This is a genomic window from Microbulbifer maximicatervae (SeqCode) (assembly GCF_052467815.1).
In genome coordinates, this window is record NZ_CP174326.1 from 295857 (window position 1) to 411199 (window position 115343).

The window sequence follows — 115343 nt, forward strand, 5'->3', positions numbered from 1 at the left end:
AAGCTGCACAACGCACAGGAAGGCCACAATCAACAGGGTCGGCTTGCGTCCCAGCAAGCTAACAACAAAAACACCCAGGGGCGCCCCCAGGGCCACTACCGGTGCCGCCGCCAGCCAATTCCCAAACACCCCAGGCTGCCAATCTCCCGCCAGCGACTTCACTATTACTCCGAGTACCGAGCAAAATGCCATGATCACCACGGATGTAGGGATCGCCACCTTGAGATCCACCCTGCTCAACAGCACAAGAGCCGCATACACCAGCATGTCCACACCCACACCGGTAACTGCCACCACGCAAAAGCCGGCAAAAGCACCCAATAGCAAGCCGACACGAAAATCAGTCGGACACTGGGGGTCCCCCGCGTGCTCACAATCAGTAATTTCGCTGAGGCGATACAAATGAAAAATGCCAAAACTGCCCCAGAGAACGGCAAAGGAGAGTTTCACCCAGAGTTCGGGTATCAGAGGGGCAAACAGCAGGATACCGGCGGGAGTCGCCAATAGGGAGCCCAGCAGCGCCCCCCGCAACATCGACCAAGCCAGCTGCTGGCGTCGGCAGAGAATAAACAAACTGGCGCTGACCATCCCTATCGATTGAACCGCAAAACTAAAGTCACGACCCAGGCTTGCCGGCATATCAAAAAACAGCACCAGCACGGGAAACCCAACTGTCCCGCCGCCCATCGGCGTAGAACCAGCGGCATAGCTACCCAGCGCCATCGCCATCGCCATGGACCAATGCTCGAGCGCCAGGGCCAGGTTCTCACCCTGTGAAATCAGGAACAACCAAACACCGTAAAACAGAACCAACCAAGCGAGCCAATAGCGAAGAGAGAATCGCGCCACGTTTTTCATCTTATTATTTGTGAGCTAAAGCGTCAGGGGGAGACAATAGTGGTACGAGTGTGAGATGGGATCAAGATAAGATTTGGCGAGTTCGCCTATTGCGGTCAGGAGGGGCGCCCGACAGCCACAGCTGCCGGGCAAAGTGCAATTAGTTCAAACGCTTCTTGCGAATCAGGTTTTGAACCTGCATAGAGGACATCATAGAGGCGTAGATTGCCGGCAGCGCGCCACGCTTACGCAGCTCCAGGAAGTCTTCATCAGACAGATTGTTAAGCTTCTCTTCATCGATAACAAAGAAACCTGTCAGATCATAAGGCTTGTCATCTTCGCTCACACGGAGAGTTAGTTTCTTCTGGGTCAGCAAGTCCTTGGAAACCAGGAACTCGATAAAAGAGTCAGTCACTGCAACACGCTGTGCAGTTTCAACCACTGCCTGGGCACGATTCTTCAGGAAGTCAGTTTGCTCACCTTCCCCATCGAACAGCGCCTCACCTTCAGAGTCGCTCAGCATCTTGGAATCTTCGTCGATGCACAGCACAGCCTGATCGGCATTATCTGGGTTCTTCACCAAAACAAACGGATAAGTACGCACCTGAAGAGGAATGTAGCTGCCATTCCAGCCATCAGCGCCGGAGAACAGGTTTTCACCGGGGCGCAGGCCGGTGAGCGCCACAACTTTAAATTGATCAGTATTCTGATCTTTAACAAACAGGATCGGGTAGCTCTGGGCTGCCTGTACGATCTCCTGAACCACCAGCGGTAGAACATGATTACCGCTTACATGGTCAAAAGTAATGTCTTGGGTGAGTTTCAGGTTGGCATGTGCCTTTTTGTCCAAAGCTTTGATCTGTGCCATAAGTACAACTCCTAGCTACTTTTATAGTTACTAAATTTTCAGAGATACCCTAACGTACCACTCTTTTACGCATCAATGATGACAAGTGCTTCCCGACAGTCGCCGGAAACCAAAGCCAGCATTAAACAGGGAAGAAGCCCAGCTGGCAAACAAAGTCCACAACAACTACCCTAAAGACAAATTTATTTGATTGTTTTTTAATCAGGTGAGACCTTGGAAGCAAGAATAGTCACAACCCAAGCTCCCACACCTTAAACCCCCAAAAAAATAGACGCGTAGTGCCACTTGCCTATTCGTGGCAAACAGCTCACTAAAGTGGGTCCGCTCCGTATCCTCCCTAAAGCTATCGTGATAGGTAGTATCTTTTAACCGATCAAGGAGATGGCCGGAATGAGTGCCACTTCATTACTAGAAGGCGCCTCATCATGATGAGCCTCTTATTCCTCTTCTATCTCTTGGCAATGTCCCTCGCCGCAAAGAACAATCGTTCACTCGCAACAGCAACATTCGTTTTTGCCCTAGTGCTAAGTGTCCTATGGCTGAGTTACCACACCAGCGACAATGTCAACTTAGCCTTGTAAACATGGGATAGGGAGTATGGAGAGAGCACTTCGAGACCTGAATGCAATAGGCATAATTATCATATGTGGCGTACTCGGCATCGCTGCATACTTTCAATTGGTGGATGGGGAAATGCCCTGCCCACTCTGCCTACTTCAAAGAATTGGGCTCACGGGAGTCTTGTTTGGCCTGACATTAAATTTACTCTACGGAAGCCGCCCGATGCACTACAGCCTGGCCACGCTGTCAGCACTATTTGGTGCAGCCACCGCCCTACGTCAAGTCAGCCTGCACGTTATTCCCGGAACACCAGGCTACGGCAATCCACTAATGGGGTATCACTATTACACCTGGGCACTCTTTATCTTCTACATGATAATTATCGGTATTGCGATTATCAGTGCATTTGGCAAACAATATGAAAACCCCGTATTTAGCGGCTTCCGTTCTCAGGGTGCGCTTAGCAAAATAGCCATAGTTGCCGCTCTTTCCATTACCGCTATAAATACCCTTATAACTTTCGCGGAATGCGGCCCCACTGTCTGTCCGGATAACCCAGACCGCTATTGGCTTTTTGGGTCGACCTAAAAGCTGCATGTCCTTGTCCTTGGGAGAACAGCCAGGGAAAATCCAAGCTAAACCCCGCTAGACATACAAACAAAAGGAGATAAAGATAAAGAATACGTACAGCTATAAAACAAATAAAACTGCCGAGCATTTACTATAGTTCGACATAATAAATAGAGTGGAGGCCAGGACCGGATTCGAACCGGTGAAAAACGGTGTTGCAGACCGTCGCATTTCCTCTCTGCCACCTGGCCATAAAAAAACCCGGCGCTTACGCTCCGGGTTTTTAAGACACTTCGGAAGCGGAAGCGCTTCCGAATACATTTACAGAAGCACGCGGGTTGCCTGGCAGCAACATATAGAAAGAAGTTCTTGCGCGTATTTCATAGTAAATTGTCTTGTTTAAGTTGCCGCCAAGGATAATGGAACTAAAGCTCCATTTCAACTCTTTCTAGGTAGCCCCGGAGTACTGCCCAACCCTAACCTCATTACCGGGCAACGGCTGCTCTGGAACCAGCTGTGCCAACCCAAGAGAAATTAAGGCCATTAAAGACCCCGCAAAGAATACCATTGGCGGAGAGACAAGCCAGAGCAAGCCAAATACTACAGGGATAACTACTGCGGCAATATGATTAATAGTAAAGCTGACTCCAGCCGAAGCCGCGATATCCCGCTCGTCAACTATCTTCTGGAAGTAGGTTTTAATCGCAATTGCCATAGAAAAGAATAAATGGTCAATAATATATAGTGCCGCCGCTATCACAGCACTTTCTACCAACGCATAGCCGGCGAATATCATTATCAATCCTACATATTCCAAAGTGAGAATACGACGCTCTCCAAACCGAACTATAAGCTGTCCGATCTTTGGCGCAATATATAAATTAAGTAGGTGGTTCACCGTATAGAGAGCAGCAACCTCCCCCACACTATATCCAAATTTTTCCACCATCAAAAAACCAGCGAATACTATAAAGATTTGCCTGCGAGCCCCACTCATCATCGTGAGCGCATAATAGAGCCAATAGCGTTTTCGCAGAATAAGCTTCTTATGCTGGCTATGGGGCTGAGCAAACTGCGGGAAAAGGACCCAGGCACCTAAAGCAATGACAATGGTCGCGCCACCACCAATTAGATAAACCCAAGAATAATCCAAACCTGCGAAGTTCATTAAACCCCACACCAAACCATAAGCCAGAAGTGCAGCAAAGGAACCTGCGGCAGCCATACGTCCCATCCAAACTGCTGCTGTTTGTTTGGGAAACCACTGGAGCACCAGGGAAGTCTGCAAGGTCTCATAAAAATGAAATCCCGTAGACATTAAAAGTGTAGTGAGTAATAACCCGGTCAATGACGGATACAGTCCCGTTAGGATCACTCCAAGGCCAGTTGCTACCAGGGCGATTATCGCCAGCCGCTGCTCCCTGACAAAAAGTAAAACAAAGACTACTAGGAAGGCTAAAAAGCCAGGTATCTCACGTACACTTTGCAACAGACCAATATCTGCACCGGTAAATGCTGCCTTTTCAATGACAAAGTTATTAAGTAGCGTATTCCAAACAGCAAATGAGAGCGGCATCGAAGCTGCCAGAATAAGCAAAAGAATTTCAGGCCGGCGAAGACGTTGTAGCATAAATGACCTCCTATAGCTAAGGCCCGCAATATACGCCCTCAATATCCAACTGTAAAATTATAAAAATAGCGCTGAGGAATGAGTTTTTCATCGAAAATATTGCAGTTCATGAAATCAAATACTAATTAAGCCATTAAATAGTGGTAACACCTACCAACAGTTTTCTCAACCGCCAGTAAAACTGGTGAACAAGAAGTACCAATTGGCAAAGTAGCAAGCAATCTATTTATGTATTAATTCCCGCTAACCATGTATTTTTAATGAGATGAGGAAGCTTAGCTCACTATATATAATGACTAGAGTCAGACAACTCTAACCAAAACTCACCTATGCTTTAACTGCTGCATATCTAGGCACCTTACTCCACAGCATGACTGATTACCGACATAGATAACTCTTGGAGGGAAAAATGCGTATTCATTTCTGGCGAATTTATCATCTTACTTTAGTCATGCTATTTACCGCACTCCCCTTCCTATCGGCGAACGCCGTTGCTCAAGAAGATAACTTACCTGACAAACTTAAATTAAACGAATGGAAGGTGCCCTGGGAGGGGCTCCCCAGAGACCCGCATGTGGACAGTAAAGGGAATGTCTGGTTCTGTGGACAAGCGGGTAACTACATCGGGAAGTTTACACCCACCTCTGAAGAATTTAAGCAGTATGAAATACCTGAAGGTACTCACCCTCATAACCTGATTGTGGATTCAAACGATATTGTTTGGTATGCAGGTAATCGCAATGCGCATATAGGGCGATTAGACACCAATAATGGGGAAATTAAACAGTATCCAATGCCTGAAGGTATCAAAGACCCACATACGTTAGTCTTCAGTCGAGAGGGAAATATCTGGTTCACAGCCCAGCAAAGTAACCGCATAGGCCTGCTAAATATACAGAGTGGCAAAGTTCTAAGTGCCACCCCAACAACCGCTAATGCCCGCCCCTATGGTATTAAGATTGATGCCCAGGGAAACCCCTGGGTAGCTCTATTCGGCACCAATAAGTTAGCTCACGTAGACGCAAAAACCATGACCATAAATGAGGTTAACCTGCCACGCCCAAGTGCTCGCCCTCGCAGACTGGAAATCGATCCTACCGGCAATATTTGGTACGTAGATTATCCAGAAGGCTACTTGGGTCGCTATACTCCGACGACCAAGGAGTTTAAAGAGTGGAAACTACCCAGTAAGAGTCCACGCCCCTATGGAACAGCACTGGACAACAATAACCAACTTTGGATCGCTGATACTGGAGAGATTCCAAATATCATTTTTGCCTTTAACACAGAAAAAGAGAAATTCACAAGCAAGACCCCCGTTCCAAGTGGTGGAAATATAAGATATATGTATTTTAACAATATAGATGGAAGCTTTTGGTTTGGTGTTGATTCTGGATTTCTCGACCAGGGGATACCAAAATAGAAGTATATATAGCTCTATTGACACCAATCGATGTATAGCATCGCTGCAACAATTCTATATATCCTGATACAAGACCAACTATTCAAATACGAACCTCCATTTAGAATTGTAATTTTTTAAGCAGTACTTTCAGCCATTCACGGCGCTCTAGTGAGGCAACCATTGATGGATTACCTTGTTGGTAACCGCTATAGTTATAGGTGTTGAAGTATTCGTTTCAAATAAATCAAACTCTAGCAACTCTACAAAATAAAAAGCGTGCAGCAATCATTAAATAAATTCATAAACGCAATTTACAATTATGGAACCGAAACAGACCGGGATAGCATACGATAGCATCACACATCTATGGGAACGTAAAGAGTTCAATAGAAACAACGGTATTAGCCAGTATAAGCGGGCACTTGGCTTTGCAAAAAATAGAGGCGCAGCATTAGATGTAGGGTGCGGCTGCACAGGAAGGCATATCGAGCTTCTGCAAACTGAAGGATTTGCTACCGAGGGGATTGATGTCTCTGAGAAAATGATAGAGATCGCCAGAGATAAGCACCCTAATGTTCACTTCTATCTTGAGGATATATGTGAATGGAAAGCAACAAAAAAATATGACTTTATAAGTGCATGGGATAGCATCTGGCATATCCCGATTGAAAAACAAGAGGAAACAATAAGGAATCTAGTGTCTTACTTAAAAAAAGAAGGCGTCCTAATATTCTCCTTTGGCGGAACAGATAAAGAGGGCTATCATACGAATGATGCGATGGGACCAAAATTATATTACTCTACGTTAGGCACAAATAAATTTATACAACTCCTTGTTTCATCTGACTGTATTTGTAGACATCTGGAGTACGATCAATCACCAGAATTACATGCCTACATAATTGCTCAGAGGATATAATTATTTTATATACAAACTTTGACCCCTTTCCCTCAGTCATGGGTAGCCGATATGTTAGCCGGAGCAATGCTTGTTTGGTTTATTCTTATGGGCCTCAGCATAGCTTTTGTTATTTGGGACTCAATCACTAACGCGCCAACCAGTTGGGTTCAGCGCCTAGCTTGGATATTAGTGATTCTGTATACCGGTATCATCGGTTTAATCTTCTACCTACTCACCTGTCGCCGACCCTTTCCAGGGAGCCATGATCAATTCACCAGGCCAACATGGAAGCAAAGTGTAAATAGCGAGATGCACTGCCTTGCAGGTGACGCAACAGGAATACTTATTGCAGCGTCCATTGTACCCACACTGGGTCTCACCAATGGATGGGACTCGATAATTGAGTACTTGGCTGGCTTTATTTGTGGCTTGTTCATTTTCCAGGCAATGATGATGCGAAGCATGTATCAGGGAAACTACTTAAAAGCAGTAAGTAAAACTTTCTTTGCAGAAACTGTATCGATGAATATGGTTATGACTGGAATGATACCCGCTATGGTGATTTTGACTTCTATATGGCCAAATTCTGAGGCCCCAACAAACGCTACCTTCTGGTTTCGTATGAGTTTGGCGACCATTGTTGGTGGAATTTTTGCCTACCCTATTAACTACTGGCTAGTAAAAAATCATCTGAAACATGGATGCATGACCCTTCCAGGAAGGGATAGAGCCGCACCCAATCTTGGCCACTGTTCCCATGAATGTGTCCAAAAATCAACGCCGCATATGCATGATTCCTCGCGAAAAAAATCAGATCAGATGCAAATGCATTCTCTATCGACAGTAAATTCGACCCTATGGGTAGCGGGCACATTTATTATTCTCTTTTTTGCCCTCTACATTACGAATAAAGTCACTCCACTGTATTTTTGAAATTACGAGTATATATACCCACCTTAACTATAAGCTCCGGAGATTTTCATCTCCGGCATTAATAACATTTCACTGTGATGGTAGCTGCCAATTGATCACCGGGCTTACGCCTTCAGTATTGCATAGCCAAATGACCGCCCTTACACCGGCTTTTAGCTTCCCATCAGTATCAAAGAGGCTTCCCCAATCGCTGGCGTGAAAGGATTTATCACGGAGACGAAATTGCCCAAGAACGCCCTTCCAATTTGGCATAGTTAGATTGAGAACCTCATTCGTTCCATCATCAGTAGCAATCCATACCTTAACCCCATCTTGCTCTAGCTCAATTTTAGTGATCTGCCCCTGCCAGGAAGTTAACTCGTTTCGATCACAGGTCACGTAGTTTGGAACGGCAAGTCTTTGAGCCAATAAGTCCCGGTTATTCAAAGCAACTAAGCTCAGTATTAGAAACAAATAGTGTTTTCTATTCATATTAAAAAAAGGGGGGGATAAGCCCCCCCTTAACTATTACAGGCCACGATAAGTCACACTTTGCTCATCCGCTCGTGTGGCCTGGCCTTCAGTAAACTCGTACATACAACTATCGTCGGTATAATCCATAAAGTTAGTTACAGGATCTTCCCCCTCTGCATTTCTTCCTCTGGTACAGGTATCTCGCCCTACCGGACAACCATATGCAGCCGAACTCTCCGCAGGCGTATCTGAAACATAGTCCCCCTGCCCACGACATCCTCCCTGGAACGTGTGGTATAGGCCTAACCAGTGCCCCACTTCATGAGTCAGGGTATCTCCTTCGTTATAAGGCGCAGCATCACCTCCGGGTACGGAACCGGTTAAAATCACAACGCCATCATCCAGAGGATCAGAGGAATAGCTGCTTGGAAATGTAGCCCAGCCAAGTAAACCATCACCAAGTTCAGCTACATAAATATTCAAATCCCCTGCATCACCAACCCGTAATGAGGACTTCATAGCCTGCTCAGCTGAAGAGTTGTACCCAACGTTATACCAAGAGTTATTTGCAGTAACAGTTGTTGAAACCAAGTTAAAGGTAAATGGAGTATTTGCGTAAGCATCATTCAACACATCCATTTGTGCATTGATTTCACTATTTGATAGCGCCCCATTATTACTTCTGTCAGTAATTACATGAAAATACACATCAACCTCAACTGAACCTACCGGACGCAAGGTATGCGCCACACTTTTTTCACTTAGCCCACTACGCAAAGTAGAAAAATGCTGTTCTTTTAATGCAGCTTCCTGAATGGAAGGGTGATCTGTTCCGCAGCGCTTGAGTCCACCACTATTACTAGCAGCCTCAACAGAAGAAACACTTTGAGCGAAACCAATAGTTGATGATGCAAACATGCACAATGATAACGCAGCTTTTATCGAAACACTGGAAATAGTCTTCCTCATAACCTGAGCCTTAATTTTATTATTAAATGGAACTCCCAATAAGAGCCCGCCAACTTTCCATGCTCAGGCAAACCCTTGTCAATAGAAGTAATTCTTAAATTGAGGATAATGACATCAAACTCTTTAATGCGGCGTAATGTTCAACACGAGTATTTAAGATTAAAAACAAAAATCAGAAATCGCCCCAAAATAGTTACAATTGAAATCGACCTAAAGAATACTAGAGCCAACATTTACCATCAAAATATAAACTCAACGCACTTAAAAAACACCAAATAAACTCAAAACTTACTGACTAGCCAACCTCGCAGCCGACCACAAGAATGAATATCAAATATCTTCTATCAAAAGAGTCCTATTTAATTTATGCCTAACCAAGAACAAATTGTATTTTCGAGCAACACAATTCCTCAGAGCGAAAATTCAAGTTTAAAACCTCCAAATCCAACTCAATTTTTGCGCTCCCCTCTCCTCAGCAGGGGAAACTCCTTCCAATTAGAGTAAATATTGGCACTAGCAATTCTCTTTAATCTCATCAACTTTCATCTAAAAGTCTGCATAAAACTCCCTATCTCTACTCCACACAACATCATCTTGCGAAGTATTTACTCACCATTAAGTCAGGATATGAACTCATATCATCATTAAAAGCTGCATACATATTGAGCCAGCCCGCAACTTTAACTAACATTTGTTACTCAAATATGCAAAAATACCCTCCGAAAAAGACCACTCAAAGAACTGATATATCACATCATTACTTTGTGTATTAGATATCACAACACACTGGATTATCAGATGGAAAAGGTTGCTATATTTGTTGATGTGCAAAATGTTTATTATACATGCAGACAAATATATAAAAGAAACTTTGATTACAATAAGTTTTGGCAGGAAATAACGAACAATAGAAAAGTAGTAAAGGCTATAGCCTACGCCATCGAACGAGGCGATAAGAAACAGCAGGAGTTTCAAAATATATTGAGATCTATCGGCTTTGAAGTGAAATTAAAGCCCTTCACACAAAGGTCAGATGGATCTGCCAAAGGAGATTGGGATGTAGGGATAACTATAGATGCCATAGAGTATTCAAGCTTCGTGGATACTGTAATTTTAGTTTCAGGAGATGGCGATTTTGACATTCTAGCTCATACTCTAAGAGTGAATAGAGGCAAGAATATTGAAGTGTATGGCGTTCCGGAACTAACAGCTGGAGCATTAATTAATGCCGCAAGCAAATTCACACCTATTGAAACCAGATTACTACTTTAACAATTACGGAGGTACAAGAGCTCTGAATTACGGCAGTGTCTCAGTAAAAATATGTGAGGCTCATACATTAAAAATGTTCCCTGAAAGACTTCGCCCCCTCATCAGCTTCAGCTGTTAAGGAACCAAAGAGACCACTTAATTGTTCTAACCTGAACATGAAAACACCTCAGAAAGCACATAACAAAATAATTCAGGATAAAACTAACACATTAAATAAAAACCAAAATCAAACAATGGGGCTCAATTAAGAAAAAACCGGCACTCAAACATCAACAGCAATGAAAATCAGGGAATATTAATTTCAGCCTATCGGAAAAACTATCAGTGCCAGAAAATCAAACTAACTATACCCCCAAACATAAAATCAATAAGTACAAGTAGCAGACTCATACAGACCACAAGCCCATTCACCACATAGACTTACCTGTTACTCGACCTGCAATCGCTTTAACATTATTCTACATTGCCGCCACCTGATAAAACGTCCCGAAATGCAACGCCCGGAGAAAAACCTTTAAAATATTACTGCACCAAATGATATTCATATTACTAAAAAGGGAGAAGGAAAGAATACACCGCGCTTGTGACCCCATGAGGCATGGATGCCGATTAGGAGCTTACAGGGATGTATTCACGGCGTGTCTCGAGTGCGGTGTATTCTTTCCTTCCACCCCAGTAGTAAGTTACACACATAACTTTCAAGGCACTCTAGACTCCATATAAATCCTTATCCCCACGCCAACCCAAACACATAACAGCCCAATGACATCAATTTCTTTTTAAGCTTCCACATAGACAACCAACGCACAGAGATTAAATAGTCAGTTAACTGCTATTGTTTCTAAGTCGATGTACACTTAATAAAACCAAGAAGAGTGAATTATGGCTATCAGAATCCTATCTATTGATGGCGGGGGAATCCGAGGGATCTTACCTGGTCAGATATTGGTATCTCTTGAACACAAGCTAAAGATGAAGTCAGGTAATCCAGATGCCAAAATAGGCGAATATTTCGACTTCATAGCGGGAACAAGTACCGGCGCAATATTGGGCGCTGCATATATCTGTCCTAACAAGAATGGAAAACCAAAATTTTCTGCCCAGGATGCTGTCAGCCTCTACCTTAAGGAAGGCGAGAAGGTATTTGGCTCAGGCTCATGGCCTTTTCTAGAAAAGTTAAAGTTATTGAAGGAGGAAAAGTACTGTTCCATGGAGTTGGACAGGGTTTTATCGCAATTCTTTGGGAAAATTAAACTTAGTAATCTATTAAAGCCCTGCTGCTTTGTTTCCTATGATATCAAAAAGCGGGAACAAATCATTTTTAGGCAACATTGTGCCATAGTAAAGAATGAAGACTTTCTGGTTAAAGACCTTCTACTGGGAAGCACCGCAGTACCAACCTATTTTGAGCCAGCACGTATCTTTTCACTCCCCCCATCCAACAATAAATATGTCTTAATTGATGGCGGCATGGTAGCCAGTGATCCTGCTTTATGCGCCTACTCCGAAGCCATAAAATTCAGCGGGGTCTCTGGGATAAGGGATATGGTTATTGTGTCCCTGGGTACTGGCAGGCAACTTTCGGGATACAAATACAAAGAGGTCAAAGATTGGGGGATGCTCAATTGGGCAAGGCCCGCCATTGATATCGCCGTAAATGGAAGCGCGCAAATGGTTCATTACTATATGAAGCAAATTTCTTCTACCGTAGAGAATTCAAATTACTACCGGATACAACCAAAGCTTTACACTGCTGACTCAGCCATGGACAATGCGACACTAGAAAACCTGAAGAAGTTAAAAAAAGCGGGAGAAAGGAATGCAGAGTATTTTGATAAAGAGCTGGAAGAAATAGCTACTATATTAGTCAACAACCAAGGGAGCCACAGGTATCAGTAATGCTACTGATCGGGACCAGCGCTGGCTTTATCAAATTACAGCTATAGGAAGTCATACTACTTATCAGAGCAAAGGTATTTTTCTCGAACCTGATTAATCATACCCCCGGCTTCAAGTACTTCAATTTCGTCCTTAGTCAAATCACTCCGCAAGTTAATGCACTCTCCAGATGATTTAATTATCAATTTAATTGAACTGCTTGACTTTATCTGTGCAATTGGATTGTCCATTTCAAGAGCTACACCCTGCTCAAGCCGATCGTAATCACCAAATTCTTCAAATAGCAATGGCAGTACACCAAAGTTAATAAGATTACGCCGGTGTATACGGGCCATACTTTTTGCAATTATGCACCTCACCCCAAGAAAACGTGAAGATACTGCCGCATGCTCACGGCTAGAGCCTTGTCCATAATTCTCACCACCGACAATAAAACAGTCTCCATTGAGCTTCACTGCCCGATCATAAAATGATTCATCGATTCGTGAAAATGTATAGCGGCTGATGGCAGGGATATTTGATCGCAGCGGTAAGATTTCTGCTCCAGCAGGTAATATTTCATCAGTGGAAACATTGTCCCCTGCTTTCAGCAATAATGGGCCAGTTAAAACTTCCGGTAGTTTTTCAAAATCAGGAAGGGGCTTGATATTTGGCCCTTTGATCAACTCAACTGCTACTGGGATTTCTTGAGGCGGCTGCAGTAACGGACGTATATCAGGTAGATATTCCGGCTCATGGAAGCTAGGGTAGTCCATATCCAGGTCACGAGGGTCAGTGATCACCCCTCTTAACGCACTGGCAGTGGCCACTTCGGGGCTGCATAAATAGACTTGGTCGTCTGCGGTGCCTGAGCGGCCACGGAAGTTACGTGGGACCGTACGCAAGCTGATACCACCACTGGCGGGGGCCTGCCCCATGCCGATACAGCCACCGCACCCGGTTTGATGCAAGCGAGCTCCCGCTTGTAGCAATTTTGTCAGATCTCCACTCCGACTAAGCTCTTCGAGCAACTGACGTGAGGTTGGGTTGATGTCAAAGGAAACGTCATCGGCTATTCTGCGACCTGAAACCACGCGTGCGGGTATCGCAAAGTCTCTCAACCCTGGGTTGGCAGAAGATCCAATATAGCTCTGATAGATAGGACGGCCCTCCACTTCACGGACTGTCACGACTTTGTCTGGGCTTGATGGACAAGCAATTAACGGCTCGAGGTTTGATAAATCAATAGTATCTTCTTCGTCATAACCCGCGCCTTCATCGGCCGTCATTTCGACAAAGTCGTTTTCACGATGCTGCTGCTTTAGGAAAGCCCTTACTGCTTCATCGGCAGGAAAGACGCTGGTAGTAGCGCCCATTTCCTGTCCCATATTGGCGATCACATGGCGATCCATCGCTGTCAATTTATCCAGGCCGGGGCCGTAATATTCAACAATCTTGTTAACACAGCCCTTAACAGACTGCCGACGCAACATTTCCAGAATGATGTTCTTAGCGCTAATCCATGGCGGCAGCTCACCTTCGAGCTTCACACCGAGTATTTTTGGCATTTTCAGTGCAAAGGGGACCCCAGCGATGGCCATTGCTACCTGTAAGCCACCGGCACCAATCGCCAGCATCCCCATAGAACCCGCTGCACAAGTATGGCTATCGGCGCCAAGTAATGTCTTACCGGGCACATCGAAACAAGCCATCTGTACTGGATGGCTGACACCATTACCGGGCCGCGAAAACCAAATTCCAAATTTACGACAGGCACTTTGCAGGAATATATGATCGTCGGCGTTTTTAAAATCCGTCTGTAACAGGTTATGGTCTACATATTGTGCTGAAAGCTCGGTCTTGATTTGAGACAAACCAAGTGCCTCAAGCTCCAACATGATAAGTGTTCCCGTCCCATCCTGAGCTAGCGTCTGATCGATCTTTATCTCTATTGGGCTGCCAGGCTCCATTGATCCACTCACAAGGTGGCTTTGGATAAGTTTCTGCGCAAGATTCATAGGCATAAAGGGATACCCGGTGAGTGAGATGGAGCTTTCTAGTATTGATGTAACTAAATCTTGATCATTGTAGCTCTAGGGAGCCTCTGAATAACTCCGTGACACCTCTGGCATGCAGAGCGGTTCACAATCAAGGCGCGGCTTCGCAGGAATGTCTAGACCTTTCAAGAAGTCGCAACGCAGAGTGTGAATCGCTCTGCAAGCCCCGAAGGGCGGGCCTTGAAGGCCACAGCTGCTGCGTTGCAGCTCTTGCAAAGGGCTACGGCCATTCCCTGCGAGCTGCGTCTAACATCTGCAGCCTTCAAGGCCCGCAGAGGCATTACGGAGTTATTCAGAGGCTCCCTAGCCTCCTCGACTGAAGCACCGTTTTAGTTGCAGGGCTATGTAAGCGCCAAGGCTATACCCACAGACTCTTAGTAGCCCTAACATGCGCTAGCGCTACCTGAACCGTTTGCTTCCGCAGTTTTGTAATCTCCGACAAATGACTGAGTATATGCAGCTACATACGCTCGATAGGGGAGTAATCACTAGAAGATAGGGATTTAATTCAATCCAGAACTTATATTTAACCAGTCAAAAAAAGTGTTCTTCGGAAAGATACAATTTCCCAAGATTGGCAATTGCTTATGGATTCAGCTCACACACAATTATATTAATTTTCTTCTCCACAAGCTGCCCTGTATTACTTTCTCCATACTCACTGTGCTTCCCGCTGGATACAACTTTAAACCCAGCTGCAGACAATTGGGCACAAATATCACCCTCATCAAACAGCCTGAATCCATATTGAGTGAATGGTAGATTTTGCATAAAAGATTTATCGCCAAAAGCCAGGCATAACTTTCCTTTAGGTGCTAGTACTCTGGAGATTTCTGCTAGATGAGTTTTTAGGGTGTTCCAAAAGTATATTGTGTGTACGGCTAGAACCTTATCGAACTGTTTATCGGCAAACGGCAGGCTTTCTGAACTACCAACTAAAAAATCCATTTGCCCCGACTCTATATATTCAAAGTTTAGACCCTTTGCGGTTGCAACCATATCGCTCGACCAATCAATACCGGTATAGCGGACACAAGATCCCTTACGAATTACGTCGACTGCAAATTTGCCATTGCCCGGACCAATTTCTAGAACAGAATCACCATCTACCACATTGAGAGCTGTTAAAGCGGCAAGATTCGTTGCTTCATTCGCTTTGTTCATTTGTTGCGCGGTTTCTGAGGCCAATGTACCAGATGGTTTTCTAAGCTGCTCAGCAACAAGCTTTGGATCTTTTGACATTACTATTCCTTCAGCGTCAAAAATAAAATACTAACCAGATAATTTATTCTTTAAATTAACCAATCACTACCTGGGTAACCGTTTTGTTTTGAACATACATGTAAAATACAACTTATTCTACACTACCCTTTTGCTCAATATCTATCTCGATTACATTAGGTAAAATAGGGGCAGGCAGAATACCTATTAAGATATTCTGCCTGCCCATCTCAGTATTTCCTACAATGCAAATCACTTCAATATGAAAATTTGTTTTTTAAGTACCCCTATCCAAAATAGATTGCAAATTAAGCAAACTAGAACTTGTTATCTTTAATTTGGTTAGATTGCACTTATAACGACATTTAAGCATCCGTAGTATGTTCCATGAGCTTGCAAGCAATTATCATAATGACAGTAGCCACAATTGTTGGGACCACTGTAGGGATAAGTTCTGGATAAGATCCATCAATAAAATAGCCTACTAATCGGCCAACCAGAACCAACATCAAAGCAATAAATCCAACCATAATATAGTCCACGTTAGATCTTATCGCTCCAAGAAGAACCATTGCCCAAATTGCGATTGTTGTCCCACCCCAAAGAGAGCGAATACTCGATAGCCCACTCACAGAATCAATAGGTTCGATAAATGTGTGGGTCAGCATGACAGATGGACTGATCATAAGAACCAATCCAGTCCCCACAAAGAATAGCGCTAAGATACCTAAAATACACCGTCCAATAGTTGCCTTCGCCATATACCCAAAACCTCCAATCAATTTGTAATCATTCAAAATCATCGAACGAGGTATAGGATATGGATAAATATGACACTATATGGCATATTTTGATAACTATGCGCACATCTACCCTCTCACGAATAGATAGACTTGAAGTTATCACCGCCCGATTAAAGTCGGACGAACCCATCACGATTGGTGAAATTGCCAAGGAAGTGGGCGTTAGCATTCGGACGCTGAATCGAGATATAGAGGTGTTGAGAAGTCGAGGCTTGCCGATTGAAACGGATGTGGGGCGCGGTGGTGGAATCCGTTTGGACCAGCGCTGGGGCGTTGGTCGTGTCAACTTAAACTATACGGAGGCTGTTGACCTGATGATTAGTTTGGCTATTGCTGAACAGATGAAGTCCCCCCTCTTTATGGCACACCTAAGTAGCATCCGCCACAAGGTAATGGCTTCCTTTTCATCGTCCATGAAAAGTAAAGTGAATGGTATAAAGGCACGTATCATCATCGGAAAATCGGCTTCCGAGGTTGTGCTCTCAAATTTCTTAACTCCAAAGCGTAAAACTGTCGAGAAGCTCCACCAGGCTTTCTTAATGCTTCAACGTATAAAGATCACCTACTGTGACGAAAGCGGAAAAGAAACACTACGAACTATTGAACCCCATTACCTCTTTCTTAGTTATCCCGTATGGTACATCCTAGCCTGGGACAAGCTCCGTGAGGATATTCGGGTATTTCGCTGTGACAGGATTAGGAAAATTCAGGCTCTGAATGAAGACTTCAAGCTAATTCCACTTATTAAATTTAAAAATAAGAGAGATAAAATACCTCCATCTTAAGGTCATTTTTTTTAAACTTCATCGAAAACCACCTTAGAGCAGTATAATTAATAAGCCTTATATTTAGCCAAGGGCGATAACAAATAAATTGTATACGTTACTATATGTACTGACGATACAAGTCCAAGAAACCCACAGAGTTGACCTATTAATTTGACTTGTAGCGAGATACATATTTGCATAGCTCTATAAGTATGGCTAGGATGGCTGCCAACCATTAACTCCATCGCCTAAAACAAAGAAGCCTCTTAATTTAGGTATAGGTACATGAGGATAGCCATTTGAATCCTAGGTCACTTTTCTTTTGGTTCTGCGGCTTATCGGCAATCATTATTCTTGGATTCACACCAAGTTATGTTATGGCATACCGAAACCTATCCACAATGCATCATATCCATGGAATAGTTTCCCTTCTGTGGATTGGAATCATGTGCTTACAGTCTTATTTAATGCTCAAAGGGAGCACATCTCTTCATAAATATCTAGGTTGGCTGTCAGTTGTCGTTGCCACAATATTTATAGGCACTTCATACTGGGCATTTTTCAGCACTATTGAATCAACCTTAGAGAAGAGTGAAATATTTAAACTTGTATATTGGGTTGACTTATTCTTATTACCACTTTTTGTATTCTCTCTGTTATCCGGATTCCAGTACCGAAAGTCTCCCCAAAAGCATATGCTCTGCATGATGCTGAGCTTGGTAGCTATACTACCGCCGGGACTAGGAAGGCTTATCTACGGTTTATTCCTATTTCCCTTCAATGCTCCTATTAGGTATTTTTACGAGCCTATGATGCTAACCACCATAGGAATACTAATATACTTAGGAATTCGTGAGCAATGGAGATTTGGTCAAATAAAAGTGGCTCTTGGGGTAACTACATGCTCATTTATCACTTCCTATTGGGTAGTCAATATGGGATTTTTTGAGAGTGGGGTAAGATGGATTTTGAGCACTTAATGTTGACTCCATTTTGTTCCACTAACAATTTATCTCATTAAATATTGGGACATTCTTGACGGCATACTACTTCTTAGTTAGACGAATAATTAGCACGCTATTCCCAAAACTCCATCCTTTCGCATACCAATAGAAAAGAACAGATCAAAAATGCAACTACAAAGATAATAAAGATAGTCTTGGAACTATAAGAGCGGTGATTTACTCTACCTACAGGAACTTTAGCCCAAAGCTATTTTATACGCACTCAAAAAGGAAGCAGAGATGCCAGGCAGTTACCCAAGCAAAATTAAGGAATTACCTCCCTACGATGGTCGCTTTGATGCTTACAAGCTTAAGGCAGAAAACAGTGATGTTCTTTTCGCATCATATCCAGCTGGAACGTCCATTCCACCCCATTCACATGACACAGATAATCATGGCGTTATCACAAAGGGGGAACTAATACTCACCATGAATGGTGACACCCAACGGATTGGCATTGGACAGTGGTACCACGTACCGGCAAATGTAGAGCACTCCGCGACTTTTGAAGTCGAAACAGATGAAATTGAATTTTGGTTTAAAGATAAAACAAGCTAAATCTCTACACGCACATAAACTAAGAGCTTTAAAAGCCAAGTCGGCAACCTGTAGATGCAGTGTAATTTATCATGAAATAGAGCTGTACATGCAGCTCGAAGAAGGACTTTAGGCTTATAAAGCCTAAAGTCCTGATCGGTAAAGATATAGCAGTATCGCGTGTGGCTTAACTCTAAGATGCTGGCAAGTTAATTACTTTGCTAAGTATTCGTCAGCACTGATCACCTCTGCATAGGCAAATTGCAGTGCTGCCATATAAGCTGCATGTATATGTGCAGCAGGAACATCGACGCCATTGAAGTACATGTCCCGACTGGCACAGGCATCATGAATAACGGTATTTTCATAGCCAAAGTCACTTGCCGCTCGGGTGATGGCATCGATACACATATGGCTCATCGCACCGACAATGACCAATTTATTAACACCTAGCTCATCCAAGTGCTTTTTAAGATCCGTACCTTTGAAACTGTTAACTTCATTCTTGAGTACTACCGGCTCACCTTCAACAGGCAGAAGGCTTTTGTGAATTTTCGCACCCTCACTACCAGCAATAAAGAATGGAGCATCCTCACTGAGAAATTCATGGCGAATATGAATAACTGGCCACTGTTTTTTGCGAAACTCAGCCAGCACTTTTACGGCTTGGTTTGACGCTTGGCCAATGCCTTCAAGAGTCCACTTTCCGCCTTCAAAATAGTCGTTTTGCATATCGACGATGATTAGCGCTGTCTTGCTCATAAGATTGTCCTTTGGGTGTGTCTTTAAAATGTACAAGCGCATGTTAGGGCGATGGGCTAAGATACAGACGTGGCAAGACCGACATAAAACAGGCAAGAACTGACAGGGGGGGGGCTAGTGACCCAAACAATCCACATTGCAATACTGATGATCCCCGGAGCGGCTCAGTCGGCGACTTATGGCCTAATCGACCTGTTCCAAACCGCAAACCACATCTGTCAGGAGTCAATTCCAGAACCCAAGGCGCTATTTGAGGTATCACGCTGGCTAATTAATGACGGAAAAGTCATACCCGAGAAAAAAGGGGCTGCTAAAGACCCAAATATCGTGATTGTACCGCCGGTACTGGAAGGTCAGGAGTACATGGAGCCACCGACAGATGTCAGTACCTGGTTGTTAAAGCGGCACAAAGAGGGGGCCGTAACCTGTTCCGCTTGTGCTGGGGCTTTTATGTTGGCCGACGCAGGTCTATTAGATGGACGCCAGGCGACCACTCACTGGCGACTGGCCGATGCCTTTAAGCAGAAGTTCCCGGATATAGAGCTGAATATCGATTCCATCCTGATTGCAGACCCAGATGTTGTCACCGCAGGAGGTGTAATGTCTTGGATTGACCTTGGGTTACACCTGGTCGGACGATACATGCCTCCCCATATAGTTATGGAGTTAGGACGTTTCCTGTTGGTGGATACGGGAACCCGTTACCAAAGTTATTACCGCAGTTTTCTACCTCCTGTAGATCATGGTGATAAAGCAATTTTAAAAGTACAGCAGCAAATTCACCGGGATTATCAACAACCAATCTCTGTTGCAGAGATGGCTCATCTCGCCAATCTGGGCGAGCGCACCTTTCTACGAAGATTTCAAAAGGTTACCGGCTATAGACCCGCCGAATATCTTCAACAGCAACGTCTGCAAAAAGCTCGCGAACTATTGGAAACAGGCACATTGCAAGTCGAACAGATCGCTTGGCAAGTGGGATATGAGGATGTCAGCGCATTCCGGAAAATGTTTCACAAACAGACCGGCCTCTCCCCCAGGGAGTATCGACAGAGATTTTCAGGTGGCTCTAAAATGTAATTCTCAGGGAAGGTTGAGTCTTGTACGTTCCAAATTTCTTAACTCACTGAGAAGGATTAATTCAACCATACAGCATCGAGTTTAGAGGAGTGTTGTTTAAAACAATCGAAAAAAAATTGAACCTGTAATATCCTATCAACAAACACCCATTATAAAACATGAGAAAATATGACAGTTGGATACTCACTTGTAAATAATACAAAAAAAGAGCAGATCATATTCCTTCATTTACCCGTCAATACTATGGGTGAAATTCTTAGCAACCCCTTATCTGCATACATAGTAAAGTGGTACAAGGCCCAACATCACAATGATAACGTGGATTTTGTATCAGATACGTACGACGACTGGCCGTTTATCAACGGATCGCGAAGCGACCTTAAGCACTATAAAGAAGTGACAAATAAAGTTGTTGATTCTTTGATAGCTCAAGGAATAATTCTGGATAAAGGCATTGTTTGGAGAGATGATGATGATCCAGATACAGTATTCATCAGAGACCTTTCTCTTGTCAGTGCCCCTAAGTAATTCGACAAAGATAACTTTATCTCTTTAAAGCAAGATAGAATTACAAAGTAACTTAGAAAGACATGTGGAAATTAATACTTAATTTTATAAATGGTGCTCTTGGTATAAGTTCCATTGAAAGCGACGAAGGAATACCCCCAGAGAAAAACGCTTCCCACCAGACGGAATTGTACGCGCTCCCTCTTTTGACTCGATTCCACACAAACAAGAACCTTTGACGGGTTCAGTCCGACCAAAAGAACTTGGTGAGGTAGTAGAAGTCATGGTTGGTGTTGATTATCCAATTTACGATGGACAAATGATACTCGTTGCCGATTTTGGAACTTACACAATTGAGCTCCCCAGTCCATGCAGTGGAATAATCGAAGAAGTTTTTTTAAGTCTAGTAGTTTAATAGGAAGCGAAACTCCCCTATTTAGGGTGCGCAAATCAATACAAAAATTAAGCAGGCATAACAATACGATAAAAACCTACAAGCTCTAACTAAAAAGTTAATCACATTCAGATAGCTGGGGAACTACTTATATTCGAGCAAATAATATGCCATTACCAACCAATAGAAATACGAATCATTTACCTTTGAAGATACCGATAAGTATCCCCTAAACCCTACACCTCCTCGCCATCTTAGAAACTGCCCTGCAATTTGCAAAGGTAAATAGCAAGACTTCAATCTCGCCAAATCCAGTGTGCTCAACGTATAAGCCAAACTCTGAATAATATTTGAAAAAATATTTTGTGAACAATTCTGGATACTCTGAAAATCAACAATTTTTTTGTTGAATTATGGTATCAGCTGAACGATCTTCCCGATATAGTGGCGCCGCCTAACCTTTACTAAAATTAGGTTAACTGACATTGCTTTTGAGATATGGGAAAGATACCAAAATGATTAAGAGAATTTTTTCGAAAAGAGACCTGAAGCTTCCAATAATTGGCGGCTTGATAACGGCAGCAAGTTTGCTATCAACAACTGTATCGGCAGCGGTCGAAATTGATATAAATCAATTGCGCCAACAATCAAAAATTATGTTCGGCACTCTCTCAGAAACTATGCCAGGCAGTGAGAATGACACCCCAGCTATGGTTGAGCTTGGAAAAACACTATTCATGGATGAACGGCTTTCAGTCAATGATAGCCAGTCCTGTAACAGCTGCCATCAAGTGGGGAACTACAATGGCACGGGCGTTGACAATGAAGCGACATCACCGGGAGCTTTACCTGGTACCAAGGGTGATCGCAACTCTCCAACGGTCTGGAATTCAGGATTCCAGATGGCTCAATTTTGGGATGGTCGCGCAGAGGACCTGAAGGAACAGGCCAAAGGTCCAATTCTAAACCCTGTAGAGATGGGAATGCCTTCGGAAGAGGCTGTTGAAACAAAGATTTCAAAAATTGCCGAATATCAAATAAGTTTTAAACACGCCTTTGGTAAAGACAATGCTATCTCTTATGACAATATTGCTCAGGCCATCGCAGCGTTTGAGCGCACACTGATTACAAGTGATCGTTTTGATGATTTTATGAGTGGTGACGATCAGGCTATGACGAAAAGTGAGTTAAAGGGCTTACAAACCTTTATCAATACTGGTTGTTCAGCATGCCACAATGGTGCAACCTTGGGTGGAAACATGTACCAGAAGATGGGGCTGGTCAACCAATATCCACACCAAGAAGACTTAGGTCGTTATAAAGTTACAGGCCTTGAAAACGATAAAATGATGTTTAAAGTTCCAATGTTACGCGATGTAAGCAGAAGTGCCCCTTATTTCCACGACGGGCGTGTAGAAACCATTGAGCAAGCAATTTACGATATGGCTTGGTACCAATTGGGACAGAAACTAAGCACACAACAAGTAGATGATATTGCAACTTTCCTAAACGCTTTAGAACATCAAACTCATTAAACTATTTCCCACCCTTCGGGGTGGGCCCCGTTCACTTTAATTATTTAGCCCTGCCTTTGCGTATCAGCCACACTCAGAAATAGCAGCCAGCAGACCAAACAGTTTCCTGATTACTAACCAGTAGATAATGTAAAGCGTTCCACCAATATTTATACCAAGTCGGAAAAATGAAACCCGTAGAAAGATGTACGGTTTTCAGCCACCGATTTTCGGCAGTTCCATTAAATTACCACTCACTACTTGAGTATTCGGTCAGTAGATTCCCTTATACGCTTTTCGCTTTATAGATAGTGTAGCTTGCTATATGAGCCTGACAAAATAGTAATTATGAACATTCCCCTTACGAATAAAAGTCACCCGTAGCGCTCAACTCCTAGCAACAATCTCAAAACAAGACAATTAAACAGCTTTATGAGTATTTTAAATAACACAAAGAAATAAAACTAATCTACTTTGCCATACTCACTGTATTAAAGGTTAAGAGTACAGGCAGATCAATGAGATTTAGGCTTGCATCAGCCATCACCATATTAGTTATCGTAGCGTTTTTAGGCTTGGTGTACGTCTACAATTATCGATTGACCCAAAGTATTCAGTTTGATGCCCGCCCTGTTGCCAAGAAGTTCATCAAAAGTAACGATTCCTTTAGAGATAAAGATACTATCAACATTCTTATCATAGATGGCGGAGGCATACGTGGCTTGATACCACTATATGTCATTCAACATATCGAAGAGCAAACCGGCAAACCTATCGATGAATTGTTTGATGTTTTTAGTGGAGTATCCACTGGCGCCATCATCGCCACTGGACTTAATGTGACTCAAAAATCATTTAAAAATGATCAGCCAAGAACTGAAAACCTTAAGTATCAAAGTGATAAAATTATAGATATTTATAAGCGAGAAAGCAGATACGTATTCTCTGTACCTTGGTATCACAAATTATTAACCTTTAATGGTTTTATCTCCCCTCGCTTTAGCGGTGAGCGCTTAAGTCAAACCATGGAAAAACATTACACTGCCAACTTGAAGTTTACGAGCCTAAAAAACTACATCATTATTCCCTCTCTCAACATTCATATGGGGCAGCTTCAATTATTCAAAAATCGTGGAGAAGCAATCAGTAAGCTGCCCACAGACACACTGTATCAACTTGTAACCGCTGCAGCTAGTGCGGAAACGCTATACCCACCTGTCGAATTCGTAACTACTGGTCAGGATATTCACCAGCGCTATTATGCCGATGCTGGTATATACGCAAATAATCCAGCCAGTATTGTTTTACGCGAAATTATTAGAGAGTTCCCTGAAAAAAACTACTATGTGCTGATTCTCGGGGCCGGTACGTCTCCACTAAGTACAATGGAAGCTAACTACAGAAACTTAAAAAACTGGGGAAGAATTAACTGGGTGAAAGACCTTATATCTAATGTACAGAGGTCCATGGATGACCAACAAGTATACACCTTGGAAATCGCAGAATCCCTTAGCCCTAAAGGGAGAATAAAATACAACTACTTAAATGTAGAGCTTGTTAATCCATATGTTGATCCATTTGACTATAAAGCAAGTAAGAAGCTGAAAGTTCTAGCAGATAGGCTTCTTGAGGAAAATAAAACAGAAGTTGATCAAGTAGTAAACACCCTCAAGGACAAAGGGTAACTATAGCGCTGGAGAAAATTTCATCTGGCCATTTGAGCTTGCCTTTCAGCGTTGCCTTGGATGAGAAGCCAATAATGGGTTTGCATGCATTAAAGCCCGAAGATTTGAGTTGAATCACACAGAATACAGATAGTGTGTTCAACTTAGGCAAGGTAAGATCATACCCATACCTTCTTGGACTGACCATGGATATAGGTCGTTAGCAATGAACACACGCCTTCTTAATCTCGATGTACTACGGGGGCTTGCTGCAACTTTGGTTGTCTGGCAACACAGTAGTGAAGTATTTTTCCGCAACCCATCCATCACCCAGCACGGCTCGGCACTGGCTGAATTTATCAGTCAACTGGATTTTGGCCGGATAGGTGTACTTTGCTTTTTCCTAATATCCGGCTTTGTCATTCCCCATAGTCTTCTTGTATCTAACCGTACTCTCAAGAGCTTTGCTATCCGCCGCTTCTTCCGCTTGTATCCCTCTTACTGGTTATCTCTGAGTGCAATTATCGGACTTACATGGTTGCTCACTGACCGAACATTCTCTGCATCTACTATTCTTGCCAATACCACAATGCTGCAAGGCCTAATGGGGTTTGAAAGTGTTCAGATTCTATATTGGACTCTCACTGCAGAACTGCTTTTTTACTGTCTCTGCGCACTGATGTGCACCCTTCGACTACTAGGGAATCCCAGATATCTACTCTTAGTGTGCTGGGGGGCACTATCGGTATTTGTCAGCATGCAACTTTTAGGGCAATCATCCACTCCAATCTCCCAGCTTCCCGCCACCACTACTTACCTCCCCTTTGCTATCGCAGTTATGTTCTGCGGAACCCTACTCAGGTATTGCTACGAAACAAGGCGCGGTTATCGTTATATGCTTTGGGGCTTGGCTTCGACTTTCTCGATACCAATACTCGTTATGGCCATGCACCTATTAGGTAGGTCGATCAGTGAAACTCCCCTCCGCTTTGTATCATCTCATTTCATCGCTTTAGCTATCTTCCTTGTTTTTGTATTACTTCCACCAAAGCCAATTCGACATTTAGCTGCTCTGGGGACTATCAGTTATTCCATTTACCTGTTTCATTTAATCATTGTCTTTCTCGGCAGCTGGGCCATAAGCCAACCTTGGGGACAAGGATTTACAAGTATTTCTCTATCCACGTTTCTTGTGGCAGTAACACTACTTAGCTTTGCTCTGGCGACAGCCATTTATTGGTTGCTGGAGAGGCCCTGTATGCAATTTGGGCGCTTTTTGAGTGATCGAAACGGCGGGTTAAACAGGTCAGGGGAAATGTTAACGGGGAGTTAGTGTGGAAAACTATCGGGATAAGTAAGGGGCCAGGAATTGAAACTAGCCGTAGACTTATTAGTCTACGGCTAGTTTTAGCAGCCATTATTGAGTGTCTACTGCGCCCACAACAAGCTGATTGCAATAGTCCACATCATAATGCCCACCAGTACATCGAGTACCTGCCAGGTTCTGGGGTTCTTAAATAGCGGCTGCATCATGCTGCCACCCACTGAAAGAAGAGTGAACCATAACAGGGATGCACTACATGCCCCCAGCACAAAAAACCAGGTTCCATTGCCAGCATACTGCGCCCCTACTGAGCCAATCAGTACAACCGTGTCCACATACGCGTGTGGATTAAGCAGGGTTAAGGCTACCGCGGTAATCAAGGCAGAGCGGCGGGATTTCATCCACTCTTTTTGCTCTCCAAGACCTTTGTTGGTGAAAGCCGAACGGAAAGCCATGGCACCGTAGGAGAACAGGAAAGCAGCACCGAGCCAGGTCAGCCAGATCATCCAGTCGCCACCCGCTTGTGCGAGATTTGCAACCAGGAACACACCACCTGTAATCAATGCAATATCCATCAGTACGCATAAAGCCGCGATACTAAACTGATATTGTCGACGGATACTCTGCGTCAGCAGAAACGCATTCTGCGCTCCGATCGCCATAATCAAACTGATGGTAGTCAAAAAACCTTTTGCGAGCGGCGCCAGCAACAACCCTGAAAACACGATGCCTCCTGTGCTTCATTCTCTAATTTGGAAGTGCCCGCAGGGCTGCGGGCCTGAATAGTGGCGCGAGATTAAGAGTCCAACTAGAATAAGTAAATTTAATTATACTGATCCCTCATAAGAAATTCTTATGCTAGACCTAAAGCAACTCCAAGCCTTTGCCTTTGTCGTAGAGGAGCGCAGTTTTGACAAGGCTGCCGCCCTACTCCATGTCAGCCAGTCTGCGATTTCCCAACGAATCAAAGCCTTAGAAAGCCAGGTTGGCCAAGCCCTATTGATACGCTCCAACCCTTTGCGACCCACTGAAGCTGGCCTCAAAGTGTTGGGGTACTACCAGCAAATGCACTTGTTACAGCAAGAGCTTCTCACTGATATCGATCCAGAGGGGGGCAAGAGTCGCTATACCAACCAGAATAAGGTTCGGATCGCACTGAATGCAGATAGCTTGGATACCTGGTTCCTGGCTGCCATCACACCATTGATTCGATCCCAGCAGTTGCTCGTGGATCTAAAGGTCGACGATCAGGACGCTACCCATGAACTGCTGAAGAATGGTGAAGTCATTGGCTGTATCAGTTCAACAACCAGTAACCTCCAGGGCTGCCAATCGGTACTGCTCGGTCACATGGCCTATTACCCGGTATGCACTAAGGCTTTTAAGAAGAGGTTTTTTTCAGACCCGATTAAAGTTGAAGAGCTCCACTACGCTCCCACAGTGGAGTTCAACTATAAGGATCAATTGCAGAGTCGTTACCTTAAACAGTTTTGGGGAGTGGAGACTGGTCAGTACCCATCTCATGAAATTCCCTCTTCAAAGAGCTTCCTCAGTTTCTTAACTCTGGGGCTGGGTTGGGGAATGGCGCCAGATATTCAGATCGCGAGCCTGCTAAAAAGCGGAAAGCTGGTGAAACTCGCTGAAGACCAGTATTTGAAGATTCCTCTTTACTGGCATGTTTGGAATTTAAAATCGAAATTGATTAAAGAGATCACTATCAACCTCACAGAACATGCTCGAAAAGCACTAAACCAATAGTCGAATAGTTAGTGATGGTGATGGTGCGACTGCCAGGATGGACAGTAATCCAGCTGCAGTTCACCATTTTCCAGCTGCTTTAGGGTTGAAAGTGCTTGGCGATATATAGACCGATTTTCCTTATGCCTAATATCCAGGTTTTTGAAGTTCCGAAAAGCTTCCTGATAAATTTCTTTAGCATCGTCACTCAATAGGAAGCTAACAATATAGTCTCCATGTAGTAATTCATAATTAAAGTAAGCCCCATCCAGCTTCTCTTTTTGTAAAAGCTTCGATGGTTCTGAAGTTATACGGCGAGTGTAATAATTTCCCGGTTTATCTACGATACACTGAGAATGTTCATAGCCACAATTTTTGTCAAAGCTTTGCTTAAGTCGTTCGATACTTTGACCATAGTCTGGATCAGTTTGCCCGTATACAACACCTGAAACGCCCAAAAAAATCATCATTCCGCTACACATCATACAGGGCTCTAAAGATGTGTAGATCCTAACATTGGCCTTGGTCAAATATTGGCTTTTTTCTCCGAGACATTTCTCTGATAGACACTGCTGCATTAAACGCACTTCAGCGTGTTGAGTTTTGTCATCGCAACGCAAAACTGAATTTAGTTGGGCCCCGACTATTTTCTTGGCATCATTATCAAATAAAACCGCACCAATATTATGGCCTCTTTTATTTTTATCAGTAGGTCTGACCCAGTCTTGGAATACTATAGAATAAGCCAACAACATCAGTATCTTATCTTGCTCATCCTTAACACTCTCGGCTTTAACTATTCCCACAAGAGAAAATTGTGATAGAGCCAAAAATAACAGGAAGCGAAATAGCCCGGTATTTTTTTCAAAACAGTTCAGCTTTTTGATACTTAGGAGCCCGATTAAAGCCATTTCTCCATTTCACCAATAATAAACCTGACTCTGGCGGGTACAAGTTGGGTGCGCCTAAGCGCCAAATACAGTGTCTCACTAACGGGTTTTTCAAGGCTATGTGCCTTAATCAATTTCGGCTTTCGAAATGCACTTACCGCATAGGCGGGTAAAACTGTGAAACCCAATCCCATACTAACGGGCTCCAGTATTAAGCTGATCTGATTGGAAAACCCTTTTTGTTGAAAAGCTTCAAGACTTCTAAATTGTGGGAAGTTCGCTCCCAATAATAGACTCGCATGGTGTATACCGTCTGGATGGCCTATGTACCCCAGCGCTAAAAGCGACTCCCAGTCGGGGGTTTTCACTTTAGCCGGCGTCACTAGCAATAACCTTTCACTGGCGATCGGCCGACTGTCAATCTCCTCTGCTTGTGGCGGGCTGGTCATTAATCCGATATCAGCGCCGTTTTCCGCAATAGCCTTCTCCACATCCAGGTTGGGTGCAAAACGGCAGCTAATCGATAAACCCTGGTGGATCTTCTGCAGGGACAATAACTTGGGGTAGAGCTTCAGCCCCACGCTCCCGGGGCACATTACTCGTACATCCCCATGATGGGGAGGATCTTCACCAACAATTTGCCCCAGACTGGAAAGCTTCTGAATAATCCCCTGCCCTTCCCGATAGAGCCGATCACCAGCATCCGTAAGCGTGAAGTGTTTACCCTGCCTGACTAACAGAGCGACACCTAAGTGCTCCTCTAACTTGCGTATATGCTGGCTGACCCCAGACTGAGTCATATGTAAGCGATCCGCCGTACGAGTAAAGTGCCCCTCTTCAGCTAAGGTACAGAAGCTTCTTAACCACACTGGATTTATCATTACGAATGCTACTTAAAAATATTACAAATGATAATTATACGTAATGAATTAGAGGCTGTAACTTAACCGCATTCAACAAAGGAGACAGCTATGAGTAGCGCATACCCGAGAACCTTTTCTCATATCGGTATTTCAGTGCCGAACCTTGAAGAGGCTGTGAAGTTTTACACAGAGGTACTTGGTTGGTACCTGATTATGAAGCCTACAGATATCACTGAGGACAAAAGCGCTATCGGTGAAATGTGCACCGACGTATTTGGCCCAAACTGGGGTAGTTTCCGTATTGCTCACTTGTCGACAGGGGACAGGATTGGCGTAGAGCTATTCCAGTTTAAAAATCAGGAAAATCCAGAAGATAATTTTGAATACTGGAAAACCGGTATCTTTCACTTCTGCGTGCAAGACCCTAACCTGGAAGAACTGGCGGATAAGATTGTGGCGGCCGGTGGTAAAAAACGTATGCCGGAGCCTCGTTATTACTACCCCGGTGAAAAGCCTTATCGCATGATTTATATGGAAGATCCTTTTGGCAACATTCTGGAAATTTACAGCCACAGCTATGAGCTGATCTACAGTGCTGGTGCCTACTGATAATAAGCACTCCAGAGTTCACTCAGCATCACTCGAACGATGCTGAGTGAAATGCCGACACGGAGTTATTCAGAGGCTCCCTAATTTATTTTGGTATTACTCAATCGCTCTAGTCTGCTGTGATGCTGACTACATTACGCAAAATCAACCAGGAAACCACAAAGGCCAAAATTCCACACACCGCAATTACCCCAGCAAGTGATTCTGGTGTTCCATTAAAAACCAAACTGGTTACCAGGATAGCTACAGCCCCGATTGACAACTGCATAGTACCAGCCAGGGCAGAAGCCGTTCCCGCTATAGGCCCATGTCTTTCCATGGAAAGAATAAATGCTGTCGGAAGAACCAAGCCGAGAAACATATTGCATACGATAAGCATGCATATCAGTAGTACGAGATGATCAAAACCGGCCTCTATCACTAAATACATAGTCACCGAGCTTATTACAAATCCAACTACACCCCACTTCACCAGCTTCACCATCCCTAAACGGGCACCGAAATTTGCCGAAAATTGACTCGACAGGAAGAAACTAAGCGCATTCAGAGCAAAAGCTAGGCTAAATTCGGTTGGGGTCAATCCGTAGTAATTCGTATATAAGAATGAAGCTGCCGCAAAAAAAGCAAGTACACTGGCGAAGCCAAACCCTCCTATACAAGTAAGCCCTATATAGATGGGGTCACGTAGCAATATCGAATAAGACTCAAGCAGCGCACCTATTTTAAATGGTATGCGCTTATTCATTGGTAAGGTTTCGCGAAGGCTCGTAAGAGCAAGTATCAGACTTAAAAAAGTAGCAATGGATATCCCCCAAAATATGCTGCGCCAACCAAACGAAATTAATAGCAGACTACCAATTAATGGCGCCAACATAGGAGAAATTGAAAGGACAAGAATTGCTGTCGTAAGAAGGCGAGTTGCTTGAGTACCCGTATAAGAATCTCGAATTATTGCTCGGGGAATCGACATTACCGAAGCGGCACCCACCCCTTGTAGGAAGCGAAAGGCAATCAACCACTCGATAGTGGTTGCCAGGGCACAACAAATAGATGCGAAAGTAAAAACCAGCAAACCAAAATAGAGCGGCGGTTTGCGGCCAAACATATCGGAAGCGGGGCCATAAAAAATCTGACACACCCCGAACGCAATAAAATAGGCCATCAGCGTATAGGACGCGACCTGGGTTGAGGTGTCGAGGGCCTTTGTCATCGCAGGTAATGCAGGCAGATACATATCAATGGCCATAGGACCAACAGAGCTCAAAAGCCCCAGGATCAACGCCATTTTTATAAAGCCTGAGTTCATCCACAGTCCCTATTGAACCAACTCCACCTTGGCACCTCTACAAGACACCTCTCACAATTACTAAAAAGGGAGAAGGAAAGAATACACCGCACTTGGGACCCTATGAGGCATGGATGCCGATTAGGAGCTTACAGGGATGTATTCACAGCGTGTCTCAAGTACGGTGTATTCTTTCCTTCCACCCCAGTACTAAGTTCCCTCATCCTTTTCGGACTGGCAGGTCAAACCTTAACCTTCAATCGTAGCAACTTAACTTAGGACCATAAGATCAGGGGAGTTAATGGCCCATGACGCTTCTATACCGTCTGCAGACGGTATAACTACAGGTGTTTCAGCCCTGACCTCCAAGCGTCCAGGAGGCTCCTGTGGTGCCCGGCTCTTCTTCGGCGCCTCTTGGTGGAAAAGCCCTGTCATTCTAGCAACTGTGGTAGCTCAGGAATTTTTGCCTGGACTGCTGGCTGCTACCAGCCACAAGCCCAAGCGGCACCCGCTTTCCCCACCAACAAGACAACGTCGCCGCCTCCCTTTAAGCTCCAGACGCCCAATTACCCCGCGCGGCCGCCGTCAGCGACCCTATATCGCCAATACCCCCTGTTGGATTATCACTCTGCAACCAAACAGTGATGACGTTGACCTGTTACTCAGCGCCGGGAAAATGCAGCGACTGCATATCAACACGATTGAGGGGATTGATGGGCGCTCAGGCACCCCAGAACTGGAAGAAGGTGAGCATATCGCGAGTAACGTCACCCGGTGGCGCCACTTGTGCGAACTCAAGAGCTCCGAAATTGGGTGCTATCTCGCCCATTTGAGAGCAATTCGCCGGGCATACCGCTCCGGCTTGGACCGGGTCTGTATTCTGGAAGATGATGTACAGCTAGAATCCTCATTTGGCCGCGTCTTAGCGGAGTTAGAGCAACTCCCTGAAAATATCGAGATGATTCGACTGATGGGACTTAAGGTCCGCAAGCGAAAAGTCGTGCAAACCTTGAATGATGGTGTTCATCAGTTAGTGCGACCAGAGCGGGGGTGGTGTGGAGCACAGGGATATCTGATTAACCGGCGCGGTATGGAGAAAGTCTTAAAATATGCCAGCCGTATTTTCGAACCCATCGACAAGGTATTCGATCACTTCTGGCAATTTGACCTAAAACTATATGGCGTTGAGCCCCACCTTCTGTGGGAAAACGAACACATCTCCAACATTGTTAAATCCAATATCCACCGCACGAAAGTCGCCCGGTGGCTCTATTGGCTGCACCCTTTCGGAAAACTTTGGCGCAGTGTGGGCAGGCACTTTTATTTAAGGCTCCACTCAAAAGAGTTCTATCCAGCAGAAAAACCCACACAGCGCACAGGGCGTACGGCGCGAATTAAATCTTAAGAACCCTATGATCAATTCTCCCAATAACGCTGCATTTTTAAAAACATAAAAGAAGCGGTCCAGGTAATCATCACCAGTCCCGTAAGGGCTTCAAGGCCAGCAGTAAAACGCAGATGCCCCAGGGGCTCGATATCACCGAAACCCAGTGAGGTATAAGTGGTGAATGAGAAATAGGCGCAGTCCAACAGGCTGCCATTAAAGTTGCCCACCAAAGTACCAAAATAAGGCGAATTCACCATAAAGTAGTAGCAGTAGGCAAACAGCCATATTTCAGCCACGTGGGCGATCAAAGCGCCAAACACCCCCAGGACAATCGCCAGGTTATGCTTGATCGGAATCCAGCGGCCAATCCTGGCAAGGGCACTCAATACTTCGTGGTGAATCAGGACGACGGTGGCGACAACTATTGAATTCACCACGAAAGCAAATGCCAGATCAGCGTCGATCATGAAAGAACTCGCGCACTAAATTGCTTGCCTCTTCCGCCATGACTCCCGACTCCACCGTAATCTTGTGATTGAAAAAGTTGGCCTGTGCCAATTCCAGCTGGCTCTCAACAACACCGGCCCGGGGTTCGGTAGCGCCGTATACCAACCGCCCTACCCGCGCATGTACCATTGCGCCAAAGCACATAGTACAGGGCTCAATCGTCACATATAAAGTGGTGTTTGGCAGGCGGTAGTTTTGTTGTTTATCTGCCGCTTGCCGCAGGGCTACGATTTCCGCATGGGCACTGGGGTCACAATTCCCAATCGGGCGATTACTGCCCTCCCCTATAATTTTTCCATCCTGGACCAAAACTGCACCCACCGGTACTTCACCACGCTCAGCAGCGAGTTGTGCAAGCTCCAGGGCTCGCCGCATAAATCCAAAGTCTCTGGGAGTCGCCATAACGCTGCTCTATTACCTCTACCTAGCAAATGCCTGTTATTTATGTTTAATAAAACGACGAATAACAAAGTCCGCCTCCAGCTCCAGGCTGTCGCGCTCTTCGAGTTTCTGCCGTTCTTCACGGTTGCCCTTCCAGGCAAAAGGCGTCATAGCAAGGAAATCTGAAATGGCCTGCTTGCCCTTCAATACAAACGGGAAAGAGCAGCGCATATCGACTTCCGGCGTCAATTTCTCAATCACTTTGGGTGCGGGATGTTTACGCGGCTCTTTATAGAGGTAGTTCTTTAGTGTCCACAAGTGATCGGGGCCAGGGGATACATCTACCAGATGACCACCGACTTTAATCACCCGCTCCATTTCATGATCGGGGGCTGGGGCAAAGATCTTCAGCAGGTTATCCACCGACTCCGAGACCACCGGCAAATTTACATTGCTGGCAACCACAAACTGAGCGCCACTGTCGCGCTTGGCCGCCATACGCACGCCGGATTTTGAAATGTCGATACCGGAAAGGCCGTGGCCATGCCAGCCAGCGGACTCAAGCTCTCGCAGGTAATACCCCTCACCGCAACCGATATCCAGTAAACGGCGGCCGGGCTTGTAGGGCAAGAGCGCCGAGATACTATCAACCAGGGGCCGATAGTAGCCGGCGTGAAGAAAGCGCCGCCGCGCGTGAAGCATCTCCGAAGAGTCACCGGGATCTTTGCGGCGCTTGCGATAAACGGGCAACAAATTGACGTAGCCCTCACGCGCGCGATCAAAACTATGTCGATTGGTACAGTGCCAAGTATCTTTTCCTAAAGTTAAGGGGGCAGCACAGAGCGGGCATTGCCAAATCATTCAACTTCCTGAGTGTGTCTATTCTCTTTTACAAACGAGCGCGAAGACCGCTGCATAATCAAATCTGCCGCCTTCTCCGCAATAGCGATCACAGGCGCATTGGTATTGCCACTGATCAGGGTGGGCATTATGGAGGCGTCCACAACCCTCAGTCCATCCACACCGTGTACTTTTAGCTCGCTGTCCACTACAGCCAATTCATCACTCCCCATTCGACAGGTACCTATCGGATGGTAGATGGATTCTGCATGCTGGCGAATATAGTGGATGATTGACTCTCTATCACTCAACTTCTGCTCTGGACGCAAGGACTTTTTCTTGTAGCGACTCAGTTCCTCCTGGGCGAGGATATCCTGTGCCATTTCAAATGCCTCCACCATTACCTGCAGATCCTCGGGCTCACTCAGGTAGTTGGGTTCAATTCTGGGCAGTTTACGTGGATCGGTGGAGTCCAGAGTGATCTCACCGCGACTCTTAGGCCTCAGGGCACAGGCGTGAAGGGAGTAACCGTAGCAGGTGCGCTTATTAAACCCATGTTGGAAAGTCGGGACTGCCGTCATGTGGAACTGAATATCCGGGTTACCCCCCGCCAGACTGGAACTGGCAAAGCCCCCCGCCTCGGCCACATTGCTGGTTAAGGGCCCTTTATTTAAAAAGATCAGTTCTGGCAGGCGCATTGCGGTGAGGAGCTTCGGCCATAGTGCCTCGGAAAAGCTAACTGCTTCAGAGGCTTCCACTACTTGTATGATATCCAGGTGGTCCTGCAGGTTTTTTCCGACACCGGGAAGATGCGCTTGCGAAGTCACTCCAGATTTACGCAATTGGTCCTGATCCCCAATACCGGATAGCAACAATATCTGTGGCGACTGGATAGCACCGGCACTTAAAATCACTTCCTTGTTCGCCAGGATTTTAGTGCCATCAAGCAATTCGACGCCGGTCGCTTTCTCTCCCCTGAGAATAATCCTCGCCACCTGACTATTGGTACGAACATGTAGGTTAGAACGGCTAGAAACTGGGTGCAGATAAGCTGTAGCGGCAGAGCAGCGGCGTCCGCGCCGTTGGGTTACTTGGTAAAAACCCACGCCATTTTGCTGGCTGCCATTGAAATCATTATTCGGCCGGTGTCCCAGGGACTCAGCTGCGCGTAAAAAAGCATGGCCCGATCGGGTTTTCCACTTTAAATCCGAGACCGACAGAGGGCCGTAGCCACTGTGGTGCGCATCAGTACCCCGTTCATTGCCTTCCGACATTAAAAAGTAAGGCAACAAACCCTTCCAACCCCAACCGGGATTACCCTCCGCTTCCCAGGCATCGTAGTCATCGCTATTGCCACGGATATAAACCATGGCATTTATAGAGCTACTACCCCCGAGGGTCCTGCCCCTCGGCCAAAACAGTTTCCTGTCATTCAGGTGCTTTTGTGGCGTGGTATGGTGGTGTAGGTTATAGCGAGTACCCGGCAGTAACTCGCCAATACCCACAGGGATGGAGATCAGGGGGCTCCGATCTTTAGGACCCGCCTCCAGAAGACAAACTCGATTCTGCTCTTCGGCACTGAGCCGATTTGCTAAAACACAACCGGCGGAGCCGGCACCTACGATCACATAATCAAAAATCATTTGAGTGGACATGGGACCTCAGCACCTTTGTAGCTGGATGGTCCACTGACGGTACACTCAAGCTGTGAATAATGACAGGCTGGAGGTCACCCAAGCATGCCCAATTCCGAATTCAGTGATGATCAGGTACTCACCTGCTGGCATAAGAATGCTCATGAGTGGACTAAAGTAGTAGACAATGCCGCCATTCCCAGCCGCCGACTGGTCACTGATGCCGCCATTGTCAGCACAATCATGGCGTACCAACCTGCAAGCATTTTAGATATCGGTTGCGGTGAAGGCTGGCTCAGTAGAAAACTGGCGGAGCAAGGTATTCGAGTCTGTGGTGTCGATGGCGTTAAAGATTTAGTGGATATTGCCAGCGCTCGAGCAGGCGCCAATGAGTCCTACCGGCGATTGCAATACGAAGAAATTTGCGCCGAAAAACTGGAACAACAGTTTGAACTTATCGTGTGCAACTTCTCTCTCATCGGAAAGGAATCTGTCGAGCAACTATTCAGCCATGCACGCGAGTTAATGCTGCCCGGTGGGTATTTTGTCATCCAAACTCTTCACCCCCATCAAGCCTGCGGTAATGAGCCCTATCAAGATGGATGGCGCCCGGGATCTTGGGAAGGTATTGAGGGAGATTTTGAAGAGGCCGCTCCCTGGTATTTCCGCACCCTGGAAAGTTGGGTCCAGCTATTTCGCGACAACGGCTTTGCCGTAGAAGCGGTTCACGAACCCAGGGCCAATACACAACCAACCCCATCTTCACTGATTATTTGTGGAAGAATTTAGCGGTAGCGCATTTTGGAACTCTTTCCTGGCACCTAAGCCCCGATCCGGTGGAAAGAGGAGCTATTCAAGACAATTTTTTCATCAGCGCTGGCACAGAAATACCAAAACAATAATAAAAAAACATTGGCGGGCTCCTGCTCACGCTCCCGACCACTTGGACAAAAATGAAAAAGTATCCATTTCATGCGGCCTCCAAGGAAAGAGCTGACTTTTTCGGACTGTCCAGTAAGTGGAGTTGCATCAGCCGCCTAATTTATCCAAAAAAATGCTTTGTTAAGGGTGACCCATAATAAATTCAACGACCGCTTGCGGCCATCGAAATGAGAAGTTGACACCCAGGGGTAAACAGAATGCTACTCTGCAGTTTCCGATTCAGCGCCAATCAACTAGTGCCAAAGACCGTTGGCCTATTTCTCCTGCCCGCGTGCTGTGTCTGTTCTGCCGATGAATTGTTTATCCCCGATTCCCATGAAACCCTGAATATGGAATCCGGTAGCCTGTTTTTTTCCGACAGCGCATTTGCAATGGATAACGAAGCCCTGGTCCAGGCCGCCGAGTACTTGCGCACCAATAGTATGAGCAACGTACAGCGACGCCTGAATTACCAGTGGCTGCAGATGCACACCAATCCAGACAAGTTTAAGCCCCTGAAAGGCGGCAAAGCCCTATCCAAAATCCTGCGAATGGGCCTTGAGACTTATAAAGCACAAAACTCCCGTGCCGCACGTACAGGCTTGCTCAGGTACACCAACAACGAGGGCAAGATCGGCAGCTCGGTGGACTACGGCATTTCTCTGTCCGACGACAAATTCAAGTTCTCTTTTGAGCTGGAGTTTTAGGAAGCCCCTGAACTCAGGCGCGCTACCTCTCCTTCCCCGTTTACAGGTTTGTTAGAATCTCCGCCACTAAAAATCAGCGGAGATAAGCGTGAGTAGCTCGAACACCCCCAAATCCTTTCCTGAACTCCCTGTTGCCGGGGTGGGTCCGCGCCTGGCCGCACTGCTCTACGACCTGCTGATACTGATGGGCCTACTGGTGGTTTACGGCTTTATCGCGCTGATGGTTGCCTCTACCGTGGTGGGTCTCAACTGCCAGCCCGAGGTAAATGACTACAACCCCTGTGTCAGCGGACCATTCTTCCAGCTGGGCGCTCTAGCGGTTATCGTAGGGTATTTCTTCTGGTCCTGGAGGGCTGCGGGTCAAACTGTGGGGATGCGCGCCTGGCGTCTGCTGCTGGCGAGCCCAAACGGAGCCCAGCTCACTTGGTGCCAGTGTATCCTTCGCGCCATCGTAGCGCCGCTATCTATTGCTTGTTTGGGACTCGGTTACTTCTCTGCCTGGGCCAGATCCGACAAGGCCACGTGGCATGACCTTATCTCCGAGTCCGAGGTGCGCGTACTTCCCAAGAAGTCTAAAAAGTAGAAGGCCAGGGGCCCTAACGGGCCCGCTGCAGTAGATACCATCCCGCGCCAAAGCACAGCAATATCGGTAGTAACACCGCGAAGAAAGGCGGGAAACCAAATACCAGGGAAGATGGCCCCAGCATATCCTGGACAAACTGGAACACCAGGCCAACCACCAATCCGGTAAACACACGCAGTCCGGTGGTTACCTCCCGCAGAGGGCCAAAAATAAAGGAGATAGCCACCATCACCAGACTCGCGATAGTGAGTGGCTGCAATACTTTTTTCCAGAACTGTAACCAGTAGCGACTGGAATCCTCGCCCTTGCGATCGAGGAACTTACCGTAAGCCCACAGATTGCGCGGCGACAGATCCGCTGGCAAAGGCACCACCAAAGCAAATAACTCTGGCGAAATCTCCGCCTTCCATTCAGTCGTAGGCAATACCTCACTCTCGGTATGCTCACCGGTGAAGAGAGTCGTGCGGCTATTCTCAAGCTCCCAGCGCTTACCATCAAAATGACCGCGTTCAGCAAATTCTACCCGCTCCAGTTCCCGGCCTGCACCAAAGTGATATCGGGTTACACCGTAGAGCTCTCCATCCGGCAGTGCCGCGTTGAAGTGAACAAACTCACCGCTGTCTTTCAGCCACAGGCCACTTTCCAAGCCGCTGGCCTCCAGCTCACCCAAAGCTCTGGCTTTATCACTCTCCGCAATCACATTGGTTTTGGGAATAACAAACTCAGCCAAGGCCAAGCCCAACAAAATCAACAGCATGATGGGTTTCATCACCGCCCAGGTGATTCGACCAATTGAGACCCCGGCAGCACGAATAACAGTCAGCTCACTGGTACCTGCCAATGAACCCAGCCCTACCAAGCAGCCAACCAAGGCGGAAAAACCCAGTTGCTCATAAATGCGTGCGGGCAAAGTCCAACCCACATACTTCAGGGCATCGACAAAGCCGTACTCATTCTTCAACTCTCCCAACTGGTCCACCAGCGCAAAGACCACGGTAAGACCAAGAATAATCATTAATGCGCCACCCACGGCAACCACAACCGTACGGGCGATATAGAGATCGAGCTTACTCACCTGGCGACTCCTTCACACTCTCGGGCAAACGCTTGGGCGGCGCCTTGCGCCAATTTCTTCCCGCTAACAACAGCAAGCCGAGCAGTAGGAACGGTGGGTGTACCAGCCAAATCATTGCCGGGTTGGAAATCTTGCCGTCCTCAATCGCCCCTCTAACGCCCTGCAGGATTACCAGGTAGGTGATATACAACAAAATGGCCGGGATCATCTTCGCAAAGCGCCCCTGACGAGGATTGGTACGGGATAGTGGCACCGCCAGCACTGCAACCACCAACACCAATACGGGAAGGCTGAAGCGCCAATAGAGATAGGCCCTCTGCTGCGGGTCATCGCCTTCAAGCAGATCCAGGGTTGAAGCCGATTCCATCTGGTCTTGCTGGCGGCTTCGTTCGCGGGGCACCTCAAGAATCACAGAATAGCTGGCAAATTTCATTTGACGGTATTCCCGCTCACCGGGCACACCCTCATAGCGATAACCATCGCGCAACACCAAATAGCGCAACCCTGTCTTTGGGTCGATCTCCTGCACACCTTCACGAGCGCGGATAACAATCTGCTGGTCTGCCTCGGTTTCCTCTTCCGCACCACCCAGTTCTGCCAGGAACACCCCCAACATGGTGGACTTGTCCTCGCTCAACGCATCGGCGTAATAAACCGCGCGACCGCCTTGAGAGGAAACAAATTTCTTTGGCACCAAATGATCAAATTCGTTGCGGGCCTTTTCTGCATTTAACAGGCTGGTGGAACGCGCCATACCGGCTGGAGAGAAATACAGGCTCATGGACGCCACCACCAGCGCCAGCATCAGTGCTGGAATCATGGTGTAGCCCAGCAAACGCCAATCACTAAAGCCGCAGGCGTGCAGAACCGTCATTTCGCTTTCTATATAGAGGCGGCCATAAGCGAGGAGAATCCCCACAAACAGACCCAGCGGTAGAACCAGTTCCAGGAATCCCGGCAAGCGGAACCCCATCAGGGAGAACAGGATATTCGCTGAAATATCACCGGCGGCAGCCTCCGCCAGGTATTTCACGAATCGGCCGCTCATCACAATTAACAGCAAAATTGCGCTGACCGCTAGCGTGGCAAACAGCAGCTCGCGGCAGAGATAGCGAAAAATAATCACAGGGCGAACAAATTCCTTGGTGACAGCGGTGTGACGGCATCTGAATCAATAATGAGTAAGTTTCCCACCGGGTACAGCAATCCATAGACAGGCGGGTTAAACTTGTGCGACGCATTATCACTAAAAATTCTTGCTATGTCTCGGCCCTGAGGCATGCAATCTATTGTCAGATTTTAAGGAAAGCGAAAAATGCAGTTCTCCGCCAAGGTTGCAGATATCAGTAAACAACGCAGCGCCTGCTCAATTATTTCAGCAGATGCCAAAAATAACCTCAGCGAAAGTGGCAAAAGCCTGGATAAATTGACTGGGGGAATGATCGCAAAAATCCTCAAGCGCGGGGACTTGGGGGCCAAATCCGGCAGCACCCAGCTGATCAATCTTATCGACGTTCCCAGCGAGCGCGTTCTGGTCGTGCGCACCGGTAAAGGCACCATCAGCCAGGCGGAATTCCGCAAGCTGGCATCCAGCAGTGCCAATGGAGTAAAGAACTTTAAAGAGGCAGCGAGCTACCTCTGCGAGGTAGAGGTTGAAGGTGCCGATAATCGCTGGAAAGCACAGCAAATCGCCATGGCTGCCGGCCTGGCAAGCTATCGCTACACCCTGTCCCGCACTGATGCAAAGCCCCTGCCCCTGGCGAAATTCACCATCCACGCCCCAGAGAAAAAGCAGCTGAAAGCTATTCAAGGCGGCATGGAAGTGGGTGCCGCTCAAGCACTGGGCAGCAATGTCGCCCGTGATTTGGGGGATCTCCCAGGCAATATCTGTACCCCCAATTACCTGGTTGCCCAGGCGAAGGCACTGGCTAAAAAACACGCAAAGCTTACCACCAGCGTGTTGGACGAAAAGAAAATGAAAGCCCTGGGCATGGGTGCTTTCCTCAGCGTCTCCAAAGGCAGCGACGAACCCCCCGCACTGATTGCCATGAACTACAAAGGTGGCAAGGCCAGCGAAAAACCTGTGGTATTGGTCGGTAAAGGCATCACCTTCGATAGCGGCGGCATCAGCATCAAGCCGGGCCAGGCTATGGACGAAATGAAATACGACATGGGCGGTGCCGCTAGTGTCTTCGGCGTAATGAACGCCCTGGTTGAACTGCAGCCTTCTATCAACGTAGTAGGCCTGGTTGCCGCTGCTGAAAATATGCCCAGCGGCCGCGCCAGCAAGCCCGGTGATGTTGTGACTTCCATGTCCGGCAAAACCATCGAAATCCTCAACACCGATGCCGAAGGCCGCCTGGTTCTGTGCGATACGATCACCTACGCAGCCAAGTTCAAGCCCAGCGCAGTGATTGATATCGCCACCCTCACCGGTGCCTGTGTTATTGCCCTGGGCCACCACGCCACCGGTCTCTACGCTAATAACGAAGAACTGGCCAAGAGCCTTCTCCAGGCTGGCGAAACTACTGGCGACCGCGCATGGCAAATGCCACTGTGGGACGAGTACCAGTCCTCCCTGGATTCCAATTTTGCCGATATCCAAAACATCGGTGGACGCGAAGCCGGTTCAGTAACCGCTGCCTGCTTCCTGGCGCGTTTTGCCAAAGACTACAAGTGGGCACATATGGATATTGCCGGTAGTGCCTGGAAGTCCGGCGCACAGAAAGGTGCAACCGGCCGTCCGGTTCCTCTACTGGTTGAATATCTACTGGGCAAATAAGTAGCCAAAGCGCACAATAGCCGCCGGCACCATCGGTGCCCGGCGCGCCGGGCGGTCCATTGATTAATGGGCCGCTTTTGTTTTTGGCAGCGTATCAATATGGCCGGGATTATTTGACCAGTATCTGTAATGACTCGCATTGATTTCTATATTCTCTCTTCCGACCAACCGGAACACGCCGATGTTTTTGCCTGCCGCCTGGCTGAGAAAGCCTTCCGCGCGGGTATGCGGGTATTAATCGCGGTGGACGACGCGCAACGGGCGGAGCAGATGGATCAACTGCTGTGGACATTTCGCGAGGACAGTTTTCTGCCCCACGCCCCGCAAACTGAAAACCAACAGGCGCAAATAGAAATTAATAGCGGAGAAGACCCCGCAGATCACCACGGCTTACTGATCAATCTCTGCTCCAAAGTACCCAAGTGGTTTAGCCGCTTTGAACGCTTGGCAGAAGTTGTGATCCAACAACCGGAACCATTAAAACGGTCCCGATTGCGATTTGGTCACTTCCGCGATCGCGGATATCCGTTACAATCCCATAAGATCAATTAGAGCCTCTAACTACGTCCGAGAGTCATGTCCGGCAAGAAAAACAAACACAAGCAACGCGGACAGCAGCGCAAGCAGCCCAGTGAATTTCTGGATGAACTTAATTCACTGCACAACTTGCTTGTCACCGACGAGAACAATGAAGAAATCCCCGTGCTCAGCCAGGTGGCCAAGCAGGGTAATCCTGTAACCCCTGAGCCCCCCACTCTTCCCACTATTGCCGACATACCAAAACCCAGTGGGACACCGGCTACCAGTGAATTCGAAGATATCGATACCTCACTGGAAGATATCGACTTGCCGATTTTATTTTCACCGGTTGAAGAAGAGATGCTGGCCCAGCAATCCCTGTCGCTGGCGGAGTCTGACCTCGCTCTTTTGCGCCCGCTTCAAGAGCTGGCTGTAGAGGATGAGGAGCCTCAGGCATCCACAGATACCGGGCAAATCGAAGAAAAGCCCGTTGAAGATAAACCGGTTGAAACACACTTAGAGCAGAATTCCCGGGAAACCAAAGCTGAAAATATCCCAGAGGCCGAACCGGAGAGAGAGCCCGAACCGCAGCCGGAGCCCCGAGCGGAAAACCCGTTCCTGCCAAATCATATTCGCTCCCGCCTCACCGGTGGACGGCCCCTGCCAGTTGAAGAAAATACCCAAGTAACCGAAGCCCCAGTGCCCCCGGAAACAGAAGCCCCAGCAACAGTGGCCCCGGCCCCTGAAGTAAAGGAAGAAGCTGAACTTCCAAGCACTGAGGCCCAAGCCGCCGAAGAAGATCCGGCCGCAGACCCTGAGCCCTCCGCCAAAGAGCGCCAGCGCCAGGAATTGATCGAACAACTCGTCGCCCAGCAACTGCCCAAACTGGAGCGCCGCCTGCGCGCCCAAATAGAACACGTGGTCGACGAGCTCGGCGTTTGGGATTAAGAGACGGCCTAAGGGAGCCTCTGAATAACTCCCTAAGCTCAAATACCGCCTTTTTCCCACCAGACCCCGGCGGTATAATTGCCGCCTTTTCCGCGCAGCCCGAGCAAGCACCAGACTATCCTGAGCCAAAACGCTGTGCACGCAGTCAGTTAAACACAAGGTTTCCCGCCCGCATGGACAAAACATACCAGCCCAACGCCATCGAACAGCAGTGGTACAAAACCTGGGAGGAGAACGGCTACTTCAAGCCTTCCGGGGATACTGAGGCCAAGCCCTACAGCATTATGATCCCGCCGCCGAACGTCACCGGCAGCCTGCATATGGGCCACGGTTTCCAGGAGTCCATCATGGACGCCCTGATTCGCTACCACCGCATGCAGGGAGACAACACCCTGTGGCAAGTGGGCACCGACCATGCCGGTATCGCCACCCAGATGGTGGTAGAGCGCCTGCTGGGCGCCGAAGGCGTATCCCGCCACGACCTGGGCCGCGACAAGTTTATTGAGAAGGTCTGGGAGTGGAAGGAAGAGTCCGGCGGCACCATTACCCGCCAGCTGCGCCGCCTGGGCGCCAGCCCCGACTGGTCCCGCGAACGCTTCACCATGGACGACGGCTTCTACAAAGCAGTGCAGGAAGTCTTTATCAAACTGTATGAAGACGGACTGATTTATCGCGGCAAGCGCCTGGTGAACTGGGACCCGAAATTCCACACTGCGATCTCAGACCTGGAAGTACTAAACGAAGAGAAGCAGGGTCACCTGTGGCACTTCCGCTACCCGCTTTCCGATGGCTCCGGTCACTTGGTGGTTGCCACTACCCGCCCGGAAACCATGCTCGGCGATACCGCCATAGCCGTACACCCGGAAGACGAGCGCTACCAGCACCTGATCGGCAAGACCATCAAGTTGCCCCTGGCGGATCGCGAAATCCCGATTATTGCCGACGAATACGTCGATCGTGAATTCGGCACCGGCTGTGTGAAAATCACCCCAGCCCACGACTTCAACGACTACGAAATGGGCCAGCGCCACAACCTCGAGATGATTAACATCCTCGATGCCGACGCCCACCTGAACGACGCAGTGCCGGAAAAATACCGGGGCATGGAGCGCTTTGCCGCGCGCACCCAGATTGTCGACGACCTGGACGCCCTCGGCCTGCTGGAAAAAGTAGAGCCCCACACCCTTAAGGTACCTCACGGAGACCGCTCCGGCGCCGTGATCGAGCCCTGGCTCACCGATCAATGGTACGTAAAAACCCAGCCCCTGGCCGATGAAGCCATCGCCGCCGTTGAAGATGGCCGCGTTGAGTTCGTACCGAAGAACTACGAAAACATGTACTTCTCCTGGATGCGCGATATCCAGGACTGGTGTATTTCCCGCCAGCTGTGGTGGGGCCACCGCATCCCCGCCTGGTACGACAACGAAGGCAATGTCTATGTTGGCCGCAGCGAAGAAGAAGTGCGCGAGAAGCACAACCTGGGTGCCGACATCAGCCTGCGCCAGGACGACGACGTACTCGACACCTGGTTCTCCTCCGGCCTGTGGACCTTCGGCACCCTGGGCTGGCCAGAAGATACCGAAGAACTGAAAGCCTTCCACCCCAGCTCCGTACTGGTTACCGGCTTCGATATTATTTTCTTCTGGGTCGCGCGCATGATGATGCTGACCCTCTACTTCAAGAAAGAAGTACCGTTTAACACCGTGTACGTACACGGCCTGGTGCGCGACAACCACGGCCAGAAGATGTCCAAATCCAAGGGCAACGTGATCGATCCTATCGACTTGATCGACGGTATCGACCTGGAGACCCTGGTAGAGAAGCGCACCTCTGGTCTGATGCAACCGCACCTGCGCGAAAAGATCGAAAAGCAAACTCGCAAAGACTTCCCCGAAGGTTTCTCTGCTTTTGGTACCGATGCCCTGCGCTACACCTACTACTCACTGGCATCCACCGGCCGCGACATCAAGTTTGATGTGGGCCGTATCGAAGGCTTCCGCAATTTCTGTAACAAGATCTGGAATGCCTCCCGCTACGTACTGCAAAACTGCGAAGAGCACGATTGTGGACAGGACGGCAGCACGGATTTTGAACTGACCATCGCCGACCGCTGGATTATTTCCCAGCTGCAGCGCACCGAAATCACCGTACGCGAAGCCATGGATACCTACCGCTTCGACCTCGCCTCCCAGGCCCTGTACGACTTTATCTGGAGCGAGTACTGCAGCTGGTACCTGGAGCTGTCCAAGCCGGTACTGTGGGACGACAACGCCTCCGACGCAGTGAAGAAAGGCACCCGCCGCACCCTGATCCGCGTACTGGAAACCATTTTGCGTCTGGCCCACCCACTGATGCCGTTTATCACTGAAGAAATCTGGCAGCGTGTAAAAACCCTCGCCGGTTCCAACGGTGACACCATTATGCTGCAGCAGTACCCGGAAGCAGATAACAGCAAGATCGACGAAAAAGCGGAAGCGGCCGTTGCCTGGTTGAAGCAGGTTATTGAAGGCGTGCGTAATATTCGCGGTGAAATGAATATTTCCCCAGCGAAGAAAATCCCACTGATCCTGCGCGGCGGTTCTAGCCGAGACAAAGAACTGCTGGAGCAAGCCCGCAGCCTGCTGATCAAACTGGCGAGCCTCGAAGAAATCACCTGGCTGGAAAGTGGAGAAGCTGCACCAGCCTCCGCCACTGCCCTGGTAGGCGATATGGAATTGCTGGTACCCATGGCCGGCCTGATCGACGTTAAAGCCGAGAGTGCCCGTCTACAAAAAGAGATTGATAAACTTTCCAAAGAACTCGCACGGGTTGAAGGCAAACTCAACAATCCCAAGTTTGTGGACAAAGCCCCTGAGGCCGTTGTTGCCAAGGAGAAGGACAAGCTTGCAGAAATGAAAGGTGCTCACGAGCGTCTGCAACAGCAACTTGAGGAAATCAGCAACCTTTAATGGTTCTGCTAATCCGCTCCATTAAAGGGCGGATCTGATTTAAAAAAGGGGGCACTGCCCCCTTTTCTTTTTTTGATATAAATCAAACTGCCCCTTCTAGCCCTAGTGCCTTTCGATTTTTTATCAACTTCAGAACCCGGGTATGTGCTCAATGTACCTACATCGCTTATGGGTTTGTCAGCGCCAAAATCAGATTTACCAAAATGGTATACGACCTAAAGCGCACGAAAACGCTTCAAGCTACGCTCAATCTTTCAACCCTCCTGAGCACCTGATAAGAAATCAACATGATTTTCGATCGGCTTGGCTGTAATTTTTATAAAGATCCTGATAGACAGAAAACTCCAGGTACGACAGTGAGTTAGAGAAAGTCTATCCGTTGGGGATAGTGGGCAAAGTGATCATTTTTATATTTGGGACAAGAGCTAAAGCTTGTAGGTAATTTATTGATTCCTCCAGGTTTTTACGCATTTCTTCGTTAGATTGATTCCAGGATGGTAATCATGATAATGGTGGTCAGAATGTTTACTATATAAATGTTAGAAATACTATGAACCAAATACTCATACTTCTAGGCTTTTTGCTTTTTAGCTCGAAATCTTTCGGAGAATCAATATTTGTTGTGGGCGAGCCGTATTACAGAGGCGCTACTGAATACTTTGAAAAAGAAGAATGTCCTAATAATGGTGAATGCATTGAATTCGAATGGTTTAGGGAGTACAAAATAAAAAACGTTAAAGTTTTGTCGGGCAATATCAGATCAAACAAAATAGCATTTGTTATGGCGACTCATACTCCTAGATATACAAACGGCGATGGGTACCAAAAGTGGTACTTGGAGCTTGTCCCCATTACTCATCCTGAAGTGGGATATAAGGCTGTAGATTGGTACCCTGTATCAGAAATAGTATGCACAAAAAGTCCGCTGTCGAACGGTGCACGCACTCTTAAATCGTGGTACACATCGCGAAATGATGAGCCATGCTATGATCTAGTTGACCTCATTGAGAGCGATAAAATTTCTAACAAGTAAACCCAGCCGATCGCTGACGCAGCGGCTGATTGAAGCGTTAACACTCATATTAACACATCCGGTGGACTGGGCACACCAACGCGCGCCGCTGCTTCGCGCGTTCCTAAATATCAATCAACTCCATCCCCCAGCAGCCCCTCCTTTTGCAAACGTCTATAGATTTCCTCACGGTGAACGGGTAGAGATTTGGGAGCACGTATGCCTATCTTTACTTGATTACCCTTAACTTCCAATACCGTAATTGAGACGTTAGCTCCAATCCGTAAGTTTTCACCCGTCCGGCGCTTTAAAATCAACATATTTGCTTCCTATTAGTATTCAAACCATGCGTAGACCTCCCTTAATGGAAGGATTTAAAAGCAACTTTTAAGAAGCATCAGGTGGGGCACGAGAACGGTAGGCATAGAAGTAGAAAAGGCAGACGCAACGCTTCCAGAGCCAAGGGACACGCCCCAAACTACTGAATGGACTCCACTTTATTGAAGACGAGCGGGTTTCTAGCGTATGATCCATATAGCCATTTTGATACTTGGGTTATCAATTTGGTTAGCTGGCCCCGGGTGTTAGCGCACCTTGGGTCAGCGCCTTTTACTTACTTTTACGTCACGCTACCGTTCTCCTTTGAGGAAATGGTTTTTAGAAAATTCTTGATTCTCTCGAATCTCTTTGATCATTGGCCTTTAGAAGGCTTTTCAGTGATGTCCCAAATATCGATAAATATCTACTGATTTTACGCAGCTTTGACACTAAAACAAACTTAATAAAATCCAATAAGATTATTTTTGTGCCTATATTTTTTGTTGCTTACGCTTTGAAAATTTCGGTTACGTATAAAGATGACCGTTAAGACTGGTACTCTGCACTGCCTTTCGCTTTGGAACTCAGAGACAATAGATCACCCCGAGCAGCCTCACTTTGCTGATTTTATATTCACCTTGTTATTCTCTTCCATTATCAACATCGAAAATCAAGGTCAACCGCACATGTCCACAGCAAGAAAAAAGTTAACTTGTTGATTTTTAATGGTTTAAGACTGTGATCAAAAGCAGCAAAATATTAGGATATAATGCAGCTGCTTTTGAATACACTGTTACCTAAGGAAAGAACGTGGAAGAGTTGCTAAAAGCAATAAAAGATTCACTTTTGGGTATTACTAATGAGCGCTTTTATAAAACTGAAAGAGGCTTTCAAGGAGAGTTGAATGCGGAGTTGAGAAACAGGCTGCCCGGCTTCGAACTTGAGGGTGCTATCGTTGAGCAAGAATATCAGAAACGTATACCATACCATGGTTTTCGAATACGACCAGATTTAATAATTCATGTTCCTTTCGAGGGCGCAGACTTACAAAGTCGTTCTGAAGGAAATTTTGTGGTCATTGAACTAAAGCATCGTGCCACTAGAAGTGATGCTAGAGCAGACTACGAAAACCTTTATAAAATGTGTGAATCTCTCGGTTATCCGACTGCCGTATTTATCAATATTGACAGTGATGAAACTTACATAGAAGAAAGTATTCAGCCTAGTCAAGCCTCTATCTATGCATTTGCTGTTCGGTTGCGAGGTGGTGAAGTCCAAATCACCGAGCAAGAACAACCATACAATGCGCTGCAGGCCGACGTCTAAATTTGTGCACTTTATACGCTGTCGCTTCGCTCCGATTTTCGTGCATAAAACGCAAAAAGTTAGTTGCGGTTGAGTGCGGCGTTAAATTACCACCAGAATTAGGATAGTATTAAGTGAATAGAGAGCTTGCATTAGAAATATTCAATGAGAGTATTCTTCAAAACTGGTACTTCTATCTATTGATTCTGCTTCTGTCGATAGTGGGAGCATATATAGCCTCAATGGTGAAGGGTTTTAGTAAAGAGAAAAGCAAGTATTTGGCGATTAAGGCAAGTCTCAGAGCCATTGAAAAGAAGATTGAAATTACTACCAAAACATCAGAGTCAATAAAAACAAGTATTGAACATGACTTTTGGAGGAAACGCGAAAATGAATCAATTAGGAAGAAAAAGTTAGAGGAATACTATCCATGTATATCCTCACTGAACAAGAATCTTAATCTAGAGTTAATGAGTAAGCTACTGAATGCTGACGTAGACTACGATGAATGTTCCTTTGAAAAAGCAACCATGATTCAGGCTTTATATCTTCCCGAGCTTATTGAAGAGCATCTAGAATTATCCAAAATTGTCGAAAAGTACTCCAGATTCATTTCTGAAGGTCTATTTGCTAGTGCTTTACAAACGAAGAATGGTGTTGTAAATCCAAGGCCTACTGAGGATTATATGGCGAAGCAAGGTGCACTGAATAAAGAGTTGGTGACCCCAATTGTAAAGGCTTTAGAAAAGGCAAGGTTGGTAGCAAAGAATGCTAACACTTAATAAGTGTAGCCCCTGACATAAATGGCTACGCGCCTTTTTGTATCATGTGCTATCGGCGTTGGACGAGACCACCACATCAAAACGAGTAACTAATGAGTAGAATATTTATTTCAAGCACTCACCGCGATAGAGAATTCGCCAATGATTTGGCAGAAAGACTTCGTAGTCATGGCCTGAACCCTGTATATGATGTGTTTGAGGCTGAACTTGCTGAAGAGTGGTTGCACCATGTTCTATACAACGTTGAATCATCTGATGTTGTATTGCTATTGATGCCAGAACATAATTATGAGAGTAAATGGATTCATCGAGATATTAATAAAAATATAAGATATAAGCTGAAAAGCCGGAATATTTTGGTGATTCCTGTGTACTTGGGTAGGCGTAGGTTCTTGCCTTCGTTTAGTGATCAGGTTTCGTTCTTCATCGAAAATCAAAGTTATAGAAAATCCACTAAAGAATATTCAGAAAGGTCTATCGAGAAACTCGTCACTTATCTCTCAAATTTGCCCAAAGTAAATTTCGAGCTTTTAGAACCAATGAATTTTGAGCTCTTAATAATAGAACTGCTGAAAAAGCTGAGGTTCTTAGATATTGAGCATCAGCGCTTTGGTCGCGATATGGGGTTTGATATCTCAGCAAAAACAAAAACACGAAACCCTTTTGGTGGTGTTAGCTACATCTACTGGGCAATAGAGGTTAAATACAACAAAAACTCACGTGCTGATATTAGCTCTCTTAAACAGCTAAGTTACTACCTAGAGGATAGAAGCTTGGATGTTAATGGTGTGCTGATTACTAATGGCCAGCTGACTTCAACAGCTCGGGAGTGGTTGGAATACAATGAAAAGGAAAAAAGGACTTCTATAACTGTCGTTGATGGCGTTAAGTTAAAACAGCTTATATTGAAATACCCTCAATTGGTCGAACACTTTTTCAGTGGTAGAGGTGATCAATGACACAGATCACCGATATGGTAACGAGATTGAATGCTGTCCCACCCGGCAGAGCCGGTTGGTCGGATTTTGAGGCAATCTGTACTGAAATACTGACTTTTCTTTTTGTACCTCCGTTGTCACAACCAAAAATTCAACCAAGGTCATACTCTGGCATCGATAGAAGGGATGCTGCATTCCCGAATAGACAGGATCTGGGAGATAATGTTTGGGCTAAAATATATCGAGAACTTGAGGCCAGATTAATTCTATTCGAGTTTAAGAACTACGATATAACTGAAATTGGCAAGGAAGAAGTAAATCAAACCAGGAATTATCTAAATAGAGCTATGGGCCGACTCGGGATAATTTGTTCGAACAAAGATCCTGTAGATCAGGCTCACATCAAGAGAAACACGATCTTCTCTGAAGAAGGGAAGGTAATTCTTTTCATAACAAAAGATAAGTTGGAAGAAATGCTTTACATCAAGGAAAGGGGAGATGATCCGGGCGATCTGATAATGGATGAAATAGAATGGTTTTATTTGCAACACGAATAGCGCCTAAAAGCGCATGTTGTCGTATTGTTTTTCCTTTGCGTTCCAAACCAGTCGCAACTGCGCACGTTAGGCATCTATATGGAATATACAAATAAAAATTAATGATTCAGAATAAATCCAAATTAAACAGCTTAGTAGGGGAGCTTCAAATCACGTTTATGACTGTAATTTTTTAGCTTCATTTAGAACTGGAGAGAAGACATATTCACAGGAGGTTATCCTGTATTTTAACTCGTGGATTTAGGTTCAGGTCTTCACCCTATCCAAGGTATTAGTCTTGGCATTTGGCTATTATACCGCCTGCTGACTTCAGCTTAATAACCTCAGCCATTACTAACCGAAGCGCTGCTGTATCCCACCACTTTTGTCTATCCCGCGATGGTGGCTAGTGGGTTCGGCCAACTTATGAATCAGTGGCCACGCTGACAGCTTCATAGCAGCAAGCTAAACAGATCTCCCCAGATAAGAACGTGTGATCCTACCCACCAACGACGGACACTCTCTTAAGCGATAAACTACGCAGCAGAGGTGCTCTATGACAAGATCAAATAAACCAACCAAAACCACTCGTAAACAGTACTCAGAGGAGTATAGAAAGGATGCCCTAGCACTTGCGCTCAAAGTTGGGGTAAGCGTTGCCGCTAAACAGCTTGGGTTACATCCTTCTCAGATTTACGGATGGCGAAGCAAGGCTAAGTTACATCAGAGCCGAGGGGATGCCGAGAGAGAGCTGGCCACAGAGAATGCTCGCCTTAAGCGGCAGCTGGCTGAGCAGGCAGAGGAGCTGGCGATCTTAAAAAAGGCCGCAGCGTACTTTGCAAAGAGCCTGAAATGAGGTACGCCTTCATGCAAATGCACAGGCATGAATTCAGCATAAAAGCGATGGCCAAGGTATTGAACGTATCTCGCAGTGGGTTTTACGACTGGGTGTCAAGATCGGCCGGCCAATCCAGGTACCAGCAGTACCGAATGCAGCTCGATAGCTTGGTACAGCAGCGCTTTATAGCCAGTAAAGAACGTAGTGGCTCTCCTCGCCTGACGAAGGAGTTGGCCAGTGAGGGGAGTAAATATAATCAAAAAACAATTGCTGCCAGCATGCGTCGACAGGGCCTACGGGCTAAAGCCGCCAAGAGATATAAAGCCACAACCTATTCAAAACATGGTCTGCCAGTAGCTCCAAATCTGCTCGAGCAGAACTTCAATGCTGAAGGGCCGAATCAGAAATGGGCTGGGGATATAACCTACCTGAGAACGGAAGAAGGTTGGTTATATCTGGCTGTAGTGATAGACCTATATAGTCGGCTAGTTATTGGTTGGGCGATGTCAGAAACGATGACAGCTACATTGGTCTGTGACGCTCTTCAAATGGCTTTATGGCGACGTAAGAAACCTACGAATGTTATCGTGCATACTGACAGGGGAAGCCAGTATTGCTCTAAAGATTATCAATCTTTGATTACAGCTTATGGTCTGCGGTGCAGCATGAGCGCCAAAGGTAATTGCTATGATAACGCTTGTGCAGAAACATTCTTTCACTCACTTAAGGTAGAAGCAATCCATGGTAACCGCTTTCCCACAAGGTGCCTCATGCGAGAGACCGTATTTGAGTATATAGAGATAGACTACAATCGAAATCGCTTACACAGCGCCAATGGCTATCTCAGCCCTGAGGCGTTTGAGGAACAACTAGTCGCTTAGTGGTGTGTCCGTTGTTGATGGGTAGGATCAGTGATCTTCCACTCCACAACTGCGTCATTGACTCTACCCGTTAGATCACATGGCTTCAGTAACCTTGACCACCTCACCTCCAGGCTAAGTCTTATAGGATGTTTCTATTCGTCAGCTCGTAGCTTTGCTAGCGGCCTCCTCCCAACAAGACCTCACGGTGTTGTAGTTGCCATTCGCTAGTAGTTAGCATTTAATGGAACCCATTAAATGGCGATCTTCCTACAAGGTACTTTCGTCCCATTAGTCCACATCCATGCTGGGCGTACCAGGGCCATCAAGTTCGCTCCCCTCTGTCACCCGACGCTAGCATAGTTTATAGAAATGTTATGGCTCAAGGTAGAACCATGCAAACTATCTCAAATATTGAAAACAATCACCTACTTAAGCTTCAAGAGCTATTTGCTCTGAAAAGCAATAGAATCGTTATAATATCACCATACTTGGAGAGTGATATTCCCTCACTTCTGTCTGAATTTGATTTCTCACACACTGGGCAAATTGACTTAATTACAACATTCAAACCATCAGACAAGGAACAACTAACGAAACCAGAAAAGCTCAAGGCATTTTTTGAATTCTTTCAAGAAAATTACCCAACCATAAAAATTAAGCTACATGTTGATAATTCACTCCATGCAAAAGTCTATATTCGAGTTGGTCCTGAACGACCAGAAATGATAATAACCTCTGCAAACTTCACTAAAAATGGCCTCATTTACAATAATGAATGGGGTTATAGTGTTACAAATAAAAAAGAAGTTCAATCACTGCTTGAAGCCATATTCAGTAACATTGAATATACAGATATCACGTATCATCAAATCAAGAAAGCAGCATCATTCTCGGAGCAATATAGCAGTAGCAATCCTGAATGGATTGAATCACCACAAGTGACATCGGATATTCTGTCAGTAATTTACTCATCAGAAGACAAATCGAACAAAAATCCAAAATATTTTCTCAAACCAATAGGTACAAGTGAATCACCAGTAACCCTGGAAGAGCAGCGAGATTTTTCCGACCTTCATCAGAACTTACATTTTTCAAAGAAAAAGCCTAAAGGAGTGAGGAAAGGTGATGTGGTAATCACGACTGCCGTTGGTGCAGGCTCAATCCTTGCTTATTTTAAAGTCACAGGTGGTTTAGAACATGTAACCGAACATGAAATATCTTTAGAGGGATGGAAAGAACGCTGGCCTTGGTACATGGAAGGCAAAAATCAATCAATAAAATTCTCATCTGAATGGTGGGTACATAATTTACGTAGGCAAGAAATTCTTGACGAATTTAATCAAACTCATACTGAAATCCCTGTCACAGTGGCTGGAGGCTTTTCTCTTGGAACACTAAACATGGGGAATGATAAAGTTCAAATAACAGAAGAGTTTGCATTATTCATCATTGACAAAATTAAGACTGTGCAATCAAGCATAAATCGGGTAGCCGGTAGTTTCTAGCTACCGGTCCCACACCACCCATCGTGTGGGTCCGCAATGGGCGGTCCCCTATCCACAATTAATCTCTACCCAACGATAGAGTCAAGCAGGTTTTAATCTGCTATGAGTGCCATGGCAGAGCGCCACCTAAATTTTATCCGACTGGAAACATATCGGTAAGCTAGCTCTGTCTTTTAACTCGTGGAGCTTAGGTTCAGGACTTCACCCTGTCCAAGATATTAATCTTGCCATTAGGCTGCTATGCCGTCGGCTGACTTCTGTTTAATCACCTCGACCGTTACCGACCGGGGCGCTGCTGTGCCCCACCATTTTTGTTTACCCCACGATGGTGGCTAACGGGTTAGGGCTACTTATGAGTCAGCGGCCACGCTGACAGCTTCACCGCAGCAAGCTAAACAGATCTCCCCAGATAAGAACGTGAACTTTCACTACACAACTGTATCATTGACTCTACCCATTAGAGCACCCGGCTTCGGTGCCCCTCCCCAGTCTAAGCCTTATAGGATGTTTCTGTTTGTCAGCTCGTAGTTTTGCTAGCAGCTTCCTCCCCACAAGACCTCACGGTTTTGCAGTTGCCATTCGCTAGTAGTTAGCGTTTAATGGCGCCCATTAAACGGTGATCTTCCTACGCCAGACTTTCACCCCATTAGTCCACATCCATGCCGGGCGTACCAAACGTAGTCGGGCGACACAAAATACGCACGCCTGCTACGGATGTTATGGGTTTTTTGGGTAGAGCCTTTGAAATGAAAAAATTACTTTTAATGGCAGTTGTATTTGTTTTGCTGGGTTGCGCTACAAATAATATAGATATGCAAAAAGAAAAGACAGATTTAACGTTACGCAATTCGTGGAAGCGAATAGATGGCTGGCTATCTGAAAATGCTCCTAAAATACGGGACGCGCTAAACCCTCCTGCTAGCGAAGAAGCTATAACTGAACTGGAAGAAACTATCGGTGAAAAATTGCCTGAGGACTTAAAGGAGCTTTATCGAATCCACAATGGCTTAAATAGGAATGCTGTTGCAAATCTTGTTTATGGTTTACAGTTCTATTCAATTGAAGAAGTCCTACTAGAGTACTCCAGACTAAAAAACATTAAAGATATGAAAGATTTCCCAGCATTAAATTATGCTGATCCAGGTGTAAAGGTAACTTCCGTATCAAGTATGATGCGTATTCCAATAGGAGATGACTCTAGTGGGTGTGGGCTATTTATAGACTTAGATCCAAATTCAGAAGGTAAGATTGGTCAAATAGTTTTGTATGATCAAGATTATAATATAGCGCTAACCCTAGCTTCATCAATAGAAGAAATGTATTCTGATTTTGCAAATCACTTAGAAGCTGGTAGGTACAAATTATTGGAAGACGCTCTAGTTGATGGTGAACACTGGTTAGACGCAGATGCAGAGCTAGATATTATTAATTGGCACAATTCAAAACGGTGGAAAGATATTCTTGGCAAGCGCTAATACATAAATCGGGTAGCAGGTATTGTCTAGCTATCGCCCCCACACCACCCATCGTGCAGGTCCGCAATGGGTGGTTCCCTATCCAAAATGAATCTCTATCCAACGATCGTATCGAGCAGATCTTCATTTGAACTGAGTGTCATGGCGGTACGCCACCTCAACTTTATCCGGTTAAAAGCATATCGGTGGGCCAGCCCTGTCTTTTAACTCATGGAATTTGGGTGCAGGCCTTCACCCTGCCCAAGGTATTAATCTTGGCATTTGGCTACTATGCCGTCGGCTGACTTCTTATATAATAGCCTTGATCATTGCCGACCGAAGCTCTGCTATGTATCACTACTTATATCTATTCCCGCGATGGTGGATAGCGGGTTGGGCCTATCTATGAGTTAGCTACCACGCTGACAGCTTCACAGCAGCAAGTTAAACAGACCTCTCCAGTTAAAAACGTGAACTTTCACTACACAACTGCATCATTGACTCTACCCGTTAGGTCACCCGGCTTCGGTGCCCTTGGCCACCTCACCTCCAGGCTAAGCTTTACAGGATGTTTCTTTTCGTCAACTCGTAATTTGCTAGCGGCTTCCTCCCCACAAGACATCACGGTATTGCAGTTGCCATTCGCTAATAGTTAGCATTTAATGGCGCCCATTAAACTGTGATTTCCCTACTGGGGACTTTCACCCATTAGTCCGCGTCCATTGGGTGTACTAAGTCAATGTTGTTCGCCACTGCGTGACTGGACTTGCTGACGCTTGCCGCAATCTGAATCGGTAGCAAAGATCGAGAAAAATTAATGAAATCTATTAGTTATGAAAACCTAAATAGCCTCTATCAATGGATGGATTTCATCGTAAATAAAAAGGACGTTTCTTTAGATGATGTAGATTGCAATTTAAAAATATTCGGCGAAGGAGATGATGCCTATTTGGTAATCAATATATATGAAGGCGAATCCAATTCGACTGAATATTATTTCAAACCGGATGCCCCTGAGAATGGTCTATTACCACTTATCTCAACTTTAGCTGAATTTAATTTCTCAGTTAAGGAAATCTTAGAAAAACTTCCATCTCAAAAATACACAAAGGATGATATCGGCTGTTATTCAATCTTCAAGGGCATGAAAATATTTAAAGAAATCGTGATATCCAATTAAGGCCTATTACATGAAAAAGAATACGCAAATTAACGTGAAATATTCCGTTAAACATACAACTCAAAAGCCCATCTCTGAATCATCGCTAATTATATCATCTAAAAATACCGATAAGGCCTTGGAAAAAAAGGAAGAAAGAAAAGAGTAATACTGAGGAATTTACCGAATGGAAGTAAAGGTTTTTACCTCTTCTCTAATACGGGATACGATGCCAGAGTCGGAATTGGCTAGTCTTGTATCGGAATTCAGAACGTATAAAAAATCCGGAAATGCTCCGCTACTCTTTGGTCGAGATGCCTCATACAATCGTCCAGATGCTGTACTCAAAGCAGATATGCATCATATCCATCTGAAAGGCAATGAGAAATGGAGCTTAAATATTGTCCAGTTTCGAAGGTTGAGTAATCTACATCTTTTATATTGTCGCGGTTTTATGAATCCGAATGCATACTTGCTGATCGCAGTTATAGATAGAGCGCATGAAAGGGCTAGAAATATCAATTTCATGCTGGATATGGCTGAAATTGCTGAGGGTTTTAGATCTAAAGTCTAATGCTAAATCCGGTTGCCAGTAGCCGGTAGCCGGTAGTATCTAACTACCGGCCCCCACACCACCCATCATGCGGGTCCGCAATGAGCGGCTCCCTATCCGTAGTGAATCTCTACCTGTAGTGGTCTACTAAACCCGGACATCAATTTAGGTGGTAAAGTTGCCATCGAAAATAGAGGTGTTCAATGAGTAGACAACGTCGACCCTTTTCTCCTGAATTTAAATTAGAGGCTGCCCGCTTGGTAGTAGATCAGGGCTATTCAATTACTGAAGCAGCCCGGTCGCTAGATGTTGGTACAACGGCTATCCGCCGTTGGGTGAAGCAACTAGAGGCAGAGCGAGGTGGTGAGACGCCTGCAAGTAAAGCACTTACCACTGAGCAGCAGAAAATTCAGGAGCTTGAAGCCCGTATCAATCGCCTGGAAAGGGAGAAAGAAATACTAAAAAAGGCTACCGCTCTCTTGATGTCCGACGAGATGAATCGTACGCGCTGATAGACCGATTGAGTGAGCAGGAGCCCGTGGAGCTGGTCTGCAAAGCGTTTGAAATACCTCGATCATGCTACTACGAATACAGGAAAAAGAAGAACTCCGTTGATGTACCCAGAATGCATCTCCGCTCCAAAGTCATTGAAGTCTTCGAGCGCAGTCGTAGCTCTGCAGGAAGTCGTACAGTCGTAGGTTTGCTTTATGAGCAAGGGATATCAATCGGACGCTTTAAAGTCCGAAGACTAATGTGTGAGGCCGGCTTGGTGTGTAAACAGCCTGGTCCTCACAAGCATAAGAGAGCAATAGTCGAGCACTTAGATATACCGAATGAACTTGATCGCCAGTTTAATGTTGAGAAACCCAATCAAGTTTGGTGCGGTGACATTACCTATATCTGGGCTGGTTCAAGCTGGTGCTACCTGGCTACCGTTATAGATTTACACGCTCGCCGTATCGTCGGATGGGCCCTCTCAAGGAAACCAGATGCCGCACTAATAATAAAGGCACTGGAAATGGCCTGGGAGCAGCGAGGAAACCCCAATGGAGTTATGTTCCACTCGGATCAAGGCAGTCAGTATACCAGTCATCAGTTCCGCCAACGGCTGTGGCGCTACCGAATGACCCAGAGCATGAGTCGACGTGGAAATTGCTGGGATAATGCACCAATGGAAAGACTGTTTCGGAGCCTGAAAAGTGAATGGATACCCTCTCTCGGTTACACCTCTATCACAGAAGCAAGCCGAGACATCAGCCATTACTTGATGACTTACTACAACTGGGAGCGTCCCCACCAACACAATGACGGATTACCGCCTGCAAAAGCGGAAGAAAAACTTAACTTACTGTCCGGAAATAGTTGACCACTACAACCCAACGGTAGCATCAAGTAGCCCTTCATTTGAGCTGAATGTCATGGCAGCGCGACACCTCAACTTTATCCGACTGGAAACATATCGGCAGGCTAGCTCTGTCTTTTAACTCGTGGAATTAGGTTCAGGCCTTCACCCTGCCCAAGGTATTAATCTTGGCGTTTGGCTACTATACCGTCTGCTGACTTCAGCTTAATAACCTTAGCCATTACTGACCGAGGCGCGGCTATATCCCACTACGTTTTTTCCATCCCCGCGATGGTGGCTAGCGGGTTGGGCCTACTTATGAGACAGCGGCCACGCTGACAGCTTCACAGCAGCATGCTAAATAGATCTCCCCAGATAAGAACGTGAACTTTCACTACACAACTGCATCATTGACTCTACTCGTTAGATCACCCAGCTTCGGTGTCCTTTGCCACCTCGTTTCCAGGCCAAGCCACATAAGAAGCTTCTGTTCGTCAGCTCGTAGTTTTGCTAGCGACCTCCTCCCCACAAGACCTCCCGGTATTGCAGTTGCCATTCGCTAGTAGTTAGCATTTAATGGAATCCATTAATTGATGAGTTTCCCACAAGGGACCTTCACATCATTAGCCCACGCCCATGCTGAGCGTACCATGCGCAGGCATAATCGCGCACTTTGTGCGCTGGACTCGCAACAAGTTGCTCGCCCGTGCGGCGGGCATTAGTACTACCAAGAGTGAAGAATGTCTAAACCGTGGAGTAAGTTACAAAAAGAGTTCTATCTTCTTCGTGCAGAAGGGCTGAAATTGCAACTACAATGTCGTTCCTATCGAATGAACTCACAAATGGGAAGTACGAATTGTCCGCGCTACTGGATAACTCTCGGAAAAGATATCATCTGGGATTATCCAAAAGATTTTGTGGGTAAGTCACATCCGGAGAGAAAACCGTCGAAGTGGTATCCGTATGGAACTGACATTCCAGATATATCAAATCTAATTCGTGAATACATAGATACTCCTAAAGACGAAATTATGAATAAGGTTTTTGAAAATGACTCCTGGGGGCTTATCAATATACTTCGAGCTGCAGATAAACGCATTGGAACTAGACGCCTGCACAAATTGAAGAAAAAAATTGGTAATAAAGCGGCTTTAAAAATTATAGAATTCCGCATGGCCTCAGCACTAACTAAACAGTCAACCGGACTCTGCTAAGCATGGTTCGTTTTACTTACAATACCACATTTAGCTTCGCTCAATTATTGAGATGTTTCGACTAGACCAATGACAGAATTTATTAAAACCCAAGACTTGGATAAATCTGCAAAACTAACTCTTGCCAACATGCAGGAGTACTATGACATGTATGGCATTGACTGGAATTTATCAGATGTACGCAATGCAATTGAAGATCTTGAGAACTATGATGTAGTGAATGATGATGGAGTTTTTGGGGTTGTTAGACTCTCATTTGAAAACAATCGCTGTCAACTGCGAGATATTCAAGTTGTATCTAATCAACAAAACAAAGGGTTAGGCGCTTTAGTTATCTCTAAAGTAACCGAGCTTGCAAGGCAAAAAAAACTAGGGTTCATTGATCTACGAGTATTTAAACGTAGTCCAGCATATAGACTTTATGGTCGCCTAGGGTTTGTCATAGAAAACGAAGATGATAAATTTTACCAAATGACGCTTACAGTCATATAAATCGGGTAGCCGGTAGTTTCTAACCACCGGTCCCCACACCCGCCATCGTGCGGGTCTGCAATGGGCCGTTCCTATCCGTAATCTCTGCCCAACGATAGCGTCGAGCAGCGCTTGAGTTGAGTTGAGTGTCATGGCAGTGCGCTACCTCTGAGTCAGCGGCCACGCCGACAGCTTCACAGCAGCAAGCTAAACAGATCTCCCCAGATAAGAACGTGAACTTTCACTACACAACTGTATCATTGACCCTACCCGCCTGATCACCCGACTTCAGTGCCCTTCTCCAGGCTAAGCGTTATAGGATGTTTCTGGTCTTCAGCTCGTAGTTTTGCCAGCGGCTTCCTCCCCACAAGACATCCCTGTGTTGCAGTTGCCATTCGCTAGTAGTTAGCATTTAATGGAACCCATTAAATGATGATCTTCCTACAGGGGACTTTCACCCATTAGTTCACGCCCATGCTGGGTGTACCAATCAGCCGACCGCAAAATCCTCGGCTGATTGAGGCGTTACATATACAATGAGGTACAACCTTGAAACTACTCATAATCATTGGCATATGCTTAGCTTCTTATGCTCTCTATGCCAGCATGAAGAAGGCTGGTAAACCAACACATCCATTAAGTAGCTTGATATCATTAATTTCTAACTCTAGTGAGAAGGTAAGTACCGATATAAATCTATATTTAAATTCACCTGAATCATTCTTGAAAAAATATGAGTTCGAACTCAGAGAAAGAGATATTGAATCAGTAGATGAGATGTCTGATTCCGTCGTTGTAGTAGAAATTTTACTGAAGAATAAATTTCTTATATACGTAGATGGCGCTCATGAACCAAATGATGCATTGTTACAATTAAACATCCTTTCAAAGGAAAAACTACAGACAGCAGACTCATACAATGAGATCATGGATTTCTATAGATCAAGTAAGTATGGCATTGCAACTTTCCTACAGGATGGTGAATGGCCCTCTCTATTTAAATGCGCAAACGAAGCAGGCTTTAAGCTTCTTGCTATTGATGAAGATTCTGATTCCTTGCCATTAATCCTTGTGCCACTTGAGAAATCCCAAGAAATTCTAGGGGCGTTTAGAGAGGCAAGACTTAAGACCTATTTTTCAAGTAAATAAATGTAAATTGGGTAACCGGTAGTTTCTAGCTACCGGCCCTTAGACCACCCATCGTTCGGGCCAGTAATGGCCGATTCCCTATCCGTAATGAATCTCTACCCAGAGATAGTGTCATGGCAGTGGACTCTGGTTATTTGCCTACCCATTTGCGGTCTTTTTTGATAGGAGTTTTAAATTAATGATCTCAGAACTTAGATTGAGTGTTCTACTTCGAGGAGAAAAGTTTTCACCAAAGGAAGCAGAGAATGTCACAGGGCTTAAACTTCAAGACAAATTAGAGCTTGGTGAGATTTCTCCGAGGGGGCGCTATCGAGGTAAGCCTATTCCCTATGGTACTGCTCAGCTAGAAGTTCCCGCCGAAATACCATATGAAGATAGGTTGATGTGGATAATTCGAGCCCTCGAAGTAAACCTTAAACAGCTATATGAATGTGGTGCTGAAGAGACAAGAATTTATGCAGGTTACTTCTATAAAGATCAATGCAATTTTGGCTTTAGCAGGGAAGAGTTGTCGTCAATAGCGAAGCTTGATATAGATTTTTCTATATCGTGTTACGACATGTCAGATGAGGAATAAATGCACTAAATCGGATAGCCAATAGTTTCTAGCTACCGCCCCCGACACCACCCATCACGCGAGTCGTTATTGGGCGGCTCCCTTTCCGTAATAAATCTCTACCCAACGATAATGTCGAGTAGCTCCTCATTTGAATAAAGTATCATGGCGGTGCGCAACTTCCGAGTCAGTGGCCACGCTGACAGCTTCACAGCAGCAAGCTAAACAGATATCCCCAAATAAAAACATAAATTTTCACTACATAACTTCATCATTGACTCTACCCGTTAAATCAACCAGCTTCGGTGCCCTTGGCCACCTCGCCTCCGAGCTCAGTCTTATAGGGTGTTTCTGTTTATCAGCTCGTGGTCTTACCAGCGGTTTCCTCTCTACAAGACCTCACGGTATTTCAGTTGCCATTCGCTGGTAGTTAGCATTAAATGGTGATCCTCCTACAGGGGACTTTCGCCCCATTAGTTCACGCCAGTGCTGGGAATACTAAGTTTAGGCAGCATCGTCCCTTTGGAGCTGAACAATCACGCTACGCTCCAGCAACCACTGATAAAATCGTTATATGGAAGTATATATGTTGAAGAAATTATCGGTACTATTGAGTTCTATTCTTTATATATCTTGTACGAATAACATCCCATATACCCACATCACGAAGGATAACTACGGGGATGATACTCCGGGCTACAAAGAGAAAGAGTTAGGGAGTGGTCGCTACGATATTGAAGTGTGGGGATACGAAAATACTAAAGAAGAGTTGTATGTATATTATCTGCATAGGCGATCCCAAGAGCTCTGTAAATCTGGGTATACATATATACCCAGCGAAGTTGTAGAGATGGTTATGGTTTCTAGTGGCAGGCAACCCAAAGTGAATTCAGGTAGGTTGTGGAGTATACAATGTGTAAACCCATAGCAGCCACATGAATCGGGTAGCTGGTAGCTTCTGGCCCCCACACCACTCACCATGCGAGTCTGCAATGGGCAGATCCCAATCCGTAACGAATATCTACCCAGCGATCACATAACGATATCAACTAAGTACACTGAAGGTTAACTACAGTAGGTTAAACAGATCTCTCCAAATAGGAGCGTGAACTTTCACTACACAACTGCACCATTGACTCTATACACTAGATCACTCGGCTGGGTGTCCTCGGCGGCCTCTCCCCACAAGACCTTGCGGTCTTGCAGTTGCCATTCGCCAGCAGTTAGCATTTAATGGAATCCATTAAACGGTGATCCCTCCTACAGGGCACTTTCACCCCACTAGTCCACGCCCATACTGGGGGTACCAAGGTCTGGCTGTTGAACTGATTTTCCACGGCGTCCCAAACCAGCCGCTACTGTAAGCGTTATCGAGTGAGAAGCATGAAGATAGTTATCGGTATTGCATTGGCACTTTTTCTTACTCGTTATGCAAATGCATGCTCATTTGCACCGGGTTACCAAGATTTTTTAATGGCTCCATCAATTTATAGAAAGGATTTGAAACCTGAGCCCCCCAAAATTTCTGTGAAGGAAATTCGCCGAGGGGAAAAAGGTGATTCGGGAATGTGTGCCGACGCCGGTATTCTTGTTCTAAAAATTGATAATTTTAAGTTGAATACAGGCTACTCGTTCACTGTCGATAGCGGCGTAGTAGAGGATAGGATCTTCCCTGAAAAGTACATCGCACCTGTTCCAGGCTCTAGAGAGCTAAAGTTCGTTTGGTTGGATAGGGCGTCCTATTTCCAAGAGCCCATCCAGCTAAAGGTAAAGGTTGTAGCAATTTCTTTGGGAGGCACTGAAAGCCAGCCTAGCTATGTCAATATCAAGGACCCGGGTAGACCCAGGTTTCGCTAAACCAGATAGCCGACAGTTTCTAGCTACCCGCCCCACACCACCCATCGTGCGGGTCCACAATGGACGGTTTTCTATGCGTAATGAATCTCTGTTTTGCTTGCGGCTTCCTCCCCACAAGACCTCACGGTGTTGCAGTTGCCATTCGCTAGTAGTTAGCATTTAATGGAACTCATTAAATGGTGATCCTCCTACAGGGGACTTTCACCCCATTAGTTCACACCCATGCTGGGTGTACCAAGTTTCTAAAGTTCGTTTCAGGCGCAAAGATTGCACCCTCCACCGGACAGCCTACTCTACGTTTCGGCTGCCGTTTAGCAAGGTATTAGATTTTAGATGTACACAATATCTCTAAATTTTAAAGTTACGGATACATTTGAAACTGAAAGCCAAATGGATATCGTTAATTCATTGTTGGGTGCGTGGCGTATGAACGGCCAAATCCTCGGAGACCAGTTTCCAACTGCTAAAACTGAGTTAGGGTATCTTGTGTACGTTAATACCCCTGAATGTGACTCAATTTCAGCAGAAAACCAAAATAAGTATGTGAAAAAATATACTGATGCGCTTACTGATGTAGGTCTATCTAAACCGGAAGTTGTTATCGTCGGAAAGGAACCTGAATGCAAGGATGCATGCACCTGTTTAAGTACGGATTTTTATATTCTATACACCACCTATGTAACCCTGGAAACACCGTTGAGGTGTGGCCATTGTTTCAGTCCTGTGCCTTTATACCAAATACCTAAAACATATGATGATGAATACTACAATATTATACGTTGGCAGTCTGACTATCAGTCTTGTGATAGCCTACAGATGAACTGTACTGTCGGAGAGCGATTCGCTAGTAACCAAATGGGTAGGCTAGAATCTCCCTTATCCCGTATGGGGCTAGAGGTAAGCGAATCAATATCAAGCAAAACTGGCAAACCAGTCTATTACTACTTATATAAGGGCGCTGGCAAGAGCTACAAAATCGAAGCCTCCCGAAAATGCCCAAAGTGTAATGGTGCATGGGCCCAAAGCGAACCACTCCATGAGATCTTTGACTTTATGTGTGGTGAATGTAAATTACTTTCAAATATTGCATGGAATGTGCAGTAGAACCTAAATCGAGTAGCCGGCAGTTCCTAGCTACCGGCCTCCACGCCACCCATCATGCGGATCCGCAATGGGCGGTTCCCTATCCGCAATGAATCTCTACCCAACGATAATGTGGAGCACATTCTTCATCTGAGTTGAGTGCCATGGCAGTGCGCTACCTCAACTTTATCGGACTGGAACACATCGGTAAGCTAGCCCTGTCTTTTAACTCGTAGATTTAGGTTCAGGCCTTCACCGTGTCCAAGGTATTAACCTTGGCACTTGGCTATTATGCCGTTGACTAACTTCTGCTTAATAAACATGGTCATTACTGACCGAGGCGTTGCAATGTCCCACCACTTTTATCTATCCCCGCAATAGTGGTTAGCAGGTTGGGCCTACTTGTGAGTCAACGGCCACGCTGACAGCTTCAAGCTAAACAGATCTCCCCAGATAAGAACGTGAACTTTCACGACACAGCTGTATCACTGACTCTACCCATTAGATCACACGGCTTCGCTGTCCTTGGCTACCTCGCCTCCAGGCTAAGCCGTATAGGATGTTTCTATTCGTCAGCTCGTAGTTTTGCTAGCGGCTTCCTCCCTACAAGACCTCACAGTATTGCAGTTGCCATTCGCCAGTAGTTAGCATTTAATGGAATCCATTAAATGGTGATCTTCCTACAGGGGACTTTCACCCCATAAGTCCACGCCCATGCTGGGCGTACCAAGGCGCTGTCACTCGCTGAAGCTACGCACCGCTGGACTGCAAAACTTGGCCTTAGCTTCTCTATGAACAAAGTATTGTTATTGCCCATTCTTCTAGCGCTGGGAGTTGAAACGAATGCCAATGAGGATATGCGGTGCTCTAATGTCGAATCAGAGCAGAAAATGGAAGCTCTGGTTCACCTGAAGGCTCAGGTTATAACTTATAAAGAAAAACACGGATTTTTTCCGGATAGTATAGAATCAGGGTCTCCCATATTCAGTAAAAATTTATCGCCAGTACTTAGAGATACAAATATTTGGATTGCAGATAAAGACAAAATGCTCCAAGCAGAAGCGGAATTGGTTTCTAGTTGTTATTTGGAGAAAAAAGACTGTCAGACATATAAATCGCACTTTTGTTATCTTTCATTGGAATCGAAAAATGGATCATGCCAAGTTAAAGTACATCAACTTTTTGCTCTAAATTGTGGCAAATAAGCTAAATAGGGTATCCGGCGGTTTCTAGCTACCTCCCCCCATACAACTCATCATGTGGGTCTGCACAATGGGCAAATAATGAATATCTACCCAGCGATCACGTAACGATATCAACCGAGCACGCTGAAGGTTCACTACAGTAGGTTAAACAAACCTCCCCCAGATAAGAACGTGAACTTTCGCTACACAACTACATCATTGACTCTACCCATTAGATCACCCAGCTCCGGTGTCCTTGACCACATCGCCTCCAGGCAAGGCCTTATAGGATGTTTTTGTACTTCAGTTCATAGCTTTATTAGCCGTTTCATCCCCACAAGATTTCTCGATGTTGCAGTTGCCATTCGCTAGTAGTTAGCATTTAATGGAATCCATAAGTTCACGCCCATGCTGGGCGTACCAAGTAAAGGCACCTGGCGTCAAAACCTCCGTTCCGGCTTTACCATAGGTGCTTTAAGCGTTAGCCATTGTATGGATTCTCCGATATGGAATTCAGTATTGGGATTTTAATATTTGTACCTATTATAATCATGGTGCTTTCGGCGCTCAAGATTAAAAATCAGGCAATTTCGAAATCAAAATTACAAGATGATGGCTTTAAATACATATTTCATGGAAATGGTGATGCTTTCATCGCCTTCAATATAAGGGGTGGCCTAATTCGATTCGGTAAGTTAGCAGCTTACACATTTGTTGAAAGACCGGTTTCATTTATAAGAAATTATGAGTGGAAATGGGTAGAAAGAGATACGCAAAAAAGTTCCAATAGGTTTCTATTCTACATTTCTGATGTGAATTATTATATGCATGAAGTTTACTATTACTCAGAATCACGACAGGCAGAAGTAGAGTGGGCAAAATTGCAAGCAGTTCTTAATGAGTGCGTTTCTTCTCAATATATACAGGTAGAGCAAATGCCAAGGGATAAAGAGTATGATTTTTTCATTTCTCACGCTAGTGAAGACAAGGATGATATTGTTCGCCCTCTAGTTAAAGCTTTAACTAGTCGAGGCTTACATGTCTGGTATGATGAATTGTCATTAGAAATTGGTGATAGTCTTCGCCGTAAAATTGATTATGGGCTAAGTCAATCAAAGTTTGGTATTGTTGTATTATCTAGTGGATTTTTCTCAAAAGAGTGGCCTCAATATGAGCTTGATGCGCTCGTTAATAAATCTATCTCTGGAGAGAAAGTTATCCTACCTATATGGCACGGTGTAGATCATGTTAAGGTTTCAAAATATAGCCATAATCTGGCAGATAAAGTCGCTTTTTCAACATCATCTCTAGACATATCAAAAATGGCTGATGAGTTTTTAAAGCTTGTTCAGAGAAATAGCTAACCAAATGTTACAGGACGTTCCGACCTCCGCCGAACCTGCACAAGCTTCCTTTGAATGAACCGCTGAATCTGGCATTATGCACTTAAACCATTATCGTTAAACTAATAAAGGATAAGCTTAATAATCGCGCTTTTATCCTTTCATTATTCGTACGGAAGTGAAATTCATATGGAAAAGAGTTACAAATTAAAGCCTGACCAAATAGAACGACTGGTTCCAGACATTGGATTCGCTTTTGTTACAGATATGATAACCGTAGAAGGAAAGAATGTTGATTATATGGTGAGACAGCAGCCTGATCGTGAAGATGATAGTGGCTGGATATTCTATGGTGGCGGCGAAACACAAGAGTATATGGATGATTCTAATAACACTTCTCTTTTAAGTATTAATACAGTCGCAAATTATGACCCAGAAATTATCGAATTTCTTACCTATCCTCCCGGAACCGAGATAGAACGAAATAAAGACGGACGATTACAAGTCGTAACATCCGCAGTTAATGAGCCGGAGGTGGTCTTTCTTCCTCCTGTCGATAGAGGCCCTATTAAGATTTCAAAAAACTGGAGCTTTAATATTTCAGGCCGTATGCTAAAACGCCTCGACAAGGGAAGCCTCGTAATTTGGCGCCCGGAGTTTACTATCTGGTTAGGCTCTTATGATGCAAATGGTGCTGGAATAGAAGAAAGGATTAGCAACGTAATCAAAACTGCGTCACCAGATAAAACTGACTTTCTAGAAATTCAAAAAGATGGCGTTCACAAGATCAGATATCACTTACAAGAAGTTACAGATGGAAAAGAACAAAACGCTGTATATATTTTCGCCTTAACTGACAATCAAGAAATACACATGGCGATATATTATGACAACCCTAACGATTTGCTAGAAATTGAAGAAATTTGGAAAACACTCAAGTATACAGGCATATAAATCGGGTAGTCGGTAGTTTCTAGCTACCGGCCCCCACACCACCCACCATGTGGGTCCGCAATGGGCGGTTCTCTATCCGCAGTGAATCTCTACCCAACGATACTGTCGAGCAGCTCTTCATTTGAGTTGGGTATCATGGCTGTGAGCTACTTCTGAGTCAGCAGCTACGCCGACAACTTCAAAGCAGCAAGCTAAACAGATCTCTCCAGATAAGAACGTAAGCTTTCACTACACAACTGCATCATTGACTCTGCCCGTTATCGGTATCCTTAGCCACATCGTCTCCAGCCTAAGCCTTATAGGATATTTCTATTTGCCAGCGCGTAGTTTTGCTAGCGGCTTCTTCCCCACAAGACCAGGTGGTGTTGCAGTTGTCATTCGCTAGTAATTATCATTTAATGGGACCCATTGGTCCACGCCCATCAGGGCGTACCAAGCGTAGGCACACCGACGAAACTAGCGCTGCGCTTCAATTTTGCTCTTGCTACGAGCGTGAAGGGTACGCATGGATATTACGATTGATGGGCCAACTTTCTACGACCAAGAGGATGAAAATATTTTCTTTTCCTGTATCTATCAGCTTCCTGATTACAAACAGATGCGAGGTCATGGAATGGAGCTAACTATCAGCTTTAACCACTCACCTTCAGATGAGGCCATAATTAAGTTATTGGTAATCTGTAGGCGCTGGCATATTAATGCAAATATACTTGAGCGCTTTAAACGTAAAACAAATTTAGAGTGCTACCTGTGGCAAAATGAAATCCCACAATCAAGCACCTAACAAATAAAAGCTGTACGCCCTACGGGCTGGACGTGCTAACGCGCACCGCTGCTTTGGGCATTATGTGTAGTGGCGAGAAAAAATGAAAACCTTTGCATTAGGCTTGATTATCATTGGTAGTGTCATTGGTCTGTTGAACTGGGTATCAGGGCTCAATGCTTTAATAAAGGAAGGTAGTAAATCATTTTTCCCATATATAGGCGGTATAATTTGTTTGGGTGGGGTATATTTACATCCAACATTGAACTTGTCATATTATTGGTGGGTTGCTTTAATCGTAGACTTTACATTGCTTCCATTAATATTAGTGTTAGCTTGTCAAACTGCTAGAAATATAGGAAGACATGAAAACACATAAACCGGGTAACTGGTAGTTCTTAGCTACCGGCCCCCACACCACCCATCGTGCGGGTCCGCAATGGGAGGCTCCCAGGTAATCCTCCTACATGGGACTATCACCCCATTAGTTCACGTTCATTCTGGGCTTACCAAGCGTCGGCAATACGCCGCTGGACACGCAACAAGTTACTCACCAATGTAGCGGATATTATGTATCTTAGGAGAAATAAATGCTAAAGAAATTTTTATCAGGAGTTATTTTCGGTTCAGGTTTTGCTGTAGCAGCTTTATCTTTATATACAGCTTGGATGTTTTACGTAATACCACCATTAGTTATTCAAGACTTCGATCCCGAGATGACTATTACAGAAGCTTCCTCCATAGAAAACAATAAATATCCTAATACTCTGAATTTCCATGAATTATCTGTGGATGAGATGATCGAAAAGGCTACTGTAATCCTTACTGTGAGATATGAGCCTGGTGAAGATGGTAATTATAAAAGTGTGGTTGAAGATATCTTGAAACAAGAAGATGGAGTTGACTTATATTATGGAGTCGGTGAAGTGTATGAAGAAAATACTCATCACAAAATGTCAGATGATTTTACTCCAAAGAAAGCGGTTGTATTCATGCAAGGAAATCCTGCAAGTATGAGATATTCAACCACATATAGTGGGGAAAGAATCAGGGGGCTGGGTGGTATTTCTTTAGATTTACTTAAAGAAAAATGTAGTAAAACCTAAATCGGGTAGCCGGTAGTTTCTAGCTACCGGCCTCCACACCACCCATCGAGTGGACCCGCAATGGGCTGTTTCCTATCCGTAATGAATCTCTACCCAACGATAGGATCAAGTAGCTCTTCATTTGAGCTGAGTGACATAGCAAAGAACCACCTTAACTTTATTCGCCTGGAAATATATCAGTAGGCTACCCAGTCTTTTAACTCATGAATTAAGGTTCAGGCCTCCACCGTGTACAAATTATTAACCTTGGTATTTGGCTACTATGCCATCGGTTGACTTATGTTTAATTACCTTGGCCATTACTGACCGAGGCGCTGCCGTGTCCCACCATTTTTGTCTGCCCCACGATGGTGGCTAGCGGATTGCGCCTACTTAGGACTCAGCCACTACACCGACAGCTTCATAGCAGCAAGTTAAACAGATCTCTCCAGATCGGAGAGCGAACGTTCACTACACAACCACATCATTTCCTCTACCCATTAGATCACTTGACTTCGGTGCCGCTAGCCGCCTCACCTACCAACTAATCTTTATAGGATGTTTCTGCTCACCAGCTCGTAGTTTTACCAGCGACTTCCTCCCCACAAAACCTCACGGTGTTGCAGTTGCCATTCGCTAGCAGTTAGCATTTAATGGAATCCACTAAATGGTGATCTAGCTATATGGGACTTTCACCCCAATTAGTCCACGCTCATGCTGGACGTACCAAGTGGCTGCACGGGACAAATTTTAGCTGTCACTTTATGTGCAAAATTACGCACAAACCGCCATCAAAATTTGCTCGGTGAACTGGGCGTTATAATTATAAAGGAGATTCTAATTGATAAAATTCCTAAAATATTTTGCCAGCTTTGGTATCCTTGGTGGGATCGCATTTATAGTCGCCTACAACCATAATCTATATGTTTGGGAGCAACCAAGTAGAAGCATGTGGATTAGCAATGGTAGCTTATTTGATGGTACTGGTACGTTGCCCATTGAGAACCCTGGAATCCTTGTAGAGGATGGTAAAGTTTCCTGCCTGGGAAGTACTTGTGAAGTACCAATAGATGCTATTCAAATTGATGCAGCAGGTAAATCAATTGTACCTGGTCTCATAGAGCTTCACGGCCATTTTTTCAGTGGTAAAGCTGATTCTAGCGAGAGTAGCTTACCTGCAATGATTTGGAATTCGATCCGATTGCAACCAGATGTTAGACGGAAATTGATCGAATCAGGTATTACAAGTTATCGTTCCGTCGGCGATCCCAGCTCGGGAATTTATAAGCTAAAAAGATCACTTGACGACCAGGAGGTCGCTGGACCACATATGTTTATTGCGGGTCCTATATTTACTGCCCCTGGTGGACATCCAGTTCAAAGAATACCAAATCGTATGATCGAGCAAATGGTCGTGCAATCCGATGATCCAAAATATGTAAAAGAGAAAATCGCTTCTCTGGCGGAACAAGGCATTGACGGTATTAAGGCCGTCTATCAGGGCCATACAAATGAACAGGGCGAAATCACGTTACCACGCATCTCAAAGGAAACCTTGCAGACTATTACGACGGAAGCCCGCAAGCATGGGCTTTGGGTTGCGGTACACACAGGCTCTCCACAAGAAACTAATGCAGCTATTGAAGCTGGCATAACTACCATTGAACATGGTGTGCGACATGGCAATCTCATTAGCCCAGAATCAATGCAATTAATTGTCGAGCACAATATAGTTTATGTACCAACTTTAGGTCGAGAACCCAAGGGACACCTGAATATACCGGCCTTACACGAGGCTGGTGTTCAATTTGGTGTTGGCACTGATACACAAGGTAAAATGATTGTTGGTGACAGCTACCACAATGAATTGTCACGCATGGTTGAAGCTGGACTACCTGATGCGCAAGCGCTTATAGCTGCCACTAGAAATGGTGCCGAAGCTTTAGGGTTAATTGATCAAATGGGGACCATTGAAGTTGGTAAATCTGCTGACCTACTACTTATCGATGGTCAGCCCTGGAGTGATATTCGTGACCTTAAAAATATCAAGATGGTCGTTTTATCAGGACGAATTGCGTTGGATAAACGTGAACTGACATCTATGTAAATACTCTGTTTCGCCTTTAACGATCTATAAATCGGGTAGCCGGTAGTTACTATCTACCGGTCCCCACACCACCCATCGTGCGAGTCCGCAATGTGCGGCTCGCTATCGGTAATGAACATCTACCCAGCGATCACGCAACGATATCAATCGAGCACACTGAAGGTTAACTACAGCAGGTTAAGCAGATCTCCACAGTTAAGGACGTGAACGGTTTATACACAACTATATCATTTACTCTATCCGTTAGATCATATGGCTTAGGTGTCCTTAGCCACCTCACCTCCAGGCTAAGCCTTATAGGATGTTTCTATTCGTCAGTTCGTAGTTTTGCTATCGGCTTCCTCCCCACAAGACCTCTCAGTATTGCAGTTGCCATTCGCTGTTAGTTAGCATTTAATGGATTCCATTAAATGGTGATCTTCCTACAGGGGACTTTCACTCCATTAATTCACGCCCATGCTGGGCGTACCAAGTCAATCAATGCTACCCCTTCGGGGCTGGACCTCCAAACTAAGTGCTCCGGCCCATTATTGAGACGATAAGTGAAATAATGAAATACATTCCATTACTCTTACTATTGTTGTGGGCTATATCAGAAAATGTTTTTGGGTGTATGAAAGTTTCTCCCTTCATGCTGAAGGAGTATGAGGGTATGTCAGTCTATGAATCGAATTTGGCGTCGAGTGATATTGCTTTTCGAGGGTACTTAATACAAGCAGAAACTACAGCACGATCAGCTCAAGATGAGGGCGGTGTAAGAATCTATAAGTATCTCATAATTGAGCCATTTAAAGGGAATATTAAAAAAAATGAGATTGTGGAGGTATCACAAAATCGTACTTATTGTAGTTTTAACTATAATATCGACAAAGAACATTTAGTTTATCTTACAAAAGATAAAAACGGATTATATCAATTTGGCATGGCTCACTCTGGCCCACTGTATGATCAAACTCTTGATATGGAAAAGAAGGAAGATGTAGAGCTTTATCAAGAGATCGTAGAAGCCGGTTTAGGATCTGATTATGTGGTCCGATCATATTTTCCTGACGGGACGCCAAAAATTTACACGTATAGTATTGAAAAAAAGCTGGACAAAATTCGTGCCGCCTCATCATTTAAATCGGGTAGCCGGTAGTTTCTAGCTGCCGGCCCCCACACCACCCATCCTACAGGTCCACAAGGGATGGCTACCCATCCGTAATGAAGCTCTGTTTTGCTTGCGGCTTCGTCCCACAAACCTCACGATGTTGCAGTTGCCATTCTCTGGTAGTTGGCATTTAATGGAGTCATTAAGTGGTGATCTTCCTACAGGGGACTTTCACCCCATTAGCTCACGCCCACGCTGGGCGTACCATGCGCAGACTGGCGGACCAGTTATCCAATCGTTCCTCACTACAAACTGCCCACAGCTATGGGCGTTATACTAGGTAGGGTCTTGAAGAAATCTTACAGTTACAGCCCTGCAAATGGGAAAGGACAACCCGATGGAGAATACTCTATAGTGGTTTCCGATGGTACACGTAAATTAGTGTTACCGGGAGATGAGCTGCGCCATGAATATTCATGTGGTGATCTTACTCTGCTGATTTCTAGTTATGATTATTACGATGGTGTAAGTTATTGGTATAGCCTACTTGGTAAAAATGGCAGCATCATAGATCGCGTTTCAACACCAGATAGATTCGGATTTATTGAAGATCTCACAGTCGAAGGTGAAGACCTCTTGGAGTTCGGCATCTTTGATAGTAATGAGCGTTGGCGGCTACGTATTTGCGAACTTGGCTTCAGGTCTTTCTCTTGGGAGGCCATTTTTCAGAGAGAGCCTAAATTTTGGTTTCGTCGGCATTACCTAAAACTAGAAAAGGTATAACAAGGCATTTCACACGTTCCAGCAGTCAAAGCTGTGCTTTGCCTGTCGGGTAAAAATGGCATTCGGCGTTCAAGGAAGAGCAGTGAAGGTAGCTATCATATTAGTACTAGCAATAATTGGTAATCCTGCTTGGGGTAATAGCCTCAATACTGTCGAAAAAATACAGAAGAGTATTTCTGCAAATCTTTCGCAAGGCGACAGTCAGCAAGTAATTGAAGAATACTTAACTTCAACCAACATTGCACACTCTTATGACAAGCATTCTTTTAGGTATCAAGCCATCGTACGAGAAAATGAGGCTGACTGTAAATTTGAATCTATATTTCTTTGGCTACTCTATGACTGCACCATTCAAATATATATCAACTTAAACGAGCAAGGAGGCTACAAAGACCATGAGGTTTACCAAAGTTATTCTGGCTTGTAGCATCGCAATGCTTAACAAGTAACTATTGTTGCCGGTCAAATTTTCAAACTATACTTCCATCCCATATATCCATGGCATTGGCTCAGATTCCGTCCGGGCATTTGTCACAAGTTTCACGGAGAAATTTCTATAATCTCTTAAGATTATTTGTCAGGTTGCTCTTACGCTGCCCGCGGCTCCCTTTATACAACACTCCCGAGCGTGCTATAACCAGGCACACCGTGAACGGCCGGAAAGCAGGCCAGGGCCTCGCTAACGCTCGCCCCGTGTGCGCGTCATTATGCATTACAGTTGACTGAAGCTTATACTCTCCCCTGAGGTAAAGCACACTTACTAACGAACCGCCCGATTCATACCCCCATCAGACAAGATACTTTGCCCATTGATGTATCGGGCTCCATGAGAGGCGAGAAAAACACAGGTCTGCCCGATTTCTTTGAACGTCGCAGTTCGCTGTGCAGGTATGGACCTGCGGGCAAACTCCAACAGGTTTACATTTTCACAGAAGCCCGGCATTAGATTATTCATGCGAATATTGAATCTTGCATAGCGATCACCATAGAACGGAGCCTTAAGTGTTAAGCGAATCATATCAATATGCTAAAAGAATATTTTAACCTTAGATTATTAGGGGCTTTTCTATTAATTTCAGTATTTTTGTCCATGCATGTAGGCTATTACGATACTGTATTATTTATTCCACTTATAATTAGCATCCCCTTTCTTGGATACAAAACGGAATCAAACGATAGAGCTGAAGTGTGGCCGCACAAGTTGTTATATTTTATATACGCTAGTTTGGGCATACTCCTAGGACGGCATGTTGATCCCCATGCTTTATTATTCATTAAGTCGATATTTGACAATATTATTATTGTTTCATTGCTATGTTTAGGTGTATTCTTAATTTATTATGGTAACACGATTAAAAAATTATCAGAGAAAAGTGAAGCATAAAAAACAGAATAAGTATAAGCAGGTTACTACGAGCTTTTGGCTCATCTCGGGAAGACCCACACTCCACACCAACCTCCCTGTTGTAGTCATTAAGGAGATATCATGAGTAGCAAGGAAGACCCTAAAGGGCTATCCGGTTGGCTTATATTAGTCGGAATTGGTGTCGTACTAGGCCCACTCAGGCTATTTACAACTACCTTCCCTATATTTCAACCAATATTCGTTGATGGTACATGGGAAGCTTTAACAACCGTGGGCTCAGAAGCCTACAATCCACTGTGGGCGCCAATTTTAATTGGTGAGATTGCATACAATGTAGCAATGTTCGTAGCTCTAATATATTTAGCATTTCTATTTTTCAGCAAGCACTATCTTTTTCCATCAATTTATATCTTAATAGTAGTTATTTCATTGATTATTATACCTTTAGACGCATGGCTAATACAGTTTGTCATGCCTAATGAGCCGATTTTTGATCCAGAAATAGCGAACGAATTTTTTAGGGTTCTGATAGGTGGAATCATATGGGTCCCATATATGCTGCTCTCCAAAAGGGTTAAGGCAACCTTTGTTGAGGGAATGCCTAACAAATCAGGCCAGCTGGACGCTAGTGGAACTGGTGCCTCTGCTTGAAACATTAGATGTAAGAGATGATCCAAGGATACTTTCAATCTGAAAGCAAATGCTATCTTAGAGGCATTTTAAGCACTTCTTATTATTTGATGGTTCTGGTGGCGTCTATAAAAGGGGAATAAACAGTCAGTATGAGAGAGGAAAGAATGAAGTGGCTTAAGATAAGCCACTTCTATCACAAACAGCTAATATATGCTAAAGCGGTAGCGGCATAGGTTTTTCATTCACCTTAAGCTCGCTGTCTTTCAGGCTGACATTTGAGATGTAGCCGTCATTGGTAGACACTAACAAACCTTGCTGTTCAAGAGACGCTAATATGGTCGGCACTTGTTGAGCAGCTATTTGCTCCAGTTGCTCTTCACTCATACCTTGAGTTTGAGGGTTATTTTTCAATTGGGCTTTCATCACTTGTACGGCAATAAATTCAATCACAGCTTTATCGCCACTTAACTCTCCGTCAACCAAGGTGTGTGACAGCCAAAAAGCCGGATCTAGTGGTTGCTCCGGTAACGCACTGATGCCAACTAAGCTAGTATGAAGGTTACTATTAAAGCTGCCTTGCGGGAAAGTACCGCGTAAGCTGGTAATGTTCAGTTGAGGCTCGCCAGCCACTAAAGATAGCAAGTTATCGCTCATAAACTCCATTGTCTTAGCGGTTGCTTCTTCCGTAGGTAGTTTATTGAGTGAGACGGCAAAGTCCTGATAAGACTTCAAAAATTCCTGGCTGATATTGGTGACCTCAAGCTCAAGGGCCAGATCTTCACCGTGGAATTCAGCTATATCGACCTTTTTAGTTCCATAGGCAACTTGCATATTTCCCAGCTGATTTTCTGGGTTGAGTTCAGTACTTGCCTTTATATATAGATCAGCAATCTCAATATTTTCGTTTTGCTCTCTATCATTTAACTTGATGGCGCCAAAGTTAATTGCTGTATCAGAATCGTAAAAAGCGCTTTCAAAGATTGCTTCAAGGGAGGAAGCCATGGTCATATCCACAGTCAACCTTTCAACCTTTACGTCCCTTAGCTCGGAAGCAACGGTAAAGCTATCGGCGCTCCCCAGGTAAGTTAGTTGCTCACCCTGATATTGCCCATTACCCTGAAAACCACTAAAAGTTAACTGTGCTTTTTGATCCTCAACATCAGTAGTAAATGGCGTAATTCTATCGTTATAGTAATAACCACCTAAGGCATCCATATTGCCGTGAATCTGGTAAAAAGGAGCTTCCTCAGCCCAAACCAAGTGTTCACGTAATTGATCACCGGCAACTTCTAACGTCCAGCCGAGCCAACCAAAACCAGCATGCTCGCCGAAACGGAAGGGGCCGTGGGAAGCACTAAAATCTATTTCTACAGAAAAAGGTTCAAGTTCAGAGATCTCAGGTAAATCCGAGAAAGCATTGACATCCATGCTGACCAAAAAGGTGGCCTGGGTTGAAAACCAGGATGAATCCATGCTTTTTACTTCAACCGTATATGCCGAATTTTCATTCGCGGTAGCGACTATTTCATCAATAGATGACTCGAGCTGAGTGCCTACTATTTTGGGCCCAACAATACCGGTAAGCACTGCTGCCGGAAGCAATACACTTAATACTTTTTTCATTAAGATAAATCCAAACTACAAATGGGATGGGAAATAAGTTTATTATTGCTATTATTATCTCATACTTACAGTTAGCTGTAAGTCAAAATGTAAAATATTTATTCTTTTCGCTCTAAACTATAAAACGGACGTCCCACAACAACAATATGTAAAGCCGACTCTATGAAACCCACCACATTCACTATCTTGACTGGCGCCCGTGATGGCAAAGAGGGGGACCTCCCTCGCCGACAATGCGAACGCCGTGTTCAACTGTAATTGGCACAAATGCTTATGTTCTGTAAGGGATCGTGTAAATGTAACCGTTGGCGAGTTGAGGTTCAGTTTACTGGGCCACTCGAAGGTTTAACTCCACGCGTATGCGATTGTAATTATTGCCAAGCCAACCCATCACGCATTATTAGTGATCCAAATATGTTAGTAACTTTCATTGGCGATGGAATTTCAACTAGACAAAATGGGGATCAGCTCGCTAATTTCTATCATTGTAAAAGTTGTAATCAACTGTTAGCCGTAGGCTGCGATATAAATAGTCAGCTTCGCGGAGCGGTAAATCTCAACATATTGAACGACACGAATGAAATTGGCAAACCTGTTCAAGTGCAGCCAAGGCTGTTAAGTGCCGAAGAAAAACTAGAACGCTGGGACAAGTTGTGGGGCTCCCTCAGTGGGCTTTAAAGGCATAATGAGATACAACAATGGGTCCCGTTGATCACAGAGGTAGCCAAAATGTCGCCTCAACCAAAGTGATCTTGAAATTTCAGGATATTAACACTAATACCGCCTAACCCAGCTTTATTCGTCCGGGTAAATAACCATAGCGCGTAATAGAAGGTTTACCATCCTTGGTTTTCAATGAGTGGTGTTGGTCAAGCAATTCAACTTGCTCAGCCTGAATCGCCTGCGCCTTCTTTAGCGTTATTCTGAATCAAGTCAGATGAGATCGTTTTCCACAGTAACGCAGCATGATTATCACTCATGGAAAAGCACTCCTCTTGGTTGTTAATTAAACCGGATCAATCAGTGCACCGCATCACAGTCTTTCTATCTCAAACATCAGAAACGTCACATCTAATTAGCTTCTGAAATGTCTCTTTGAGATTGAGAGACATTGTTGAGGTCTCCTCCTAAAGAAAGGTTAAGGCGAGTCAGTTTTGCATTCAGAGTTACCACAATCGCTAAAACGGCCAATAGGACAGTAGCTGGTAAAGCAGTGCTGAGCGCTTGCCCTGCCAATAAGTGCGATCCCGCAGCTCCGGTCAAAGCGATGGAGAAACCTGCATATCCCCACTGTTTAAGTGTTTCAAACTTTGATTGAAGAATTGCAATCGCGCCAATCAAATAGGCGGTTCCTAAGATTTTCAACAAATAAAGCGGGTAGCCTAAATCAACCGTTGCCTGAACAATGGCTTCCTGTCCTGTTAGTTTGGCCATGCCTGATATCATCATCAGCACCGCGAACATAGATGAGGCCACGTAAAAGATGACTACCTGTTTTCTCATGAAGGGAACCCTATTTCGTTAATGACGAGCACAGACTAGGTGTTCTCTTATTGCAGTTATATAGACAAAAAGGCAAACTTATATTGCATGAATGCAACGTCAGGGTAATGTCATGGATTGGAACGATTTGAAGGTCGTTATCGCGCTTGCAGAGAAAGGAACCTTAAAGGCGGCTTCTAGCCAGTTGAATGTTAATTCAACCACTGTTTGGAGGCGGATCCAGCAGCTTGAAAGCGAGCTTTCAACGCAGCTATTTATTGTTAGTCGTCGCGGCTACCAACTGACTGAGGCGGGGCGAACTATTTTGGATAGTGCCAAGCGAATGGAGTCATTGGCCGATGGCATCCTCATTCAAAGTTCTCTGCAACATGAAAAAGTTCAAGGTTTAATTCGTGTTACCGCACCCTCAACAATGGCAACGACCACTTTGCCCCAGTGGGTTAGTGAATTCCGGAGGCCATTCCCCGACGTTGAGTTTGAGATCCTTGAAAGTGAGCAGGCTCTGGATATCGAGCATCGCGATGCGGACATTGCCATTAGGGCAAGTCATACAGCACCGGAAAACCTTATTGCACGTAAAATGAGAGATGTAAACTTAAGCATCTATGCCTCTGAAGTCTTTTTGAAGACTAGAGGGTATAACGCTCCTTTCAAGTTGTCCGAAATTGAACACCTAACAGCTATTGACTACGTGCACTTAGATAACCCTGCAGTGCACTGGTATCAGAAACAAATTAAGAACAACGCCAAATCTATATACTGTAATTCTATAACTACGGCTCTGAACGCGGCTCTCAATGATCAAGGGATAGCTTTGTTACCAACTGATGATTCATACGATCTAGTTGAACTCTATAGACTGGAAACTAAGTACAACTCATCTTTGTGGATTCTGGCTAACAAGGATTTAAGAAACACAGCGCGCATCAAAGCATTTTGGGACTTCTTAATTACTAAAGTAGATAGCTATGAAGGCCAATGATTTGAATATTTCTATATATGAACAATGATGGGCAATAAAAATCTTGTGTATGACAAACTTTTGCAACGCCAAAGGTTCCTCGATCCCTTCTTCACTTGCTTCTTGTCTTGTTTTTCTGCCTCAAAACCAAATCTAACTATGTAGATATGCTTATTGGGTCTCTGACACATCCCTATTTATGTGGCCTAAATGGACCGATAATCAAACAGTATGTGATAATCAGGGCTTTCGATTACCGCTAAATGTGGGCTTCAATTTCCCCATTAACGAATGGTGATTTTTAGTGTCATAATCAAACAAGAACAATCGTACAATCATAGTCAGCAAGGCTACCACCCTTCGGCCCCGCCCGGGGCGGCTTATCTTGTGGGCGTTTTCCGCAGTCGCTTTGCTGCGAGATTAAGACAGGAATTAGAATGATCTACAAATTGTCACCTGTATCAAAAGAGGATGGTAATTTTACATGCGCTTGGTTTGATGATGATGAGTATCTATGGCACGATCCTCGCATTGGCATGCCAGGATCACTTCTGTCAGATTGGGATGTTCCCGAGCTTCGCATTTATTCGAAATCAGGGTCGACAAGTGTCTTATTTAACCCAGGCGCTTACGCTGTGTCTGAGCTAGTAAAAGAGAAGATCAATTATATTCCGGGAGTTGAATTTCTCCCGATTTATCTTCAAGGTGAAGGCGTATATTACCTACTTCATGTGACCACTTGTATCGAACTTCCTAAAGGCACTGATCATCGATTAGCAGCAGGGCCTTCAGGCAACATAAGCAATATTTATTCTTTTCCCAGAGGGTGTTCTGTACCTAGTGGTTTTTTTCGTATTTTACATCCTTCAAATTCGGCTGCTGGTAAAGCCGGATTTTATACAGCTGAAACTTACTTATCTGGTGATGAAAGTAGAGTGGTTGAAGTTGCATGCGAAGGATATTTAAAACTTGAGAGCGTGCAAAGTTCCTAACAAGTAGTGGCCCTGATAGAGCCCCCTACGCTAAGCATTATGTATCCTAGAGAATATTATGAATTTACTGTTCGTATGTAGTGAAAACAGACTTAGAAGCCCGACAGGTGAAGAGGTTTTCTCAGCCTATCAAGGCATCAATGCCATCGGTGCAGGCACAAATAGTGATGCCGAAACAGTGGTGAGTGGCGACCTAATCGAATGGGCTGACATTGTCTTTGTTATGGAAAAGTCCCACCGGAATAAAGTTTCAAAAAAATTCAAAGACCTCCTAAAAGGCAAGAAACTGATCTGTCTAGACATCCCTGACAATTACGCTCGCATGGACCCGGCATTGGTTCGTCTACTTGAAAGCAGGGTATCCAGACATGTCCGATTTCGGTAACCTCTATAAAAATAAACGGTCCACAAGACCGGCGATGGGTGCCGAGCCCTGCGGCCTACACATCGTTTCGCCCTGTTTCAGTCGCCCATATACAAAAAATTAAGTTTCCATGAAAAATAGACTGATATTTACGAAAAAGCTTGATTTTAGCAGTGATCCCGAATTTGGCATATGCATAGAGCTTTGTAGCTGGGACCAGCTTGATTACATCGAAGATGTGTTGGCTGAGCACTTCGATATTGAATATGATTTCAAAATAGATAACTCCGAGAAAAACAGATACGCACTGTTTTTTAACGAAAAAGTCGATGAATTTTTTTTGAGAAAAGCGGTATCAGAAATAAACAATTATCATATTTATTCCAACCAGTTCTACACCACGTTATAGTGTGACATTTAACAAATGTAAAGACTCTCGATACCAAAAACGCCATTTAGTTTTACCTAGAGATTTTCAGATTTATACAGATTTGAATTAAGTATGAACATTCAAAAAAAGGCTATAGAAGTTAAATAGCAATCAGGACAACCAAAATAGGATAAAGATACACCTTCTAAATTTTTACTTAAAATATATTAAATATAGTCGGAAACAAGCGATGACTACCACTATCATACGAACAATTTTCATCTTAATTTTGGTTTCCGGGATTATGTTCCTCCTTGGCTTTATAAAAATCCACAACCCCGATGTAAGCTTTGAAAGCTCAGATGGCCATTGGGGAGACTCTGAAGTTCAATTTAAGGGGCGGGATTATTCCGTAATAGAAGAAGGGTTCCGTAGGTACAAACTTCAATGTAACGCAAGCGATGTGTACCTTGTTAGAAATACTGAGAAGAATTGGATAAATGTACTTGCTTGGCCAAACTACCTCTCTCATGACAAATGGAAGCTCCCATACAGAGCCGCAAGTGGAGTGCACTATGATGGAATTGTTAGGTGCCAAACAAATCAATAACATCACATTCTAATTCCAGTACAGCGTATCCCTAAAATTCCGATCTGCTTTTAATCAGAGGAATAGTTTAATAGCAATAGGACCCTCCTTCATCTTCTGAAAACTGGCGCACATTTTCATTTATTCAGCTGTCGCAAGACATTACATAACCCTACTGAATAAAAAGTATATACATAAGAATTAAACGTTCCTTCGCACCACTGGCGCTATCTCCCGCAACGATTTATAAATCAGACAAGCGAATAGGATTACCGACAACTAAAAAATTTCTCAGAAAAGCAATAATCGTTTTTCAAATTATCTCTTCTTGCGTGAGAGCACCCTCAAAATCAGCATTCTTGATTTGCCCTTTTACTGCAAGACCAGTGATTGATACGGGCTTCGCCCGCAGAAACATGGGAGAGCGAAGTTGAATTACCCGGATCAGTTCACTCCTCAGATTTGGCCATTGATTGTCTATTGCCTGGCCGTATTTGCCCTAATTACCTTAATGCTCAGCCTTTCCTATTTTCTCGGTCAGAAACGCAGGGACCCAGCTACCGATGAGCCCTATGAGTCGGGTATTGTTTCCCAGGGCAATGCGCGCCTGCGCCTATCTGTCGCCTATTACCTTGTTGCCATCTTGTTTATCGTCTTCGACCTGGAGGCGATTTACCTGTTTAGCTGGTCCATCGCATTTTATGAAACTGGCCTGCTCGGGTTTATCGAGGCCACCGTATTTATCGTGATACTGCTGGTGGGGCTTATTTATCTGTGGCGCCTGGGTGCACTTGACTGGGGTGGATACCAGAAGAGTTTGGAGAAACGCCAAAAACCCCGATAACAACAATGAGAATTCATAATGCGCTGGAAGCTGAGCAAAGCCGACGACCTGATTGCTACTGAACGCGGCAATCCTTCTGAAGAATTAATCACTCAAGATTTAGAAAAAAATATTCTCCTTACCAAACTCGAAGAGCTGGTTTCCTGGGGCCGTTCAAATTCCCTATGGCCATTTAACTTCGGGTTGTCCTGTTGTTATGTAGAAATGGCCACCGCCTTCACCAGCCGCCACGACATCTCCCGCTTTGGCGCTGAGGTCATCCGTGCAACCCCGCGACAAGCGGATTTGATTGTAATTTCAGGGACGGTTTTCCTGAAAATGGCACCAGTGGTACAGCGACTCTACGAGCAAATGATCGAGCCCCGTTGGGTCATCTCCATGGGTTCCTGCGCAAATTCCGGCGGTATGTACGATATCTACAGTGTGGTTCAGGGGGTCGATAAGTTTCTCCCGGTCGATGTTTATGTGCCCGGCTGTCCACCGCGCCCAGAGGCCCTACTGCAGGGATTAACCTTGCTGCAAAAGTCGGTGGCTGCGGAGAGACGAGCCTTCAGCTGGGTTGTGGATGATCAAGGAACTCACAAGGTTCCAAAGCCCAGTCAGCGTGATCTCCATAGGGAGGAACGTATGAAAGCTGACATGCTACGCGCGCCCGACAGTGTTTAGGCCTCATGGAATAAGAAAAAAACAACGGAATAGCCAATGACTGGCGTAATTGCGAAAACTGTCCACACAGCAACTCCCTACAGGAAAGCAGCAGAGGCATTTATTCGGGACCTCGACACCGGATATAAGCTTCACTCGTTCTGGTGGCAGCCACACTGTGATGATATGCCCACACTGTGGATCGAGAAACATGCCTTGATCCCTCTTTTGCTCTTTCTCAAGCGGGATATCGCCCAGCCATTTGAAATGCTGTATGACCTGAGTGCTATCGACGAACGGCTGCGGGTCAACCGTGGGGAGGGAACCGAAAAACAGCCTTCCAGCGATTTCACCCTGGTATATCAACTACTTTCATTTACCCGCAATTTATTTATCCGTATCAAGGTGGCTCTTCCCGAGAGTGATCTTAGTGCACCGACTATTACTACCGTTTGGGAGAATGCCAACTGGTATGAACGGGAAGCGTGGGATCTATTCGGTATCGACTTTCCCGGTCATCCCCATTTACAGAGAATCATGATGCCGCTGACCTGGAAGGGGCATCCACTGCGCAAGGATCACCACGCCCGGGCTACCGAAGTCGACCCATTTAGTCTATCAGAAGAGAAGGAGCGCAAGGAACAAGACGCCCTGCTGTTCCGGCCGGAAGACTGGGGCATGGCCAGGAGTAATGAAGACTCAGAGTTTATGTTCCTCAACCTGGGCCCGAATCACCCCAGTGTGCACGGGGTATTCCGTGTAGCCCTTCAGCTGGATGGTGAACAGATTATCGATGCAGTGCCAGATATCGGTTACCACCATCGCGGTGCAGAGAAGATGGCCGAGCGCCAGGCCTGGCATACCTATGTGCCCTACACCGACCGTATCGATTACCTCGGCGGTGTCATGAATAACCTGCCCTATGTAATGGCACTAGAGCAACTCGCCGGCATTAAGGTCCCTGAACGCGCACAGATGATACGGGTGATGATGTGCGAGTTCTTCCGCATATCCAGCCACCTGGTATTTTTTGGCACCTTTGCCCAGGACGTGGGGCAGATGTCTCCCGTGTTCTATATGTTTATCGATAGGGAAAAACTGTTTGGCATTGTCGAGGCCATTACCGGCGGCAGGATGCACCCGGCATGGTTCCGTATCGGCGGTGTAGCGCAGGACTTACCCCAAGGTTGGGACAAGATGGTGCGGGACTTTCTCGACTATATGCCCGCACGCTTAGCTGATTACGACGGCATGGTAATTAAAAACAAACTCCTGCAACGCCGCACCCGTGGCATTGGTGTCTACGATACGGCGGAGGCGTTTGAGTGGGGGGTTACCGGGCCAGGGCTTCGCGCCACGGGCCTGGATTGGGATCTGCGTAAAAAGCGCCCTTACAGCGGCTATGATCAGTTCGAGTTCGAGATTCCCAGCTACGATGGTGGGGACTGTTTCGACCGCTGCCGGGTCCGGGTGGATGAGATATGGCAGAGCCTGCGGATTATCCGCCAGTGCCTGGAAAATATGCCGGCAGGCCCTTATAAGTCGGACCACCCTTTGACTACCCCTCCGCGAAAGGGGCGCACCATGGAGGATATCGAGACTTTAATTCAGCACTTTGTGAATAACAGCTGGGGACCGGTAATGCCGGCCGGCGAAGTGTGTTATCCCATTGAGGCCACCAAAGGTATCAACAGCTACCAGATCGTTAGTGATGGGGGGACCACCTCATACAGGACCCGAATTCGCACCCCTTCATTCCCACACCTGCAAATGATTCCGTTGATGTCCAACGGACTGTTGATTGCTGACCTTATTGCCATTATTGCCAGCATCGACTTCGTCATGGCGGATGTGGACAGATAACAATAAAGAACTACGGCAGGCACAGGGCCGTACAGCAGCGGAGTAGAAAAGTGCACGGAAATACACCCAGCGTTTCAGCCATCGCAAACACAGATGGCGGCAGCGCCTCAACGAAACCTCCGCAAGTTCTATCTCGGAGGCGACTATGTCCAGCTTATTAGAACCGGAATTGATTGAAGTAATGGAGCAAGGCAATAGCAATTCAGCAGACAACCAGGCGACCTTAACAGTACAAGAAAAAGAGGAAATTGATCAGGAAGCCACCCACTACCACGAAAAAACTTCAGTGGGGCTCGAGGCGTTGCGGATTGTACAGAAACATCGCGGCTGGATTTCCGATGAGAGCCTCCAGGCAATTTCCAATTATCTGGATATTCCCGTTGCAGAACTTGAGAGTGTCGCCACCTACTTCCAGTTGATTTTCCGCCAACCAGTAGGCAAGGAAGTGATCTACCTGTGCAAAAGCTCCAGCTGCTGGATTATGGGTTGCGATAATTTGCAGAAAAAAATATCTGAGCGCTTAAATATCCAGCCTGGAGAGACCTCCGAAGATGGCATTTTCACCCTGCTGGAAACGCCTTGCCTGGGAGATTGTGACAAAGCCCCGGTCCTTATGCTCGGCGAGGAGATGCATCGCCATTTGGATGAAAAAGGTATTGATGAATTAATCGATAAGAAGAAAAAATACCATGCTGACAAATCCACTGACTAAGAATATTTCCAGTGAAAATATTGCCGCCACTATTGAGCAATATGTGGAAAACGACGGCTACCAGGGCTGGCGCAAAGCCATCACCATGGTACCGGACGATATTATCAACGAAGTAAAAGATGCAGGCCTGCGCGGACGCGGTGGAGCGGGGTTTAACACTGGGCTGAAGTGGAGTTTTGTACCTAGGGGTGAAGATTCGCCCAAGCAGAAGTACGTTGTCTGTAACGCCGATGAAATGGAACCCGGCGCCTTCAAAGACCGATTGCTAATGGAGCGAGACCCTCACCTCCTTCTTGAGGGAATGGCTATAGCCGCCTATGCCATTGGCGCCTCTCACGCCTATATTTTTATTCGTGGTGAATACCACCTGGCTGCAAACCGTCTCGAACAGGCAATCGATGAAGCCAAGCAGCAGGGCATGATTGGCGAAAATATTTTCGACAGTGGCTTTAATCTGGAGGTCTGCCTGCACCGTAGCGCCGGTAACTATATCTGTGGTGAAGAAACCGCACTGCTAAACGCCCTTGAAGGCAAGCGGGCCATTCCCCGTGCCAAGCCCCCCTTTCCACAGGTCAGCGGGCTTTGGGGCAAACCCACCGTCGTTAACAATGTAGAGACCTTGTGCAACCTTCCCCATTTAATTAGCCACGGCGTGGAGTGGTACAAAAACCTTAACCGGGGTGACGATGCGGGAAGCAAAATATTTGGTGTTAGCGGCAAGGTTAATAATCCAGGGGCTTGGGAACTCCCAATGGGGACGCCCATTCGCGAAATTATTGAACAACATGCCGGTGGCATGAAAGATGGCCTGCAACTGAAGGGCATTCTTCCCGGTGGAGGATCGACCGACTTCCTCGGCCCGGACCACCTCGATCTTCCCATGGATTACGACGTTATCGGCAAGGCCGGCAGCCGTATGGGGACCGGCACGATCACCGTGCTCGACGATAAAACCTGCCCCGTAGGCCTGGTGCTGAACTTGACCCAGTTCTTCGCTCGGGAATCCTGTGGCTGGTGTACCCCCTGCCGGGACGGCTTGCCCTGGGCCGTCAAAATTCTGGAGAGAATAGAGTCTGGCCAGGGGACTAAAGAAGACTTGGAACTCCTCAGGGAACAGTGCGAGCGTATTGCCCCCGGCAATACCTTTTGCGCCCTGGCTCCCGGCGCTGCAGAGCCTATACAAAGCGCGTTAAAACTCTTTGAGCAGGATTTTATCGACCATATTGAAGGCGGTTGTTGCCCCTATCAATAAATTAGTGCGACAACCCTGCCCCTGAAAGCATTAATAAAAAGAAAATGGATTTCAAATGCCAACCATCACAATAGACGGTAATAAATACCAGGTTGATGGAGATCAAAACCTGCTCACTGCCTGCCTGTCCCTGGGTTTGAATGTCCCCTATTTTTGCTGGCACCCCGCCATGGGTTCTGTTGGCGCCTGCCGCCAATGTGCGGTTATCGAGCATAAGGACAGCGAAGATCAACGAGGCCGGTTGATTATGAGCTGTATGACGCCGATAAAAGACGGCGGTATTTACAGTGTCAGTTCAGAAGCTGCGAAAGATTTTCGCGGTTCTGTGATAGAAGACTTGATGACCAACCACCCTCACGATTGCCCGGTTTGTGAGGAGGGCGGCGAGTGCCACTTACAGGATATGACTGAAATGTCCGGTCATACCATACGCCGCTATCAGGGTACCAAGCGCACCCACCGAAACCAGTATCTCGGCCCCTTTATCAATCACGAAATGAATCGCTGTATTACCTGCTACAGGTGTGTCAGGTTCTATCACGACTATGCCGGCGGCGAGGATTTACAAGCACTGGGTCGCAATCACCAGGTCTTTTTTGGCCGCAATACCGAGGGCATGCTGGAAAATGGTTTTAGTGGGAACCTTGTCGAAGTGTGCCCCACCGGAGTATTTACCGATAAGTCTTTCAGCCAGCACTTTGTCCGAAAATGGGATTTACAGACAGCTGCCTCAGTCTGTGAACACTGTGCCGTGGGTTGCAACACCGCACCTGGAGCGAGGGAATCCGGCAACAACCAAGACCCGATGTTGCGCCGTGTGGTCAACTTATATCACCACGATATCAACGGCTATTTTCTCTGTGACCGGGGGCGCTTTGGATACGAATATGTCAACAGTAAGAGCCGGATAACCCAGGTACTTTCTGCGCGCAAAGATGATGTGATCAGCTCTACAGCAGAAACTGATGAACGTCTGCACAAAGAGGTTTCCCCCAAGGACGCGGTGTTCTCACTTTCAGAAAAACTCGCATCAGCTCAGAGAGGTGAGCACCGCTTAATCGGCATTGGCTCACCCAGGGCATCATTGGAAAATAACTTCGCCCTATTAAAATTTGTAGGGCGGGATAACTTCTTCTCTGGCCTCAACCAGCGGGATATGCAGCTACTACACCTTGTAGACAGAATTCAGAGCGATGCCAATATCCACAGCCCGACCATCCCTGAGATAGAAAATTCAGATGTTGTATTGATACTTGGGGAAGATATCTACAACACAGCCCCCAGGGTTGCCCTGGCAGTTCGCCAAGCAGCACGGAGCCGCCAAAAAGAACAAGCTGAATCACTAAGAATACCCTTGTGGCAGGATGCTTCCGTTCGACAATTAGAGGGTGAACCCAGCCCGATTATTTTTATCGGCACCGAACTCAATCAGATCTCAGATATTACCTGTAAAGCGATCTATACCCTGCCGGAACAGGCTGCCCAAATCGGCCAGGCAATTGCCAATAATATTCTCGAGGTTAAAAGCAACAAAACTTCACTGAGTGCAGAGAATCTGGAGGAAGCTGAAAGAATCTCAGCAATATTAACTGCGGCTAAGAACCCAGTGATCATCTCTGGAACCAGCAGCAAAAATATCCACCTTACCCACAGCGCAGCCAAAATCGCCAGTGCACTGGCAGAAAAAAATGGCAAACCTACTTCTCTATACTTGTGTTGTGAAGAGGCTAATAGCTTGGGAGTTATTCAACTGTTTGAGCCCGAAACCGGTTCCCTTGAGCATCTGATCACTGAACTCAAGAATGACAAAACCAATATCGATAAAACCCTAGTGATTCTGGAGAATGACCTCTCCTTAAGAATCGCGAGTGAAGAGTTAAACAGTCTGTTTGCCAGCGTCGACCATATTATTCTGCTGGACACCCTGCTCAATGAAACCGCCAAACATGCCGACTTAATCTTTCCTGTATCCGCAACGGCCGAATCCCAAGGGACATTTGTTAACAATACTGGTTTGGCACAGCGATTTTATGCGGTCTATGAAGGCACTGGGTATATCCAGGAGAGCTGGCGCTGGCTGGTAGATGCCGCTGGTTTTTGCACAGAACACTCCGAGAGTATCGACACTATTATCAATTGGAATCACTGCCCGGATATCACCGATTCCCTAGCGGAAAGTGTTTCTTCACTCAAGGTCATCAAAGATTTAGGGCCGGATGAAAACTTCCGGATTGACGGGCTCAAGGTTGCTCGACAGACCGCTCGCTACAGTGGGCGCACGGCTATTCACGCAGAGCAACATGTCTCAGAGGAGCCCCCACACCAAGACCCCGATGCTCCTATGAGCTTTAGCATGGAAGGTGTGCACAATCCAAACCGATCACCGCTGCAAGCCAATATCTGGTCTCCCGGATGGAACTCCAACCAATCGATTTTCAAGTTTCAGCAGGAAGTGGGTGGCGAACGCCGTGGTGGTGCCTCGGGTAAATACATCCAGCGGCGAGAGCAAGCACTATCGGAATGGTCCTTGCCCACAGCCTCCGATGGCGATACAGATAGCGATAACCACAGTCTAGCGACACTGCCGATTTACCGAATGTTTGGTTCGGAAGAGCTCAGTAACCGCGCAATGGCCATCGCTACAGTGATCGATAAGCCATTCTTTACTTTAAATCGCGGTGATGCCGAAAGTGCCAACCTCAACCAGGGAGACACAGTGGCATTAGACACCAATAGCGGTGTTTTCCGCGGCAGTGTGGTTATCTCCGATAGCCAACCTTCCGGCAGCCTGGGTGTGCCCTATGGTCTTCCTGGGCTTGAAACTCTTGCCCCCGTATTACCGGGTGGCGCCAATCTGTTGCCAGTGGAAGAAAGCTCCGCAATCGGGCAAGAGGACTAATTATGAGCACAAATATCTGGATCATATTGCTCAATATTTTCGGCGTATTGATAGTTACCGTGCTGCTAGCAGCCATTTTAACTTGGGGCGAGCGCCGCCTATTGGGCTTTTGGCAAGATCGCCCGGGCCCTAACCGGGTCGGAAAATTTGGCACCCTGCAAGTTATGGCAGATATGATCAAGCTGTTCTTTAAGGAAGATTTCACCCCGAAATTTGCAGATATTCCCGTATTTGTACTGGCACCCACCGTAGTTATGGCAACCATGTTGATTGCCTTTGCCGTAGTGCCCATATCGCCCAATATTGGGGTCACCGACCTGAATATCGGATTACTGTTTGTGCTGGCCATGAGTTCTATTGCGGTCTACAGCGTAATCCTTGGGGGATATGCATCAAACAATAAATATGCTCTGCTCGGTGGGCTAAGGGCCGCCGCTCAAACCGTGTCTTATGAAGTATTTATGGGTTTGAGCCTGATGGGCGTTGTTATGCTCTCAGGCAGTTTCAATCTGCGCGAGATTGTTAATGCCCAGGCAGATGGTTGGTTTATCATCCCTCAATTCCTGGGTTTTATTGTTTTCTTTATTGCCGGTATTGCCGAGAGCCGCAGAACTCCATTTGATCTTCCGGAAGCTGAACATGAACTGACAGCGGGATTCCATACCGAATACTCCGGTATGAAGTTCGGCATGTTCTTTGTGGGTGAATATCTGGCAGTGATTCTAATTTCAGCGCTAATCACCACCCTGTTTCTCGGTGGATGGCACGGCCCCCTACTGCCCCCATTTATCTGGTTTTGCCTGAAGACTGCCATTCTGGTTGGTGTGTTTATTCTTTTAAGAGCGGCGATTCCACGCCCCCGTTACGACCAATTAATGAAATTTGGCTGGAAGGTCATGCTACCTCTGGCCCTGATCAACCTACTGGCTACCGCAGCGGTACTTTTGTGGACAGCCTAGAAAATTAAAATAAGCGTGCGAGGCCAAAGAAATGATTTCAAGCCAAATTCGCAGCATGTGGTTGGTATTTAAACACCTGTTCCGGAAGAACGTTACCGTACAATACCCCGACCAAAAGCCCTACTTGGCACCCAGATATCGCGGCAGGATAGTACTCACCCGAGATCCCAACGGTGACGAGCGCTGCGTTGCCTGTAATCTCTGCGCCGTTGCCTGCCCTCCTGATTGTATTTCACTGCAAAAAACAGAGGATCCAGACGGCCGCTGGCGCCCCGAATATTTTCGTATCAATTTTTCCCGCTGCATTATGTGTGGGCTTTGTGAAGATGCCTGCCCAACCTATGCCATTCAGCTAACACCTGACTTTGAGATGTGCGAGTACGATCGGCAAAACATGGTGTACGAAAAGGAAGATCTTCTAATTAGTGGTCCCGGTAAGTATCACGATTACAGTTTTTATCAAATTGCAGGAAAGGCCATCTCAGGAAAGGACAAGGGCGAAGCTCAAAATGAGGCCGAGCCCATTAATGTAAAAAGCCTAAATCTCTGATTTCAATAAGGCTAATAACTAAAAAGAGGTTTTCCCAGTGAATTACATTTTCTACTTAACCGCTGCGGTTGCCATTGTCTCAACCGCCATGGTTATCTTTCACAAGAACGCGGTCCACGCGCTACTATATCTTGTCACTTCACTTTTATCGGTTGCCGTTATTTTCTATCAATATGGCGCTCCCCTGGCAGCAGCTTTGGAAGTTATTATTTATGCCGGCGCCATCATGGTATTGATTATTTTTGTCATCATGATGCTCAATCAGGGAGACGCTTCAGTTGCACAGGAGCAAGCCTGGTTGCAACCCCACACCTGGATTGGCCCAGCCCTTCTATCAGCCATTTTGTTAATCCAGTTACTTCTGCTGGTTAGTAGCGGGCAAATTCCTTCAGAGCAAACCTATCACTATATTGGGCCCAAACAGGTCGGTATCGCACTTTTTAGCCATTACGTTCTCGCTGTCGAACTCGCTTCAATGCTGCTTTTGGCAGGGCTTGTTGGAGCTTTTCACCTCGCCCGACACAGAAAAACAGTTAAACCGGAGTGAAGCTATGCCTATCGAATCTGCACCTGGTTTGGAGGCTGGCGTGCTGTTGGCCTCCATTCTGTTTTGCTTGGGGTTAGCCGGATTACTCATCCGAAGAAATATTATTTTTATGCTGATGTGTATTGAAATTTGCACCAATGCCGCAGCATTAATGTTTGTTGTCGCCGGCGCTCATTGGGGCAATGCTGATGGGCAGGTGATGTTTGTTTTTGTTGTCACCCTGGCCGCTGCCGAAGTAGCCATTGCACTGGCGCTGGTCTTGCAATTTTATTATCGCAAACACACGGTCGATATTGACCAGCTCAATGGATTGAGGGGTTAATATGAACGGATCACTAGCCTGGATACCATTGCTTCCCTTTCTTGGTTTCCTGACCCTCATCAGTATTCCACTGTTTACACAAAAGGAACCCTCACAAAAGTTAGTGAGCCTGATTGGTGTGGGCAGTGTGGGAATCGCAGCGATTCTGGTTTTTAACCTCGCACTCTCCACCTTTCTGGGCAACCCGGAATCGGTCGTTACGCTGTCAGTTTGGCAGTGGATGCGAGTATCTGACCTCCAACTCGGCTTCACCTTTCACGTGGACTGGCTAACCCTGGTAATGCTGATGATCATTACCGGAGTGGGCTTCCTTATTCACTTATACTCAGCCGGATATATGCGTGAAGATCCGGATTTCCGCCGCTACTTTTCCTACCTGAATCTATTTGTCTCTGCCATGTTAATTCTTGTAATGGCGGACAACCTGGTACTTCTCTATCTGGGATGGGAAGGTGTTGGTCTTTGTTCCTACTTGCTCATTGGCTTTTGGTATAAGGACCCTGCAAACGGAGCGGCGGCACAGAAGGCATTTATCGTCACCCGCGTCGGCGATACCGCCATGGCGATCGGCTTGTTCCTGTTGTTCTTTGAGTTCTCAACACTAAATATACCGGAGCTCATCACAGCGGCAGGGAATCCCGAGGTCAACACTCAAATTGTCACTATCGCTATGCTGCTGTTACTGGGTGGCGCTGTGGGTAAGTCAGCACAGATTCCACTCCAGACCTGGCTTCCCGATGCGATGGCAGGCCCCACTCCCGTCAGCGCCCTTATCCACGCTGCCACCATGGTGACGGCCGGGGTCTACTTGATCGCGCGTATGCACCCGCTTTATCAGCTGTCTGGAACCGCCATGACAGCTGTAGCCATTGTCGGCGCTCTGACTCTATTAATCTCCGGATTCAGTGCTATCGCACAAAGTGATATCAAACGGGTCCTGGCCTATTCAACCATCTCCCAGATTGGATATATGTTCCTGGCCCTGGGTGTCGGTGCCTGGTCAGGAGCCATCTTCCATTTGATGACCCACGCCTTCTTCAAGGCTCTGCTCTTCCTCTCCGCAGGGTCAGTAATCCTGAGCGTACATCACGAGCAGAATATCTTTGCCATGGGCGGCCTCTATCGCAAAATCCCCTTTACCTTTATCTGCTTTACCATCGGTTGCGCCTGCCTGGCAGCACTCCCATTTACATCCGGTTTCTACAGCAAAGATCATATTTTGCTCAGTGCTTATGAGTATCATCAAGGAGTAAACCTGCTTTGGCTTGCCGGTCTATTAGGTGCGCTGGTCACAGGGGTTTATAGCTTCCGGGTTCTGTTTCTTGCATTTCTGGGCAGTGAGGGCAGCGCCTCCTCACACTGTAAAGACGCCAATAACACGGTGATGATGCTTCCCTTGGGCCTCCTCGCTGTACTTGCCCTATTTGGTGGAATTCTCGCTCCACCTCTCCAGGGAGTCTTTGGCACCCCAACCGACGAACACCACTCCTGGGTCATTGAAGCCATTGCCATTGCCATGCCGCTGATCGGCCTGTTTATCGCCTGGAAAATGTTCCTGTTCGAGAAGAAGGTTGGGGAGCAGCGCTCTCCACTAATGCAGTTTTGGTTTAAGGGATGGGGTTTTGACTGGGTCTATGACCGGGTCTTTGTAAGACCTTTTAAATTTATCACCGCCCTTAACCACAAAGATATTATCGACAGCATCTACAAGGGTACCGCTTCGCTGAGTGCACATCTAAATAACGCCCTCAGCTCTTCACAAAATGGCCAAATACGTTGGTACCTGGCCACCTTTGTAGCCGGATCAATTTTATTCCTAGCCCTGTTGGTGGCTCTATGACATTACTGGCAATAATTATAATTTTATTTGTTGGGGGAATATTAGCCTGGCTGGCAGAGAGATATCTCTATGAAGGGGGGCGCTTAATCAGCCTGGTTTCCCTGATAATCGCATCCCTGCTCTTGATCAGCTATTTCCCCCAGGCAGAGTCCACAGCTGTTACAGGTGACAGTCAGTGGTGGGATAGCCTTTTGATATCGTGGATACCCAGGTTTGGGATCAGCTTCCATCTGGCGATTGATGGACTCAGCTTTCTTATGCTGCTACTCACAATGGGGATGGGAATCTTTGGGTTAGTAATGACCTGGAATGATGTCACCTTCCGGCGCGGCTTCTTTTATTTTAACTACCTGTGGACACTGGCCGGTATTGTCGGTGTGTTTACCGCTATCGACCTGTTTTTATTCTTTTTCTTCTGGGAAGTCATGCTGATTCCCATGCTGCTGTTGATTGCAGTTTGGGGCTATGAGGGCAGAGTCTACGCTGCGATAAAGTTCTTTATTTTCACCCAGGCAAGCAGCTTGTTAATGCTGATTGCCATCGTTGCCTTGGCATTTATCCACTATCGGAATAGCGGACAACTGACCTTTAACTATATGGATTTGTTGGGTGCTCAACTGTCTGCAACAGCAGCTTATTGGTTAATGCTCGGATTTTTTATTGCCTTTATCGTCAAGTTACCAGCGCTGCCCTTCCATACCTGGTTACCTGACGCCCATACCCAGGCCCCTACTGCCGGCAGTATTCTGCTGGCAGCGATTCTATTGAAAACAGGAGCCTATGGTTTATTACGTTTTACACTGCCCTTATTCCCGGAGAGTTCACAAGCTTTTGCACCGGTTGCAATGACCATTGGAGCCATCAGTGTGGTCTACGGCGCATCGCTGGCATTCGCTCAGAAGGATATGAAAAGACTTGTGGCCTATTCCAGTGTGAGCCATATGGGATTTGTTCTATTGGGGCTCTACGCGCTGAATACTATCGCCCTGCAGGGCGCAGTGATGCAAATGATCGCCCACGGCTTGAGTACCGCTGCTCTCTTCGCATTAGTAGGCGCACTACAGCATCGTCTCCATACTCGGGATATGAGCCAGCTCGGCGGTGTCTGGCCTCTTCTGCCAAAGCTATCCGCCGTTGCACTCTTCTTTGCCATTGCCTCGCTGGGACTGCCTGGGCTGGGTAATTTTGTTGCCGAATTCCTGGTGCTTGTTGGTAGCTTTAAAGCTAATCACTGGTTAACGGTTATTGCAGCAATTGGGCTTATTGGAGCAGCACTCTATGCACTATTGATGATGCAGCGTGTCTTCTTTGGCAAGTTTAATGACAAATTGAAACCAGCTACAGAGGGGAAAACTGTCAGTGATCTAAGCCTCAGGGAGATCTCTGCGCTTCTTTCACTGGCGGTGCTTCTCGTGATCTTCGGGCTCCGCCCCCAGCCTATCTTTGATATCGCCGAGCCTACGATTGCTAAATCAATGCAAAAATTTCAGGCCCCTGAAAATGAAGAAGTCGTCATAGAAAAGACAGGGCCGGAAACTTCAGCAAGCTTATCCTCTCCTACTGCTAAAAGCGCTAATACAGGTACATCTCTATGAGTGCCCAAGAACTATTTTCTATCCTACCGCTTTTACTGATTAGTGCCGGTATTGTAGTTTTGCTGCTCCAAGTATCCTTCTGGAGAAATCATGCGGGCGCTCTGGTTACAACTCTTATCACCTTGGTAGCCGCTATCATTGCCTGTTTCTGGGTTGGAGCCAGCCTATCGGGCAATAACGGGTCCATTCAAGTGACTGCCCTACTCTCGATTGACTACAACTCGTTGTTCTTCTGTCTGCTGATATTAGTTACCGCCATAGCCGTCAGCGTTATGGGATACAACTACTTAAAACTTCGGTGTGACCTGAATAGAAACCCGGATAGCTATCCAGAAGAGTTTTATATACTACTTTTACTTGCCATTTTGGGAGCAAGCACCCTGGTATTTGCCAGCCACTTTGCCACCTTTTTCCTCGGTATAGAATTAATTAGCCTCGCACTTTATCCACTGTTGGGATTTGCGGTTACTGGCAATTTATCCTCAAGTAAAGATCAAGTAAATTCCCTGGAATCTGCCTTTAAATACTTAATCCTTTCAGCACTTTCTACCGCTCTCGGGCTATTCGGTATCGCATTAATTTATGCGGCGTCTGGGGCACTGGACTTTGGCAGTATCGCTACGCGTATACAGGATCTTTCACAGACTTCTCCTCTTTTTGCAACCGGCGCCACTCTGCTGGTCATTTCTGTTGCTTTCAAGTTATCACTGGTTCCATTTCATATCTGGACACCCGATGTATTCCAGGGCGCACCTACGCCTACGACGGCGTTGATCGCCACAGTGGGAAAAACAGCCGTAATTGCCTTTCTGATGCGATTCTTTAATACCTTAAATCTCTATCAGAGCCCTATTCTCATTGACTTACTGACAATCGCCGCCTTAGCTAGCATGCTAATAGGAAATTTATTGGCCCTGATGCAAAACAATATCAAAAGGCTGCTGGCCTACTCCTCAATCGGCCATATCGGCTACTTAATTGTGGCGTTTATCATCGGCAGTAGCGCGTTTGGTACAGAGGCGGTTATTTATTACATGGTCGCCTATGTCATTACTACACTCGGAGCCTTTGCAATCGTTGGCCTGATAGCTGATTCAGTGGAGGCCGCCCAACAAACCAATAGAACAAATGTCAGTGACGTGACCAACAGTGCAGATGATCCTTATCACAGGGACTTTTACCGGGGATTACTCTGGCGTAGTCCATGGCTGGCGAGCTGTCTTGCTCTAATGCTGTTATCTCTGGCTGGAATTCCCTTAACTATTGGGTTTATTGGGAAGTTTTACGTCTTTACCGCAGGTGTTGAAGGAAAAATGTGGGCTCTTCTCGCAGGTGTGGTTATTGGTAGTGCGTTGGGCCTCTTCTATTATCTTCGTCTTCTACTTACGATGGTACAAAGAGATGCCATTGACACCAGCAGTAACAGCGAAACGTTACAAATTACCACCTCAGGGCAGTTTTTAATCGCAACTCTCGCCGCTGCCCTGGTTTTTTTCGGAATATTTCCACAGGTCCTTATTAACTGGATAAATGCTATATAAAGTAGAGAGCGAGTGCTGATGTAATAATATTTTAAAGCCCAGGCAATAGCCTGGTCATCAGAGGGTACTTACTATGAAGACTTTCAAACAAGCATTTGAAGTCATCAAGGATGCTGAGAGATTTCACCTGGAAATGGCAGCGGTATACGAGACCTTGCTGGACAAATCAGAGGACTACCGAACCCAATTGCTATTAAAACACATGCTTGAGCATGAGCAGAGAATGGCAAAGAACCTACAGAACTACAGTGATGTAGCGCAAAATAAGGTTATGAAGACATGGCTGCAATACACCCATGAAGAAAGTGCCAATGAATTTATTCGCCGCCTCAATCTGAGTGATCCACCGACAATTCGTGAAATTAATAATATGGGACGAGAGGTAGACCGCTATTTCTCAGAACTCTATCAGGCGGTGTATGGAGCAATTGAGTCGATGGAGGTGAAAGAGGTGTTTGAAGACCTGAAACAAATACAAGATAAGGAAAGAATTACCTTATCTATGGCCACAAATTCACTGTGGGATATGTAAGAAATCCCGCTACTTTTAGCGTGACTAGCTCTGTAATCGGCTAACCCGGTATTAAGAAATACCAGGTTAGCCAGCTACAAAGCAACTAGAACTACTTAAAACTCATACTGCGCTCTTACGTAGTACAGAGCTCCATTGAATCCCATAGGTGCCGTTTCTGGATATTCCGCTCCAGCAACACCGGACCAGGGGTTTTTATCCGGGTAGTTGTTGAATACGTTTTCCGCACCTGCGATCAAGGTCATGGAATCATTGAAGTCATAAGCAGCCTCAATATCCACAGTCCATTCATCACCGGCATCAATAGGCAAGCTGTAATCATCCAAATGTGCTTCCCAGTAGCTACCGTAGTAGTTGAGTCGCACTAGGCCGCGCCAGCTATCACCGCTATGGGTGACAGATGCATTACCACGCACCTCTGGTAGTCCGTCCTCCAGCTGCCTGATACGCATTTCATCCATGGTATCCGTACTGAAATCGGTAACTTCTGTTTCCGTCCAGTTGAAAGCCAGGTTGAAATCTGTTGCATCACCGAGTGGGTAAGTCGCCACTAAGTCAACACCCTGGGTTTGGGTATCGAAGTCATTGGTGTAGAAACGGAAATATTCCAAGGAATCAGCACCACTGATGCCATCCTGAACCAGCTGATCGCGCTCTTCATCAGTCAGTTCCTGGTTAGCAGATTGAGTGATTCGATCTGTTACCTCAATGAGGAAGTAATCCAGGGTAATATCCCAATCACCTGCGGCAATAATTGTACCGAAAGTAAAGCTCTGAGACTCCTCTGGCTGCAGCTGCTCACCGCCTTTCAATACGGCAATGGGGTTAGTTGGAGGAATGGTTCCCCGATTAGCCAATGCACCATTGGTATAGGCGGTAGTGACATTGGTAATGTTGGATTGGCCCGGTGTCGGAGCACGGAAACCGGTGCTCAGCGTAGAGCGCAGGGCAATCACATCGTTGATTGTATAGTGGGCTGACAATTTGAAATTGGAAGTGTCGCCGAAATCAGAGAAATCTTCCCAACGCAGTGCCGCACCTAACCGAAGAGCTTCGACGACTTCGAGTTCGAAGTCGGTGTAAAGCGCAATATTATCCCGGTCAAAAGTACCTACAACCTCTGGACCAAAACCAGAGAACCCATTCGAACCAATCAAGAAACCCTGCTCTGCCAGATCGCCGACTTGCCAGGAGGCTGTATCACCCTGTTTAACTTCAAACTCTTCCTCACGCCATTCAAAGCCCGTGGCCATGAACAGTGGCATTCCGGCAAGTTCAATGCTCTTAGTCAAATCTATATTGAAATTGGTTTCTTCCTGTACATAACCGCCAGGGCTAAATCTGGTCGGGCTGTCAGGCCCGAGCGTAGCGTTAACGGTGTTGTAGATTAGGAAGTCTACTTCGTTGTGACCGGTACTGGCACTTACGTCGTAGCCAATGCCATTTGCAAATTCACCACGAACACCAAATACCGCTGAGTAGTCCTCTAGCTCACCGCCAAAGCGCGGAGTAAATCCGCCAGGGAACATTTCGGTGTATGAGAAGCACTCATCACTAGACTGTGCTTCCTCGTGGGTCATGCCAATACAATCATAGATACCATTGCTAGCATCCAGATCACCAATTAAGGGCTCATCATCAAGCGCATAAACGCCGGGACGAGTTTCCGGGTTCCGGAAGTAAAAGCCCCCATCTGTTTCGCGGCTGGCATAGTTACCAAAGGCATACAGCTCAGCAGTATCATTTATCTCTATGGCACTGTTAACAAAGAACTTGGTGTCGTCATTAACTTCTGGCTGGCCCCAGATCTGCGCAGGATTGGCAACATAGGTATTGCCATCTGCAATCAACTGGGCTGCATCGTCCCGCTGCACACTGCGGCTGGTAGAATCCTGCTCACGATACTCGAGGCTGACATTCACAAAACCAGAATCCGTCAGAGGCAGACCGAAATTCGCCGCTATCGTACTCTGATCACCATCACCTTCAGCGGTAGTTGCATACTTGGCTTCAACCGTGCCGCCCTCAGCTGCATCCTTTAACTGAAAGTTGATAACGCCGGCAATCGCATCGGAGCCATATTGGGCTGCGGCACCGTCACGCAGGACTTCAACCTGTTTCAGAGCAATCGCCGGAATTGCGGAGATATCTGGCCCCTGAGCACCATCTGAAACACCACTTCCGAGGAAGGAAATGACGGCAGCGCGATGGCGACGCTTACCATTTACCAGAACCAGTGTGCTATCGGGTGGCAGTCCACGCAGGTTTGCAGGGCGAACGATTGAGGCAGCATCAGAAATTGGCTTTGCATTAACGTTATAGGATGGAACAACGTTTCTAAGCAGATTACTGAGATCTCCATCACCCTGGTTTACAAATTCTTCTCCGGTCACGATATCGATGGGAGCGGAGGAATCTGTAGCGGAACGCCCTTCAACACGGGTACCGATTGTTATCACTTCCTCAAGGAGTGCATCTTCAGCAAAAGTGGGACTGCTTAATGCAGCAATCGAAGCTGCAAGCAGAGAGGGAGCGCCACAGGCTGTAAGCCAGCGCTTCTTTTTTTCATTCATAGGAGAAATACCCTGTTTTAGTTATCTCTTATTTTCTTCCGAGCCAAATCAACCAGCTTTCACTTAAACCAACTTGTGCGTTAAAGCAAAAATAAATTGGCTAATTGAGGTAGTGCTCCAGGAGATCAATAAAAATTTTTTACGCACTTGAAAGCTCGCTTATGCAGAGGGAGGTTACCATCAATACATTCACTGCAAGAAGTGTGACAACCAGAGAAAATGCCAGAAAAACTACAATTTGCAAGAGCAAAAAAGGCAATTTAAAAATTAAGAACGACTAAAAATGTAGATACTGACAAAACTGCCAAAAATAAAATAAATCTAATTAGATGATTAAATTAAATTTTATTACAAGAGGACGCAAAATAGAGCGCACATACACAAGCAGGGTATATCCCAAATAATAACTTCTACAGAGGACAAATGAAACTTATTTGATGATTTGAGGTAAAAAAACAACCTTAGCTTGCGGTAATAAACATGATAATTATCATTTCCACAAACAAATACTGTGAAGATATTTTATCTTGTCAGCTCTAACTCACAGACAAACATCCACAGAAAACCCACTTAACAAAAGAGATTAATACTAAAAAACTAATAAATATGGGACAAGCAAGCCTAACAAGAGTGTATTTGTGTTATAAAAAAACCACCCACTGATACACTTCGAAGCAAGTAGAGTTGCTTTAATGGATGTCACAGTGGAGCATCAGTCTAACTTTTGGTTGACAAAGATATCTCTAAGTAAACCTAGCAACACTATTCAACAATCAAGTGCGAACTTTATTGCGGCTTGAGCGTGAATCTCTGTGGAGTTCATCAGGTGAGTAGAGGTATCCTCTTGCGAAAGCAACATGCAAATCTCTGTACAACCTAGGATCACACCTTCGGCACCTTGTTTGGATAGCAAATCCACAATACGAATAAATTCCATTTTTGAACTATTAAGGACTCTCCCCTTACAGAGCTCTTCGTAAATAACCTGGTGGACTATCTCTCTATCGCTGGGCTCCGGAATCAAAACCTCAATCCCATACTTTTCCTGCATATAGCCACGATAGAAATCTTGCTCCATAGTAAAAGCTGTCGCCAACAAGCCGACGGTCTTTATCCCTCTGTTCTTAAGTACTTCAGCTGTAGCATCACCAATATGTAAAAAAGGTACATCAAGAGTCTCGATAATATCTCCAGCTACTTTATGCATAGTATTAGTGCACAATAAAATGCCCTCAGCACCAGCTTTTTCCAGGCATATTGCCGCCTCAACCAATAGCTTACTTGCCTGAGCCCAATCACCCTCCATTTGTAACCGTGCAATTTTTTCAAAATCGACGCTATAAAGTAGAATTTCGGCCGAGTGCAGCCCTCCTAACCTTTGAGCAATTCCTTCATTAATCAGGCGATAATAAATTGCTGTACTCTCCCAACTCATTCCACCCAAAAGGCCAATCTTCTTCATCTTTGAGCTCATCTAATATCCCTTAATACATGTTGCGAATACTAACATGAGAGAGTCGAAAGACTGATTGTAAATTGAGGGCATTCAGGAATAGCGACAACTTAATTAAAAGTACCAATTTATATAAAATCGGTACTCACTTATAAATTACATACGGACGTGATTTAATACTTTTCTTATTCTTAGTGAAAGATCAATAATCAGACACTTCTGTAGGATCAACCCGCATACAGGAAGCTATTAAGTTTCTCTTACTGAAGTTGTAACCGGACACGACACTCATCAAGTTTTCCCTTCCCAATAGCCGGTGGGTAATCTCACCAAGAGGCAATCCTTGCCGGTCCAATTCCCGTGCTTCAGTTGCAAGATTTAACAAATAATCATACTTGGCTTGTAAGCGGATTTTTCCTTTTTCTACAATCCCTCTATGAGGACAAAATATAATATCAAAATCATAGGTGAGCACTTTTTTGATACTGTGCATTAAAGTTGGAATACTTTCATCTTTACGCAATAGCTTTAACTTACTAGCTACATACAGATCAGCAGTGAATATCCACCCTCGATCCTGAACCAGATAACAGGTCATGTCTTTGGCATGCCCTGGTGCGGGGATAACAACTACCTTTTCGCCGGAGAACCTTAAATCTTCCGGTAGTGGCGCAGCTTCCGCACGCCCGGCCCTCCCCCAAATCAGCATCTGTATTGGCGGTATCCGAAAACCTCTCTTTAATATCTCTACTGTCGCCTTAGGAGCTCTTGGCTGTATACCAGTAAGCTTATAAATTGCGCCGGCGTTACCACTATGATCTTCGTGGTGATGGGTGAGGACTAATTGCCGAAAAGGTTTATTTTTTACAAACCACTTGACGTATTTCCACTGGTTACTGGGGCCGGCATCGATAATAGTGTCACCCAACCGATATACAATAAAGGTTGTATTGATACCAAAATCGAAACGGCCGACCCTTTGCGCATCCAGATCTTGATAGTCAAAAGAATCAATAACCGACACGCCACTCTCCAGCGCAAGAGACAGACCTTTAAGGAATTATAGAAGCATATCTATAAGGGCAGTCCTCCCTGGCAATTAGGAAATTTTAACGCCAACCATCGCAGGCTCAGGGAAAGAGAGTTTGATATAAGCTTAAATACGACACAGTGACCTTAATGGTGACAAGCTACTTTGTCATCTTTAAACGCAACTGCAAACCCAACTTGGATGTGGCGCCAGTGGTGACCCAGGCAACGCGCCCGTCAGTGTCGACAATCAGCAAGGTTGGCGTCACTTTAATGCCCCATTGGGCGCTTAAAACACCATATGGATCATTTAGAGAAGGAAAAGCAAGTTTGTGATTCCGCATATATTCAGTAACCACCTCTTCTGTTCCAGACTGCATCGCAACACCAACAACCTGGTAATCCCGAGACAGGTCAGTCACAGCGGGGGAAACTATCCGGCAATAGGGGCACCAGGTTGCCCAAAAATAAATTAATACTGGACCTTTAGAGTACATTTGCTTTAGGTCAATAAGATTTCCCTGCAGCGATTGCCCCTCTAACTGAGGGGCCTGGTTCTCAGGGATATCTCTTTGGTGGAAATAACCCACGGCAGTAACCATTAGTACCGCCAAGATGATAAATATCAACGCCTGAACCAGGAAGCTATAACGAGCTTTTTTCACCCCAAATAAACTCCTTTAGTACTTCACACTACACCCATAAGCCCGCGACGAAGACTTGGGCACAGCCAGTCCCTTCAGTGAAGCATCCAGTGCAGCAGAAACATAATTGTGTGAACTGCCTAGAACCGCAGGATTGGCTGAGTCATTATCATCAATGGCTCCAGCATATACGACTTCCCCCTGAGGATTAATGATAAACATATGTGGGGTAGTTTTAGCTCCATAAGCACGCCCCATAACTCCAGAGGTATCCAGTAAGAAGGGTACGCTTGCGCCGAGGTTATGACTCTGTGCAACTGCCATAGCCTGCTCTGGCTCCAAATAGCCCTGCTTTCCTTTAGCGGAAGAAATTACCGTGAGCCAATTTACTTTCTGTGCTGTATACCTTTTTTGTAGGGACTGCATATTACCACTGCCATAGTGTTTCCTGACATAGGGGCAATCTTTATTAAACCATTCAATAACCAACCATTGGCCTGTGTAATCGGAGAGATTGTGAGTTTTTCCAGCAGCATCCACTACTGAGAATTCTGGCGCTTTTTGTCCAGGAACGGCTGCTGCCAACACAACACTCGGCAACATCAGGAATAAAAGCAAAGCTCCTCTAAGTATCGAATTATTCACGTTGAAAAGTAATTTCATAATTAACCATCCTCACTATTAACAGTTAAGTGCTTACTAAACAGTGCTGCAATTAAAGACTCTTGCAGCAGTGGTGGAAGTAACTCTGGTTTTTTCTCTCCTGCAGGATACCATGCATATACAGGTACAGAGTTCCTCCCTAAATCCTGCAAAGCTTGGGTAATTTCAGGGTTATAACGCGTCCAGTCGGCCCGAATTAGAAGCACGTTATTCTTTTTAAATAATGCTTGTACACTTGGGGTATCAAGCACCAGCTTTTTATTTACCTGGCAGGTAATACACCAGGCTGCGGTATAGTCAATAAATACAGGGCGCCCATTATCCAAGGCTTCCGTCAACAGTGCCTTGTCATAACGATGCCAGTCATACGCCATTTCTGCAGGTTGCTCACCACCCTCCATACGGATTGCCGGTAGAGATATTAGCAAAATAGCAGCGACACAAATCAGACCCACTGCTCCCCCCTTTTTGGAAAAATTTTTTACTAGCCAGATTGCAAGAGTAACAACGAGCAACAGGCTTAAACCGGCCAACCAACCAGAGTCCCCAGCTAGGCGCCCTAAAATCCATAGTAGCCATATCACCGTTGCGTAAAGCGGAAATGCAAGAAACTGACGCAACTTCTCCATCCATGGACCTGGAGCTGGCAGATGCCTCAGTATTACAGGACTTGCACACATCAAAATAAATGGCGCAGCGAGCCCTAAACCGAGGCATAAGAAGATGAGTAGAGCCTGAAGTGGAGGAATCACCACCGCTGCTCCCAGAGCTGCTCCCATAAATGGACCGGTACAGGGGGCGGCAACAAAGACAGCTAAAACACCGGTAGTAAAGGAACCACGGCTACTGGAGCTAGCAAGCCCCATTAATCGGTGCCCAAACTCAAAAAAGCCGCTAAAGGATAGGGCCATCAGCCAGAAGAGCATAATTAACCCAATTACCACAACCGGTGACTGAAGTTGAAAACCCCAGCCAACGGCCAATCCTCCCCAGCGTAGCGCCAATAAAGCAAGCCCCAGGGCAAGAAAAGTCACCATAATGCCGGCGCTATATAGGAAAGATTCACGCAAACGTTCGACTGGGCGATTACCACCGTTAATCAGTCCAAATAGCTTTATGGACAGCACCGGGAAAACACAGGGCATCAGATTCAATAGGAGACCGGCAATAAATGCTGACAGGAGTAAAAGCCATATAGAGGTCGCGCTCTTCTCAATTGCCACTTGGGATAAGAGGGGAGCAGAGACTTTCCAGGCCCAGCTCGAGTCTGTAATCACAAAATCGCTGCTTTCACTAATCTCAGAACCTGGCAGACGCTTGAACTTATAGAGGAGAGTTTCATCTTTGCGCTGAACTTCTGGCTCAGACGCAGAGTACAAGTCACCATTTACGGGGAAAATACTAGGTATTTCATCGCTACGATTCCCACTGAGCTGCAAAGTAATATGCTCACTACCTCGCGCTGAAATGGATACTGGTTGCCACGGGCTCTCACTTTCTCCCCCTGGAAGCCTGTTGGCAAAGTAATTCCTTAACGCCAGATCTGTAGCTGGCCAAGCCGCCTGCTCTGCAACCGGCCGTACAAGGCTCATAGTGGCAAAGCCCGGTATGCAATCCACTTTACAAACCAACCACTCCAGGTCCGCATGCAGGATGACCTCTTGCGTGCGCTTATCTGGGAGGAGCTGGAACAGGTAGGCAACATTCCCGGAGTACCCCAGGTTAGTAAGATGCTCTACCCGGAGGCGCGTTGGGAATGGCCATTCGATCGGCCCTAATAAAGCGCCCTGAGCCTCCATATCAAACCGTGGAGCCGCCCCTGAATCTCCAGCATTACGCCAATACACATGCCATCCAGGATCTACCTCAAAGTAGAATCCAACCGTCTCTCTCATTCCTTGGCGAAATGTATCAGGTGCCAGCCAACGTACCTTGACGTGATCACCAGATGCCGTCTCCTGTGCTACAGGGAGACCCGCAACCAACAGTAACGTCAAACAGCAGATGTTGATCAGCGTGGTCTTTATTTTCAATGTGATTCTCCTTCTCGCCTAATCAACTGGTACTCCCCCTTTGGGTCAGATACAAGTTACAACATTGGCCTCACCCATCACAAAACGAAGTCTCACTATACTCCGATCATACCTAACCTAAAGAAGCGCCCAGAATGCCTGCCTTGCAGATAAGTGACGGCCGTATCCTTACTTATGATGACTATGGTGATCCAAATGGCTGGCCTGTGCTTTTCAATCATGGCTTCTCAGATTCGCGACTAATTCGCAATCCTGATAAGGACCTTACCGCATCTCTTGGCGTAAGAGTCATCTCTGTAGATCAACCTGGTGTGGGGGGATCATCTCCCCATAGAGGCCGGCGAATGGTTGATTGGGGGGCCGATATCGAAGAACTGGTTAATCGTCTAAATATCGAGACATTTTCGGTAGTCGGCCATTCAGGTGGTGCCCCTCATGCACTTTCTATCGCTAACAAACTTCCCCACAGAGTCTCTAAAATTGCCCTTGCAGCCCCTGTTGCGCCACTGGACTACCCAGGAATGACTGACCTGCTAAAAAACCCGGATATCAGACTTATCGCAAAGATTCATCGTTGGCAATTTCTTACTCGTTGTCTGTGCCGATTAAGTGCATACCAAGCCAATAGCAATATACAAGATTATATTCAGCTCTTTGCAAAGAAAGACGCCTCTGATGCCGCACTGTTTATTCGAGACCCGGCTCTTAAGAAAATGTTTGAAGAATCATTCTCTGCTGGAGCAACGCAGCATGGGGAGGGTTTTTTTGAAATGATAATGGCGCTTTGGGATTGGGGGTTTGATCCTCGTGAAATCACCACTTCCACCAAAATATTTTATGGTGATGCCGACGATATAATTGATATTAAAATGCCAGAATATCTCTCAAGTATAATGCCAAATAGCTCAACTCAAAGCTGGCACCAGCTGGGACACTATGCCTTTGTTAACAAGTACTGCTGGGTTGAGTTGCTCAAGTCAGCTCGCAAGTAAGCCTTGCGAACTTTACGAGCAACGCTTTTATCTAGCCATCAACAGGCAAAGCCTCTACTGCACTTACCGGAACCAGGCTTGAAATAAAATCCTCAGTGGCCACATCCCAGGAATAGGTCCTGGCATGAGTAACACAGTCCGATCGGTCCAATAATAGTGCCTTTTCTATGGCTACTTGCAGATTGCTATCCAACGCTCCAACGGGGGCATCACCAATGATATCTTTCGGACCTGTCACAGGGTAGGCGGCAACGGGCAAACCACAGGCTAAAGACTCAAGATTAACCAGACCAAAAGTGTCAGTTACCGAAGGAAATACAAAAACATCTGCAGCGCTGTAGCATTCAGTTAAGTCTTTACCCTCTTTAATTCCCAGATATACCGCCTGTGGAAACTTCCTCTTTAATTCATTGAGTTGAGGACCATCCCCCACGATAACTTTTGTTCCCGGTAACTCAAGAGATAAAAACTTATCCAGTGATTTTTCCACTGCAACACGCCCTACATTGAGCATGATAGGTCGAGTTAGGCCCTCAAAAAGTTTTGTCTCAACCGGATGGAATTTTTCTAACTCTACGCCTCTTCGCCAGCGGGTGACACGGGCAATTCCCAAGGCTCGAGCTTCCGCTGCCATACCATCTGTAGTCACCATTGTTTGCGCTGCGGAATTATGAAAGCGACGCAGGAGACCGTGTAACCACTTCAGTGGAACTTTATAGCGAATCGATACATATTCAGAGAGACGGGATAGCCAAGATGTCGTAAAACGCAAATTATTCCGCTTGCAGTAGCCACGAACAGCCCACCCCACTGGACCTTCACTCATGATATGAATAGCGTCCGGTGAAAAATCCTCAATAATTCGGGCAGCTTTCCCACCGGGAAATACTGCAATTTTCACTTCTTTATAGCCTGGCCAGGGGAAATTAGTAAAATCAGTAGCAGAAACAATTTTTACTTGGTGCCCCCGTGTTGTGAGTTCTTTTTCAGTTTTTTCCAGCACTCTGGAAACACCATTTAGTTGCTCCGGATAAGTATCCGTAGCAATCAAAATCTTCATATTTTGCACTCTTCAGCTATAGACATAAAACCTCACCTTCCACAGGCAGCCTTGATTTCATATAAACCAGGGCCATTGAAGTATGAAAAAATCACCACTTCGATACACAAGGGATTTTAGTTTGGTCACATCGATGTGAATATTTTTTGGCAATACCCTCAACTTCAGTGAGAAGATTATCATTCAGGGTTATAGGATTGAGCCCCATCTCGATAAGCTGATCATTATTTACCAATAAATCATTTTCTGCTGACTCTTTCCTGGGGTTGTCTAAGTAGGCAATTCCCACCCCTGTCTTGTTGGAGATTAAATTTGCTAGATCCCTGATACGATGCGTCTCTGTCATTTGATTCAGAATTTTGACTCTATCGCCTATCTTTGGAGGATTTTCAATAGCTAACTGAATACATTGACAGGTATCCTGAATATGAATAAATGCCCGCTTCTGGCCACCAGTGCCATGAACGGTAAGTGGGTAATTAATCGACGCTTGCATCAGGAATCGATTGAGGACTGTTCCATAATCGCCATCATAATCAAATCGATTAATCAGAGATTCATCCCTCTGTGTTTGTCGGGTCTGGGTACCCCAAACGATCCCTTGGTGTAAATCAGTGACACGTACCTGGTCGTTCTTGTTATAGAAGGCAAATAACAATTGATCCTGTGCCTTTGTCATATGATAGATAGAACCTGGATTACTAGGGTAAAGAATCTCCTGTTCACTCAAATGCCCTTCAGTCTCTACCTGAATTTTTAAATATCCTTCGGGAATAGTGAGACCAGCTGTTCCATACCCGTAGACACCCATAGTACCCAAGTGAATCAAATGTATATCCAATCCGCTTTCTACTATAGCCGCCAGGACATCATTGGTAGCATTCAAGTTATTATCAAGGGTATAACGTCTATGCCGGACAGATTTCATCGAATAGGGTGCAGCACGCTGTTCAGCAAAATGTACAATCGCGTCTGGTTTTTCCTCTTTTAAGAGATCGAGCAATCGCTCAAACTCCTGTCCGAGGTTAATATAAACATGCCTGATGGACATACCGGAAACTTCACGCCATACACGAAGCCGCTCTGACAGATGCCTGATTGGTGTCAATGAATCAACTTCAAGCTCAATATCAATTTTTCGCCGTGATAAGTTATCAACAATAATAACTTCATAACCCGCCTCTGAAAGGTGGAGAGATGTAGGCCAACCACAAAATCCATCACCTCCCAAAATCAATACTTTTCTCACCCGACCCCCTAAAATTTTTTAGGAATTAATACAATTCGAATAAACTAATATTTTTAGCAGCTTCGAATTAACCTACCTCACTCAAAAGTACCAACCGCCGTTAAACGAGGCCATACGGGCAAACTTATTCGACTTTTTGTGACAATGTCGTGACAATCCATATCACTATCCTTATTCCTTGTACGCCACAGTGAGAAAAAACGAACCACTCGTTAAAAATATCTCTCAGCAGCTTTGTAGTTGATAGTAAGTTGGGGGCTTCCTAGCCTACAGGCGCAATGATAGAACTATCTCATTGTTTCTATATTGAAATATATGGCGACAAAGATCTTTATCGCGCCATTCAAATGAATAATGCGCCAATTTTACTTTAAGCCTAAATAGATAGAGTACTCGAACGGAAACACCATTGTTTTAGACCGATCACTCTACCCCTCTGTTAGAAGGGGAAAATACGCCAATAATGTTTTCAATAAAGCTAAACTTTTTTGACAATTATACGGTTCAAATTAGTCGCCCCCCAAAGCACCTTTCTGTAAGTAAGACAGCGATCAAATACCCTTCATCTCTGTGTCTACGCTCACAAGTACATGCTGAATTTTGATCTGGTATAGCGAACTGGCCACTCACCGAAGATAAGAAGCGTTTCCATAAACCCTATCAGCAAAGGTGAAATTAAATTCCACAAACAGATGAGTTATTAGCCTACAAACCATGTGTCACCTGATGACAATACGAATTCACAATTGGGGAATTCACTCTCAATCGAAAATAATTATAAGTTTTTCAAAATACCCATTGCCTTCATTAACGTTAATAACCAGCACTTTTTCCTAAAACTAATGTCACAACCCCCAGGAATAGGGACTTCCTGTGAAGCAGGAAAGCCTGTCACCGAAAGGTAAACATGCAAATACCTACCCTTTCAAAGGAACTTATTTATCAGAACCGGCAACTAAAAAAGCCGAAAAACAAAAACATAGCCGCGTACTAGCGCGGTAGGTTATGGGCAAAATCGACACAATCGGGATCGCATTTTAGATCTTTAGGTCAGTTAATCTGAGCTTTAAAATCTGCTATCGCAATACTGTATCTCCCGTGGTCTTGACGCCTGCCATAAGTGGCAGAACAGGCACAGTTCTACCTATAAGAAGCTTGCAAGGATGCTGTTAAACCTTCACTGGATGCACTTTGCGAGATAAAAATGTTATTACCAAAATCTCTATCAATTTTTCCTTGTAGCACAACTGATAATCAGTTTTTTGGGGAATCGTGCTTAAAAGAAAAGTGGTCGAGTGTCTCCGCATCGAGTGCATTTTCGTAGAAGAACTCACCTTACGTCCGCTCAATATCAGTACCCGGAGATATAGCTGATGATACTTAAAAAACACCTGTTGCCTGTCGCTATGGCAATATCGGCTTTAACATTTAATGCCACTCCAGCGCTTGCCGACTTTGGTTCCAAGCACGATAAAAACCGAGTTCCCAAGCACGCAAGAAAAAACCAAAGACAGCAAAGGACCACTCCTTTCGATTTCAGTGAAGTCTTCGATACCGTACAGATATTGCATGCTGGAGCAATTGAAATTCACCTGGGTGGACATCTAGAGCAATCTGATCTCGAATCCATGGATACCTTGGAAGCCTATGTTCACGCTTTTGAGGAGGGCGATGAATTATTCGAGATGAATTACAACGCTCTCGACGGGGTCGGCGTAAATGTAGGCAACGGCAAAAGGTTCACCAGTTTCCCTCGACCCGACCTGAAAGGGCCAAATGCATGGGCAAATGTCTTGCCCCACCGCACGACGGGCCCCAACGGTGACTCCTGTATCAGTTGTCACAACGTACCCGTGGCCGATGGCGGTGGTGGCGTTAACGATAATGTGATTCGCATGGATCCTGAGCGCAAGCAAAGAGGATTTATCGAACGTCAGTCGCCCCACCTGTTCGGTATGGGGGCTGTTCAGTTGGTAGCAGAAGAAATGACTACCGAACTGCACACTCTGCGGGATGAGGCTATCAGTGAGAGCTGCTCATCCGGCACCGATACAACTGTCGCACTAACCGCAAAAGGCGTTAACTTTGGTGAGATCTCCGTCTCCTGTGATGAGGTCAACTACGATAGCGTTGAAGGTCTCGATACTGACCTTGTAGTCAGACCCTTTGAGTGGAAAGGCCTAACCGGATTTGTACGCGCATTCGTTCGTGGCGCGGCACACCAGGAATTGGGCATGCAGGCCACTGAACTAGTCGGTGATGCGGACAGTGACTTTGATTCGATCACTAACGAACTCAGTGTTGGTGACATCACCGCATTAACTATCTACAACGCAGCGCAACCCCGTCCGGTAACAAAAATCGAGCTTAACAGCGTAATCGACTCCCTAACGGAAGAGGAGCAGGAGACATACGGCCTACCCTTAAGCGATGAGGAAATTGCCAGTATCGAAAATGGCGAAGAGCTATTTAGCTCCATTGGCTGTGCCTCTTGCCACTCCCCCGAGATGGAAGTTGCATCGCCGGTATTCTATGAGCCCTCTCAGCACGCTAGCTACCGCGATGAAACTTATCCCGCGGGCGATATAGCCGGCCTACCCAGCCAATCCCTGCAATTTAACTTGCTCACAGAGATCATGGATAACCCTCAGGAGCTTCCTTCTGGACAAACGCTGGGGCAATTTGAGGAATCGGAAAATGGCGGGGCTATAGTCCGCCTATATGGTGACCTTAAGCGTCACGATATGGGAACAGCCATGGCCGAGGAAATTGATGAAGGCAATGTGGGAGCCTCAGTATTCCTTACAGAAAACCTCTGGGGCGTTGGCTCAACACCACCTTATTTACACGATGGACGCGCTACCACTATGACTGAGGCGATTGTCTATCACGGTGGTGAAGCTGAATCCAGCAAGGAACAGTTTGATGGGCTGAGTGACACTGAAAAGGCAGACCTGGTCAACTTCCTGGATAACCTGGTGCTCTATCTCGCGGAAGAATAAACGCAAGGTTAACTCTATTAACCTGAAGCGGGGCGGCCACAGGCTCGCCCCGCCTCTCTTTATCCCCTCCCTAATCGGGAATATTTCGCTGGTGCCATTCAGCCAGGGACTCTTCAGGGTAGCTTCCAAACATTTCGTCCCCCTCCCGTATATCTGGCTGCACCCAACTCGGAGCATAATCCAGCATCATGTGGCTACGCACTGGCGGTACTGGCAACTCAGAATCAATCGCAGAAGCGAAGGGGTGTACCAGTTCTGGCCAGCGCGGGTCCCAAATCCATAACGCACTGCCACACTTTGAACAAAAATGTCGCTGCGCCGGACTCTTCCCGCTACTTTCCCGACTTCGAATCCCAATTTCAGCCTGATAGACACTCAAAAACTCCTCGCCCTCCACTTTCAGGGTTTGGAAATCTGCCCCCAGATTAATAGCAAAGCCCCCTCCTCCAGCAGTTTTTCTGCATATTGAGCAGTAACAACGGTTGAAGGGATAAGGTTGCCGGGAGTTCAGACTGAACTTAACCGATTGGCAGTGGCAAGATCCTTTGATTTTCACAGCGCTTCCCTTAATTTTACTTTTCGTTCGGCAGATTATCAGTAGGGCAAATCTACGATTAATGCAGATTCTTATGCCACATTTAGCGGTGACTGAATTTACTAACAGAATTTCACTAAGAAAAACGAGCCAACCAGAGTCACCCTCACCAAATATACATCAATAGACAATCCTATCAGGCACGACAATTTACAGGTCCAAGAGTAATTAAGGCTGGCAGCCTATAGCAACATCGATTTATTTTTCAATTATCAACATTGACCTGTCGAAAGTTTGATTCTTTATATCAATGGTAACATTGGCACCTGCCACCTATTATAAAAGGATTCGCGACCGCAAAGATTAGGGTAGATCTAATGTCATTTTTCCTATTTAGCAGCTAGTTTAGCCGCCCATTTTTATATTCAAACTAAACTAACTAATCTTTTCCTTTCCGATGTAAATCCAGTGAAAAAAAATGTAAGACATGACAACTGGTGCGCTGCTGAATATGTCAAAGCATCAAAAATGCAGTGGCACCAAGCCATGGAAGCGATCGAACGATGCCCTTTTCAGAAGGCAAAATCGATCTTAGATGTAGGCTGTGGAGATGGTCGAATCACGCGATACATAGCAGAAAATCTAGAGCACGGTTCAGTTATTGGTGTTGATCTCACGGAGGATATGATAAAGCATGCCCGCGAAATGCATGGAGATGTCCCCAACCTTTCTTTTCAACAGATGAGTGCCGATGAATTAACTTTCAATAAAAAATTCGATATGATTTTCTCTTTTAGCTGTCTACATTGGGTAAAAAATCAAGCGAAAGTCTGGGAA

105 protein-coding genes and 1 tRNA gene (2 of these 106 cut by a window edge) are annotated in these 115343 nt (G+C 45.7%); 72 read left to right on the plus strand and 34 right to left on the minus strand.

The genetic code is table 11. The features are described 5' to 3' along the window. Nucleotides 1-858, minus strand: the 5' portion of a protein-coding gene (locus tag ACJJIW_RS01275) for a sulfite exporter TauE/SafE family protein (RefSeq protein WP_282933946.1). It extends 225 nt beyond the left edge of the window; 858 of the gene's 1083 nt are visible here — the first part of the coding sequence; it begins with the start codon at nucleotides 856-858; its stop codon lies beyond the left edge, outside the window. Between the two features lie 139 nt (nucleotides 859-997). After that, nucleotides 998-1705, minus strand: a complete 708-nt coding sequence (locus ACJJIW_RS01280; RefSeq protein WP_282933947.1) for a SapC family protein — start codon at nucleotides 1703-1705, stop codon at nucleotides 998-1000. A 428-nt stretch (nucleotides 1706-2133) separates the two neighbouring features. Between ACJJIW_RS01280 and ACJJIW_RS01285 the strand changes: the two genes are divergently transcribed. Both ACJJIW_RS01285 and ACJJIW_RS01290 read left to right on the plus strand, forming a co-directional pair. Continuing rightward, nucleotides 2134-2286 (plus strand): DUF5993 family protein, encoded by a 153-nt coding sequence (locus ACJJIW_RS01285; RefSeq protein WP_353057067.1) that lies wholly within the window; start codon nucleotides 2134-2136, stop codon nucleotides 2284-2286. Between the two features lie 16 nt (nucleotides 2287-2302). Next, the gene (locus ACJJIW_RS01290; protein ID WP_282933948.1) at nucleotides 2303-2854 is read left to right on the plus strand and encodes a disulfide bond formation protein B; all 552 of its coding nucleotides are present in this window, start codon (nucleotides 2303-2305) and stop codon (nucleotides 2852-2854) included. 158 nt (nucleotides 2855-3012) lie between these two features. Here the strand turns inward: ACJJIW_RS01290 and ACJJIW_RS01295 are convergent. Beyond that, nucleotides 3013-3087: transfer RNA gene (locus tag ACJJIW_RS01295), tRNA-Cys, on the minus strand. Between the two features lie 197 nt (nucleotides 3088-3284). After that, nucleotides 3285-4466 (minus strand): MFS transporter, encoded by a 1182-nt coding sequence (locus tag ACJJIW_RS01300; RefSeq protein WP_444936503.1) that lies wholly within the window; start codon nucleotides 4464-4466, stop codon nucleotides 3285-3287. A 409-nt stretch (nucleotides 4467-4875) separates the two neighbouring features. On the opposite strand from ACJJIW_RS01300, the gene ACJJIW_RS01305 reads away from it, so the two are divergent. From ACJJIW_RS01305 to ACJJIW_RS01315, 3 genes are all read left to right on the plus strand, one after another. Next, nucleotides 4876-5889 carry a Vgb family protein gene (locus tag ACJJIW_RS01305; protein ID WP_444936504.1) on the plus strand — a complete coding sequence of 338 codons (1014 nt, stop codon included), beginning with the start codon at nucleotides 4876-4878 and terminating at the stop codon, nucleotides 5887-5889. Nucleotides 5890-6190: 301 nt separating this feature from the next. Next, complete coding sequence (locus ACJJIW_RS01310) at nucleotides 6191-6790, plus strand: class I SAM-dependent methyltransferase (RefSeq protein ID WP_444936505.1); 600 nt, start codon at nucleotides 6191-6193, stop codon at nucleotides 6788-6790. A gap of 51 nt (nucleotides 6791-6841) precedes the next feature. Then, nucleotides 6842-7705, plus strand: a complete 864-nt coding sequence (locus tag ACJJIW_RS01315) for a DUF4396 domain-containing protein (RefSeq protein ID WP_282933952.1) — start codon at nucleotides 6842-6844, stop codon at nucleotides 7703-7705. A 69-nt stretch (nucleotides 7706-7774) separates the two neighbouring features. On the opposite strand, the gene ACJJIW_RS01320 is transcribed toward ACJJIW_RS01315, so the two are convergent. Together ACJJIW_RS01320 and ACJJIW_RS01325 are read right to left on the minus strand one after the other, a co-directional pair. After that, nucleotides 7775-8158, minus strand: coding sequence for a hypothetical protein (locus ACJJIW_RS01320; protein ID WP_444936506.1), 384 nt, complete (start codon nucleotides 8156-8158; stop codon nucleotides 7775-7777). A gap of 54 nt (nucleotides 8159-8212) precedes the next feature. Further along, nucleotides 8213-9127: a zinc metalloprotease gene (locus ACJJIW_RS01325; RefSeq protein WP_282933954.1), complete on the minus strand. Its 915-nt coding sequence runs from the start codon at nucleotides 9125-9127 to the stop codon at nucleotides 8213-8215. A gap of 798 nt (nucleotides 9128-9925) precedes the next feature. Between ACJJIW_RS01325 and ACJJIW_RS01330 the strand changes: the two genes are divergently transcribed. Both ACJJIW_RS01330 and ACJJIW_RS01335 read left to right on the plus strand, forming a co-directional pair. After that, nucleotides 9926-10399, plus strand: coding sequence for a LabA-like NYN domain-containing protein (locus tag ACJJIW_RS01330; protein WP_444936507.1), 474 nt, complete (start codon nucleotides 9926-9928; stop codon nucleotides 10397-10399). Nucleotides 10400-11281: 882 nt separating this feature from the next. Further along, nucleotides 11282-12298 (plus strand): patatin-like phospholipase family protein, encoded by a 1017-nt coding sequence (locus ACJJIW_RS01335; protein WP_444936508.1) that lies wholly within the window; start codon nucleotides 11282-11284, stop codon nucleotides 12296-12298. A 56-nt stretch (nucleotides 12299-12354) separates the two neighbouring features. Here the strand turns inward: ACJJIW_RS01335 and ACJJIW_RS01340 are convergent, their stop codons facing one another. From ACJJIW_RS01340 to ACJJIW_RS01350, 3 genes are all read right to left on the minus strand, one after another. Continuing rightward, entirely contained in the window at nucleotides 12355-14301 is a 1947-nt protein-coding gene (locus ACJJIW_RS01340) for an aconitate hydratase (protein ID WP_444936509.1), read from the minus strand. Between the two features lie 618 nt (nucleotides 14302-14919). Beyond that, complete coding sequence (locus ACJJIW_RS01345) at nucleotides 14920-15576, minus strand: class I SAM-dependent methyltransferase (RefSeq protein ID WP_444936510.1); 657 nt, start codon at nucleotides 15574-15576, stop codon at nucleotides 14920-14922. Between the two features lie 344 nt (nucleotides 15577-15920). Further along, the gene (locus tag ACJJIW_RS01350) at nucleotides 15921-16316 is read right to left on the minus strand and encodes a DUF4345 family protein (protein WP_282933959.1); all 396 of its coding nucleotides are present in this window, start codon (nucleotides 16314-16316) and stop codon (nucleotides 15921-15923) included. 59 nt (nucleotides 16317-16375) lie between these two features. On the opposite strand from ACJJIW_RS01350, the gene ACJJIW_RS01355 reads away from it, so the two are divergent. Next, the gene (locus ACJJIW_RS01355; protein WP_282933960.1) at nucleotides 16376-17143 is read left to right on the plus strand and encodes a helix-turn-helix transcriptional regulator; all 768 of its coding nucleotides are present in this window, start codon (nucleotides 16376-16378) and stop codon (nucleotides 17141-17143) included. 1226 nt (nucleotides 17144-18369) lie between these two features. Then, a complete protein-coding gene (locus ACJJIW_RS01360; RefSeq protein ID WP_282933961.1) occupies nucleotides 18370-18687 on the plus strand; it encodes a cupin domain-containing protein in 318 nt (105 codons plus the stop codon). A 192-nt stretch (nucleotides 18688-18879) separates the two neighbouring features. On the opposite strand, the gene ACJJIW_RS01365 is transcribed toward ACJJIW_RS01360, so the two are convergent. Further along, the gene (locus ACJJIW_RS01365; protein WP_444936511.1) at nucleotides 18880-19428 is read right to left on the minus strand and encodes a cysteine hydrolase family protein; all 549 of its coding nucleotides are present in this window, start codon (nucleotides 19426-19428) and stop codon (nucleotides 18880-18882) included. 117 nt (nucleotides 19429-19545) lie between these two features. On the opposite strand from ACJJIW_RS01365, the gene ACJJIW_RS01370 reads away from it, so the two are divergent. The 5 genes from ACJJIW_RS01370 to ACJJIW_RS01390 all read left to right on the plus strand — a co-directional run bounded on the left by ACJJIW_RS01370 (nucleotide 19546) and on the right by ACJJIW_RS01390 (nucleotide 25920). Continuing rightward, nucleotides 19546-20508: a GlxA family transcriptional regulator gene (locus ACJJIW_RS01370; protein WP_444936512.1), complete on the plus strand. Its 963-nt coding sequence runs from the start codon at nucleotides 19546-19548 to the stop codon at nucleotides 20506-20508. A gap of 168 nt (nucleotides 20509-20676) precedes the next feature. Further along, nucleotides 20677-21036 carry a hypothetical protein gene (locus ACJJIW_RS01375; RefSeq protein WP_444936513.1) on the plus strand — a complete coding sequence of 120 codons (360 nt, stop codon included), beginning with the start codon at nucleotides 20677-20679 and terminating at the stop codon, nucleotides 21034-21036. Between the two features lie 888 nt (nucleotides 21037-21924). Continuing rightward, nucleotides 21925-22944, plus strand: a complete 1020-nt coding sequence (locus ACJJIW_RS01380; protein WP_282933966.1) for a cytochrome-c peroxidase — start codon at nucleotides 21925-21927, stop codon at nucleotides 22942-22944. Nucleotides 22945-23441: 497 nt separating this feature from the next. Further along, nucleotides 23442-24608 carry a patatin-like phospholipase family protein gene (locus ACJJIW_RS01385; protein ID WP_444936514.1) on the plus strand — a complete coding sequence of 389 codons (1167 nt, stop codon included), beginning with the start codon at nucleotides 23442-23444 and terminating at the stop codon, nucleotides 24606-24608. A gap of 205 nt (nucleotides 24609-24813) precedes the next feature. After that, nucleotides 24814-25920, plus strand: a complete 1107-nt coding sequence (locus ACJJIW_RS01390; RefSeq protein WP_444936515.1) for an acyltransferase family protein — start codon at nucleotides 24814-24816, stop codon at nucleotides 25918-25920. 95 nt (nucleotides 25921-26015) lie between these two features. On the opposite strand, the gene ACJJIW_RS01395 is transcribed toward ACJJIW_RS01390, so the two are convergent. After that, nucleotides 26016-26636, minus strand: a complete 621-nt coding sequence (locus ACJJIW_RS01395) for a LysE/ArgO family amino acid transporter (protein ID WP_444936516.1) — start codon at nucleotides 26634-26636, stop codon at nucleotides 26016-26018. A 130-nt stretch (nucleotides 26637-26766) separates the two neighbouring features. Between ACJJIW_RS01395 and ACJJIW_RS01400 the strand changes: the two genes are divergently transcribed. Next, nucleotides 26767-27669, plus strand: coding sequence for a LysR family transcriptional regulator ArgP (locus ACJJIW_RS01400; protein WP_444936517.1), 903 nt, complete (start codon nucleotides 26767-26769; stop codon nucleotides 27667-27669). A gap of 8 nt (nucleotides 27670-27677) precedes the next feature. Here ACJJIW_RS01400 and ACJJIW_RS01405 read toward each other — a convergent pair whose 3' ends face one another. Then, on the minus strand, nucleotides 27678-28559 hold the full coding sequence (locus ACJJIW_RS01405; protein WP_444936518.1) for a nucleoside deaminase: 882 nt from the start codon (nucleotides 28557-28559) through the stop codon (nucleotides 27678-27680). Beyond that, entirely contained in the window at nucleotides 28550-29419 is an 870-nt protein-coding gene (locus ACJJIW_RS01410) for a LysR family transcriptional regulator (protein ID WP_444936519.1), read from the minus strand. Before ACJJIW_RS01410 ends, ACJJIW_RS01405 begins: the two co-directional genes overlap by 10 nt. A 90-nt stretch (nucleotides 29420-29509) precedes the next feature. On the opposite strand from ACJJIW_RS01410, the gene ACJJIW_RS01415 reads away from it, so the two are divergent. Then, the gene (locus ACJJIW_RS01415; protein ID WP_444936520.1) at nucleotides 29510-30010 is read left to right on the plus strand and encodes a lactoylglutathione lyase family protein; all 501 of its coding nucleotides are present in this window, start codon (nucleotides 29510-29512) and stop codon (nucleotides 30008-30010) included. Between the two features lie 109 nt (nucleotides 30011-30119). Here ACJJIW_RS01415 and ACJJIW_RS01420 read toward each other — a convergent pair whose 3' ends face one another. Next, entirely contained in the window at nucleotides 30120-31316 is a 1197-nt protein-coding gene (locus ACJJIW_RS01420; RefSeq protein WP_444936521.1) for a multidrug effflux MFS transporter, read from the minus strand. 280 nt (nucleotides 31317-31596) lie between these two features. On the opposite strand from ACJJIW_RS01420, the gene ACJJIW_RS01425 reads away from it, so the two are divergent. Beyond that, nucleotides 31597-32700, plus strand: coding sequence for a glycosyltransferase family 25 protein (locus ACJJIW_RS01425; RefSeq protein WP_444936522.1), 1104 nt, complete (start codon nucleotides 31597-31599; stop codon nucleotides 32698-32700). A gap of 11 nt (nucleotides 32701-32711) precedes the next feature. Here the strand turns inward: ACJJIW_RS01425 and ACJJIW_RS01430 are convergent, their stop codons facing one another. The 4 genes from ACJJIW_RS01430 to ACJJIW_RS01445 are packed head-to-tail and all read right to left on the minus strand — an operon-like array spanning nucleotide 32712 to nucleotide 36065. Beyond that, complete coding sequence (locus ACJJIW_RS01430; RefSeq protein WP_192879377.1) at nucleotides 32712-33149, minus strand: ion channel; 438 nt, start codon at nucleotides 33147-33149, stop codon at nucleotides 32712-32714. After that, complete coding sequence (tadA, locus tag ACJJIW_RS01435) at nucleotides 33136-33591, minus strand: tRNA adenosine(34) deaminase TadA (protein WP_413664653.1); 456 nt, start codon at nucleotides 33589-33591, stop codon at nucleotides 33136-33138. Before tadA ends, ACJJIW_RS01430 begins: the two co-directional genes overlap by 14 nt. Nucleotides 33592-33627: 36 nt before the next feature. Continuing rightward, on the minus strand, nucleotides 33628-34431 hold the full coding sequence (locus tag ACJJIW_RS01440; RefSeq protein ID WP_444892963.1) for a putative RNA methyltransferase: 804 nt from the start codon (nucleotides 34429-34431) through the stop codon (nucleotides 33628-33630). Continuing rightward, entirely contained in the window at nucleotides 34428-36065 is a 1638-nt protein-coding gene (locus ACJJIW_RS01445) for a GMC family oxidoreductase (RefSeq protein ID WP_444936523.1), read from the minus strand. The genes ACJJIW_RS01440 and ACJJIW_RS01445 overlap by 4 nt, the downstream gene beginning before the upstream one ends. Nucleotides 36066-36149: 84 nt before the next feature. Between ACJJIW_RS01445 and ACJJIW_RS01450 the strand changes: the two genes are divergently transcribed. Then, complete coding sequence (locus ACJJIW_RS01450) at nucleotides 36150-36833, plus strand: class I SAM-dependent methyltransferase (RefSeq protein ID WP_444936524.1); 684 nt, start codon at nucleotides 36150-36152, stop codon at nucleotides 36831-36833. Between the two features lie 32 nt (nucleotides 36834-36865). On the opposite strand, the gene ACJJIW_RS01455 is transcribed toward ACJJIW_RS01450, so the two are convergent. Then, nucleotides 36866-37018 (minus strand): hypothetical protein, encoded by a 153-nt coding sequence (locus ACJJIW_RS01455; RefSeq protein WP_444936525.1) that lies wholly within the window; start codon nucleotides 37016-37018, stop codon nucleotides 36866-36868. 165 nt (nucleotides 37019-37183) lie between these two features. Between ACJJIW_RS01455 and ACJJIW_RS01460 the strand changes: the two genes are divergently transcribed. Beyond that, complete coding sequence (locus ACJJIW_RS01460) at nucleotides 37184-37672, plus strand: hypothetical protein (protein ID WP_282933982.1); 489 nt, start codon at nucleotides 37184-37186, stop codon at nucleotides 37670-37672. An 88-nt stretch (nucleotides 37673-37760) separates the two neighbouring features. Next, nucleotides 37761-38255, plus strand: a complete 495-nt coding sequence (locus ACJJIW_RS01465; protein WP_444936526.1) for an RDD family protein — start codon at nucleotides 37761-37763, stop codon at nucleotides 38253-38255. Between the two features lie 13 nt (nucleotides 38256-38268). On the opposite strand, the gene lptG is transcribed toward ACJJIW_RS01465, so the two are convergent. Then, nucleotides 38269-39330 carry an LPS export ABC transporter permease LptG gene (gene lptG, locus ACJJIW_RS01470; RefSeq protein WP_282933984.1) on the minus strand — a complete coding sequence of 354 codons (1062 nt, stop codon included), beginning with the start codon at nucleotides 39328-39330 and terminating at the stop codon, nucleotides 38269-38271. Continuing rightward, on the minus strand, nucleotides 39323-40456 hold the full coding sequence (gene lptF, locus ACJJIW_RS01475; protein WP_444936527.1) for an LPS export ABC transporter permease LptF: 1134 nt from the start codon (nucleotides 40454-40456) through the stop codon (nucleotides 39323-39325). Before lptF ends, lptG begins: the two co-directional genes overlap by 8 nt. A 189-nt stretch (nucleotides 40457-40645) precedes the next feature. Here lptF and ACJJIW_RS01480 point away from each other — a divergent pair, with 189 nt between their 5' ends. The 5 genes from ACJJIW_RS01480 to ACJJIW_RS01500 all read left to right on the plus strand — a co-directional run bounded on the left by ACJJIW_RS01480 (nucleotide 40646) and on the right by ACJJIW_RS01500 (nucleotide 47560). Continuing rightward, nucleotides 40646-42112, plus strand: coding sequence for a leucyl aminopeptidase (locus ACJJIW_RS01480; RefSeq protein ID WP_282933986.1), 1467 nt, complete (start codon nucleotides 40646-40648; stop codon nucleotides 42110-42112). A gap of 129 nt (nucleotides 42113-42241) precedes the next feature. Continuing rightward, entirely contained in the window at nucleotides 42242-42664 is a 423-nt protein-coding gene (locus ACJJIW_RS01485; RefSeq protein WP_444919233.1) for a DNA polymerase III subunit chi, read from the plus strand. A 24-nt stretch (nucleotides 42665-42688) separates the two neighbouring features. After that, nucleotides 42689-43579, plus strand: a complete 891-nt coding sequence (locus tag ACJJIW_RS01490; protein WP_444936528.1) for a hypothetical protein — start codon at nucleotides 42689-42691, stop codon at nucleotides 43577-43579. 173 nt (nucleotides 43580-43752) lie between these two features. Continuing rightward, nucleotides 43753-46527: a valine--tRNA ligase gene (locus ACJJIW_RS01495; protein ID WP_444936529.1), complete on the plus strand. Its 2775-nt coding sequence runs from the start codon at nucleotides 43753-43755 to the stop codon at nucleotides 46525-46527. Between the two features lie 550 nt (nucleotides 46528-47077). Next, on the plus strand, nucleotides 47078-47560 hold the full coding sequence (locus tag ACJJIW_RS01500; RefSeq protein ID WP_444936530.1) for a hypothetical protein: 483 nt from the start codon (nucleotides 47078-47080) through the stop codon (nucleotides 47558-47560). 110 nt (nucleotides 47561-47670) lie between these two features. Here the strand turns inward: ACJJIW_RS01500 and csrA are convergent, their stop codons facing one another. Beyond that, nucleotides 47671-47859, minus strand: a complete 189-nt coding sequence (csrA, locus tag ACJJIW_RS01505) for a carbon storage regulator CsrA (protein ID WP_444936531.1) — start codon at nucleotides 47857-47859, stop codon at nucleotides 47671-47673. 808 nt (nucleotides 47860-48667) lie between these two features. Between csrA and ACJJIW_RS01510 the strand changes: the two genes are divergently transcribed. The 26 genes from ACJJIW_RS01510 (at nucleotide 48668) to ACJJIW_RS01635 (ending at nucleotide 75198) form a co-directional block, all read left to right on the plus strand. Then, the gene (locus ACJJIW_RS01510) at nucleotides 48668-49183 is read left to right on the plus strand and encodes a hypothetical protein (protein ID WP_444936532.1); all 516 of its coding nucleotides are present in this window, start codon (nucleotides 48668-48670) and stop codon (nucleotides 49181-49183) included. A gap of 113 nt (nucleotides 49184-49296) precedes the next feature. Beyond that, nucleotides 49297-49944, plus strand: coding sequence for a hypothetical protein (locus ACJJIW_RS01515; RefSeq protein ID WP_444936533.1), 648 nt, complete (start codon nucleotides 49297-49299; stop codon nucleotides 49942-49944). 92 nt (nucleotides 49945-50036) lie between these two features. Next, entirely contained in the window at nucleotides 50037-50903 is an 867-nt protein-coding gene (locus ACJJIW_RS01520; RefSeq protein WP_444936534.1) for a TIR domain-containing protein, read from the plus strand. After that, nucleotides 50900-51439 carry a hypothetical protein gene (locus ACJJIW_RS01525; protein WP_444936535.1) on the plus strand — a complete coding sequence of 180 codons (540 nt, stop codon included), beginning with the start codon at nucleotides 50900-50902 and terminating at the stop codon, nucleotides 51437-51439. Before ACJJIW_RS01520 ends, ACJJIW_RS01525 begins: the two co-directional genes overlap by 4 nt. Nucleotides 51440-51974: 535 nt before the next feature. Further along, nucleotides 51975-53137, plus strand: a protein-coding gene (locus ACJJIW_RS01530) for an IS3 family transposase (protein ID WP_282932943.1) whose coding sequence is annotated in 2 segments (ribosomal slippage) — nucleotides 51975-52233 and nucleotides 52233-53137 — 1164 coding nt in all. Because the reading frame shifts where the segments join, the coding sequence is not laid out codon by codon here. A 356-nt stretch (nucleotides 53138-53493) separates the two neighbouring features. Then, nucleotides 53494-54624 carry a phospholipase D-like domain-containing protein gene (locus ACJJIW_RS01535; RefSeq protein ID WP_444936536.1) on the plus strand — a complete coding sequence of 377 codons (1131 nt, stop codon included), beginning with the start codon at nucleotides 53494-53496 and terminating at the stop codon, nucleotides 54622-54624. Between the two features lie 746 nt (nucleotides 54625-55370). Then, entirely contained in the window at nucleotides 55371-56099 is a 729-nt protein-coding gene (locus tag ACJJIW_RS01540) for an SMI1/KNR4 family protein (RefSeq protein WP_444936537.1), read from the plus strand. A gap of 796 nt (nucleotides 56100-56895) precedes the next feature. Next, on the plus strand, nucleotides 56896-57258 hold the full coding sequence (locus ACJJIW_RS01545; RefSeq protein WP_444936538.1) for a hypothetical protein: 363 nt from the start codon (nucleotides 56896-56898) through the stop codon (nucleotides 57256-57258). Between the two features lie 166 nt (nucleotides 57259-57424). Next, nucleotides 57425-57811 (plus strand): type II toxin-antitoxin system YafO family toxin, encoded by a 387-nt coding sequence (locus tag ACJJIW_RS01550; RefSeq protein WP_108732066.1) that lies wholly within the window; start codon nucleotides 57425-57427, stop codon nucleotides 57809-57811. Nucleotides 57812-57993: 182 nt separating this feature from the next. Continuing rightward, nucleotides 57994-59156 (plus strand): IS3 family transposase gene (locus tag ACJJIW_RS01555; protein WP_444936539.1). Its coding sequence is split into 2 segments (ribosomal slippage): nucleotides 57994-58249 and nucleotides 58249-59156, totalling 1164 coding nucleotides; the frame shifts between segments, so codons are not numbered across the junction. Nucleotides 59157-59872: 716 nt separating this feature from the next. Next, on the plus strand, nucleotides 59873-60346 hold the full coding sequence (locus ACJJIW_RS01560) for an SF0329 family protein (protein ID WP_444936540.1): 474 nt from the start codon (nucleotides 59873-59875) through the stop codon (nucleotides 60344-60346). Nucleotides 60347-60415: 69 nt separating this feature from the next. Continuing rightward, nucleotides 60416-60838 (plus strand): GNAT family N-acetyltransferase, encoded by a 423-nt coding sequence (locus ACJJIW_RS01565; RefSeq protein WP_444936541.1) that lies wholly within the window; start codon nucleotides 60416-60418, stop codon nucleotides 60836-60838. 528 nt (nucleotides 60839-61366) lie between these two features. Then, nucleotides 61367-61966: a DUF6630 family protein gene (locus ACJJIW_RS01570; protein ID WP_444936542.1), complete on the plus strand. Its 600-nt coding sequence runs from the start codon at nucleotides 61367-61369 to the stop codon at nucleotides 61964-61966. A 178-nt stretch (nucleotides 61967-62144) separates the two neighbouring features. Then, the gene (locus tag ACJJIW_RS01575; RefSeq protein ID WP_444936543.1) at nucleotides 62145-62543 is read left to right on the plus strand and encodes a hypothetical protein; all 399 of its coding nucleotides are present in this window, start codon (nucleotides 62145-62147) and stop codon (nucleotides 62541-62543) included. Nucleotides 62544-63905: 1362 nt separating this feature from the next. Then, a complete protein-coding gene (locus ACJJIW_RS01580) occupies nucleotides 63906-64379 on the plus strand; it encodes a hypothetical protein (protein ID WP_444936544.1) in 474 nt (157 codons plus the stop codon). Nucleotides 64380-64712: 333 nt separating this feature from the next. Beyond that, complete coding sequence (locus ACJJIW_RS01585) at nucleotides 64713-65483, plus strand: DUF2310 family Zn-ribbon-containing protein (protein ID WP_444936545.1); 771 nt, start codon at nucleotides 64713-64715, stop codon at nucleotides 65481-65483. A 770-nt stretch (nucleotides 65484-66253) separates the two neighbouring features. Then, a complete protein-coding gene (locus tag ACJJIW_RS01590; protein ID WP_444936546.1) occupies nucleotides 66254-66667 on the plus strand; it encodes a hypothetical protein in 414 nt (137 codons plus the stop codon). 485 nt (nucleotides 66668-67152) lie between these two features. Then, entirely contained in the window at nucleotides 67153-68010 is an 858-nt protein-coding gene (locus ACJJIW_RS01595; RefSeq protein WP_444936547.1) for a toll/interleukin-1 receptor domain-containing protein, read from the plus strand. A gap of 168 nt (nucleotides 68011-68178) precedes the next feature. Continuing rightward, the gene (locus ACJJIW_RS01600; protein WP_444936548.1) at nucleotides 68179-68943 is read left to right on the plus strand and encodes a DUF2185 domain-containing protein; all 765 of its coding nucleotides are present in this window, start codon (nucleotides 68179-68181) and stop codon (nucleotides 68941-68943) included. A gap of 505 nt (nucleotides 68944-69448) precedes the next feature. Continuing rightward, complete coding sequence (locus ACJJIW_RS01605; RefSeq protein ID WP_444936549.1) at nucleotides 69449-69727, plus strand: hypothetical protein; 279 nt, start codon at nucleotides 69449-69451, stop codon at nucleotides 69725-69727. A gap of 82 nt (nucleotides 69728-69809) precedes the next feature. Continuing rightward, nucleotides 69810-70085, plus strand: a complete 276-nt coding sequence (locus tag ACJJIW_RS01610) for a hypothetical protein (protein ID WP_444936550.1) — start codon at nucleotides 69810-69812, stop codon at nucleotides 70083-70085. Between the two features lie 211 nt (nucleotides 70086-70296). Continuing rightward, nucleotides 70297-70812 carry a hypothetical protein gene (locus tag ACJJIW_RS01615; RefSeq protein WP_444936551.1) on the plus strand — a complete coding sequence of 172 codons (516 nt, stop codon included), beginning with the start codon at nucleotides 70297-70299 and terminating at the stop codon, nucleotides 70810-70812. Between the two features lie 820 nt (nucleotides 70813-71632). After that, nucleotides 71633-72898, plus strand: coding sequence for an amidohydrolase family protein (locus ACJJIW_RS01620; protein ID WP_444936552.1), 1266 nt, complete (start codon nucleotides 71633-71635; stop codon nucleotides 72896-72898). 550 nt (nucleotides 72899-73448) lie between these two features. Beyond that, nucleotides 73449-74036 carry a hypothetical protein gene (locus ACJJIW_RS01625; RefSeq protein WP_444936553.1) on the plus strand — a complete coding sequence of 196 codons (588 nt, stop codon included), beginning with the start codon at nucleotides 73449-73451 and terminating at the stop codon, nucleotides 74034-74036. A gap of 300 nt (nucleotides 74037-74336) precedes the next feature. Continuing rightward, entirely contained in the window at nucleotides 74337-74771 is a 435-nt protein-coding gene (locus ACJJIW_RS01630; protein WP_282934015.1) for a hypothetical protein, read from the plus strand. A gap of 82 nt (nucleotides 74772-74853) precedes the next feature. Next, entirely contained in the window at nucleotides 74854-75198 is a 345-nt protein-coding gene (locus tag ACJJIW_RS01635; RefSeq protein WP_444936554.1) for a hypothetical protein, read from the plus strand. Nucleotides 75199-75531: 333 nt separating this feature from the next. On the opposite strand, the gene ACJJIW_RS01640 is transcribed toward ACJJIW_RS01635, so the two are convergent. Beyond that, nucleotides 75532-75789 carry an SDR family oxidoreductase gene (locus ACJJIW_RS01640; RefSeq protein ID WP_444936555.1) on the minus strand — a complete coding sequence of 86 codons (258 nt, stop codon included), beginning with the start codon at nucleotides 75787-75789 and terminating at the stop codon, nucleotides 75532-75534. 468 nt (nucleotides 75790-76257) lie between these two features. Between ACJJIW_RS01640 and ACJJIW_RS01645 the strand changes: the two genes are divergently transcribed. Beyond that, nucleotides 76258-76788, plus strand: coding sequence for a DUF2569 domain-containing protein (locus ACJJIW_RS01645; RefSeq protein WP_444936556.1), 531 nt, complete (start codon nucleotides 76258-76260; stop codon nucleotides 76786-76788). 195 nt (nucleotides 76789-76983) lie between these two features. On the opposite strand, the gene ACJJIW_RS01650 is transcribed toward ACJJIW_RS01645, so the two are convergent. Beyond that, a complete protein-coding gene (locus ACJJIW_RS01650) occupies nucleotides 76984-78393 on the minus strand; it encodes a YdgA family protein (protein ID WP_444936557.1) in 1410 nt (469 codons plus the stop codon). Between the two features lie 1071 nt (nucleotides 78394-79464). Further along, complete coding sequence (locus ACJJIW_RS01655) at nucleotides 79465-79896, minus strand: DoxX family protein (protein ID WP_282934020.1); 432 nt, start codon at nucleotides 79894-79896, stop codon at nucleotides 79465-79467. Between the two features lie 112 nt (nucleotides 79897-80008). Here ACJJIW_RS01655 and ACJJIW_RS01660 point away from each other — a divergent pair, with 112 nt between their 5' ends. The 17 genes from ACJJIW_RS01660 to ACJJIW_RS01740 all read left to right on the plus strand — a co-directional run bounded on the left by ACJJIW_RS01660 (nucleotide 80009) and on the right by ACJJIW_RS01740 (nucleotide 99273). Then, entirely contained in the window at nucleotides 80009-80878 is an 870-nt protein-coding gene (locus ACJJIW_RS01660; RefSeq protein WP_444936558.1) for a LysR family transcriptional regulator, read from the plus strand. A 416-nt stretch (nucleotides 80879-81294) separates the two neighbouring features. Then, nucleotides 81295-81849, plus strand: coding sequence for a hypothetical protein (locus tag ACJJIW_RS01665; protein WP_444936559.1), 555 nt, complete (start codon nucleotides 81295-81297; stop codon nucleotides 81847-81849). Between the two features lie 58 nt (nucleotides 81850-81907). Beyond that, nucleotides 81908-82234 (plus strand): low molecular weight protein tyrosine phosphatase family protein, encoded by a 327-nt coding sequence (locus tag ACJJIW_RS01670; protein WP_444936560.1) that lies wholly within the window; start codon nucleotides 81908-81910, stop codon nucleotides 82232-82234. Nucleotides 82235-83602: 1368 nt separating this feature from the next. Continuing rightward, the gene (gene ndhC, locus ACJJIW_RS01675; protein WP_282934024.1) at nucleotides 83603-84016 is read left to right on the plus strand and encodes an NADH-quinone oxidoreductase subunit A; all 414 of its coding nucleotides are present in this window, start codon (nucleotides 83603-83605) and stop codon (nucleotides 84014-84016) included. 18 nt (nucleotides 84017-84034) lie between these two features. Beyond that, nucleotides 84035-84682: a NuoB/complex I 20 kDa subunit family protein gene (locus tag ACJJIW_RS01680; RefSeq protein ID WP_444936561.1), complete on the plus strand. Its 648-nt coding sequence runs from the start codon at nucleotides 84035-84037 to the stop codon at nucleotides 84680-84682. Between the two features lie 36 nt (nucleotides 84683-84718). Next, nucleotides 84719-86524, plus strand: coding sequence for an NADH-quinone oxidoreductase subunit C/D (gene nuoC, locus ACJJIW_RS01685; protein ID WP_444936562.1), 1806 nt, complete (start codon nucleotides 84719-84721; stop codon nucleotides 86522-86524). 145 nt (nucleotides 86525-86669) lie between these two features. Further along, the gene (gene nuoE, locus ACJJIW_RS01690) at nucleotides 86670-87236 is read left to right on the plus strand and encodes an NADH-quinone oxidoreductase subunit NuoE (RefSeq protein WP_413664589.1); all 567 of its coding nucleotides are present in this window, start codon (nucleotides 86670-86672) and stop codon (nucleotides 87234-87236) included. Further along, a complete protein-coding gene (nuoF, locus tag ACJJIW_RS01695; protein WP_444936563.1) occupies nucleotides 87214-88488 on the plus strand; it encodes an NADH-quinone oxidoreductase subunit NuoF in 1275 nt (424 codons plus the stop codon). The genes nuoE and nuoF overlap by 23 nt, the downstream gene beginning before the upstream one ends. Before the next feature lie 55 nt (nucleotides 88489-88543). Next, nucleotides 88544-91387 (plus strand): NADH-quinone oxidoreductase subunit NuoG, encoded by a 2844-nt coding sequence (gene nuoG, locus ACJJIW_RS01700; RefSeq protein WP_444936564.1) that lies wholly within the window; start codon nucleotides 88544-88546, stop codon nucleotides 91385-91387. A 2-nt stretch (nucleotides 91388-91389) separates the two neighbouring features. After that, nucleotides 91390-92346 (plus strand): NADH-quinone oxidoreductase subunit NuoH, encoded by a 957-nt coding sequence (gene nuoH, locus ACJJIW_RS01705; RefSeq protein WP_444895021.1) that lies wholly within the window; start codon nucleotides 91390-91392, stop codon nucleotides 92344-92346. Between the two features lie 31 nt (nucleotides 92347-92377). Beyond that, on the plus strand, nucleotides 92378-92896 hold the full coding sequence (gene nuoI, locus ACJJIW_RS01710) for an NADH-quinone oxidoreductase subunit NuoI (RefSeq protein ID WP_282934031.1): 519 nt from the start codon (nucleotides 92378-92380) through the stop codon (nucleotides 92894-92896). Between the two features lie 37 nt (nucleotides 92897-92933). Next, nucleotides 92934-93443, plus strand: coding sequence for an NADH-quinone oxidoreductase subunit J (gene nuoJ, locus ACJJIW_RS01715; RefSeq protein ID WP_444936565.1), 510 nt, complete (start codon nucleotides 92934-92936; stop codon nucleotides 93441-93443). Nucleotides 93444-93447: 4 nt separating this feature from the next. Beyond that, nucleotides 93448-93765, plus strand: coding sequence for an NADH-quinone oxidoreductase subunit NuoK (gene nuoK, locus ACJJIW_RS01720; protein ID WP_444892930.1), 318 nt, complete (start codon nucleotides 93448-93450; stop codon nucleotides 93763-93765). Nucleotide 93766: 1 nt separating this feature from the next. Further along, a complete protein-coding gene (gene nuoL / locus ACJJIW_RS01725) occupies nucleotides 93767-95605 on the plus strand; it encodes an NADH-quinone oxidoreductase subunit L (protein ID WP_444936566.1) in 1839 nt (612 codons plus the stop codon). After that, nucleotides 95602-97200: an NADH-quinone oxidoreductase subunit M gene (nuoM, locus tag ACJJIW_RS01730; RefSeq protein ID WP_444936567.1), complete on the plus strand. Its 1599-nt coding sequence runs from the start codon at nucleotides 95602-95604 to the stop codon at nucleotides 97198-97200. The genes nuoL and nuoM overlap by 4 nt, the downstream gene beginning before the upstream one ends. Next, the gene (locus ACJJIW_RS01735; protein ID WP_444936568.1) at nucleotides 97197-98741 is read left to right on the plus strand and encodes an NADH-quinone oxidoreductase subunit N; all 1545 of its coding nucleotides are present in this window, start codon (nucleotides 97197-97199) and stop codon (nucleotides 98739-98741) included. Before nuoM ends, ACJJIW_RS01735 begins: the two co-directional genes overlap by 4 nt. A 73-nt stretch (nucleotides 98742-98814) precedes the next feature. Beyond that, nucleotides 98815-99273, plus strand: coding sequence for a hypothetical protein (locus ACJJIW_RS01740; protein WP_444892926.1), 459 nt, complete (start codon nucleotides 98815-98817; stop codon nucleotides 99271-99273). A 95-nt stretch (nucleotides 99274-99368) separates the two neighbouring features. Here ACJJIW_RS01740 and ACJJIW_RS01745 read toward each other — a convergent pair whose 3' ends face one another. From ACJJIW_RS01745 to ACJJIW_RS01770, 6 genes are all read right to left on the minus strand, one after another. After that, the gene (locus ACJJIW_RS01745) at nucleotides 99369-101846 is read right to left on the minus strand and encodes a TonB-dependent receptor plug domain-containing protein (RefSeq protein ID WP_444936569.1); all 2478 of its coding nucleotides are present in this window, start codon (nucleotides 101844-101846) and stop codon (nucleotides 99369-99371) included. A 766-nt stretch (nucleotides 101847-102612) separates the two neighbouring features. Further along, nucleotides 102613-103320 (minus strand): aspartate/glutamate racemase family protein, encoded by a 708-nt coding sequence (locus tag ACJJIW_RS01750; RefSeq protein ID WP_282934038.1) that lies wholly within the window; start codon nucleotides 103318-103320, stop codon nucleotides 102613-102615. A gap of 181 nt (nucleotides 103321-103501) precedes the next feature. Then, nucleotides 103502-104323 (minus strand): MBL fold metallo-hydrolase, encoded by an 822-nt coding sequence (locus tag ACJJIW_RS01755; RefSeq protein ID WP_282934039.1) that lies wholly within the window; start codon nucleotides 104321-104323, stop codon nucleotides 103502-103504. 166 nt (nucleotides 104324-104489) lie between these two features. Then, a complete protein-coding gene (locus tag ACJJIW_RS01760; RefSeq protein WP_282934040.1) occupies nucleotides 104490-104993 on the minus strand; it encodes a protein disulfide oxidoreductase in 504 nt (167 codons plus the stop codon). 15 nt (nucleotides 104994-105008) lie between these two features. Then, nucleotides 105009-105635, minus strand: a complete 627-nt coding sequence (locus tag ACJJIW_RS01765) for a thioredoxin family protein (RefSeq protein ID WP_444936570.1) — start codon at nucleotides 105633-105635, stop codon at nucleotides 105009-105011. Nucleotides 105636-105637: 2 nt separating this feature from the next. Then, nucleotides 105638-107668, minus strand: a complete 2031-nt coding sequence (locus ACJJIW_RS01770; RefSeq protein WP_444936571.1) for a protein-disulfide reductase DsbD family protein — start codon at nucleotides 107666-107668, stop codon at nucleotides 105638-105640. 134 nt (nucleotides 107669-107802) lie between these two features. On the opposite strand from ACJJIW_RS01770, the gene ACJJIW_RS01775 reads away from it, so the two are divergent. After that, nucleotides 107803-108660, plus strand: a complete 858-nt coding sequence (locus ACJJIW_RS01775) for an alpha/beta hydrolase (RefSeq protein WP_282934044.1) — start codon at nucleotides 107803-107805, stop codon at nucleotides 108658-108660. Between the two features lie 31 nt (nucleotides 108661-108691). On the opposite strand, the gene ACJJIW_RS01780 is transcribed toward ACJJIW_RS01775, so the two are convergent. After that, a complete protein-coding gene (locus ACJJIW_RS01780) occupies nucleotides 108692-109720 on the minus strand; it encodes a glycosyltransferase family 4 protein (RefSeq protein WP_444926865.1) in 1029 nt (342 codons plus the stop codon). 91 nt (nucleotides 109721-109811) lie between these two features. Beyond that, complete coding sequence (locus ACJJIW_RS01785; protein WP_444926864.1) at nucleotides 109812-110969, minus strand: NAD-dependent epimerase/dehydratase family protein; 1158 nt, start codon at nucleotides 110967-110969, stop codon at nucleotides 109812-109814. A gap of 1373 nt (nucleotides 110970-112342) precedes the next feature. On the opposite strand from ACJJIW_RS01785, the gene ACJJIW_RS01790 reads away from it, so the two are divergent. Next, nucleotides 112343-113971, plus strand: a complete 1629-nt coding sequence (locus tag ACJJIW_RS01790) for a di-heme oxidoredictase family protein (RefSeq protein ID WP_444936572.1) — start codon at nucleotides 112343-112345, stop codon at nucleotides 113969-113971. Between the two features lie 70 nt (nucleotides 113972-114041). On the opposite strand, the gene ACJJIW_RS01795 is transcribed toward ACJJIW_RS01790, so the two are convergent. Continuing rightward, entirely contained in the window at nucleotides 114042-114527 is a 486-nt protein-coding gene (locus tag ACJJIW_RS01795) for a GFA family protein (RefSeq protein ID WP_444936573.1), read from the minus strand. Nucleotides 114528-114974: 447 nt separating this feature from the next. Between ACJJIW_RS01795 and ACJJIW_RS01800 the strand changes: the two genes are divergently transcribed. Continuing rightward, on the plus strand, nucleotides 114975-115343 hold the 5' end (the start) of the coding sequence (locus ACJJIW_RS01800) for a class I SAM-dependent methyltransferase (RefSeq protein ID WP_444936574.1). 426 nt of this gene lie beyond the right edge of the window; the window shows 369 of its 795 coding nt (coding positions 1-369); the start codon lies at nucleotides 114975-114977; its stop codon lies beyond the right edge, outside the window.

Excerpts from the sequence above, each read along its gene's own strand:
- ACJJIW_RS01490 (WP_444936528.1), top strand. The coding sequence starts at position 42,689 with ATGTCCGGCAAGAAAAACAAACACAAGCAACGCGGACAGCAGCGCAAG.
- ACJJIW_RS01365 (WP_444936511.1), bottom strand. The coding sequence starts at position 19,428 with ATGAGCAAGACAGCGCTAATCATCGTCGATATGCAAAACGACTATTTT.
- ACJJIW_RS01740 (WP_444892926.1), top strand. The coding sequence starts at position 98,815 with ATGAAGACTTTCAAACAAGCATTTGAAGTCATCAAGGATGCTGAGAGA.
- ACJJIW_RS01735 (WP_444936568.1), top strand. The coding sequence starts at position 97,197 with ATGAGTGCCCAAGAACTATTTTCTATCCTACCGCTTTTACTGATTAGT.
- ACJJIW_RS01385 (WP_444936514.1), top strand. The coding sequence starts at position 23,442 with ATGAGATTTAGGCTTGCATCAGCCATCACCATATTAGTTATCGTAGCG.
- ACJJIW_RS01560 (WP_444936540.1), top strand. The coding sequence starts at position 59,873 with ATGTCTAAACCGTGGAGTAAGTTACAAAAAGAGTTCTATCTTCTTCGT.
- ACJJIW_RS01495 (WP_444936529.1), top strand. The coding sequence starts at position 43,753 with ATGGACAAAACATACCAGCCCAACGCCATCGAACAGCAGTGGTACAAA.
- ACJJIW_RS01535 (WP_444936536.1), top strand. The coding sequence starts at position 53,494 with ATGGCTCAAGGTAGAACCATGCAAACTATCTCAAATATTGAAAACAAT.
- nuoC (WP_444936562.1), top strand. The coding sequence starts at position 84,719 with ATGACTGGCGTAATTGCGAAAACTGTCCACACAGCAACTCCCTACAGG.
- ACJJIW_RS01545 (WP_444936538.1), top strand. The coding sequence starts at position 56,896 with ATGAAATCTATTAGTTATGAAAACCTAAATAGCCTCTATCAATGGATG.
- tadA (WP_413664653.1), bottom strand. The coding sequence starts at position 33,591 with ATGGCGACTCCCAGAGACTTTGGATTTATGCGGCGAGCCCTGGAGCTT.
- nuoF (WP_444936563.1), top strand. The coding sequence starts at position 87,214 with ATGCTGACAAATCCACTGACTAAGAATATTTCCAGTGAAAATATTGCC.
- ACJJIW_RS01750 (WP_282934038.1), bottom strand. The coding sequence starts at position 103,320 with ATGAGCTCAAAGATGAAGAAGATTGGCCTTTTGGGTGGAATGAGTTGG.
- ACJJIW_RS01410 (WP_444936519.1), bottom strand. The coding sequence starts at position 29,419 with ATGATAAATCCAGTGTGGTTAAGAAGCTTCTGTACCTTAGCTGAAGAG.
- ACJJIW_RS01285 (WP_353057067.1), top strand. The coding sequence starts at position 2,134 with ATGAGCCTCTTATTCCTCTTCTATCTCTTGGCAATGTCCCTCGCCGCA.
- ACJJIW_RS01325 (WP_282933954.1), bottom strand. The coding sequence starts at position 9,127 with ATGAGGAAGACTATTTCCAGTGTTTCGATAAAAGCTGCGTTATCATTG.
- nuoG (WP_444936564.1), top strand. The coding sequence starts at position 88,544 with ATGCCAACCATCACAATAGACGGTAATAAATACCAGGTTGATGGAGAT.
- ACJJIW_RS01390 (WP_444936515.1), top strand. The coding sequence starts at position 24,814 with ATGAACACACGCCTTCTTAATCTCGATGTACTACGGGGGCTTGCTGCA.
- ACJJIW_RS01765 (WP_444936570.1), bottom strand. The coding sequence starts at position 105,635 with ATGAAATTACTTTTCAACGTGAATAATTCGATACTTAGAGGAGCTTTG.
- ACJJIW_RS01500 (WP_444936530.1), top strand. The coding sequence starts at position 47,078 with ATGAACCAAATACTCATACTTCTAGGCTTTTTGCTTTTTAGCTCGAAA.
- ACJJIW_RS01550 (WP_108732066.1), top strand. The coding sequence starts at position 57,425 with ATGGAAGTAAAGGTTTTTACCTCTTCTCTAATACGGGATACGATGCCA.
- ACJJIW_RS01775 (WP_282934044.1), top strand. The coding sequence starts at position 107,803 with ATGCCTGCCTTGCAGATAAGTGACGGCCGTATCCTTACTTATGATGAC.
- ACJJIW_RS01565 (WP_444936541.1), top strand. The coding sequence starts at position 60,416 with ATGACAGAATTTATTAAAACCCAAGACTTGGATAAATCTGCAAAACTA.
- ACJJIW_RS01450 (WP_444936524.1), top strand. The coding sequence starts at position 36,150 with ATGCCCAATTCCGAATTCAGTGATGATCAGGTACTCACCTGCTGGCAT.
- ACJJIW_RS01375 (WP_444936513.1), top strand. The coding sequence starts at position 20,677 with ATGACAGTTGGATACTCACTTGTAAATAATACAAAAAAAGAGCAGATC.
- nuoI (WP_282934031.1), top strand. The coding sequence starts at position 92,378 with ATGATTTCAAGCCAAATTCGCAGCATGTGGTTGGTATTTAAACACCTG.
- ACJJIW_RS01780 (WP_444926865.1), bottom strand. The coding sequence starts at position 109,720 with ATGAAGATTTTGATTGCTACGGATACTTATCCGGAGCAACTAAATGGT.
- ACJJIW_RS01585 (WP_444936545.1), top strand. The coding sequence starts at position 64,713 with ATGTACACAATATCTCTAAATTTTAAAGTTACGGATACATTTGAAACT.
- ACJJIW_RS01350 (WP_282933959.1), bottom strand. The coding sequence starts at position 16,316 with ATGGCGAAGGCAACTATTGGACGGTGTATTTTAGGTATCTTAGCGCTA.
- ACJJIW_RS01345 (WP_444936510.1), bottom strand. The coding sequence starts at position 15,576 with ATGTCAAAAGATCCAAAGCTTGTTGCTGAGCAGCTTAGAAAACCATCT.
- ACJJIW_RS01525 (WP_444936535.1), top strand. The coding sequence starts at position 50,900 with ATGACACAGATCACCGATATGGTAACGAGATTGAATGCTGTCCCACCC.
- ACJJIW_RS01405 (WP_444936518.1), bottom strand. The coding sequence starts at position 28,559 with ATGGCTTTAATCGGGCTCCTAAGTATCAAAAAGCTGAACTGTTTTGAA.
- ACJJIW_RS01360 (WP_282933961.1), top strand. The coding sequence starts at position 18,370 with ATGCCAGGCAGTTACCCAAGCAAAATTAAGGAATTACCTCCCTACGAT.
- ACJJIW_RS01595 (WP_444936547.1), top strand. The coding sequence starts at position 67,153 with ATGGAATTCAGTATTGGGATTTTAATATTTGTACCTATTATAATCATG.
- ACJJIW_RS01480 (WP_282933986.1), top strand. The coding sequence starts at position 40,646 with ATGCAGTTCTCCGCCAAGGTTGCAGATATCAGTAAACAACGCAGCGCC.
- ACJJIW_RS01575 (WP_444936543.1), top strand. The coding sequence starts at position 62,145 with ATGATCTCAGAACTTAGATTGAGTGTTCTACTTCGAGGAGAAAAGTTT.
- ACJJIW_RS01335 (WP_444936508.1), top strand. The coding sequence starts at position 11,282 with ATGGCTATCAGAATCCTATCTATTGATGGCGGGGGAATCCGAGGGATC.
- ACJJIW_RS01310 (WP_444936505.1), top strand. The coding sequence starts at position 6,191 with ATGGAACCGAAACAGACCGGGATAGCATACGATAGCATCACACATCTA.
- ACJJIW_RS01660 (WP_444936558.1), top strand. The coding sequence starts at position 80,009 with ATGGATTGGAACGATTTGAAGGTCGTTATCGCGCTTGCAGAGAAAGGA.
- csrA (WP_444936531.1), bottom strand. The coding sequence starts at position 47,859 with ATGTTGATTTTAAAGCGCCGGACGGGTGAAAACTTACGGATTGGAGCT.
- ACJJIW_RS01415 (WP_444936520.1), top strand. The coding sequence starts at position 29,510 with ATGAGTAGCGCATACCCGAGAACCTTTTCTCATATCGGTATTTCAGTG.
- ACJJIW_RS01670 (WP_444936560.1), top strand. The coding sequence starts at position 81,908 with ATGAATTTACTGTTCGTATGTAGTGAAAACAGACTTAGAAGCCCGACA.
- ACJJIW_RS01290 (WP_282933948.1), top strand. The coding sequence starts at position 2,303 with ATGGAGAGAGCACTTCGAGACCTGAATGCAATAGGCATAATTATCATA.
- nuoH (WP_444895021.1), top strand. The coding sequence starts at position 91,390 with ATGAGCACAAATATCTGGATCATATTGCTCAATATTTTCGGCGTATTG.
- ACJJIW_RS01305 (WP_444936504.1), top strand. The coding sequence starts at position 4,876 with ATGCGTATTCATTTCTGGCGAATTTATCATCTTACTTTAGTCATGCTA.
- ACJJIW_RS01600 (WP_444936548.1), top strand. The coding sequence starts at position 68,179 with ATGGAAAAGAGTTACAAATTAAAGCCTGACCAAATAGAACGACTGGTT.
- ACJJIW_RS01540 (WP_444936537.1), top strand. The coding sequence starts at position 55,371 with ATGAAAAAATTACTTTTAATGGCAGTTGTATTTGTTTTGCTGGGTTGC.
- ACJJIW_RS01625 (WP_444936553.1), top strand. The coding sequence starts at position 73,449 with ATGAAATACATTCCATTACTCTTACTATTGTTGTGGGCTATATCAGAA.
- ACJJIW_RS01790 (WP_444936572.1), top strand. The coding sequence starts at position 112,343 with ATGATACTTAAAAAACACCTGTTGCCTGTCGCTATGGCAATATCGGCT.
- nuoK (WP_444892930.1), top strand. The coding sequence starts at position 93,448 with ATGCCTATCGAATCTGCACCTGGTTTGGAGGCTGGCGTGCTGTTGGCC.
- ACJJIW_RS01280 (WP_282933947.1), bottom strand. The coding sequence starts at position 1,705 with ATGGCACAGATCAAAGCTTTGGACAAAAAGGCACATGCCAACCTGAAA.
- ACJJIW_RS01640 (WP_444936555.1), bottom strand. The coding sequence starts at position 75,789 with ATGATTCGCTTAACACTTAAGGCTCCGTTCTATGGTGATCGCTATGCA.
- ACJJIW_RS01380 (WP_282933966.1), top strand. The coding sequence starts at position 21,925 with ATGATTAAGAGAATTTTTTCGAAAAGAGACCTGAAGCTTCCAATAATT.
- nuoE (WP_413664589.1), top strand. The coding sequence starts at position 86,670 with ATGTCCAGCTTATTAGAACCGGAATTGATTGAAGTAATGGAGCAAGGC.
- ACJJIW_RS01355 (WP_282933960.1), top strand. The coding sequence starts at position 16,376 with ATGGATAAATATGACACTATATGGCATATTTTGATAACTATGCGCACA.
- nuoM (WP_444936567.1), top strand. The coding sequence starts at position 95,602 with ATGACATTACTGGCAATAATTATAATTTTATTTGTTGGGGGAATATTA.
- ACJJIW_RS01650 (WP_444936557.1), bottom strand. The coding sequence starts at position 78,393 with ATGAAAAAAGTATTAAGTGTATTGCTTCCGGCAGCAGTGCTTACCGGT.
- ACJJIW_RS01400 (WP_444936517.1), top strand. The coding sequence starts at position 26,767 with ATGCTAGACCTAAAGCAACTCCAAGCCTTTGCCTTTGTCGTAGAGGAG.
- ACJJIW_RS01485 (WP_444919233.1), top strand. The coding sequence starts at position 42,242 with ATGACTCGCATTGATTTCTATATTCTCTCTTCCGACCAACCGGAACAC.
- ACJJIW_RS01330 (WP_444936507.1), top strand. The coding sequence starts at position 9,926 with ATGGAAAAGGTTGCTATATTTGTTGATGTGCAAAATGTTTATTATACA.
- ACJJIW_RS01430 (WP_192879377.1), bottom strand. The coding sequence starts at position 33,149 with ATGATCGACGCTGATCTGGCATTTGCTTTCGTGGTGAATTCAATAGTT.
- ACJJIW_RS01610 (WP_444936550.1), top strand. The coding sequence starts at position 69,810 with ATGAAAACCTTTGCATTAGGCTTGATTATCATTGGTAGTGTCATTGGT.
- ACJJIW_RS01590 (WP_444936546.1), top strand. The coding sequence starts at position 66,254 with ATGAACAAAGTATTGTTATTGCCCATTCTTCTAGCGCTGGGAGTTGAA.
- ACJJIW_RS01520 (WP_444936534.1), top strand. The coding sequence starts at position 50,037 with ATGAGTAGAATATTTATTTCAAGCACTCACCGCGATAGAGAATTCGCC.
- ACJJIW_RS01420 (WP_444936521.1), bottom strand. The coding sequence starts at position 31,316 with ATGAACTCAGGCTTTATAAAAATGGCGTTGATCCTGGGGCTTTTGAGC.
- nuoL (WP_444936566.1), top strand. The coding sequence starts at position 93,767 with ATGAACGGATCACTAGCCTGGATACCATTGCTTCCCTTTCTTGGTTTC.
- ACJJIW_RS01440 (WP_444892963.1), bottom strand. The coding sequence starts at position 34,431 with ATGATTTGGCAATGCCCGCTCTGTGCTGCCCCCTTAACTTTAGGAAAA.
- ACJJIW_RS01425 (WP_444936522.1), top strand. The coding sequence starts at position 31,597 with ATGGCCCATGACGCTTCTATACCGTCTGCAGACGGTATAACTACAGGT.
- ACJJIW_RS01655 (WP_282934020.1), bottom strand. The coding sequence starts at position 79,896 with ATGAGAAAACAGGTAGTCATCTTTTACGTGGCCTCATCTATGTTCGCG.
- ACJJIW_RS01645 (WP_444936556.1), top strand. The coding sequence starts at position 76,258 with ATGAGTAGCAAGGAAGACCCTAAAGGGCTATCCGGTTGGCTTATATTA.
- ACJJIW_RS01580 (WP_444936544.1), top strand. The coding sequence starts at position 63,906 with ATGAAGATAGTTATCGGTATTGCATTGGCACTTTTTCTTACTCGTTAT.
- ACJJIW_RS01445 (WP_444936523.1), bottom strand. The coding sequence starts at position 36,065 with ATGTCCACTCAAATGATTTTTGATTATGTGATCGTAGGTGCCGGCTCC.
- ACJJIW_RS01300 (WP_444936503.1), bottom strand. The coding sequence starts at position 4,466 with ATGCTACAACGTCTTCGCCGGCCTGAAATTCTTTTGCTTATTCTGGCA.
- ACJJIW_RS01460 (WP_282933982.1), top strand. The coding sequence starts at position 37,184 with ATGCTACTCTGCAGTTTCCGATTCAGCGCCAATCAACTAGTGCCAAAG.
- ACJJIW_RS01615 (WP_444936551.1), top strand. The coding sequence starts at position 70,297 with ATGCTAAAGAAATTTTTATCAGGAGTTATTTTCGGTTCAGGTTTTGCT.
- ACJJIW_RS01605 (WP_444936549.1), top strand. The coding sequence starts at position 69,449 with ATGGATATTACGATTGATGGGCCAACTTTCTACGACCAAGAGGATGAA.
- ACJJIW_RS01665 (WP_444936559.1), top strand. The coding sequence starts at position 81,295 with ATGATCTACAAATTGTCACCTGTATCAAAAGAGGATGGTAATTTTACA.
- ACJJIW_RS01315 (WP_282933952.1), top strand. The coding sequence starts at position 6,842 with ATGTTAGCCGGAGCAATGCTTGTTTGGTTTATTCTTATGGGCCTCAGC.
- ACJJIW_RS01680 (WP_444936561.1), top strand. The coding sequence starts at position 84,035 with ATGCGCTGGAAGCTGAGCAAAGCCGACGACCTGATTGCTACTGAACGC.
- ACJJIW_RS01745 (WP_444936569.1), bottom strand. The coding sequence starts at position 101,846 with ATGAATGAAAAAAAGAAGCGCTGGCTTACAGCCTGTGGCGCTCCCTCT.
- ACJJIW_RS01455 (WP_444936525.1), bottom strand. The coding sequence starts at position 37,018 with ATGAAATGGATACTTTTTCATTTTTGTCCAAGTGGTCGGGAGCGTGAG.
- ACJJIW_RS01340 (WP_444936509.1), bottom strand. The coding sequence starts at position 14,301 with ATGCCTATGAATCTTGCGCAGAAACTTATCCAAAGCCACCTTGTGAGT.